The 112,021-nt window shown below is 58.5% G+C and carries 114 protein-coding genes, 3 tRNA genes and 2 pseudogenes (1 of these 119 cut by a window edge); 53 read left to right on the top strand and 66 right to left on the bottom strand.

Annotation, left to right across the window (positions count from 1 at the left end; all coding sequences use genetic code 11):
- Positions 1-1,261 carry the 5' portion of a dimethylsulfonioproprionate lyase DddP gene (dddP, locus tag Q1A89_RS20795; RefSeq protein WP_299733162.1) on the bottom strand. The gene continues 80 nt to the left of window position 1, outside the view, so only the first 1,261 of its 1,341 coding nucleotides appear in the window; it begins with the start codon at positions 1,259-1,261; its stop codon lies beyond the left edge, outside the window.
- Positions 1,262-1,394: 133 nt separating this feature from the next.
- On the opposite strand from dddP, the gene Q1A89_RS20790 reads away from it, so the two are divergent.
- Together Q1A89_RS20790 and Q1A89_RS20785 are read left to right on the top strand one after the other, a co-directional pair.
- Complete coding sequence (locus tag Q1A89_RS20790; RefSeq protein WP_299733159.1) at positions 1,395-2,510, top strand: S41 family peptidase; 1,116 nt, start codon at positions 1,395-1,397, stop codon at positions 2,508-2,510.
- A gap of 42 nt (positions 2,511-2,552) precedes the next feature.
- Positions 2,553-3,317, top strand: coding sequence for a DUF3445 domain-containing protein (locus Q1A89_RS20785; RefSeq protein ID WP_299733156.1), 765 nt, complete (start codon positions 2,553-2,555; stop codon positions 3,315-3,317).
- Positions 3,318-3,326: 9 nt separating this feature from the next.
- Here the strand turns inward: Q1A89_RS20785 and Q1A89_RS20780 are convergent, their stop codons facing one another.
- The 5 genes from Q1A89_RS20780 to Q1A89_RS20760 all read right to left on the bottom strand — a co-directional run bounded on the left by Q1A89_RS20780 (position 3,327) and on the right by Q1A89_RS20760 (position 6,837).
- Positions 3,327-4,124, bottom strand: coding sequence for a lytic transglycosylase domain-containing protein (locus tag Q1A89_RS20780; RefSeq protein WP_299733153.1), 798 nt, complete (start codon positions 4,122-4,124; stop codon positions 3,327-3,329).
- 105 nt (positions 4,125-4,229) lie between these two features.
- Positions 4,230-4,592 carry a hypothetical protein gene (locus tag Q1A89_RS20775; RefSeq protein ID WP_299733150.1) on the bottom strand — a complete coding sequence of 121 codons (363 nt, stop codon included), beginning with the start codon at positions 4,590-4,592 and terminating at the stop codon, positions 4,230-4,232.
- Between the two features lie 30 nt (positions 4,593-4,622).
- Complete coding sequence (locus Q1A89_RS20770; protein ID WP_299733147.1) at positions 4,623-4,916, bottom strand: hypothetical protein; 294 nt, start codon at positions 4,914-4,916, stop codon at positions 4,623-4,625.
- A gap of 142 nt (positions 4,917-5,058) precedes the next feature.
- The gene (gene glnA, locus Q1A89_RS20765; protein ID WP_299733144.1) at positions 5,059-6,462 is read right to left on the bottom strand and encodes a type I glutamate--ammonia ligase; all 1,404 of its coding nucleotides are present in this window, start codon (positions 6,460-6,462) and stop codon (positions 5,059-5,061) included.
- Between the two features lie 36 nt (positions 6,463-6,498).
- Positions 6,499-6,837 carry a P-II family nitrogen regulator gene (locus Q1A89_RS20760; protein WP_299733141.1) on the bottom strand — a complete coding sequence of 113 codons (339 nt, stop codon included), beginning with the start codon at positions 6,835-6,837 and terminating at the stop codon, positions 6,499-6,501.
- A gap of 175 nt (positions 6,838-7,012) precedes the next feature.
- On the opposite strand from Q1A89_RS20760, the gene Q1A89_RS20755 reads away from it, so the two are divergent.
- On the top strand, positions 7,013-8,653 hold the full coding sequence (locus tag Q1A89_RS20755; protein WP_299733138.1) for an NAD(P)H-hydrate dehydratase: 1,641 nt from the start codon (positions 7,013-7,015) through the stop codon (positions 8,651-8,653).
- Here Q1A89_RS20755 and Q1A89_RS20750 read toward each other — a convergent pair.
- Entirely contained in the window at positions 8,650-9,150 is a 501-nt protein-coding gene (locus Q1A89_RS20750; RefSeq protein WP_299733264.1) for a Hint domain-containing protein, read from the bottom strand. The two genes, Q1A89_RS20755 and Q1A89_RS20750, sit on opposite strands and share 4 nt — an antisense overlap.
- A gap of 149 nt (positions 9,151-9,299) precedes the next feature.
- Between Q1A89_RS20750 and Q1A89_RS20745 the strand changes: the two genes are divergently transcribed.
- Both Q1A89_RS20745 and Q1A89_RS23550 read left to right on the top strand, forming a co-directional pair.
- Positions 9,300-9,383 (top strand) — tRNA-Leu (locus tag Q1A89_RS20745).
- A 223-nt stretch (positions 9,384-9,606) separates the two neighbouring features.
- Positions 9,607-9,969, top strand: coding sequence for a hypothetical protein (locus tag Q1A89_RS23550; protein WP_366524518.1), 363 nt, complete (start codon positions 9,607-9,609; stop codon positions 9,967-9,969).
- On the opposite strand, the pseudogene Q1A89_RS23545 reads toward Q1A89_RS23550, so the two are convergent.
- Together Q1A89_RS23545 and Q1A89_RS20725 are read right to left on the bottom strand one after the other, a co-directional pair.
- A pseudogene (locus Q1A89_RS23545) lies at positions 9,937-10,905 on the bottom strand (recombinase family protein); the annotation flags it as partial. The gene Q1A89_RS23550 and the pseudogene Q1A89_RS23545 overlap by 33 nt on opposite strands.
- Positions 10,902-11,204, bottom strand: a complete 303-nt coding sequence (locus Q1A89_RS20725; RefSeq protein WP_299733133.1) for a hypothetical protein — start codon at positions 11,202-11,204, stop codon at positions 10,902-10,904. The gene Q1A89_RS20725 and the pseudogene Q1A89_RS23545, both read right to left, overlap by 4 nt.
- Before the next feature lie 255 nt (positions 11,205-11,459).
- On the opposite strand from Q1A89_RS20725, the gene Q1A89_RS20720 reads away from it, so the two are divergent.
- The 4 genes from Q1A89_RS20720 (at position 11,460) to Q1A89_RS20705 (ending at position 15,150) form a co-directional block, all read left to right on the top strand.
- Entirely contained in the window at positions 11,460-12,203 is a 744-nt protein-coding gene (locus tag Q1A89_RS20720; RefSeq protein WP_299733131.1) for a hypothetical protein, read from the top strand.
- Positions 12,204-12,271: 68 nt separating this feature from the next.
- A complete protein-coding gene (locus Q1A89_RS20715; protein WP_299733129.1) occupies positions 12,272-12,760 on the top strand; it encodes a hypothetical protein in 489 nt (162 codons plus the stop codon).
- A 203-nt stretch (positions 12,761-12,963) separates the two neighbouring features.
- On the top strand, positions 12,964-13,905 hold the full coding sequence (locus tag Q1A89_RS20710; protein ID WP_299733126.1) for a hypothetical protein: 942 nt from the start codon (positions 12,964-12,966) through the stop codon (positions 13,903-13,905).
- Positions 13,906-15,150: a DnaB-like helicase C-terminal domain-containing protein gene (locus Q1A89_RS20705; RefSeq protein WP_299733123.1), complete on the top strand. Its 1,245-nt coding sequence runs from the start codon at positions 13,906-13,908 to the stop codon at positions 15,148-15,150. It begins immediately after the preceding gene.
- Between the two features lie 84 nt (positions 15,151-15,234).
- On the opposite strand, the gene Q1A89_RS20700 is transcribed toward Q1A89_RS20705, so the two are convergent.
- From Q1A89_RS20700 to Q1A89_RS23540, 4 genes are all read right to left on the bottom strand, one after another.
- The gene (locus tag Q1A89_RS20700; RefSeq protein WP_299733120.1) at positions 15,235-16,218 is read right to left on the bottom strand and encodes a hypothetical protein; all 984 of its coding nucleotides are present in this window, start codon (positions 16,216-16,218) and stop codon (positions 15,235-15,237) included.
- A gap of 154 nt (positions 16,219-16,372) precedes the next feature.
- Positions 16,373-16,660, bottom strand: coding sequence for a hypothetical protein (locus tag Q1A89_RS20695; protein ID WP_299733117.1), 288 nt, complete (start codon positions 16,658-16,660; stop codon positions 16,373-16,375).
- Between the two features lie 113 nt (positions 16,661-16,773).
- Positions 16,774-17,577: a hypothetical protein gene (locus Q1A89_RS20690; RefSeq protein WP_299733114.1), complete on the bottom strand. Its 804-nt coding sequence runs from the start codon at positions 17,575-17,577 to the stop codon at positions 16,774-16,776.
- A 73-nt stretch (positions 17,578-17,650) separates the two neighbouring features.
- Entirely contained in the window at positions 17,651-18,214 is a 564-nt protein-coding gene (locus Q1A89_RS23540; protein WP_366524517.1) for an excalibur calcium-binding domain-containing protein, read from the bottom strand.
- Between the two features lie 635 nt (positions 18,215-18,849).
- Here Q1A89_RS23540 and Q1A89_RS20685 point away from each other — a divergent pair.
- Together Q1A89_RS20685 and Q1A89_RS20680 are read left to right on the top strand one after the other, a co-directional pair.
- The gene (locus Q1A89_RS20685) at positions 18,850-19,167 is read left to right on the top strand and encodes an H-NS histone family protein (protein ID WP_299733111.1); all 318 of its coding nucleotides are present in this window, start codon (positions 18,850-18,852) and stop codon (positions 19,165-19,167) included.
- A 253-nt stretch (positions 19,168-19,420) separates the two neighbouring features.
- On the top strand, positions 19,421-19,753 hold the full coding sequence (locus tag Q1A89_RS20680) for a hypothetical protein (protein WP_299733108.1): 333 nt from the start codon (positions 19,421-19,423) through the stop codon (positions 19,751-19,753).
- 72 nt (positions 19,754-19,825) lie between these two features.
- Here Q1A89_RS20680 and Q1A89_RS20675 read toward each other — a convergent pair whose 3' ends face one another.
- Together Q1A89_RS20675 and Q1A89_RS20670 are read right to left on the bottom strand one after the other, a co-directional pair.
- Complete coding sequence (locus Q1A89_RS20675; protein WP_299733106.1) at positions 19,826-20,020, bottom strand: hypothetical protein; 195 nt, start codon at positions 20,018-20,020, stop codon at positions 19,826-19,828.
- Between the two features lie 284 nt (positions 20,021-20,304).
- Positions 20,305-21,069 carry a hypothetical protein gene (locus Q1A89_RS20670; RefSeq protein ID WP_299733104.1) on the bottom strand — a complete coding sequence of 255 codons (765 nt, stop codon included), beginning with the start codon at positions 21,067-21,069 and terminating at the stop codon, positions 20,305-20,307.
- A 186-nt stretch (positions 21,070-21,255) separates the two neighbouring features.
- On the opposite strand from Q1A89_RS20670, the gene Q1A89_RS20665 reads away from it, so the two are divergent.
- Complete coding sequence (locus Q1A89_RS20665; RefSeq protein ID WP_299733101.1) at positions 21,256-21,942, top strand: recombinase family protein; 687 nt, start codon at positions 21,256-21,258, stop codon at positions 21,940-21,942.
- A gap of 83 nt (positions 21,943-22,025) precedes the next feature.
- Here Q1A89_RS20665 and Q1A89_RS20660 read toward each other — a convergent pair whose 3' ends face one another.
- The 6 genes from Q1A89_RS20660 to Q1A89_RS20635 form a co-directional block, all read right to left on the bottom strand.
- Positions 22,026-23,381: a hypothetical protein gene (locus Q1A89_RS20660; RefSeq protein WP_299733098.1), complete on the bottom strand. Its 1,356-nt coding sequence runs from the start codon at positions 23,379-23,381 to the stop codon at positions 22,026-22,028.
- Positions 23,382-23,618: 237 nt separating this feature from the next.
- A complete protein-coding gene (locus tag Q1A89_RS20655) occupies positions 23,619-23,969 on the bottom strand; it encodes a hypothetical protein (protein ID WP_299733096.1) in 351 nt (116 codons plus the stop codon).
- 746 nt (positions 23,970-24,715) lie between these two features.
- Positions 24,716-25,066, bottom strand: coding sequence for a hypothetical protein (locus Q1A89_RS20650; protein WP_299733093.1), 351 nt, complete (start codon positions 25,064-25,066; stop codon positions 24,716-24,718).
- Positions 25,067-25,127: 61 nt separating this feature from the next.
- Positions 25,128-25,715, bottom strand: a complete 588-nt coding sequence (locus Q1A89_RS20645; protein ID WP_299733090.1) for a hypothetical protein — start codon at positions 25,713-25,715, stop codon at positions 25,128-25,130.
- Between the two features lie 11 nt (positions 25,716-25,726).
- Positions 25,727-25,996 (bottom strand): hypothetical protein, encoded by a 270-nt coding sequence (locus Q1A89_RS20640; protein WP_299733087.1) that lies wholly within the window; start codon positions 25,994-25,996, stop codon positions 25,727-25,729.
- 84 nt (positions 25,997-26,080) lie between these two features.
- Positions 26,081-27,886 carry a type IV secretory system conjugative DNA transfer family protein gene (locus Q1A89_RS20635; RefSeq protein ID WP_299733084.1) on the bottom strand — a complete coding sequence of 602 codons (1,806 nt, stop codon included), beginning with the start codon at positions 27,884-27,886 and terminating at the stop codon, positions 26,081-26,083.
- A 236-nt stretch (positions 27,887-28,122) separates the two neighbouring features.
- Between Q1A89_RS20635 and Q1A89_RS20630 the strand changes: the two genes are divergently transcribed.
- Complete coding sequence (locus Q1A89_RS20630; RefSeq protein WP_299733081.1) at positions 28,123-28,578, top strand: hypothetical protein; 456 nt, start codon at positions 28,123-28,125, stop codon at positions 28,576-28,578.
- Positions 28,579-28,593: 15 nt separating this feature from the next.
- Positions 28,594-29,688, top strand: a complete 1,095-nt coding sequence (locus Q1A89_RS20625; protein WP_299733078.1) for a hypothetical protein — start codon at positions 28,594-28,596, stop codon at positions 29,686-29,688.
- Positions 29,689-29,720: 32 nt separating this feature from the next.
- Here Q1A89_RS20625 and Q1A89_RS20620 read toward each other — a convergent pair whose 3' ends face one another.
- The gene (locus tag Q1A89_RS20620) at positions 29,721-31,001 is read right to left on the bottom strand and encodes a relaxase/mobilization nuclease domain-containing protein (RefSeq protein ID WP_299733076.1); all 1,281 of its coding nucleotides are present in this window, start codon (positions 30,999-31,001) and stop codon (positions 29,721-29,723) included.
- Positions 30,998-31,393 (bottom strand): plasmid mobilization relaxosome protein MobC, encoded by a 396-nt coding sequence (gene mobC, locus Q1A89_RS20615; protein WP_299733074.1) that lies wholly within the window; start codon positions 31,391-31,393, stop codon positions 30,998-31,000. The genes Q1A89_RS20620 and mobC overlap by 4 nt, the downstream gene beginning before the upstream one ends.
- Before the next feature lie 700 nt (positions 31,394-32,093).
- On the opposite strand from mobC, the gene Q1A89_RS20610 reads away from it, so the two are divergent.
- From Q1A89_RS20610 to Q1A89_RS20595, 4 genes are all read left to right on the top strand, one after another.
- Positions 32,094-34,664 (top strand): methyl-accepting chemotaxis protein, encoded by a 2,571-nt coding sequence (locus tag Q1A89_RS20610; protein WP_299733072.1) that lies wholly within the window; start codon positions 32,094-32,096, stop codon positions 34,662-34,664.
- A 392-nt stretch (positions 34,665-35,056) separates the two neighbouring features.
- A complete protein-coding gene (locus tag Q1A89_RS20605; RefSeq protein WP_299733069.1) occupies positions 35,057-35,695 on the top strand; it encodes a TetR/AcrR family transcriptional regulator in 639 nt (212 codons plus the stop codon).
- Between the two features lie 341 nt (positions 35,696-36,036).
- Positions 36,037-38,550: a bifunctional diguanylate cyclase/phosphodiesterase gene (locus Q1A89_RS20600; RefSeq protein WP_299733066.1), complete on the top strand. Its 2,514-nt coding sequence runs from the start codon at positions 36,037-36,039 to the stop codon at positions 38,548-38,550.
- Positions 38,551-38,714: 164 nt separating this feature from the next.
- Positions 38,715-39,602, top strand: coding sequence for a YihY/virulence factor BrkB family protein (locus tag Q1A89_RS20595; protein WP_299733063.1), 888 nt, complete (start codon positions 38,715-38,717; stop codon positions 39,600-39,602).
- Here the strand turns inward: Q1A89_RS20595 and Q1A89_RS20590 are convergent.
- The 7 genes from Q1A89_RS20590 to Q1A89_RS20560 all read right to left on the bottom strand — a co-directional run bounded on the left by Q1A89_RS20590 (position 39,568) and on the right by Q1A89_RS20560 (position 46,141).
- On the bottom strand, positions 39,568-40,497 hold the full coding sequence (locus Q1A89_RS20590; protein WP_299733060.1) for an AEC family transporter: 930 nt from the start codon (positions 40,495-40,497) through the stop codon (positions 39,568-39,570). The two genes, Q1A89_RS20595 and Q1A89_RS20590, sit on opposite strands and share 35 nt — an antisense overlap.
- Before the next feature lie 72 nt (positions 40,498-40,569).
- Positions 40,570-41,373 carry an MBL fold metallo-hydrolase gene (locus Q1A89_RS20585; protein WP_299733056.1) on the bottom strand — a complete coding sequence of 268 codons (804 nt, stop codon included), beginning with the start codon at positions 41,371-41,373 and terminating at the stop codon, positions 40,570-40,572.
- Entirely contained in the window at positions 41,370-42,170 is an 801-nt protein-coding gene (locus tag Q1A89_RS20580; protein ID WP_299733054.1) for a TatD family hydrolase, read from the bottom strand. Before Q1A89_RS20580 ends, Q1A89_RS20585 begins: the two co-directional genes overlap by 4 nt.
- Positions 42,167-43,282 carry a DNA polymerase III subunit delta' gene (locus Q1A89_RS20575; RefSeq protein ID WP_299733051.1) on the bottom strand — a complete coding sequence of 372 codons (1,116 nt, stop codon included), beginning with the start codon at positions 43,280-43,282 and terminating at the stop codon, positions 42,167-42,169. The genes Q1A89_RS20580 and Q1A89_RS20575 overlap by 4 nt, the downstream gene beginning before the upstream one ends.
- 120 nt (positions 43,283-43,402) lie before the next feature.
- Positions 43,403-44,032 (bottom strand): dTMP kinase, encoded by a 630-nt coding sequence (gene tmk / locus Q1A89_RS20570; RefSeq protein ID WP_299733048.1) that lies wholly within the window; start codon positions 44,030-44,032, stop codon positions 43,403-43,405.
- Complete coding sequence (locus Q1A89_RS20565) at positions 44,029-45,195, bottom strand: D-alanyl-D-alanine carboxypeptidase family protein (RefSeq protein WP_299733045.1); 1,167 nt, start codon at positions 45,193-45,195, stop codon at positions 44,029-44,031. The genes tmk and Q1A89_RS20565 overlap by 4 nt, the downstream gene beginning before the upstream one ends.
- 22 nt (positions 45,196-45,217) lie before the next feature.
- On the bottom strand, positions 45,218-46,141 hold the full coding sequence (locus tag Q1A89_RS20560; RefSeq protein ID WP_299733042.1) for an SPOR domain-containing protein: 924 nt from the start codon (positions 46,139-46,141) through the stop codon (positions 45,218-45,220).
- Between the two features lie 210 nt (positions 46,142-46,351).
- Here Q1A89_RS20560 and Q1A89_RS20555 point away from each other — a divergent pair.
- Positions 46,352-46,441: transfer RNA gene (locus Q1A89_RS20555), tRNA-Ser, on the top strand.
- Positions 46,442-46,478: 37 nt separating this feature from the next.
- Here Q1A89_RS20555 and rpiB read toward each other — a convergent pair.
- Positions 46,479-46,922, bottom strand: a complete 444-nt coding sequence (rpiB, locus tag Q1A89_RS20550) for a ribose 5-phosphate isomerase B (RefSeq protein ID WP_299733039.1) — start codon at positions 46,920-46,922, stop codon at positions 46,479-46,481.
- A gap of 365 nt (positions 46,923-47,287) precedes the next feature.
- On the opposite strand from rpiB, the gene Q1A89_RS20545 reads away from it, so the two are divergent.
- The 5 genes from Q1A89_RS20545 (at position 47,288) to Q1A89_RS20525 (ending at position 51,859) form a co-directional block, all read left to right on the top strand.
- Positions 47,288-48,433, top strand: a complete 1,146-nt coding sequence (locus tag Q1A89_RS20545; RefSeq protein WP_299733036.1) for an ABC transporter substrate-binding protein — start codon at positions 47,288-47,290, stop codon at positions 48,431-48,433.
- 91 nt (positions 48,434-48,524) lie between these two features.
- On the top strand, positions 48,525-49,445 hold the full coding sequence (locus Q1A89_RS20540; RefSeq protein WP_299733033.1) for a branched-chain amino acid ABC transporter permease: 921 nt from the start codon (positions 48,525-48,527) through the stop codon (positions 49,443-49,445).
- Positions 49,442-50,425 carry a branched-chain amino acid ABC transporter permease gene (locus Q1A89_RS20535; RefSeq protein ID WP_299733031.1) on the top strand — a complete coding sequence of 328 codons (984 nt, stop codon included), beginning with the start codon at positions 49,442-49,444 and terminating at the stop codon, positions 50,423-50,425. The genes Q1A89_RS20540 and Q1A89_RS20535 overlap by 4 nt, the downstream gene beginning before the upstream one ends.
- Positions 50,418-51,173 (top strand): ABC transporter ATP-binding protein, encoded by a 756-nt coding sequence (locus Q1A89_RS20530; protein WP_299733028.1) that lies wholly within the window; start codon positions 50,418-50,420, stop codon positions 51,171-51,173. Before Q1A89_RS20535 ends, Q1A89_RS20530 begins: the two co-directional genes overlap by 8 nt.
- On the top strand, positions 51,170-51,859 hold the full coding sequence (locus Q1A89_RS20525) for an ABC transporter ATP-binding protein (RefSeq protein WP_299733025.1): 690 nt from the start codon (positions 51,170-51,172) through the stop codon (positions 51,857-51,859). The genes Q1A89_RS20530 and Q1A89_RS20525 overlap by 4 nt, the downstream gene beginning before the upstream one ends.
- Here the strand turns inward: Q1A89_RS20525 and Q1A89_RS20520 are convergent.
- The 3 genes from Q1A89_RS20520 to Q1A89_RS20510 are packed head-to-tail and all read right to left on the bottom strand — an operon-like array spanning position 51,856 to position 53,865.
- On the bottom strand, positions 51,856-52,644 hold the full coding sequence (locus Q1A89_RS20520; RefSeq protein ID WP_299733260.1) for an iron chelate uptake ABC transporter family permease subunit: 789 nt from the start codon (positions 52,642-52,644) through the stop codon (positions 51,856-51,858). The genes Q1A89_RS20525 and Q1A89_RS20520 overlap by 4 nt on opposite strands.
- A complete protein-coding gene (locus Q1A89_RS20515; protein WP_299733022.1) occupies positions 52,637-53,371 on the bottom strand; it encodes a metal ABC transporter ATP-binding protein in 735 nt (244 codons plus the stop codon). The genes Q1A89_RS20520 and Q1A89_RS20515 overlap by 8 nt, the downstream gene beginning before the upstream one ends.
- Positions 53,362-53,865, bottom strand: coding sequence for a transcriptional repressor (locus Q1A89_RS20510; RefSeq protein WP_299733257.1), 504 nt, complete (start codon positions 53,863-53,865; stop codon positions 53,362-53,364). The genes Q1A89_RS20515 and Q1A89_RS20510 overlap by 10 nt, the downstream gene beginning before the upstream one ends.
- Positions 53,866-53,961: 96 nt before the next feature.
- On the opposite strand from Q1A89_RS20510, the gene Q1A89_RS20505 reads away from it, so the two are divergent.
- Complete coding sequence (locus Q1A89_RS20505) at positions 53,962-55,050, top strand: zinc ABC transporter substrate-binding protein (protein WP_299733019.1); 1,089 nt, start codon at positions 53,962-53,964, stop codon at positions 55,048-55,050.
- Between the two features lie 4 nt (positions 55,051-55,054).
- On the opposite strand, the gene Q1A89_RS20500 is transcribed toward Q1A89_RS20505, so the two are convergent.
- Positions 55,055-56,284, bottom strand: coding sequence for an FAD-binding domain-containing protein (locus tag Q1A89_RS20500; RefSeq protein WP_299733016.1), 1,230 nt, complete (start codon positions 56,282-56,284; stop codon positions 55,055-55,057).
- Positions 56,285-56,415: 131 nt separating this feature from the next.
- Between Q1A89_RS20500 and Q1A89_RS20495 the strand changes: the two genes are divergently transcribed.
- The 8 genes from Q1A89_RS20495 (at position 56,416) to Q1A89_RS20460 (ending at position 61,142) form a co-directional block, all read left to right on the top strand.
- Entirely contained in the window at positions 56,416-57,054 is a 639-nt protein-coding gene (locus Q1A89_RS20495; RefSeq protein WP_299733013.1) for an ATP-dependent Clp protease proteolytic subunit, read from the top strand.
- A gap of 185 nt (positions 57,055-57,239) precedes the next feature.
- Positions 57,240-58,505, top strand: a complete 1,266-nt coding sequence (gene clpX / locus Q1A89_RS20490; protein WP_299733010.1) for an ATP-dependent Clp protease ATP-binding subunit ClpX — start codon at positions 57,240-57,242, stop codon at positions 58,503-58,505.
- A gap of 159 nt (positions 58,506-58,664) precedes the next feature.
- Entirely contained in the window at positions 58,665-58,976 is a 312-nt protein-coding gene (locus tag Q1A89_RS20485; RefSeq protein ID WP_299733007.1) for a metalloregulator ArsR/SmtB family transcription factor, read from the top strand.
- Positions 58,973-59,419, top strand: coding sequence for an SRPBCC domain-containing protein (locus Q1A89_RS20480; protein WP_299733004.1), 447 nt, complete (start codon positions 58,973-58,975; stop codon positions 59,417-59,419). The genes Q1A89_RS20485 and Q1A89_RS20480 overlap by 4 nt, the downstream gene beginning before the upstream one ends.
- A gap of 83 nt (positions 59,420-59,502) precedes the next feature.
- The gene (locus Q1A89_RS20475) at positions 59,503-59,865 is read left to right on the top strand and encodes a Rid family hydrolase (protein ID WP_299733001.1); all 363 of its coding nucleotides are present in this window, start codon (positions 59,503-59,505) and stop codon (positions 59,863-59,865) included.
- A gap of 68 nt (positions 59,866-59,933) precedes the next feature.
- Complete coding sequence (locus tag Q1A89_RS20470) at positions 59,934-60,317, top strand: NADH:ubiquinone oxidoreductase subunit NDUFA12 (RefSeq protein WP_299732998.1); 384 nt, start codon at positions 59,934-59,936, stop codon at positions 60,315-60,317.
- Positions 60,318-60,330: 13 nt separating this feature from the next.
- Positions 60,331-60,783: an outer membrane lipid asymmetry maintenance protein MlaD gene (gene mlaD / locus Q1A89_RS20465; protein WP_299732995.1), complete on the top strand. Its 453-nt coding sequence runs from the start codon at positions 60,331-60,333 to the stop codon at positions 60,781-60,783.
- Positions 60,780-61,142: a DUF2155 domain-containing protein gene (locus Q1A89_RS20460; protein WP_299732991.1), complete on the top strand. Its 363-nt coding sequence runs from the start codon at positions 60,780-60,782 to the stop codon at positions 61,140-61,142. The genes mlaD and Q1A89_RS20460 overlap by 4 nt, the downstream gene beginning before the upstream one ends.
- Here the strand turns inward: Q1A89_RS20460 and aat are convergent.
- From aat to Q1A89_RS20420, 8 genes are all read right to left on the bottom strand, one after another.
- Entirely contained in the window at positions 61,106-61,747 is a 642-nt protein-coding gene (aat, locus tag Q1A89_RS20455; RefSeq protein ID WP_299732988.1) for a leucyl/phenylalanyl-tRNA--protein transferase, read from the bottom strand. The genes Q1A89_RS20460 and aat overlap by 37 nt on opposite strands.
- Positions 61,748-61,828: 81 nt before the next feature.
- Positions 61,829-63,175, bottom strand: coding sequence for an acetyl-CoA carboxylase biotin carboxylase subunit (accC, locus tag Q1A89_RS20450; protein WP_299732985.1), 1,347 nt, complete (start codon positions 63,173-63,175; stop codon positions 61,829-61,831).
- A gap of 12 nt (positions 63,176-63,187) precedes the next feature.
- On the bottom strand, positions 63,188-63,682 hold the full coding sequence (accB, locus tag Q1A89_RS20445) for an acetyl-CoA carboxylase biotin carboxyl carrier protein (protein WP_299732982.1): 495 nt from the start codon (positions 63,680-63,682) through the stop codon (positions 63,188-63,190).
- 234 nt (positions 63,683-63,916) lie between these two features.
- Positions 63,917-64,672, bottom strand: a complete 756-nt coding sequence (locus tag Q1A89_RS20440) for an ABC transporter ATP-binding protein (RefSeq protein ID WP_299732979.1) — start codon at positions 64,670-64,672, stop codon at positions 63,917-63,919.
- Positions 64,673-64,757: 85 nt separating this feature from the next.
- On the bottom strand, positions 64,758-65,522 hold the full coding sequence (locus Q1A89_RS20435) for an ABC transporter ATP-binding protein (RefSeq protein WP_299732976.1): 765 nt from the start codon (positions 65,520-65,522) through the stop codon (positions 64,758-64,760).
- Between the two features lie 12 nt (positions 65,523-65,534).
- Positions 65,535-66,734 carry a branched-chain amino acid ABC transporter permease gene (locus tag Q1A89_RS20430; RefSeq protein WP_299732973.1) on the bottom strand — a complete coding sequence of 400 codons (1,200 nt, stop codon included), beginning with the start codon at positions 66,732-66,734 and terminating at the stop codon, positions 65,535-65,537.
- Between the two features lie 3 nt (positions 66,735-66,737).
- Positions 66,738-67,769 carry a branched-chain amino acid ABC transporter permease gene (locus Q1A89_RS20425; RefSeq protein WP_299732970.1) on the bottom strand — a complete coding sequence of 344 codons (1,032 nt, stop codon included), beginning with the start codon at positions 67,767-67,769 and terminating at the stop codon, positions 66,738-66,740.
- A 97-nt stretch (positions 67,770-67,866) separates the two neighbouring features.
- Positions 67,867-69,207, bottom strand: coding sequence for a substrate-binding protein (locus Q1A89_RS20420; protein WP_299732968.1), 1,341 nt, complete (start codon positions 69,205-69,207; stop codon positions 67,867-67,869).
- A 236-nt stretch (positions 69,208-69,443) separates the two neighbouring features.
- On the opposite strand from Q1A89_RS20420, the gene Q1A89_RS20415 reads away from it, so the two are divergent.
- From Q1A89_RS20415 to Q1A89_RS20395, 5 genes are all read left to right on the top strand, one after another.
- Positions 69,444-70,739 carry a helix-turn-helix domain-containing protein gene (locus Q1A89_RS20415; RefSeq protein WP_299732965.1) on the top strand — a complete coding sequence of 432 codons (1,296 nt, stop codon included), beginning with the start codon at positions 69,444-69,446 and terminating at the stop codon, positions 70,737-70,739.
- Positions 70,740-70,848: 109 nt separating this feature from the next.
- Positions 70,849-71,223 carry a response regulator gene (locus tag Q1A89_RS20410; RefSeq protein WP_299732962.1) on the top strand — a complete coding sequence of 125 codons (375 nt, stop codon included), beginning with the start codon at positions 70,849-70,851 and terminating at the stop codon, positions 71,221-71,223.
- Complete coding sequence (locus Q1A89_RS20405; RefSeq protein WP_299732960.1) at positions 71,220-71,513, top strand: hypothetical protein; 294 nt, start codon at positions 71,220-71,222, stop codon at positions 71,511-71,513. The genes Q1A89_RS20410 and Q1A89_RS20405 overlap by 4 nt, the downstream gene beginning before the upstream one ends.
- Entirely contained in the window at positions 71,513-74,194 is a 2,682-nt protein-coding gene (locus Q1A89_RS20400; RefSeq protein WP_299732957.1) for a sensor histidine kinase, read from the top strand. Before Q1A89_RS20405 ends, Q1A89_RS20400 begins: the two co-directional genes overlap by 1 nt.
- 55 nt (positions 74,195-74,249) lie before the next feature.
- Entirely contained in the window at positions 74,250-75,542 is a 1,293-nt protein-coding gene (locus tag Q1A89_RS20395; RefSeq protein WP_299732954.1) for a FliM/FliN family flagellar motor switch protein, read from the top strand.
- A gap of 16 nt (positions 75,543-75,558) precedes the next feature.
- On the opposite strand, the gene Q1A89_RS20390 is transcribed toward Q1A89_RS20395, so the two are convergent.
- The 4 genes from Q1A89_RS20390 to Q1A89_RS20375 are packed head-to-tail and all read right to left on the bottom strand — an operon-like array spanning position 75,559 to position 77,115.
- Positions 75,559-75,996: a TIGR01244 family sulfur transferase gene (locus Q1A89_RS20390; protein WP_299732951.1), complete on the bottom strand. Its 438-nt coding sequence runs from the start codon at positions 75,994-75,996 to the stop codon at positions 75,559-75,561.
- 10 nt (positions 75,997-76,006) lie between these two features.
- A complete protein-coding gene (locus Q1A89_RS20385; protein WP_299732948.1) occupies positions 76,007-76,438 on the bottom strand; it encodes a DUF6691 family protein in 432 nt (143 codons plus the stop codon).
- Positions 76,438-76,857, bottom strand: a complete 420-nt coding sequence (locus tag Q1A89_RS20380; protein ID WP_299732945.1) for a YeeE/YedE thiosulfate transporter family protein — start codon at positions 76,855-76,857, stop codon at positions 76,438-76,440. The genes Q1A89_RS20385 and Q1A89_RS20380 overlap by 1 nt, the downstream gene beginning before the upstream one ends.
- A 15-nt stretch (positions 76,858-76,872) precedes the next feature.
- A complete protein-coding gene (locus tag Q1A89_RS20375) occupies positions 76,873-77,115 on the bottom strand; it encodes a hypothetical protein (RefSeq protein ID WP_299732942.1) in 243 nt (80 codons plus the stop codon).
- A gap of 114 nt (positions 77,116-77,229) precedes the next feature.
- Here Q1A89_RS20375 and Q1A89_RS20370 point away from each other — a divergent pair, with 114 nt between their 5' ends.
- A complete protein-coding gene (locus Q1A89_RS20370; RefSeq protein WP_299376497.1) occupies positions 77,230-77,493 on the top strand; it encodes a DUF2312 domain-containing protein in 264 nt (87 codons plus the stop codon).
- Between the two features lie 16 nt (positions 77,494-77,509).
- On the opposite strand, the gene Q1A89_RS20365 is transcribed toward Q1A89_RS20370, so the two are convergent.
- Complete coding sequence (locus Q1A89_RS20365) at positions 77,510-78,385, bottom strand: hypothetical protein (protein ID WP_299732939.1); 876 nt, start codon at positions 78,383-78,385, stop codon at positions 77,510-77,512.
- 134 nt (positions 78,386-78,519) lie between these two features.
- On the opposite strand from Q1A89_RS20365, the gene Q1A89_RS20360 reads away from it, so the two are divergent.
- Positions 78,520-78,595, top strand: a tRNA-Thr gene (locus Q1A89_RS20360).
- A 436-nt stretch (positions 78,596-79,031) separates the two neighbouring features.
- Here the strand turns inward: Q1A89_RS20360 and Q1A89_RS20355 are convergent.
- The 3 genes from Q1A89_RS20355 to Q1A89_RS20345 all read right to left on the bottom strand — a co-directional run bounded on the left by Q1A89_RS20355 (position 79,032) and on the right by Q1A89_RS20345 (position 83,075).
- On the bottom strand, positions 79,032-81,020 hold the full coding sequence (locus Q1A89_RS20355; RefSeq protein ID WP_299732936.1) for an ABC transporter permease subunit: 1,989 nt from the start codon (positions 81,018-81,020) through the stop codon (positions 79,032-79,034).
- A complete protein-coding gene (locus Q1A89_RS20350; RefSeq protein WP_299732933.1) occupies positions 81,020-82,036 on the bottom strand; it encodes a glycine betaine/L-proline ABC transporter ATP-binding protein in 1,017 nt (338 codons plus the stop codon). The genes Q1A89_RS20355 and Q1A89_RS20350 overlap by 1 nt, the downstream gene beginning before the upstream one ends.
- 97 nt (positions 82,037-82,133) lie before the next feature.
- Entirely contained in the window at positions 82,134-83,075 is a 942-nt protein-coding gene (locus Q1A89_RS20345) for an ABC transporter substrate-binding protein (protein ID WP_299732930.1), read from the bottom strand.
- Positions 83,076-83,362: 287 nt separating this feature from the next.
- Here Q1A89_RS20345 and Q1A89_RS20340 point away from each other — a divergent pair, with 287 nt between their 5' ends.
- From Q1A89_RS20340 to Q1A89_RS20325, 4 genes are read left to right on the top strand one after another with little or no spacing between them, the layout of a single operon-like run.
- Complete coding sequence (locus Q1A89_RS20340; protein WP_299732927.1) at positions 83,363-84,613, top strand: sarcosine oxidase subunit beta family protein; 1,251 nt, start codon at positions 83,363-83,365, stop codon at positions 84,611-84,613.
- Between the two features lie 10 nt (positions 84,614-84,623).
- Positions 84,624-84,896, top strand: a complete 273-nt coding sequence (locus Q1A89_RS20335) for a sarcosine oxidase subunit delta (RefSeq protein ID WP_299732924.1) — start codon at positions 84,624-84,626, stop codon at positions 84,894-84,896.
- A complete protein-coding gene (locus Q1A89_RS20330; protein ID WP_299732921.1) occupies positions 84,893-87,838 on the top strand; it encodes a sarcosine oxidase subunit alpha family protein in 2,946 nt (981 codons plus the stop codon). The genes Q1A89_RS20335 and Q1A89_RS20330 overlap by 4 nt, the downstream gene beginning before the upstream one ends.
- Positions 87,831-88,397 carry a sarcosine oxidase subunit gamma gene (locus Q1A89_RS20325; RefSeq protein WP_299732918.1) on the top strand — a complete coding sequence of 189 codons (567 nt, stop codon included), beginning with the start codon at positions 87,831-87,833 and terminating at the stop codon, positions 88,395-88,397. The genes Q1A89_RS20330 and Q1A89_RS20325 overlap by 8 nt, the downstream gene beginning before the upstream one ends.
- On the opposite strand, the gene Q1A89_RS20320 is transcribed toward Q1A89_RS20325, so the two are convergent.
- A complete protein-coding gene (locus Q1A89_RS20320; protein ID WP_299732916.1) occupies positions 88,394-89,392 on the bottom strand; it encodes a helix-turn-helix domain-containing protein in 999 nt (332 codons plus the stop codon). The genes Q1A89_RS20325 and Q1A89_RS20320 overlap by 4 nt on opposite strands.
- Positions 89,393-89,490: 98 nt before the next feature.
- Between Q1A89_RS20320 and Q1A89_RS20315 the strand changes: the two genes are divergently transcribed.
- Complete coding sequence (locus Q1A89_RS20315; protein ID WP_299732913.1) at positions 89,491-90,147, top strand: XRE family transcriptional regulator; 657 nt, start codon at positions 89,491-89,493, stop codon at positions 90,145-90,147.
- Here Q1A89_RS20315 and Q1A89_RS20310 read toward each other — a convergent pair whose 3' ends face one another.
- The 6 genes from Q1A89_RS20310 to Q1A89_RS20285 form a co-directional block, all read right to left on the bottom strand.
- Complete coding sequence (locus Q1A89_RS20310) at positions 90,148-91,215, bottom strand: DUF3445 domain-containing protein (RefSeq protein ID WP_299732910.1); 1,068 nt, start codon at positions 91,213-91,215, stop codon at positions 90,148-90,150.
- Positions 91,212-92,195 (bottom strand): PDR/VanB family oxidoreductase, encoded by a 984-nt coding sequence (locus Q1A89_RS20305; protein WP_299732907.1) that lies wholly within the window; start codon positions 92,193-92,195, stop codon positions 91,212-91,214. Before Q1A89_RS20305 ends, Q1A89_RS20310 begins: the two co-directional genes overlap by 4 nt.
- Positions 92,192-92,788: a dimethylamine monooxygenase subunit DmmA family protein gene (locus Q1A89_RS20300; protein WP_299732904.1), complete on the bottom strand. Its 597-nt coding sequence runs from the start codon at positions 92,786-92,788 to the stop codon at positions 92,192-92,194. Before Q1A89_RS20300 ends, Q1A89_RS20305 begins: the two co-directional genes overlap by 4 nt.
- Positions 92,789-92,846: 58 nt before the next feature.
- A complete protein-coding gene (locus tag Q1A89_RS20295) occupies positions 92,847-93,998 on the bottom strand; it encodes an aminomethyltransferase family protein (protein ID WP_299732901.1) in 1,152 nt (383 codons plus the stop codon).
- A gap of 155 nt (positions 93,999-94,153) precedes the next feature.
- Positions 94,154-94,327: a hypothetical protein gene (locus Q1A89_RS20290; protein ID WP_299196343.1), complete on the bottom strand. Its 174-nt coding sequence runs from the start codon at positions 94,325-94,327 to the stop codon at positions 94,154-94,156.
- Between the two features lie 21 nt (positions 94,328-94,348).
- Positions 94,349-95,752 (bottom strand): ammonium transporter, encoded by a 1,404-nt coding sequence (locus Q1A89_RS20285; protein ID WP_299732898.1) that lies wholly within the window; start codon positions 95,750-95,752, stop codon positions 94,349-94,351.
- Positions 95,753-95,955: 203 nt separating this feature from the next.
- Between Q1A89_RS20285 and Q1A89_RS20280 the strand changes: the two genes are divergently transcribed.
- The 4 genes from Q1A89_RS20280 to glnT all read left to right on the top strand — a co-directional run bounded on the left by Q1A89_RS20280 (position 95,956) and on the right by glnT (position 100,321).
- The gene (locus tag Q1A89_RS20280; protein WP_299732895.1) at positions 95,956-96,885 is read left to right on the top strand and encodes a glutamine amidotransferase family protein; all 930 of its coding nucleotides are present in this window, start codon (positions 95,956-95,958) and stop codon (positions 96,883-96,885) included.
- Complete coding sequence (locus Q1A89_RS20275; RefSeq protein WP_299732892.1) at positions 96,886-97,563, top strand: GXGXG domain-containing protein; 678 nt, start codon at positions 96,886-96,888, stop codon at positions 97,561-97,563.
- Positions 97,564-97,572: 9 nt separating this feature from the next.
- The gene (locus tag Q1A89_RS20270; protein ID WP_299732889.1) at positions 97,573-98,916 is read left to right on the top strand and encodes an FMN-binding glutamate synthase family protein; all 1,344 of its coding nucleotides are present in this window, start codon (positions 97,573-97,575) and stop codon (positions 98,914-98,916) included.
- A gap of 70 nt (positions 98,917-98,986) precedes the next feature.
- Positions 98,987-100,321: a type III glutamate--ammonia ligase gene (glnT, locus tag Q1A89_RS20265; protein ID WP_299732887.1), complete on the top strand. Its 1,335-nt coding sequence runs from the start codon at positions 98,987-98,989 to the stop codon at positions 100,319-100,321.
- 38 nt (positions 100,322-100,359) lie between these two features.
- Here glnT and Q1A89_RS20260 read toward each other — a convergent pair whose 3' ends face one another.
- Positions 100,360-100,752 (bottom strand): hypothetical protein, encoded by a 393-nt coding sequence (locus Q1A89_RS20260; protein WP_299732885.1) that lies wholly within the window; start codon positions 100,750-100,752, stop codon positions 100,360-100,362.
- A 156-nt stretch (positions 100,753-100,908) separates the two neighbouring features.
- Here Q1A89_RS20260 and Q1A89_RS20255 point away from each other — a divergent pair, with 156 nt between their 5' ends.
- Positions 100,909-102,243: an NAD(P)/FAD-dependent oxidoreductase gene (locus Q1A89_RS20255; RefSeq protein WP_299732882.1), complete on the top strand. Its 1,335-nt coding sequence runs from the start codon at positions 100,909-100,911 to the stop codon at positions 102,241-102,243.
- Here the strand turns inward: Q1A89_RS20255 and Q1A89_RS20250 are convergent.
- From Q1A89_RS20250 to Q1A89_RS20240, 3 genes are read right to left on the bottom strand one after another with little or no spacing between them, the layout of a single operon-like run.
- On the bottom strand, positions 102,240-102,650 hold the full coding sequence (locus Q1A89_RS20250) for a hypothetical protein (RefSeq protein ID WP_299732879.1): 411 nt from the start codon (positions 102,648-102,650) through the stop codon (positions 102,240-102,242). The two genes, Q1A89_RS20255 and Q1A89_RS20250, sit on opposite strands and share 4 nt — an antisense overlap.
- Complete coding sequence (locus tag Q1A89_RS20245; protein WP_299732876.1) at positions 102,647-103,024, bottom strand: hypothetical protein; 378 nt, start codon at positions 103,022-103,024, stop codon at positions 102,647-102,649. The genes Q1A89_RS20250 and Q1A89_RS20245 overlap by 4 nt, the downstream gene beginning before the upstream one ends.
- Positions 103,021-105,390, bottom strand: a complete 2,370-nt coding sequence (locus Q1A89_RS20240) for an aminomethyltransferase family protein (RefSeq protein ID WP_299732873.1) — start codon at positions 105,388-105,390, stop codon at positions 103,021-103,023. The genes Q1A89_RS20245 and Q1A89_RS20240 overlap by 4 nt, the downstream gene beginning before the upstream one ends.
- A gap of 137 nt (positions 105,391-105,527) precedes the next feature.
- On the opposite strand from Q1A89_RS20240, the gene Q1A89_RS20235 reads away from it, so the two are divergent.
- On the top strand, positions 105,528-106,367 hold the full coding sequence (locus Q1A89_RS20235) for a DMT family transporter (protein ID WP_299732870.1): 840 nt from the start codon (positions 105,528-105,530) through the stop codon (positions 106,365-106,367).
- Here Q1A89_RS20235 and Q1A89_RS20230 read toward each other — a convergent pair.
- Positions 106,352-107,380: a helix-turn-helix domain-containing protein gene (locus tag Q1A89_RS20230; protein WP_299732867.1), complete on the bottom strand. Its 1,029-nt coding sequence runs from the start codon at positions 107,378-107,380 to the stop codon at positions 106,352-106,354. The genes Q1A89_RS20235 and Q1A89_RS20230 overlap by 16 nt on opposite strands.
- 1 nt (position 107,381) lies before the next feature.
- The gene (locus Q1A89_RS20225) at positions 107,382-108,266 is read right to left on the bottom strand and encodes a bifunctional 5,10-methylenetetrahydrofolate dehydrogenase/5,10-methenyltetrahydrofolate cyclohydrolase (RefSeq protein ID WP_299732864.1); all 885 of its coding nucleotides are present in this window, start codon (positions 108,264-108,266) and stop codon (positions 107,382-107,384) included.
- 364 nt (positions 108,267-108,630) lie between these two features.
- Between Q1A89_RS20225 and Q1A89_RS20220 the strand changes: the two are divergent.
- A pseudogene (locus tag Q1A89_RS20220) lies at positions 108,631-108,972 on the top strand (transposase); the annotation flags it as partial.
- 208 nt (positions 108,973-109,180) lie between these two features.
- Here the strand turns inward: Q1A89_RS20220 and Q1A89_RS20215 are convergent.
- Together Q1A89_RS20215 and Q1A89_RS20210 are read right to left on the bottom strand one after the other, a co-directional pair.
- Complete coding sequence (locus Q1A89_RS20215) at positions 109,181-109,858, bottom strand: SDR family oxidoreductase (protein WP_299732861.1); 678 nt, start codon at positions 109,856-109,858, stop codon at positions 109,181-109,183.
- Positions 109,859-109,875: 17 nt separating this feature from the next.
- Positions 109,876-110,952 (bottom strand): aldo/keto reductase, encoded by a 1,077-nt coding sequence (locus tag Q1A89_RS20210; protein ID WP_299732858.1) that lies wholly within the window; start codon positions 110,950-110,952, stop codon positions 109,876-109,878.
- 3 nt (positions 110,953-110,955) lie between these two features.
- On the opposite strand from Q1A89_RS20210, the gene Q1A89_RS20205 reads away from it, so the two are divergent.
- The gene (locus Q1A89_RS20205) at positions 110,956-111,783 is read left to right on the top strand and encodes a LysR family transcriptional regulator (protein WP_299732855.1); all 828 of its coding nucleotides are present in this window, start codon (positions 110,956-110,958) and stop codon (positions 111,781-111,783) included.
- Positions 111,784-112,021 lie beyond the last annotated feature (238 nt).

Raw genomic sequence — 112,021 nt, 5'->3', positions numbered from 1 at the left:
CGAGCTTGATCGAGAAATCTGCGCCCACTTCGCCAACCGAGGCCTCGACGCACAGCACCATGCCCGCCTCAAGTGGGTGGTCGAAGGCGCCGGGCACGGCCTTATCCGGGTAGGCGACAAGGGGCCATTCATCGCACAGGCCCACCCCGTGCATCAGGCAGCCGTATTTCTGTGCCTGAAACTTGTCGTCCAGCACATGGGTGTTGGCGGTCAGTTCGGGGATCATCACGCCGGGTTTGATCATCTGCATATTGGTCTGGATATGCTCGACCGCGTGCTGCATCGCATAGATCATGTCGGGGCGTGGTTTCTGATCCCCGATCCACCAGCTGCGCGAAATATCAATGCAGATCCCGTACGCGCCAATCAGGTCGGTATCAAACGAGATGATCTCGTTTTGCTGGCACACCCGCCCGCCACATTCCTGAAACCACGGATTGGTGCGCGGCCCTGAGGCCAGCAGGCGGGTTTCGATCCATTCGCCACCACGCTTGATGTTTTCGGCGTGCAGCACGGCCCAGACATCATCTTCGCAGGTTGTGCCGTCGCCCACATTGGCGCGGGCGAAATCCTCCATCGCGCGGACCGAGGTCTCACAGGCGTGATTGGCGCAGCGCATGGCCAGTACCTCGTCCGGGCCCTTGATCGAGCGGGCCTTTTCGGTGACCTCCTCGCCGTCCATGATCTCGAAACCTTGTGCCTCAAGGGCGCGGGCGCCGTGCAGCATGATCTTGTCCACCGCAAGGCGCGTGTTGCCACCGCCATGTTCGGCGATCAGATCGCGGATTTCAGCGGCCAGTGGGTCAGCCACGTCCATCGGCCTGTCCCCGGCGGAAAAGTAGAACATCGACGCGCCCGACCGCACCTCGCGCACCAGCGGGTTGAACGAGGACAGGAACGGTGCATTCTTGTAGTCCCAGATCACCATGTACCCGTCCGCACAGACCAGCACCGCCCGGAACGGGTTGTGGGTATTCCAAAGCTGCATGTTGGTGCTGTCGGTGGCATAGCGGATGTTGAGCGGGTCAAACATCAACAGCCCGCCATAGTCGCGGTCCACCACGTGTTGGGTCAGCCGTTTCCAGCGATATTCGCGCATACTCGCGAGGTTGGGCAGGGTCAGCCCCGCGGCCTCCCATTCGGCAAAGGCCAGTTGCGTTGGCCCGATCTCGATCCGGTCCGCATCATTGGGTGTGCCATCGCCAAGGGTGGGTCCGCGACTGGGGTCGATCTTGCGGATTTCGCGATAATGCCGGTTCATGGCGCCGCCTTTTCTTCTGTTTGGGCCAGATTGGGCGGGATTTTGCGCCTGTGTTTGCCGATTTGCGACGCGTCGGGGCGTCGTTTTTCTGAAACCGGTTGGACGGCGCGGGGGGATGTTGCACTGTGCGGAGATGGGATTTGCACAGGATATCGAGGTGATCGAGGCGGTTATGCGTGGCGGTGATCCGGCCTTCGTCCGGGTGCCGAATGACGTGTTGGACCACGCCCTTGAGGCCTTGCGCATGGCGGCATCAGGCGGCAGGGATCGGTTTCTTTTGGCCGCGATCGAGGCTGTTGCACTGGGGCGGAACGGGCACAGCCGGGTGATCCCGAATGCGGCCGTCTCGGTGATCCCCAAGCGCATCGTGATCCGCGATGGCCATCCGGTGCTGGTCGAGCAAGGGCGGGCCACCCGCATTCTAAGCGTCGATGGCATGCCTTGCGCGCGCATCATGGCGGACTGGGCGCCGATGTTGGCGGGTAATGCAGCGCGTCAGCGGGTGCTGTCGGGGCTGATGCTGGGATGGCCCGCGGCCTTGCGGCGGGCCGGTGTTGGGGGCGGGGATGACATCCGCTACCGCCTTGTCACCGGGGCCGAGCGTGTGTTTTCGCGCAGTGCCATTGTGCCCGCCTTGCCGCTTTATCCTACGGGTGAAAGCGGAATGCTGGTGCCGGGGCAGGATGATCACGGCTTGCCCAATGGGGCGCTGCTGGAGTTGCGTGAGGGTCTGTGGTGGTGGCGGATTGCCGATCTGATGACCCTTGATGCTTCGGAGGTTGTCAAAGGCGTTGCCGAGATGTCGGGATCAGAGTCAACCAATGTCGTCATTGATCTGCGCGGAAATCCGGGCGGTAGTTTTCTGAAAGCCTTGTCGCTGATTGACTGGTTGCGCCGTGAATGGGGCGGGACGCGCTGTGCGGTGCTGGTGGATGAATACACATTTTCGGCCGCCATCGTGACGGCAACCTTGCTGGCCCACCATCTGGGTGATCGCGCGCGGCTGTTTGGTGCGCCGATGGGCGATGATCTGGCCTTTTTCGCGGAGGGCGGCACAACTCCGCTGACCGACAGCGGCGCGCATCTGCGCCATTCCAGCGCGTGGCATAACTGGCAGACGGGCCGGGCGGATCACACCACCCCGCCAGAGATTGCGGCGCATTTGATCGGGGCGGGCGAGGTGCGCGTCACACCGGTCGTGCGGGCGGCACAGGTTGGCGCGGCACATGCCTTTGCGCGCGGCGATTGATCCGACTGGAACAGGCGCGCGCCGCGTGGCACAGATGCGGGCATGAGCGCCCCGATCCTGCACCGCAATCTGCCCGAAGATATGCATAGCGCACGCGCCTTGCCCGGTATTCAGCCCGAGCGGGGACCGTGGCTGCGCGTGGACGAGGCCTATCCCGGGCAAATGGCGCGGCGCGAGGAATTGCTAAAGACGCGTGCCGATGATGTGCTGTTCCTTGATCCGGAGGCCAAGGCGGCGGCGCAGGAACTGCTGGCGCTGGTGATGGCGTCTCTGCCGGACCTTGGATTTGATGTCGACGACCATCTGGTCACCTGCCCGGACCGGCGTAAGGTGGACGTGTCGTCCACCCCGCCGCTCGCAGTTCTTGGGCGGCTCGTGCAGAACGACTTTGTGCTGATGGAAAAGCGCGGGGACCAGCATGTGCTGACGGGGGCTGTGCTGTGTTTTCCCGCCTCGTGGCGGCTAAGCGAAAAGGCCGGGCGGCCGCTGACGGACATCCACATCCCCGTGCATGAATATACCGACGATCTGGCGCGGCGGGTGCAGCGGTTGTTTGATGGCATTCAAGTGGGGCGTCCGCTGTGGCGGTTCAACCAGCTTTGGTATCAGGACCCCGAACTGTTCCAGCCCCGCTCGGCGTCCGAGCCGCGCCGGGTGGGGGCGGGTCTGGCCACGGGGCCATATTATCGCTCGGAACGGCAGACATTGCTACGCTTGCCCGACAGTCAGGCGGTGGTTTTTGCCATTCACACCTATGTGCTGGCGCGGACAGATGTGCCGGGTGTGGAACCAGGCCAAGGCGAATAGAGGCGAGGCCTACCCGTCTATGCGCGCGCCCATAATGGCGATGGCCTGCTGGTAGACGGTGGCCGCATTCCACTGCTTGATCACCGCGAAATTGGGCTGGCCTTCCTGATAGCCCTTGCCCGGTTTCCAACCCTTCTGGCGCAGGAAATTGGCGGTCGAGGCCAGCGCATCGGTCTGGTTGTAGAAATCCACCCGCCCGTCGCCATTGGCATCAATCCCATAGGTCAGCGCATTGCCGGGCAGGAACTGGGTGTGGCCCAGCTCCCCGTGTTTGGCGCCTTTGGTGGCGCCCGTAATGGCACCCTGATCGACCAGTTTCAGCGCGCCGATGGCGTGGGGCGCAAAGAAATCGGAACGGCGGCAATCATAGGTCAGCGTGACGATGGCCGAGACAACCGAACTGTCGCCCATAAAGCCGCCAAAGGCCGTTTCCATGCCGTGAATGGCGATCAGCACGCCTGCGGGCACGCCGTATTGGCGCTCGAGCGCGGCGTAGAAATCGGGGCTGCGTGCCTTGCGCTTGCGCCCTTGGGCAACAATCGTATCAGCGCCGCGGATTTGCATGAACTTGGGCAGTGAATAGCGAAAGGATTTCTGGTTGCGATCAGCAGCGATGGTGCGCGTCGCATATGTCGCTTGGGCCAGTGCCTGAAGGCCTGCCGATTTGACGCCCGCGCGTTTGGCCTCTTTGGCGAATTCGGGTTTCCATGCCTCAAAGCCTGCGCTGGTGTTGCCGCAACTGGCCGCATGGGCGGCACCGGACAAGGCCAGACAGGCCGCAATTGCACTTATGGATTTGAACATCATACCCGCACTCCATCACCGTTTTGCACAGACTAGCGGATTTGGATGGGATTGGGAAAGTCCACGCGGGGCACGTGCGCGTGCTTGTGCCACTCGGCGCGGGTAGCTTCAGTGGCTGAGGATCATCTTTTGCATCTGCGTCATGCCCTCAAGGTCTGGATCGTTGTTCATCCGCCTGATCTCGTCCTCGCTCATCGTGTCGCGCAGCGCGGATTCCAGGTAAGAGACCTGGCGGCCGTCCTCGGATCTGGGGAACAGGATCGCGATGTCATCCCAGACATAGCCAATCAGCCCCGCCATCAGGGCCAGACCCAGCACAGACGACACCAGTTGCCAGCGCATCGGGGGCTTTGGCGCCGGGCGCAAGGTCGGCGTTTCCGACCTTTTCGGTGCTTCGGGGCGGGATGCTTGCGCGGGCTGGTTTGCCCGGATGCGTGCGAGGCGTTGTTCGAATTCGGTGTTTCCGGTCATGCTCAACCCTCGTGTTTGAATTGCTTTGCGTCAGTTTGTGATCGGATCGGAGGTGTTCGAGTCCAGAAGGCTGACCCGCTGCGCCTCGTCCGGTGCGGACATCAGACGCGCGATGTCGTCGCGCGCAACGGCGATCAGACCGGCAAGCAGGGCAACGCCCACAACTGTGGCGATGATGGGCATCGGCCAGCCGGGGCGGGGCGTCGGGATGGTGCGGCGGATATCGTCTTCGGACGGGACATAGACACGCTGCGCCCGCTTCCGCGTGCGGGACTGGATAAGCTTGAGCCTCCGTTCAAATTCACTGATCGATTCCATCTGCATGGGCCCGTTTCTGCGCGTGAGGCTTCGTGGTTAACGCAAGATGATGGCCGTATTTTGACCCTGCCAAGGCGGCGAAATGGGGCGAGCACAAAAAAAAGGGCACCCGTGAAGGTGCCCTTTCAAGTTTAGCTGCCAGGGAGGATCAGCAGCTGTAATACATGCCGAACTCAACCGGGTGAGGGGTGTGTTCGTAAGTGGTGATCTCTTCCATCTTCAGCTCGATATAGCCGTCGATCTGGTCCTTGGTGAACACGTCACCGGCCAGCAGGAAGTCCATGTCTTTTTCCAGCTCTTCCATCGCTTCGCGCAAGGAACCGCAGACCGTTGGGATGCCGGCCAGCTCTTCTGGTGGCAGATCGTAAAGGTCCTTGTCGGATGGTTCACCGGGATTGATCTTGTTCTTGATTCCGTCAAGGCCCGCCATCAGCAGAGCGGCAAAGCACAGGTAGGGGTTGGCAGACGGATCGGGGAAGCGTGCCTCAACCCGCTTGGCCTTGGGCGAGTCGGTCCATGGGATACGCACGCAGCCCGAGCGGTTGCGGGCCGAATAGGCGCGCAGCACAGGGGCCTCGAAGCCGGGGATCAGACGCTTGTAGCTGTTGGTCGAAGGGTTTGTGAAGGCGTTGAGCGCCTTGGCGTGTTTCAGGATGCCGCCGATGAACCACAGGGCCTCGTCCGACAGATCGGCGTATTTGTCGCCTGCAAACAGGGGCTTGCCGTCTTTCCAGATCGACATGTTCACGTGCATGCCAGTGCCGTTGTCGCCCGCGATGGGCTTGGGCATGAAGGTGGCCGACTTGCCGTAGGCGGCGGCCACGTTGTGGATCACGTATTTGTACTTCTGCAGCTCGTCACCCTGCTTGGTGACCGAGCCAAAGATCAGGCCCAATTCGTGCTGGCAGGACGCCACCTCGTGGTGGTGCTTGTCGACCTTCATGCCGAGGCGCTTCATGGTGCTCAGCATCTCGGAGCGCAGGTCTTGCGACTCGTCCGTTGGGTTCACGGGGAAATAGCCGCCCTTGACGCCGGGGCGGTGGCCCATGTTGCCCATCTCGTATTCTGTGTCGGTGTTCCAGGACGCATCCGTTGCATCAACTTCGTAGGATACCTTGTTGATACTGTTGGAATAACGTACATCGTCAAACAGAAAGAACTCGGCCTCGGGGCCCATATAGGCCACATCACCGATGCCGGTGGCTTTCAGATAGGCTTCAGCCTTCTCGGCTGTGCCGCGGGGGTCGCGGTCATAGGCCTCGCCGGTGTCGGGTTCCACAATCGAGCAGTGCACGCAGATCGTCTTTTCCGCATAGAACGGGTCGACATAGGCGCTGTCCTGATCGGGCATCAGCTTCATGTCCGAAGCTTCGATCGACTTCCAGCCCGCGATGGAGGAGCCGTCAAACATGAAGCCCTCTTCGAGGAAATCCTCGTCGACCTGATCGGCCATGACGGTCACGTGCTGCAGCTTGCCACGCGGGTCGGTGAAACGGATGTCGACGTATTCGGCATCTTCTGCCTTGATCATGTCGAGAACGGGGTTTGCCATGTGCGGAAAATCCTTCCTGTCTTTAGGTGTAGAGAATTAAAGCGCGTCCGAGCCGGTTTCGCCGGTGCGGATGCGGATGGTTTGTTCAACGGGGGTGACGAAGATCTTGCCGTCACCGATTTTCTCGGTTTTGGCCGCGTCCACGATGGCAGCGATGGCCGCATCGACCTGATCATCGTCCAGCACAACCTCGACTTTGACCTTTGGAAGAAAATCGACCACGTATTCCGCGCCGCGATAGAGTTCTGTGTGCCCCTTCTGGCGCCCGAACCCTTTGACTTCGATGACAGAGAGACCCTGAACGCCGACCTCTTGCAGAGCCTCTTTGACTTCATCAAGCTTGAAGGGCTTGATGATCGCTTCGATCTTTTTCACGGGGGTGGCCTCCCTTTGCCATATCATGTGGGTCGGGTGGACCATTTCCCGGTTTGGAAGGTCCATGGGATGGGGTACAGATTGTTCAGGATCGTGTGTGATTGTGTGGCGTGCGCCTGACGATTGGGCGATGCGCACAAAAAATAGGCAAGATGAAAACTTTGGTGATTTGCGCGTGACCGAACTGCTGACAGCGGCCCAGATGCGGGCCATCGAACAGGCCGCAATCGAGTCGGGGCAGGTGACGGGCCTTGAGTTGATGGAGCGCGCCGGGGCTGGTGTGGTCGAGGCGGTGCTGGAGGAATGGCCGGAGTTGGCCGAGGGCCCGCACCGCGCGGTGGTGCTGTGCGGGCCGGGCAACAACGGCGGTGACGGGTTCGTGGTGGCGCGTTTGCTGGCTGATGCGGGCTGGTCGGTTGAGGTGTTCTCATATGGTGACGCAAACAAGCTGCCGCCGGATGCACGCACGAATTACGAACGGTGGTGCGAGGTCGGAGAGGTCGCAACATTGACTCTTGAGGCCCTCATGGCGCGTGCCCGGCCCGATCTGCTGATCGACGCGGTGTTTGGCATCGGCCTCAATCGCCCGGTGCCTGATGATCTGGCAGCGTGTCTTGCCAAGGCGTGCCATGGCGGCTGGAAAAAGTCGTATGCCGTGCGCCGGGTCGCGATTGACTGCCCTTCGGGGCTGGATGCGGACACAGGCGTGTTTCATTCCGGCAAATACGTCTGGTCGTCCCATTTAACCGTGACATTCCACACGCCCAAGCTCGGGCATTATCTGGCCATGGGTCCGACCCTTTGCAAAAAACTGAACGTGGTCGATATCGGGTTGCGCGGTGACGCGATGGAGCGGGGAATTGTCGGTCTTCCGCCCGAGCCTGAGCGCGCGCGGTTGGTCGAAGGTCGGCACTTCGGGGCTGCGGGCCTCACTCCGTTAGAGGCCCGCTTCTGGCCCGTAGGTGCTATGGGCAAGCATCGCAAAGGTGTAGGTGCGCATAAATACGATTTCGGCCATGTCATTGTTTTTGCGGGCGGGGTTGGTCGCGGTGGTGCGGCGCGTATGGCGGCGCGCGCCGCGCTGCGTGTGGGAGCGGGGCTGGTGACGGTGGTGTGCCCGAAAGCGGCCGTTTTGGAAAACGCAATGCAACTGAATGCGATCATGTTGCGCGGTCTTGTCGACGGGGACGCGCTCGATACTGTCGCCGATGACCGGGTCGGTGCATTCTGCCTCGGCCCGGGCATGGGCGTCGGGGCCGCCGCGCGCGCGCGGGTCCTCGAGGTGCTGGCGCGGCGTAAAACCGAGCGCGACTGGCGCGACCCGGCGGTGGTGTTGGACGCGGATGCGCTCACCAGTTTCGAGGGTGACACCGAACCGCTGTTCGCCGCCCTGCATCCGCGCACCGTGCTGACCCCGCACGAGGGCGAATTCGCGCGGCTGTTCCCCGATCTCGCGATGTCCGAACGCGGGACCCTGTCAAAGGTGGAGGCTGTCCGCACTGCCGCCGCGCGGGCGGGGTGCATCGTTTTGCTCAAGGGTAGCGATACGGTGATCGCCGCACCGAACGGCGGTGCCTCCGTGCACAGCGCGGAGTACGACCGAGAGGTGCCGTGGCTGGCGACAGCCGGGGCAGGGGATGTGCTGGCCGGGCTGATCGCGGGCCTCGCGGCCCCCGACCTGTCATCCGACATTTTCAGCATGGTCGAAGTGGCCGCATGGCTCCACGTGGAATGCGCCCGCGCCTTTGGTCCCGGCCTGATCGCCGAGGACTTGCCGGAAATGTTGCCACAGGTCTTGCGGGAACTTGAGGCCTAGGCGTCGACCTCTGCCATGCTCATTGCAGGCACAGACATTTCCAGCCCATCAGCGTAAACCACGTAAGGCGCGTCAAAGCCCAGACGCACCAGCGTCATGTCGCGCACGCCAAGTGCCGTGATGAACTCATCATCGATCAGGCACCCTGCGGGCATCACCGCCTGCGCCGCACCGCGCAGCGCCTTGGCCCGCCAGTCGCGCACCAGAACCATCTGGGCGGCGGGGATCATCACGTGATGCGTGGGCTTGGTGTCGCCCAGCGAACCGGCGGCGATCTTCACTGCCTCTTCGCGGGCCCGCACCGTCTTGATCGCGGCAAGCGGGACCAGCCCCGCATTGCGCGTGATGATGCGATCCCCGGGCGAGAGATACTCGACCGGTATTTCGCCGTCAGCTGTCAAAAGGAGTGTGCCGGACACAAGCCCGACATGGCATATCTCTGTGCGCAAAGGGGGCATCCGCCCGCTCAATTCGCGCCCGACCGTATTCGGTTTCATGGCGTCTCTCTTGTTACAACCTGCCTCTAGGTTGAGCCAAAGATACCTCAAGATTTCTTTAATGTCGCGCGAGGTTATGCAATTTCTGCCATAGTGGTGCGCGAATACCTCTCGCGTCCTGATGCGGGCTTTGCTAAGCCCACGTGCATGCGGGTGTGGCGGAATTGGTAGACGCACCAGATTTAGGTTCTGGCGCCTTTGGCGTGGGGGTTCGAGTCCCTTCACCCGCACCATTTTGCATTTTCCCGAAATTTCCTCCAAAAACCTAAAGATTACAGAGGTTTGCGGCGTTCGAAATCCAATTCTTCGGTCGTAGGCCAAGGGTGCGCGAAACACTGTTTTCAGCACTGTTTTCTTCACTCTCAGATTGCCGTTTTGGTATATATTCCAGGGGTTTGCGAGGAACTCATTCAATAGTTCGAAAATCTCGCCCACGGTCACGCGCGGTTTGGTATTTTGTCCCATCTTTTCTGTGAGAATGAGCTTCTCATCTTCCAGCTTGGCGATCTTGGTTTCAAAGGCTGCGATGGCTTTTGGATTCGAGGTTTCGACCAAACGCTCGATGAGAGCCTCTTGTTGCTTGTCCAACTGGCCAATCTCGCGTTTGCAAGCCTGTTTGCTGCTGGACGCTTGATCCAGTCTTTGATCCCAGGCGGATTTGAGCATCGCCTTCACCACGGACAGCAGCCCCTTGGTGGGCGTCATGCCTTTGAGGATGTCTCCAAAGCCCGCATCGATCTTCTCTGCGCGGATGCTCTTGCGATACTCAGAACAATCGCGGGTCTGGCACCAGTAATAGGGATAGCGCTTGCCTGTTGAGCTCTTAGACCAGCAAGACGTCATAGGCTGATCACAGCAAGCACAGGTTACTGCACCACGAAGCGGGAAGTCATGGTTCAGGTCTTTGCGCATGGGAGCAACTGTCTTGGTCGCTTTACGATCTTGGATATTCAGGAACGTCTCTAGTGAGATGATGGGTTCATGATGACCTTTGCGGCGCGTAATGCCCCAAGGTTCATGCTCGATGTATCCAGCATAGATCACGCGGTTGAGCATATCGCTGACTTTTTGCTGGCGGATATGGCCACCGGGAAGGTCTTTTGGAAAGTCCGGCTGGCTTTCTAAGAAGCGCGTCACTTCCGCCTGTGTGCCAAAGCGTCCAGACGCATACCCTTCCATTGCTTCTTTAATGATGGAGGCGACAGGCTCATCACGCGTGAGCAATTTCCCATGCGCGCCGGTCTTTTTGTATGTGTAACCGATAGGCGCGGCAAAGACCGAATACCCATTCATCATCCGGCCCTTCATCCGGTTGGACGTTTGTTCTGCGTTCTTTTCGCGTTGATGCTGCGCCACAGAGGCCAGCATGTGCTCGACAAGCCGGGAGTCACTATCCTCACCAAACTCAATGGAAGGGCTTTCCAAAATTCCGCCCGCATCAGCCAGCGTCTCGCGCAGTTTGATATGGGCCTGCACATTGCGGGCAAAGCGGCTGATGTCATCGATGATGACGACGATATTGTTTTTCCTGTTCAAACGCAGGAAGGCCAGCATCCGATCCATGGCCGGGCGGCGTTCAAACTTGCCTGACATGTCATCGCTGAAGACTTCGACCACATCATAATCCTTGTAAGTGGCATATTCGCGACACCGGTTTTCTTGGGAGGCGAGGCCATCACCTTCGCGGACCTGCTTGGCCCCAGACACACGGGTGTATATCACCGCCTTGCTTGGTTTTGTTTGTATCTGGTTCATGCATCCTCCTCGTGTTGGTTTTGTTTGATCAGCTTTTGTCCCAACAATTGTACCAAATCCGGTGGGTCGTCGGACAATGCTTCTTCGTCTTCCCCACAGATTTGCGCAACAGGGTTCAAATCAAAGCCCAGATCAACAAACATCACCACAATCGACCAGAGCGTTTCGATCAGTTCCTTTTGTTGGTCGAGCGGCATATCGCTCTCTTCCAACATGGCAGCATAGACTTCCCAGTCGATGCTGAGAGTAGGGCGGGGATCAAAAGACTCGTCGTGGGACGGCAGGCGGGGCATGGCCATGGTTCCTTTCTTCAAATTGTTGGGTGATGGGCTCAATCGGCTATGGGTTGGTCCATAGGGCGTAGAGAGAACAAATATAGAACATTAAACCACATCACTTGCGTCCACGCAAGGAAAATTCTCCAATTATCCTATGCGCTTAGATGTGACCATACAGTGGCAAGCTAAGGGTGATCTCAGGTGAAGCGAGGGTGGAAACGGGTGGCAAAGCCGTTCTTGGTTGCTATGCCCACATACACTTGTACCGTGCATGCCATGGAAGACACTGAACTCGACTGGCTCGCTTTGTCGGCGCAGGAGCGCAGAGGGCCAACAAAGACGCTATATGAGCTATTGCGCGCGCTGCATCGATCACAGGGTGGGCGGTTTGATGATCTGTTTGAGCAAGCTCAAGGCGTGCCTCTCAGCCAGGGGATCGATCCATACTCGAACATAAAACGTGGTGTCTATGACCGCCACAAAATGCGATCCATCCACGAATGGCTAGCGACTCATCACTTTACGTTTGCGCAAAAAGAAGCACCAAAGCTGTTCCAATATCCGCGCCGTGATCCTTGGGATGTTTTTTTGGATACTTATGCAGTTGAAGGCGGTGTTCAGATCATACCAGCCGACCAATTCGGGATTGCCAGTCGAAAGCCTCCTCAAGATGGTATTCCCACCTTTCGCTTGGGTCAAAAGTATCTGTTTGAATTGACGGCATCAAAGCCAACTCATGTCATTGCCTTTGAAGAGTATGAGCAAAAATGGCATCCGCTCGCTTTGGGTGATGCCGACAAAGACTTGATCGTGCATGTTGGAACCGGCAAATCAAAGCTGCCTTCTACAAAAGACGGCAGACCCATTCCGCTCATGGAACATGATCAAACCGGGCAACATCGCTTCGCCTTCATCTTGTGTTTTGGAGGCAAGCCGCCAACAGGGCGTGACGCTTTGATTGGCTATGCTGCTGAGAATGAAGTCGCGGTGCAGTTAGCTTCTATGCGGATCAAGGCTTGAAGCTGCAACATAAGACACCCAAATGTGGTTGTACCAACTTGATAGGACCCAACATAGGGCGGTGGAACGTGTTTGATACAGTTTGGAGTTTTCTCGCAGGCAACAGCTTTGACGTTTACACAGCGATCATCGCGACCTTGGGAGTAGCGCTTTGGTCTATTGACCGAAGGTCAATGAAAGCGGCATTGGGTGCCGCTGAAAAGCATGAAGCAACAGTCTTGAGACTAAAGCGCCAGGAGCTTGAAGCAGGCGTTCAGCAGAGTTTTGCCCTGCTGCAAATGAAGTGCCAAACACATCGCGACGAAAACAAAAACTACATGATGATGCATGCGCCGAAACTAGGCTTTGGCAGTTTTTCGACGAAGGAGGACGCCGACATTAACTTCGCCATCGGATCTGCGAGATCGCTCATGAAGACGTTGAAAGACATAGCGCCACGCCAGGAATGTTCGGATATTCAAGAGCTTGAGACATATTTTGCCTCGGCGATCCAAACGTCTATCCAGATCGAGCGTTTGGGGTCTGACCTCAAACCGCAAAGAAGTGTTCGGCATTAACTTGGGGCCGCAAAACGCTGAATTGAACAGTGCTCTAGCTCTAGCTAACCGCAAGTATCTCGATGAAGTCTCAAATCATCGAAGACTAACTTGAAACCGGTGATCTCGTTGCGTCGCACATCGCCTTTCGATTGCGATATACTTAATAAAAAACGTCCCCAACACCTTTGGTTAGATTTTTTAGTGTTCTAGGGAACAAACACTTGGACAAGGATTCCTCACTTCGTTTGCTTGAGATCGCACGTCCGTGTTGCATCGATGTCGTACGTGACTATGCTGCCTCTATGGAAGACGCTCGCATAAATCGTATTGGCCCGACTAGCGCTGCTCGATACGCCGCCGATCTTGAAACGTTCTTACCGCGACAAGGTGAATCGATCTTTTCACGAGTGCCATTTGAGATTGAAGCTTCGTTTGGAGAACAGGAGTTCACTGACAATGATGGGTTTGGTTTCAAACTGAGTTTTCGTAGGGCATTTGTTGAGGTAATCCCAGAGAACTGTGAAATTTCGCGTGACGGTAGATACCAAAGATCGCTACCAAGGGATCAATTCCATCATCTTTTGAAGAGAGTAAGTGAGAGCTCTTCAAGCAAAAAAGGGATAGCTTCTGGTGGTGTTTCGCTTCAGTTTTCAAAAATTTTGTCGGCTCTCGGAATAGAAACTTCACTGCACGGCGAAATGCAAAAAAAGATTCAGACTGGAGATATGCAGTCGACTGAAAGTCAACTTGAGTTTAAAATAGTGAGATGGGTTGGAGCCAGTCGATGGCAAATAGGGCACGAAGTTATTGGAGATCCAAATGAACCTAGCGGCGAGTTGCGAGGTGGATACTTTTCTCAGCTAGGGGACGATGCTGAAGATGGTTCGTCAAACCCTTTGTGTTTCTTAATTCCTAAGAAAGGCTCAAAATTTTCTGCCAGCGTAGAACTTCGAGCCCGTAAACGTGATTGTGTTTACTCCCCACTTGGTGACGAACGAAACGAAGAAAGTTGGGCAAAAAAGAACAAAACACAAATCGAACGTCTCCTCACTCTAAGGATGTTAGAAGAGCAAAACCGCGCTGATGGCTTAAGTCCACCAGAAGGTGAAGTCGTATTAGCGCGCGGCCATATTGAGGTGAGCAAGTCACGAAAGAGTAAGTAATTGGGTGAAGATAAGAAAGTTAGAGAGTTTTCTCCTAATTTAGCGTTGTTGAAGGCAGTACGGCATTCAAAAACAGCTTCGCTTTCAGACCTATGCGCAATTGCAGGCCTTGATCCAAGTACTGACTTTCGCCAGCTGTCTATTTCGGATTTGGATTTTCGGGGCTCAGATATGGAGGCGTTTATTATCAGTTCTGATTTACCAGAACACGTGTCAGCTCTTCAAATGCAAGAGTTAGCTCAAAAACTGACGTCTCCATTGCCAGAAATATCAGATAACACAGGTTTCAAAACCTTTCTGCATTCCATATCGGGGGCAGTCAATGCGACAAACGCAGCTTTTCAAAGAGATGATCATATCTCTGGATTGCCTACAGGTTTTGTTGATTTAGACAGAAAAATAGGAGGATTAAGCCCAGCGAGTCTAGTTGTTTTGGCTGCAGCACCATCTATTGGGAAAACAGCGATCAGTACGCAAATCGCTTTCAACATAGCGAAAGCCAGTTTGGGCGATCATCCGCGTAAAACTGGAGGTAGCGTAGGGTACTTTTCTCTTCAACTAAAAGCGGAGCAGCTGGCTCAACGTATACTAGCCATTGAAAGCGGTGTACCTGTAGTGAACATCCAACGCGGTGATATAACCGAAAATGAATTCAGGAACTATGTCGAAGCAGCTAAAATGCTTGAAAATATTCCTTTGTTTATCAATGACTCATTGGCGGAGCTTGACGCATTGGCAATCAGAGCCCGACAACTAAAACGTGAGGCAGGGCTAGACTTGCTCGTGGTGGACATGATTGATGACTTTTCGGATGGTCGCGCTAGTAGCCAAAGACATGCATCTGAGATTGAGACAGTCTTAAGGGCGCTGAAACGTATAGCCATGGAACACGATCTTTGTATTTTCGCGACGGCTGATCTTGGAAGGGTTGTCGCGAAACGGAGTGACAAACGACCAAGGGTTTCTGATCTCGCCGAGATTGCAGTGATCAACCAGTTTGCTGATACGGTCTTATTCCTGCACCGCGAAGAATTTTATGTGGAACAGCAGCGCCCTGATGATTACGACTTGGAGGCTCTAGCCAATTGGCAGGAGCATATGGAGCGCGTTCACGGTTATGCTGAGATTTTGGTAGCAAAACAGCGCAATGGCCCGACCGGGCCGATCGATTTGTCTTTTGACGCGAGGCTAACTCAATTTGGTAACTTGATCAGACCACGTCATCATTCTAACCTAAGTTTCTAACTTAAAAACTATGGCCTTTTTCAAAATGAAAACGGGTTTTGCAGTATCATTTAGATATTCACTACCTCAGATTGCGGACCACATTTATAGGCGTCGGTTCAACAAAATCAACTCACCCCACTGAACAGCGCCTTCTGTCATCAGATGTTGGAACTGTTCGGGATCACCCAGTTTGGCGACGTGGACATCTTGGAAAAAATCCTGCGCTTCGCCGAGGTCCTCGCGGATTGTATCAGTATCTACAATCCTGGCGAGATTCACGGCATCGAAGAAGCTTGGGATTGTGACCTCACGATTGTAAGCCGACTGTTCTTCATCTGGAGGGATCGCAGAGTCTAGGTTCTGTTCTGGCCGGGCTTGAGCAAGCTTAGCTTGGATCAACGGCATTTCGATTACGTGACCTAAGAGTTGGAATATCCGTGTGGCTGCCTTTGGGTGTGAGGTGCCTGGCGAGTCCCGCTTAGTGTCTTCTCGCTCGATCAGCATCATCATGGCAGATATGGCCGCCGTGCGGGTTCGTATGATCTCCCAGCCATCCTTGGAATACGCATCGATCAGCATTTCCATCGCATCGTGGTCTGCCTGGAGCTCCAAGCAAGGTTCGACCTTCGGCCAATCCTCTTCGGGAATGTGGTCATAAGCCGAAACTTGTGTGCTAGCACGCTGCGCTACACCGTAGCGCTTTGGCGCATTGGCCTCTGTCAAGGAAAGCTTACCCGTAAATACAAAATGGCCCATCTGAAAGTGATGCAACTCATGGAGCATCAGCCACACAAGACCGAGGTGAACCATTTCATTATTATCGATTTGGAATGGGTTTCCGACACCGTTCAGCAAGTCAGTGTCGTCCGCCGCCTTGTCCCACAGGTCTGTGAGCGTTTGGACGATGCCAGTGCTGACAGAGATTGAAACGGTGTCGCCTTTTGCTTCGGCAACGCCCCAAAATTCATCGTCCTCGACGGGCAACAATTCCGGCACCACGGGAAACGCTTCACCCATCGTTTCCTCATAGTGGGCGAGGGCGGCAGATAGTGCATTTTCGATGGCGGGTATATGGTGTTTTGGCATGCCGAACATTTGGCATCAGTGACCAGAATTCGCCAGTCCGGGTAATATTAATTGGAACGTTTGTTTAGCTCCGCGCCAAGGGGCGCGTGTTTTTAAGCTAAAAAAGGCGCTCAAAAAGTTGAACGCCTTTCATGTCGTTTTGATTTGGCCAAGATCAGTTCTTGCGGTCGTATGCCTCCTGTAACGACAGATCAGTTTCGAGAATTTTGTTGGCAATTTGCCGGTTTCTAGAGCGCCGTTGCGAATTTTTTTTGTCATTTTCATCGATTTTTTGTTCTGCTCTTACGCGCCGTTGTTTGCTCTCCAGACCCTTTAGCGCCTCTCGAAGGTCTGCTGGTGACAGCTCAACAGGGTCGCGGACTGGGAACTCTCGCTCGTATTTTTTATCCTTTGCGAGATATACGCCAACTTGGAACAATGCTTGACCGTGGATTGTAGACATTACTTCTCTCCATGTAACACAGTAGCTCAGATGCTACATGAAAAGTAGTAACCGGTGAAGTCAAACGATACATGACGTTTTTGTAACTGTTTTATGACAGCCGTTTCTTGCTGTTAGCCTGGCACTTTGGTCTTCGGACTGTGTCTGTTTTGGGTAGTTTGGCGGTTGATAAGACTGCGCCCCAAAGCAGCGAGCTGTTTTCTTCCGCTGTCAGTCTCTTGTTCAATGCCGATGAGTTTGCTGAATGCATCTCGGCGAACATAGAGTAAGTCGTTGTAGGTCAAGCAAATGTCACCAAGGTCTTTAGAAAGCCCACTACGCGCCTTCTCTATGGAAATTCGTCTTCTGAGAGGCTCATCTTCAATTTCAGAGACCAACAGCAAGCCCGAATTTATGCTGCGGGCGTAATGCTCGTGCAGGTAGTCTTCAAGCGTCTGGCCCTCTGTTCTGTCTTGAAATTTCACAGATGGGCATTCGGTGCTCTGCCGGAAGTGTCGTTGGAGCTCAGTGATTTTTGAAATTTCTGGAAAGGACCGATTAAAGTGATCCGCCAAACCGCCTTTGCTTTTCTCGATATCGGCGTCGGAGACTATGCCCATGTCCTTGAGGTACCTGAGTGCTTCTTCAGCCAGACGGTCTTTGTTGAAATCTGAAATATTCTCCTCGTTTCCGTCGGCATCGAAGGACTTTGAGGACTTTGTCTGGACCGTCTCTTCTTCTGCTTGCCTACATTGCTGTCGTTCTGGTGTCTCTTCAACCGTACCAGATTCGTATCGAGCGCAAGCTGGCGATTTTGCCTTAGCCAAGAAACCGTCCTCCAATAAATCGATGCTGCTTTGTAGTAAGTGCGTGCATGTGTTCAAGTAGTTTTCATCAAAATCATAGGGCGGGCGAGAGATCGCCGCCCAGTGTTCCATATTTCCCATAGAAGTGTGTTCAATCCCTATTTTCTAAGTTATTTGACGCCAATGCGCGTCTACCGCCAACGGGTCAGCAACCCCCATAGTTCTTCCGTCCACTCGCCGAGATCGTATAGGTGCCACCGCGCGGACCAACGTAGCATCTAGAAGTGTAACGCGGACGTGTCCGAACAGGCGTTCTAACCGCCGTTGCTTTCCTGACGCTTGAACGAACAGTCGCACCCCATTCACAAGCTAGGCCATCGCCATCCCTGTCCAAGTTGTTGGGATCACTTACTGGTCCGCCATTGTCCAAAAAATATCGTTGCGCTTGCCAGCTTGAAGAAAAGTCCGAGCAATTCTTAAGATCACTAGATGAAGAAGCCGGCGCGACACGCGAATAAAGTGCCTTACCGTATGCACTCGCTGTTCGTTGACCAATGTATGACGAACCAAATCGCGTTTCACCACGGGAAGATAGTTCCGCCTCTACATAGGCTAATTGAAGTGCAGATAGGCTGAGATCACGGTGCGCCGTCCATAATTGCGACGTTGATGCATTATCTACGCGCGGCCCGATAGTCTCCGGCGTTGTCGCGGCACACCCCGTCAAAGTCAAAACGCCAAGAAGTGACAGAATGGAAAACCTAAGCATGTTCAAATACCAGCAAGACAATACATTTTCCCGATAAAATTGCAGGCTATTACAGTGACGTCAATGACTACAATTTGCCATTGTACAAAGAGGTCATTTCGCACAGATTTCCAAGCTGGCGTTCATCGCAAGATGTGTGTGGTAGTACCACACCTCTTGAGAAGGGGGACGCTTTCACACTGCGTGTGCGCTCCCCCGTTCTATCCCCCTCGCATATGGTCAGACAGCGGCTTTGAGCCTTGCCTGACCATGCAAACATATCGGTGTTTGATCCCTCGCCGGGGAGATGTCATCTCTTCCCAGCACCCCATAGATCAACCCTGCGCGGATTGAGTGCCGTCACCGTTATCGACGCTGAACCCGACCATTGGGGCTATCGCGCCCCTTTGGGAACCCACTCGCAAGGTTTTGGAGAACTGCCTCTCCACCTTGCGACCAAACCATGCACAATCGAGATGCGCGATTGATCCTGCGATCAGGGGAACAAGTCCTATTCCCCCAATACATACCGGGAGACCAATCTGATGGCGATTGGAGGCCATGCATTGCTGATGTTGACCCACCCATTTGCTCTGTCCGCCAAAAGCTTGTAGCGCTCTGTTTGGGACACTCACCAAAAAAAAGGCATTTTCAAAATGGCAAAAATCAACCTCGACAAGCTTTCCGTCAAAGAACTCCAACAACTCAGCAAAGACGTTGATGCCGCAATTGCCGCTGCACGCAAAGCCAATCGCAAAGCCGCCATTGATGCCGCAAATGCAGCAGCGGCCAAGCATGGCTTTACGTTGGATGAACTTTTTGGGAAGGGCAAGTCATCAGCCAAAACGCCTGCGCCTGCAAAATACGCGCATCCCGACAATCCTTCGGCCACTTGGTCTGGTCGTGGCCGTCAGCCCAAGTGGATCAAAGAGGCTTTGGCCGCAGGCAAGTCCTTGGATGACTTTCTAATCTAACCATATTTGGACGCTGTAGCGTCCTGACTTGGGGCGACTGCCCCAGGCGCGGATCAAAGGGTGGGTCCTCGCCATGCTCGCTTCACTGACGTTGCAGACTGCGCGTGGCTCTGGTCCCGTGTGGCGTTTCACTTCGGCTCTGCGCTTTCGCGCAACCGCCGACACACGCCTTTGATCCTTACACCCCCGTTCCTCGGCGGAGGCCAGACGGTTGCATGCGCAACACGTCAAACCAATGAAGAGGAACAGAAAGATGCAAAGCCCAAAAGAAACAGACTTAAGATCGCCAACCTACGAAAGCTATGTGTTCGACTGGAAAGAGACGAAGGTTGTCGTACGCTACTGCACGTCGTGGACAAAATCAGATGTAGATGGCTTTCACATCGCACATTTAGAAATCATTAGCCCAGATCGCTTGCCCTTACCAATGACTGAGACAGGCTATAAATCTCAGTTTCTTTGCCCCGAGCGTATCGAGGCACATGGCGGCGCTACTGAATACGTGCTGGCTTGGCTTGATGAAGCCGCCAACGATCCAAAGTGGAAGGCCGCGCTAGAGCAATCGCGTCAGGGTCAGTTGTTTTAGGTCACCGTGATCACGACACCAGCAATTGATCTACAGGCTGGCCTAAAGCCAGCCTGTCACGAGCAGCCATGGTCATGGTTGCAACGTTGGTTGTCTCCGTTGATCTGCACGGATGCGCACGATCATGTCCAGCGTGACGATAATGTGCTGGTAGTCACCGTCAGTGAGTTCAACCTGTGCCAATTGGTGGCGTAGTTCAGCTTCGAGCCGATGAAGATCAGTTGCGGCCAATGCCGCGAGCTCTTCTTTGGAATAATGTCTTATCATGGGATGGTCCTCTCTTGGTCTTACGACCCAGCCAATCCGGGTCTTTCGCAAAAGAAGGAATGGAGCGCACCAACACTGGATGGGGGCACCGCGCACGGTCGCAACGGCAGAGAAGAAGGGTTTACCCTTGTCCCCCTAAAGACAGGGCTTGGGGCAGACAGAACAGATGAAAGCCCCGGATTGGATCATGAGGCCGGATAGGCTGCCCGTGATGGCAATCCAAAAGAAAAGAGCGGCCTGTTGAACAGCTCTTAATTGAACCAGAGAGAGAAGACAAAAAACAGCTACGCTCGTAGCCAGCGTGATCCACGTAGCAAAAAGAATGCGATGACCAACCAGATCACAAAGGAAAACTTAAGGCTGTCCACGCTAATTTCAGGCAATGGCACAAGATCACCGTACATCAACTCGCGTCCGACCCAAGCGGTTGGCCAAGTGGCGACGGCGGCAATGATCACCATGTTTAAGACATCGCTTAACTTGGGCTTTGCTGCTTGTGCCTTTTCAGCTTTGCGGGCCTCCCATTTAGCCTGTTTGGCTGCATAGACCTTTCGATGTTCCAATTCTGCTGGGGTTGGACGACGATATTGCGTTGAGACATAGTTGCCCGAGATCCGATATGGGGTGCTTACGACGCCATCATTGAGCACTTGGCGAAGGGCTTCAAACAATCGCTCGCGTCGTGTTTGATCAAGGATGTTCAAAAACAATGTTGGCTCTTTGGTGGATCGCAAAGAGAGCTTGATACCTGTCTCAGCCGAGGCACGGGATTTTGCCCTAGAATTGCGAATGGCCAGACCGACACCTTCGCCAATCCCTCTAGCGCCGCCCGAGCCGCCAACCCGAAAAAACTCCTCAGCCTGACCAACGGATTCTTGAACCTGGTGGAGATAGGACAGTGCATGAATGGCGTGGCTCCATTCATCCTTATAGCGGAACAGGATCAGGCGATCTTTTGCTATGTTGATCGCCAAGCCAACATCCGATGTGAAGAACATCACATCGTCTTGGCTGAAGTCATCAAGGTACAACTCTTTGCTCGTATCCATTTGATGTGTCTCGCTTGATTTTTGAGCGGCACAGCAAAAGGGGTCCCTTTAGATAGTTCTACTGGCATTCGGCTTCCAAATCGTCAGAGACTTGTTTTCCACAGATTTTTTGGCAGGGGCTTGCCGATCAAATCATCAATGGACGCGGCGTTGCAAAGGGACCCCTTTAGACAAGGACTATTTGCAATGAAAACCGCTTGTTGGACGGATTCTGTATGTCAGAATGATGGAATGAAAAGCCCCAAATCGAAAAAGAATGAGTCCAAACAGAGAGATAGTCCTGACCCAGCAGGAGAGGCGCATACAGGACGAAAAATCGGTTACGTGCGTGTGTCGGATGCTGATCAGAGCGAGGCCCTGCAGGTTGATGCGTTGGAGGCAGCGGGCTGCGATGTCATCTACGGCGATCTTGGCATCTCAGGCGCGCGTATCAAGCGCCGCTCGTTGGATACTCTGCTGTATGACCTAGAACCCGGTGACGTGTTGGTGGTGTGGAAACTCGACAGGTTAGGCCGATCCATGCTGCATCTATTACAGTTGCTCGAAGACCTGCGGGAAAACGGTGTGGATTTCATTGCCCTCACACAAGGGATCGACACAACGACGGCCATCGGGCGGATGCTCTATGGGCATTTGGCAGTGTTTGCTGAGTTTGAGCGTGAACAAATACGGGAACGCACCAAGGCTGGTATGGAAGCGGCACGTGCACGAGGTGTTCACATTGGTCGCCCACGCGCCATTTCGCCGGATGTCGCTGTGATCTTGCGGGAGCGGTTGGATGCAGGAGCCGCTACTATAGAAATGCTGGCTGAAGAGCTTCAAATTTCTCCGCAGACAATTGTAAGGGCTGTTCGAGATGCTGTGAGGATGTGATTGACAGAAAGTCAAATTTAGCAGAATTTACTGACCGCATTGAACTTACATCACAAAAAGTCTTTGGGCTTTCCATGTCAGCGTTACAATAATTCTGTTTTGATTTTCGCAATCATATCCTTGTGTTCCGCATCTAGCTTGGCGAGGGTACTTTTACTTGGCTCAATCGAGAAATCCGAGTTAACCTTGAAGCCCACTATATCGTACCGTCCGGTTGTCTCTGGATCGATAAAAAACCCTGACACTATGTCCAGCTGGGCCATTTCAATGTGCTTGAAGTCGTACACAACGTAACCGTCATAAGCTGCGCCGCCAATTTTTTTGTGGAACTCAATGAATATTTTGTTAGATGCATTTTCAACTTTCTCTATTTTGCTGTGATCAATGGGTTCAAACTCCTTGTTTGCAAAGTCACATATGACACCGGTAATGAAGGGTTTCCCATTTTGGAATATTATTTTAAAAACGGCGCAGCTTCTCGCTTGAGGCGAGGATACTCCAAGGTTCTTCCTTCTATACGCTCTAGTGTACCAGATGCCTTCTTTATCGACTACTTCGCCCGTGTTTTTGCTTCTAAACTTCGCATCGCCAAGTTTGGAAAAATCCGTTTGTATGCTGACATCACATTTCTTTTGAACCATGTTGGAAAAAAGATCGCTGAACATCTTCACAATACTAGCATCATCAGATCGAAAGACTTCTGATGCGGACCCTTGACTGCCGCTCAAGGAATCAACCCAACCCCAGAAAACTTCAGATTTTGAGCCGTTTGAATACTCGAGGATGATAAAGTTTATCATCGGCATGCTATGCCTCAGAACAGATATTTCGTGTCTTCCAATTGAGAAGTCTGCGGGGGCTATTTGCTTATATCTTTCTGAGAACAACTCGGCTGGACTCATTACGTCGTGCCATTTGTTTCCTGGGATTGATAAAAAATGGTTGTAGGCATCAATTGCACGATCGGACGCGCCATCTGCGGAGTTTCCAACAAATGTATTTCTAATTTTGTTTGAGCTTTTGACGCGGGATATTATTATCTCATGCGCCTTTTCGAAGTTCTCCATTCTTTCAGCGTTGAAACTCTGTCCAATGGTATCTCGCAAGCTTTCAATCTTTCCAAAAACCATCTCGGACGAGATTTCATGTGATCGTAAGGCGGTTTCTATTGCAGTGCCTTCTTCTTGACTTTCGCTTAGTTTTCCAAAAATTTCGCCAATTTGAACAAAAATGAAGGAAACTAAAACCCCAAAAATTATGACAGCTGTTTTGGATTCATCTTCATCTGGGTTTATATCGACAATTTCAAATATAGCGTTGGCCGCAAGTGCTGCGCCAACAAGGGCTCCAAAAATTCTTGACAGATAAACTCCTAGAGTGTATCTTCTTTTATTTTTAACGAATACATCTTTATTAAAGGTTTTTGATATGTCCGACAAGTTTATTCATCCTATTAGTAGGTACTTTGTTTACAGTGCTGCGCTTCAATTTAGCTTAACCTCCGCGATTTTGGTCGCTACCTATGCTTACGCACTTAAGGACGACGAAGTAAACAGAGTAAACAATGAACCGTCTGTTGAATGCAGTTGTTCGAAGTCAAAATTTCAGACAATACCCAAACCATAAAGCTTCGCAAACAGCTTAGATTTTTTGGGCGACTTAGGTGTCACTCGTTTCTACCCGTCGTTCGCAGGCTCCCCAAACGCGTCATATCCCTCTGGCAGCACGTTTGAAAACGTCTCCAACCCATTGCGATGCCTGCGGCAGCTATCCAGCCAGAGCCAGTACATCAGCAGCTTTGAAATCGGCCAGTTATCGAACGGTGTTTGTTCGCAATGCTGGACCCAGGCGGTGAAGTCGATATCACCGCGTCCTTCGAGCCAATCAACATAGTCCCATGAGTTTTGCGGCAGATGGATCATCACGTCTGCACCGGCAGTGTTTTTGTGTGGCCGCATGACGGGTGCATAGTCAGGATGATCGTCTTTAACGGACTGGAGAAACTGCATAAATTCAACTTGAGACATGCAAACAGGATAGCACATATCTGCACTATCCTGCCTTAGGATAATAGTCTTATGCGCTGTTTTAGCGATCCATGCCGTGGTCTATGTCTCGGGTGTTGCTAAGTTTTCAAAACGTTCGATTGCGTTCTTGACAAGGAATGTTATCGAAGTAATCCGATACGGTAAAGTGTCGGGTTCGGAGAAGGCCAGCAGGCCTGGAGAAATTGCGTTAGAGCTGGGTGATATTCTTGTGGTTGTGACAGATGATCGAATGACTGTTGTATCGGTAAGTAAAAGATATTAATATGAAATATGAGTGTATATAAATTTGAGGTGTTGGAAGCGATTAAGAACTGCGAAGATTTTATTAATGAACGTACTAGATATAACAACGTCATCACGGTGAAGTTTTTGGCCAATTGCCTTCTTGAATTGCGGGATGTGCTTGACAAATCTATTGAGGAAAACGAATTTCGAAATTACATCCGCCGTGAAATTAGATTTCTTGTAAGGTGTGAGAATGATCGAGTAAGTGCAATTCCTATTGTAGAGCGGCTTTTGGAGCGGCTTAAATTAGAGAGCTAGATGTGCTTACGCCAGTATAAGTTGATGTATAATTTCATTCTAGCTGAAGTGAGCTACAGCTCTTTTAGACTACCAGCGTTCCAACTGCTGGCACGCTCATGACTTTAAAAAAAAATGGCAGCGTAATCATTTGGTATTCCAAAAAAGTTGTCTGACTTGGTCGATAACTTTTTTCCAATGAACTACTCATCATTCGCTGGTTCCCCAAACGCATCATATCCCTCTGGCAGCCTGTCTGAGAAGGTTTCCAACCCATTGCGATGCCTGCGACAGCTATCCAACCACAACCAGTACATCAGGAGCTTGGAGATCGGCCAGCCATCGAACGGCGTTTGTTCGCAATGCTGAACCCAGACTGTGAAGTCGATATCACCGCGTCCTTCGAGCCAATCAACATAGTCCCATGAGTTTTGCGGCAGATGGACCATCAGGTCTGCACCAGCAGAGTTGGGGTAGAGCCGCATGACGGGGACGTAACTCGGGTGGTCATGTTTAACGGATTGGAGAAACTGCATAAACTCAACTTGAGACATGCAAACAGGATAGCACATATCTGCGCCATCCTGTCTTAGGAAAATAGTCTTATCGTGAGCGTCAGCGGCTCATGCCGTGGTCCTTCTCAGGCTTTTGCTCAGGCGTTTTGATTTCATTTTCGCGTGTATCTCCCAGACCTTCACGGATACGTAACACGGCTTCTACGTGCTCGCCTGTTTTGGGTTCAACATCCCAACCACGATCATAATTCACGATGACCTCGCCATTCTTGCGCACTTCCAGCTTGGAGACTTGACCGCCTTCAAGGCCGTGTTCGGACGGCGCGTCATACATTTTCGCGGCAAAGCTATATCCGGGCATGGTGATCAGAGTGCCCTTGATCCAAAGATCAGGCTCTACTTTGCCACCATCGATAGACAGGCCAGCCTCTTGTTTGTTGGCTCGCGGCACCAGGGACGATGGGTCCTTACGGAAGATAATCTTCTCTTGGTGCGGCGACACTTGCCTCTGAGCTATTGGCTGTTTGATCCCGCTCATGCCGGGAGGCGCAAGATTGGGTGCAGGTCGTTGCGTTTGGGTTGGTTTCAGATCAGGGGCTGCATTGTCCTTATCGCGCACAGGCGTGCCGTCAGGATTGGTGATGCGGCCAAAGGCGTCTTTGGAGGTCGGTGTTTTGTCATCTGACATTGCAGGTCTCCTTAGTAGGCGTCGTCAGTGATGAAAGGGGAGGGGGTTGTGTAGAGCTGCTCGAAGGTCACGGCATCCAACAGAGCTTGCAGCCCATAGACAGCAGCATCATGCAGATAAGCCCTTAGAACAGGATTGCTGCGGCTGGAGCGCCAGATATCGATGAGCAGAGCTTCGTCGAAATACAGCTCACCCAGAGCAGCGGCTTTGAATGTGTCCGTTGGCGAGAGCACCAGTTGCGGCTCAGACCAATGCATCATCGGTGTGGTTTCTAAGACCATAAGGAAGCCTCATCGTGAGTTGATTGTGGATGTGGGGAGGAATGATCCCGGTGAGCATCGCCCACCGGAGCCAAAGGATCAGGGTCAGGCTGCGTCGTGCAGATTGACGCCTTTGTCTTTCAGATCAGGGTCTTCAAACCATCTGATCTTGCGCGCCATGATGGGATTGGCGTTTTCGATCAGGATCAACTGCAGATCATCATCCAAACGACGCAACTCGTCCGCAAAGATCAGCTTGCGCTGTGTCGCGGCCCGTGTGTCGGTGTTTGTGTTTGACGTGCTGCTGGAGCCGCCACCAGCCCCAGAGGATGAGCTGAACGCCGATGCCAAGGCTGAGGAGAAATTCCAAACAGTAGTCACACCACACAGCTTAGAAAAATACTCGGTAGAGCGTTCATCAGGCGAACCAAAATACGCAACAACCCCGCTATTGGCGATGAAGCTTTCATAATCCTCACCATAGACCCGACGCATCTGACAGAGGTCTTGGGCAATGCCCCAGATTTGCATGCCAAACCCTGCCATCAGCCCATAAGCTTGCTCGACAGATGCCAGACGCCCCAAAGAAGGCATTTCATCGAGGATGAACAGCACCGGTGTTTCTGGCTTCTCGCCGATATTGCGCGCATTGACGGTGATGGATTGTTGCACCATGGCGCGTAAGAGCCGTGAGAATGCCTCAACCCGATCTGCGGGTATGATCAGATAGACCGACATGGCTTTGGTCTTCAGGTCAGCAAAATCGAAGTCAGATGTGCTAATCGCATCCCGCACCCGCTCACTATCCAGAAAGTGCGTCTCAGCTTGCGCCGAGGCCATCACACTGGAGAGCAGCTTATCATCCTTTTGCAGGAACCGCGCCCCGGTCGAGGCAATCAGCGCATGCGGGCTGTTGGCCATATATTCAAACAAGGATGTTTGATCATCACCGGTGAGCAACAGCAGGTCACGCACAGTGCCCATATGGCGCTTGTCGTGATAGGTGATGTCAAAAGCCACCAGCAAGATCAGACCCCGAACGAGAGCCTTGGCCTCTTCCTGCCAGAACGGATCACCCTTGTCGTTTTTAACAACGAAGGATTCAGCGAGTACCATCGCATTCTCCGGCGCGTTGGGATCAGTGAGTTGAATCCAATCCAGAAAGTTGAACCGCGCAGGCGTGAACCCTGCCTCTTCGGCAGCGATGTTCCAGGGATCGAAGGCCAGAACCTCTTGGCCCATCTCTGCGCGCGCTTTGCCGGTGATCAGGAGGTTTTCGCCTTTGACGTCAATGACCAGCACCGAGCCGAGGTATTCCAGCAGGTTTGGAATGATGTGCGACACACCTTTGCCTGATCGTGTTGGGGCATAGGTAAAGGCGTGACGATCTCCCTTGTAGGAGATCTTTTGCCAATATTGCCCATCAAAATACGACCCGAGCAGAATGCCCGAGCTGCCAAAGATGTCCTTTTGCGCTAAATGCTGCGCATCTGCCCATTTGGCAGACCCGAACGTGGTTGGGGTTTCGCCCAAACGGCGCACGGCTTGATCAAACCAATAGCCTACGCCGTAACAAAAGCCGATCATGGCAATCAAAGTGGCGAGGCTCCAGCCCAGCGGGCCATGGTTCAAGACAGCAACAGCGCAAGCTACGACCGCCGCTCCAACGGCGATGGCCGCGCGCAGCTCACGCGCAGCAGGTGAAAAGAACCAGCCGATGGCAAAGCCCAGCCCGGTAGCCCCACCAATCATGACGACACGCAACATTGACATGCGCATCTGCCATTCTGATTGGGTGAGATAGTACCGTTGATCAGGGTCGAAAAAGCCCTGAGCAGCCGCATTGGTCGTGACCAGCCCGAGGGCAAGGCACAGACCAAACGTGGCCAAGTGGTTAAGTGGAAGTTTCACAGCACGTCTCCTTTCAAAGATTGAACGTGCCGCTCTCATGAAACATCAAACCCACACCCGTCTCAGGTGAAACACGGGTGATTGCGGGTGAAGGCTTCGAAGATTTGTTTGGGATAAAGTGATCTAGACGTTTGCAGTTGATACACTCGACAGGCACACTGTTTACGTACTGCATGGAGCAGGAGACAGGACTATCATGGCAAATACGTTACCACGGGAAAGGCGCTGTACTACTCATGGCCAGAACCGTTAGAAGTCTTAGTGGATATCATAACGCAAGAAAGCCACTGGCGCTTACTTTACGTTTAAGTTTCTGCGCCGTTTTTTCGCTCTTGATGTTTGGGTCTCTTCTTCCGGCTAGGGCCTTAGACGTCGCCAACTATCTGGAACTCACACTTCCTGAAGAACCGCCCAAGATCTCTGAGGGTGAGGTCGTTGGGGTGTACATCGACTGTATGTTGGCAGCAGGTGCTCTGAAAGCCACCGATGATTTTGAGGAAGGAAAGACAGAACTCAAAATTGACATGGAATACGCATTTCAGAACTGTCAACACATCGCCCAAACATTATACGTTGTAAAATACTATGAAATTCAGCGTCGAAACAAGGACGCATCGTTTGCTGCAATCGTCAATGGCGTGTTCGACTATTTCTGGTACGTCAATAGCCGAATAGAAGAAATAGTCCAATAGATATGAGTGGGAACAATGTTCACATATGTGTTTCGTCGGCAATCCTCATCTGTGCTTGGCATCTGTCTTTTGCTGACCGCTCCCGCAGAGACGTTTGGTCAAGAAAACCAAGAAATTGATCTTGTTGGGATTCAGGAAGCAGACCGTCAGTTAGAGATAGCAGAACAAATAAACCTCTGGGGTACTGTGCTTGAATTCTTTGGGCTCGCGACGACGCAGCGTAATGTACCCGTTGGACAAATCAATGAAGCGGTGCAGAAGCTAGGAGGTACAGACACTCCAGAAGGTGCGGAACGAGCACAAAGTATTTCTCGCGCTCGATCGGAGGTTAGACAAGCTCTTGAGGACGTCAACACGAGCTACAACCGGTTCTTATTGGGAAACTCGACTAGCACGTCAGTTCTTCGACGCGAAGCCCAATCAGCATCTGGCGTTCCAACGACTAGTGCACCGCCTCCTTACATAAGAATAATGCCTGACGGTTCTGTACGTGAGTACGAGCAAGTAGTGGTTATAGACTTTGAGGGTCGCGAACGAGTGATGATTACCGACCGGTATACGGTGGTGGATCAAGCAATTAGGACGGATACAACTATTAAAAATGGGGCAATCGTTGATACTCAAACATATCAATTGCGAAGCCCGCCTGCCATCAGCACCGAGGGTGCAGACTCTAGCAGAACGCTAGGCTCACGAGCACTTACGGACGAGGCTCAAGAAGCATTAGACAAGTATATCGGACGAGCTTGCGAGCATGCAGATAGGCGTGGTCAGGTTGCTTCTGACGGACTTCTTGTCCGTGATCTCAACGCTGATGGCATGGATGATCTTATTCTATACCATGACAAAATCACCTGCGACGGTCCCAACCCCAAAAGCAACAGATGTGTTAGAGATAACTTGTGTCCGGTTTTCATACTTTGGCCCGTAATCTCTTCTTACACCGGTGAACCTGTATTTACTGGTTGGAGGACGTACTTGGGCGGAGACATTGAAGTCGGGTCTGAAACTCCGCCAGTTCTGACATATCGCAGCGAAAATGGGTACTTCACGATACAGTGGAACGGCCAGCTGTTTAAAGAGTCTCAATGGCGGCGCCATGGAGACTAGGCTTACTATGGGTCTTTGTCGTGCCAATTATCTCACCGAGTGAACCCAAGGCTGCGGGATCGGCTGTGAACTCGCTGACTTGTTGCGCGATTTGTGTGAGCTTGCTGCCGTATTAGGTAGCTAGCGATGTTGCGCGCCAGTAGGCCTCGGTCTCTCCTCTGGCTGGATTTGAGCCGTTTGACCCGTTGCTGCAAGTCCTTGCGCTCGGCCATTTGTGTCAAGATCAATTGATCTCGCTGTTCTTGATCGCGGCGCGAGGATGATAATGCCTCAACTTCATTGCGTTTGATGATCCGGCGATGCGCGCCTGTGAGCCGATCAAACAATCCGCGCAGACCCCTGTTAAGGCGATCAGAGCGACTTTGGGTTTCTTCGGCCCATCGTTTGTCTTGTTTGAGCTTGAGATCAGCGCGTTCCTTGCGCTGTGCTTTTACTATCGCGGCGCGCTCCGCATAGAATGGCTGCATTTCACGACCATGCTTGTCTTTGATCTGCTGGATGTAGTCACGCACTTGATCGGTTTTGCGGGCACGCAGCCACTCTGTAACGTCGGCGGGGGATTTTGAATCACCTGCGTCCGTCAGTCGAGTTTTGATGTCTTTTGCTTTGACGCCCATCCATCTCGACAGTGAATAGATGTTGTCATGAATATCCAAGGCGACGAACGCACGGCGGTCTCCCGTGGCGAGATACAGACCTTTGTCAGTCAACGCCGCCTTCAGAGACTTCGCATCATCGGATTGTGCCCATGCCTCACGAAAAAGCTGCTTCATCTCTCTTGGATCAACACCAACGCGTTGCGCAATCTGCCATTCTTCCAGTGTGAAGTTCAGAGGGTCTTTGTCGCCGTAGGTTTTAAGACCCTTTGGGAGTTCCCAACCATGATCCAAGAACAGCTCTTTTGAAACATCGCGAAGTTTGACTTTGAAATGGGGGAGGTTGATGGCCTTCATGCTGTCAGCATCGATACGTGACCACACAACATGCGCATGACGCCGTCCTTGTTTTTCATGGATGATCATGGCTCGGGGTTGATCTTGAAGCCCGAGCTTGTCTGCGATGCGTTGCGCAGCCTGTTCAAACTCTTCCTCAGAAACGAAGGCATCTTCCGGCGGGTTTAAGCTGACTGAAAACATAAACTGTGTGCATTGGGTCGCCTTTGAAACCGCATAGGCTTCATCCAACGCACCGTGAAGATCATCGGCCATGAATCCATCAACCTTGGCCAGAGTGACGTGATCATTGTCGCGATGATTCATCAAATGATCTGCCAGCGCCCGCGCACCAGAGCGTTGAGAAGCGATGATGATCATGGCTTGATCCCGAGGGCTTTCATCAAGGTCGCACGCATCCACGCGACTTCGGCAATGGCTTGCTGCAAGTCGGCTTCTAATTCTTCATCTACAACCAACGTGCCTTGGTTCAGATGCTTGGCGATCTGATTGAGATTGTTGGCTGTGCGTGATTGCCCTAGACGCGCCAGCACTTCCGCCAAGAGCTGTTGTTCAGCAACAGGTGGTTTTTGTCGCTTGCGGTATGTGGGTGCCGCTTCGTCAAAAACCACTAGCTTGATGTAGGCACCAAGCGCCAAGTTCCCTGCCTGTTGCTCTAGAAGTGTACGTTCTTCGTCCGACAGTCGGAGAGACAACGGGGCGGGGCGTTTCTTGGGTGTTCTTTGTTGAGGCTTTGTTTGCTGTAAAGTCATGGACGCGGTCCTCGCAACTCGTCAGCAAGTGGCCTGATTATGTCGTGCCATCGTTCTAGCTCATCAAACACCTCATCAATGGAAGGCTGTGCGCGCCCACAAGAATTGTTAAACTGGCTAAGGACAGCGTTCGAATTTTCTCTGTCTGACCGCACCATGCTTCTCATTTGGCGGTTTTGTATCAGCATGTGAGCATGCGCTTGGCGCTCGGTTCTGATGCGCCCGGCTTCTTTGGAGTTTCAGGGAATCGGAGCTCTGCTCAGAATTCTGGGGCCGACTGGTGCATCGAAGGCTCCCGATTTGCGTCGACCTGCGAGTCGCATTTTTTGCATCTCCGACATCCACCTCGCATTTCTCCAACCGCTCCGCGTTAGGATAGTTGTCGCATTTCGCCGGGCTTCGAACAGCAAGGCTGGTCCAGCCCGGCATTTTGCATTCACCGCGGCGCCCGACCTGCACTTGGGTTCAGCAATCAGTAACATTTGCGGGGTATCGAATGGCCACCTGAGCGACTGAAGGATCAATGGGCCATGGCATTCACTGCCATCACTGGACAAAACAGGCGGCGGACTCACCGGCATCGACAAGTTGGTGCGCGCGGCGCGGCTAGGTGCGCAGTCTGGCATGCCTTGTTGTCGCCGATAGGTCCATTTGGTTCCCAAACGAACGCCTTTACAACGCAATTCCGGAGTGCGCAGCCATGACATCCGAAAACCCTGCTTCGCATCAAGGCCTGCGCGCGTCCATCAACCAGATCGGGATCAAGCTTCCCCTGCTGATAAGCGCCCTGGTTGCCACCACAATCCTCGTGTTGGTGTTTGCCAACTCTGCCCTGACCAAACGCATCATCACTGATGGCGCAAGCCAGCGGCTGGAAGGCGTTGGCATCCTCAAGGTCAAGGAAGTTGAGACCCTTTTGAACACCATCGACCGCGACCTGCGGCTGCGAGCGTCGGATCCGTCGGTCAGAACGGCGCTGATTGCGCTGGCGGATGGTTTTGCCTCGACCGAGAACGCGGCGGAGGTGCTGCAGCGGGCCTATATCACGGACAACCCGCATCCGCTGGGCGAAAAAGATCTGTTGGTGTCGACCGATACCGGATCAAGCTATGGTTTTATCCATGCGGTCTACCATCCGGCGCTGGATGCTTTGCAAAACGAGATGGAATATTACGATATCTTCCTGTTCGATCCCGAGGGCAATCTGGTCTACAGTGTGTTCAAGGAAAATGACTATGCCACCAACCTCCTGACCGGTCCGTGGAAGGATTCCGGCCTTGGCCAAGTGTTTCGCGGCGCGATGGAGTTGAATGCGAGCGATCCGGCTTTCTTCGTAGATTTCGCACCTTACGAGCCAAGCGCCTTTGCTCCGGCGGCCTTTATCTCGCGTCCGGTGTTCAACGAAAATGGCAAACGCATCGGCGTGCTGGCCTATCAGATGCCGATTGGGCAGCTGAACACAGCGGCAAGTGATCTCGAAGGGCTTGGTGAGACGGCGGACGGATTTCTGGTGGGTGCTGATTTTCTCATGCGCACAGATTCCATCATGTCCGAAGAGGACGATATCCTGAGCACCGAATACGATCTGGATGTTGTGCGCGCGGGCCTTGCGGGCCAATCGGGACTGTCCGCATACACCGAGCCGACGGGTCGTGACGTAAAGGCGTTTTATGCGCCAATCGAGTTTCTGGGCACAACTTGGGTCGCAATTGTTCAGCAGGACAGGGCGGAATTGTTCGCCGGACTGCCTTGGGCATTAAAATGGGCAGTTGGGATTGCCGTGGCGACCTTTATGGCGGTTCTGACGATTTCGGTCTTTTTCTCGCGGACGATTTCGCGACCGGTTCAGAAGCTGACCGTTGCAATTCGCCGTGTTGCGGGCGGGACCTATGAAACGGAGATTCCCGGTATTGAGCGCGCGGACGAAGTGGGTGAAATGGCCCGTGCAACCGAGGTGTTCAAGCAGAATGCCATAAAGGTCGAAGCCCTGAACGCCGAGCAGGAAGAAGCCAACCGCAAAATGGCCGAAATGGCCAAAGAGCGCGAGAAAGCCGCCCGGCGCGAGGTCGAATTGGCCAAGGAAAGAGAGCAGGCTGACGCACAGGTCGCGGCGGAACGTGAAGAGATGATGGGTCATCTGGGCAAGTCGTTTGGGCGTGTTGTCGAAGCGGCCATTGAGGGTGAGTTTTCCGAACGGGTTGAGGCGAATTTCTCGGATCGCGTTCTCAATGATCTTGCTGAAAACATTAATCAGCTGCTCAGTGTCGTCGATCAGGGCTTGTCCGACACCGGTCAGGTTCTGGAACGCATCGCGGACGGTGATCTTTCCAAACGAATGGAGGGTGATTTCCGCGGCGCATTTGGGAGCCTTCAGGGCAACGTCAACGACATGATGGAGTCGTTGAAGTCGCTGATTGGTGACATTTCCCGCAGTGGCACAACACTTGCGTCCTCGTCTGCGGAAATGCGCGACACGGCCGCCGATATGTCGCGACAGGCCGAACGCAATGCCGCCTCGCTTGAGGAAACCTCCGCCGCGCTGGAAGAGTTGACGGCGAGCATCAAGCAGGTGAGCGGGAATATTGACGATGCCAGCAAGAATGCGCGATCCGCACGCGACACGGCAGTGTCCAGTGAACAGGTGGCTGCAGATGCGGCCAGCTCGATGGAGCGTATTGCGGACGCCTCAAACGAGATTGCGCGCGTCGTCGGCGTCATCAACGATATTGCGTTCCAGATCAACCTGTTGGCCCTGAATGCCGGGGTCGAGGCGGCGCGGGCAGGGGATGCGGGGCGCGGGTTTTCCGTCGTCGCCTCCGAAGTGCGGCAACTGGCGCAGCGCGCGGGCGAGGCTGCCAAGGAGATTGATACCGTCATTACCAAGAGTGACGAGGCGGTGTCAGAGGGCGTGACAAAAGTCAGGAATGCGCGGTCTTCGCTTGAAACGATTGCCGAGAGTGTCATCCGGATCACGACCGGAGTTGAAGAAGTCTCCGCCGCAATTGCCGAACAGGCGAGCGGAATTGGCGAAATCGCCTCGGCCGTTGGCCTGATCGATCAAAACACGCAGGAGCAGGCCGCGTCCTTCGAGGAAGTCACCGCCGCCAGCACTGTGCTGGCCAGCGAGGCAGAAAGCCTGCAGCAGTCGACCGCGCGGTTCCGTACGGGCGAGTATGGACAGGTCGTCGCGATGAAGCAGACAGTTGCCAAACCCGCCGACGCACCCGCCCCGGCGAAGGTTGTTGGCGGTGGAGGATGGGAAGAGTTTTGACGCCGGAACATCTAGAGTTGTACCCATTTTCCACGTGACGTGTGCGGGATTGGACACTGTACATTGATTTATCGCCGCGCCTCGAACAAAGCCGGAGCGTTGGGAATTGCTGGATGCCTGTGCGAAGGCGTTGTCACATTCTTCGCAATTGGGAGACGGCTTTATGCACTGCGAGATAGAAACGGTATGAATGCTGTTCCTGACCATGCGTGGGTGCGTGCCTGATTTTGGTCAATGTGGAACCGCCTTTCTCTTCAACAGACGGCGGAGAATTGGCCCGCCTCGATACTCTTTTGCGTGACCTAACAAGCTGTATTCATTGACGGGGTCGCGTCCGACTTCGCATAAATGCTGCTTAGATTGATGTGAGAATTGATTTAGGGGGCAGGAGGATGACGCAGTCAGACGAGCCCAAGGACACGCGCGTTCGTATCATTGAAGGTGCGTTCAAGGCGTTGAACAAAGAAGGCTTGCCGCCCCTGTCCTATGACAGGATCGCGGCGGAGGCCGGGGTGTCGCGGCAGTTGGTCCGCTATCACTACGAAGACCCCGAGACACTTATGGTGGCGATTTGCGATTTCCTCGCCAACGCCTATCGCGAGGCCCTTTTACAGAATGCAGCGCAACTGGTGGGGTCGGCGCGTCTCGAGATGTTTCTGGATTTCTATTTTGATCTCATTGATGGGGTCGGAAAGCCCAGGGACGACGCAGTATACGACGCGATGATGAGCATCGCGGCCGGCTCATTGCGCGTGCGCGAAAACCTCAGGGGGCAATACGTCCTGTTGGGTCAGGTCCTGAGCCACGAGTTTCAACTGGCACATCCCGAATTGGGCAAACAGTCTTCGGAGGAGCTGTCCTATTTGTTCGTCGCGCTGATGTATGGGCATTGGAAAATGGTGGCGAGCCTTGGCGTGTCGAGCGGGCACAATCAGTTGACCCGAAACGCGATGGACCGACTGATCCAGTCTTATGTTGATGCGGGCACACCCGTCAGCGCCCTGGATCGGGTCTGGAGTGCTGAACCCTAGTATACCCGGTCGTTCATTCGACGAGGTGCGTCCAGGCCTTTTGTGCAAGGTGATGCTGTCTTTGTCTGCCGTCCAATTGGAATGAAAATGTGCTCATTTGGCGCCTCTGCATCGGGCCCGCATCGCCCGCAAAACACCGCTCCGACGAACGCATGCGCACTGTGTGCCAGAGCGTCGCAGGTGTTCCTTCGTCCCTTCACTACAATACATCTGACGCTGCCCTGACGATCTGTTCGAAATCCGACAAAGTTTCTTGACGCTGTGCTTGTCCGGGTCACACGCGTTCCAGTGCGGGACCAAGCCCACTTAGCGAAATTGTAACTCCGACAATTTAGGCAGAATTGAGCCCCTACGTTCCGACCAAGCACCAGGATGAACGCCTCTTGTCGACCAAGGACGCCCTTTGCGATGCAATCGATCTGGCCTCGCTCAGACTGATTGTGGACACCCTGCCGCATCCGGCGGCTGTCTTGCAGGGTGTGGGGCAGATCAGCCATGAAAACCGTGCCTTTCGGTCTTTGCGAGACCGGGCTTTTCCCGCGATTGCACCGGACGATTTCCTCGAGACCCTCAAGCCCTTTGATCGCGCAAAAGTCGAACAGATGGCGCGGGACGTGACAGGCCTGCGTCCCGGGCGGTACCAACTGGACTGGCAACTGCCCGGCGCGTTGGTCACAACCCATTCCGCGGACCTGACCCGTTTGACCTATGACGGCGCTTTTGCCGGGATCCTGTGCCAGATGACGCCGGATCAATGCGCTCAAAGTCCGACATTGCGCTACCTGATGGAAAACCTCGATCAGGGGGTTTGGGACTATAACCTGCAGACGGGCGCCTTTGTCGCCTCAAAGGCGTGGCGCAAATTGCGCGGCTGGTCCGAGGATCATGTGATCGACATGTCCAATGACAACTGGCTGGCACAGGTCCACCCCGAGGATCGCGCCCGCCTGCGGGAGGCCTTTGATGACCAGCGGGACGGCGGAGCCAAGAGTATCGTCATCCAGTACCGGCATCTGCACGACGAGGGGCATTGGGTCTGGATCCTGTGCCGTGCCAGCGTGGTCGAGACGGATTCGAGCGGCAGGCCTGTGCAGATTGTCGGCACCGACACCGACATTTCCGAGGCGATGCACAGTCAGGAGGCCATCAACCAGCTTGCAGGCAAGCTCAAGCTTGCGGTCGAGGCATCGGGCATGGGGATTTGGGAGTTCAATCCCGAGACCAGAAAGGTGCATTGGGATGACCGCATGCTGGAAATCTACGGGATCAGCGATGGGTCGAACGTCCGTTCTGACAACCTGTGGGAAACGCATCTGCACCCCGATGACTATGAAGCGACGGTGGCCTATGCGCGCGAGTGTCAGCGCCTGAACACGGACTTCAAACGTGATTACCGCATTGTCCGCCCTGGCGGAACGGTGCGCCATATCCGAAGTCTTGCGCGCACAGTGACCGCGCCAAACGGGCCGACCAAGCTGATCGGTGTGAATTTCGACGTCACCGAAGACTATCGTCGCGCCGAAGAGTTGGAGGTGGCGCGCGCCAAGCTGGAACATGACGCCCTGCACGACGAACTCACCGGTCTTGGGAATCGCCGTGGGCTCGATCAGGCGGCGGCAGAGTTGTTCAATCGCATCTCGGGCGACAGTTGCTATGCGGCAATGCATATCGACCTCGACCACTTCAAAAAGGTGAATGATACGCTAGGGCACCCGGCAGGTGATTTCGTGCTGTCGCAGGTGAGCGATATTCTGGTCGATACCATCGGGACCATGGGCCAGCCGTTTCGGGTCGGGGGCGATGAATTTGCGGTGCTTTTTGAAGATGCGCCGGACAAGGATGTGCTCAACGCGATGTGCGATCAGCTGATCGAGGCGATCAGCGCGCCGATGTCCTTTCAGGGTCAGCCCTGTTCGGTGGGCGCCAGCATTGGCTATGCGATTGGCCACGGCCAGCCGCGATCCCAATCGTCGATCTTTATCGAGGCCGATACGGCCCTTTATGCCGCCAAGCGGGCCGGGCGTTTTTGTTACCGCGCCTATAGCGAAGAGGTGGGGGCCGAGTTCCATCTGGTCTCAAACACCCGCCAAGACCTCAAGGCGGCGCTGAACGCGGATCAGATCGTGTGCTTTTTCCAGCCGCAATATGATGCGGAAACCCTTGAGATCGTCGGCGCAGAAGCGCTTGTGCGCTGGCAATGCCCCAAGCGCGGTTTGCTGGCCCCGGCGCAGTTTCTGCCCAACGCCATTGATGCGGGCCTGCTCGATGCAATTGATCGCTGCGTGTTTCAGCGCGTCGCCACCTTGCAGACCGAATGGACGGACCTGGGGCTCAGTTTTCCGCGCATTTCCGTCAACATCTCTCGGGCGCGCCTTGAGGATGAGGCCCTGCTGGAACAGACGAGGGCCGACCTGCGTGATCACCATGAGATTGCGTTTGAGTTGCTTGAAACCACATTTTACGACACCCCCAGCACGGCCTTGCTTTACAAGCTGGACGCGATCCGCGAGATGGGCATACGGATCGAAATGGACGACTTTGGCACTGGTCACGCGTCGGTCAAGGCGTTGCAGGCGCTGCAGCCCGACGCGGTCAAGATCGACCGCAGCCTGGTGACCTATCTGGGCACCCACGCCAAGCAGTTGGAGATACTGCAAAGCCTGTCGCGCATCGCCCGGCTGGAGGGTGCGGATGTCGTGGTCGAAGGGTTGGAGACCGGCACCCACATGGCCGCGATCCGCAAGCTCGATTGCGATGTCCTTCAGGGATACGTGCTGCAACGGCCCATGGCAGAACTGGAATTTGCCGCCCTATTGAAAGCCAACTGCAAGGCCGAGGTGCCCCGGACCGGGTAGTGCCCGCCTTGGTTCGACGCCTTGATCGGCCACGCCTGCCGACCGCCATGTCTCACCCCGCTCAAAGATCACCCGTAACCCAAGCATCGCGATTGCAGCGCTGGGCATCGGCCCTATGTTGTTACGGCATAGACAAAGAAGACTGCGCCGATATGAGCGAACCCGTGACGAGTGCCAGACCCCCGAAAGATGCCGCGCTGTGGTGGCGGGCGGGCACCCATGTGTTTCGACTGATGGATGAAAAAAACCTTGGGCTGATTGCAGCCGGTGTGGCGTTTTATGCCATCCTAGCGATCTTTCCCGGTCTCGCCGCGACCATTGCATTGTGGGGCATCGTCGGCGATCCGGGTCTTGCACTGGCGCAGTTGCAGGAGTTTCAGGCGGTCATGCCTGCGGATGTCTATCGCCTGTTGGATGCGCAGTTGACCAAGCTGGCGACCACGGACGGGCTGACACTCGGGTGGGCTTCGGTGATTTCCTTTGCTTTTGCGCTGTGGTCGTCGCGCGCCGGGGTGGCCGCGTTGATGCGCGGACTTAACGCGATTTACGACGCACCGAACCGCACGGGGCTGTCGCAATACATCCGCGCACTGATGCTGACGGCCAGCCTGATTGGCGTATTGCTGGTGGCGATGGCCTGCATCGTGATCCTGCCCGTGATCCTTGCCTTTTTCCCGCTTGGGCCGCTTGCAGGCTTTGGCGTTGAGGTGGTGCGCTGGGTTGTCGGGGTTGGCGTCTTGCTGATCGGATTTGCGTTGATTTACCGACTGGGCCCGAACCTGAGCGGGCGGCGGCCCAAGCTGGTCTCGCCGGGGGCCGTGTTTGCCACAGTGGGCTGGGTCGGCGCGTCGATCGGATTTTCGATCTATTTGCGCAATTTTGGCACCTATAACGAGGTCTATGGCTCGATCGGGGCAGTGATTGTCATGCTGATGTGGCTGTTCATCAGTGCTTATCTGGTCCTGCTTGGTGGCGCGCTCAACGCCGAGCTTGCGCGCGCGCGCCGGGCCAAACTGTCTATCCCAGAACCACCAGCCACATCCACGCCGTGATCAGCGACGCCGCCGTGGCGACCAGCACGGAGGAGGCCGCCACCCGTCGCGCCCGCCCGTACATATTTGCAAAGATATAGCCGTTGACCCCCGGCGCCATGGCCGCAGTCAGAACGCCGGTGTTGAAGATGCCGGCTGGTACTGCCAGCGCATTTCCCAAAGTCCAGGTGATCGCCGGATGGATCAGAAGTGACACCGCGCAGATCATCACGATCACCCGCGCATCGCCCTCGGGTTTGTACTGGATCAGCACGCCGCCAAGCGCGAACAGCGCGGTGGGCAGGGCCGCCCGGATCACCAGATCAAGCCCGTCGCGCAGCACTTCCGGCAGGGTGATCCCGGCAAGGTTGACGATGAACCCGGCTATGATCGCCAGCACCAGCACGTTGCGGAACATCGCCCGCGCCACGCCCCGCGCCATGACCAGCGGCGACTGACCGCGATTGCGCGCAATCTCCATCGCCGTGATCCCCAGCCCGTAGCAAAAGGGGGAATGGAAGGCGATGATCGAATAGGCCCCGGCCAACGCATCCGGTCCATAGGCCCGTTCGTTGATCGCCAGCCCCAGCAGGACCGAGTTGGAAAACAGGCAGCAAAAGCCGATGGCGACGCTGTCCTCCCAGTCGCGGTTGAACAGGAAACGCGCGCCAAAGAGGCCAAGGAAGAACCCGGCTGTCGCCCCGGTATAAAAGCTGAACAGAAGGAGCGGGTTCAGGCTGACCGTGAGGTCGAGATTGGCGATGGCCGAAAACAAGAGGCAGGGAATCGCGAAATGCTGCGAGAATTTCATCAGCGCATCGACCCCGGAGGCCGGGAAAAACCCGCGCCACACGGCAACATAGCCGAACCCGATCACCAGAAAGACGGGCAGGATGACGTCGAGGAGGGCTTGCATGTTTCAGGCCTTGGTGTGGGCCGAGAGTGCGGGAGCCTCCGGCGGGAGTTTTCTTTGCCAAGTGAAGGTGGATCAGGGCGCGGGCAGGGTGAGCCGCATGCCGTCATAGGCGGGTTCGATATGGTCAGGGGTTTCGTGCAGAACGGTGTCGTAGTCCAGATCGATATGCATGTTGGTCAACACTGCGCGTTTCGGTTTGATCTGCTCGATCCAGTTCAGCGTGTTGGACAGGTGGCTGTGCGTCGGGTGGGGGTCTCGCCGCAACGCGTCCACGATCCAGATGTCGAGGTTTTCCAGCGCGCTCCACGCCCCGTCGGGGATGTCGGCGACGTCCGGCAGATAGGCGAGGTTTGCGATACGGAACCCGAGCGCCTCCATGCTGCCATGGCCGACCTCGAACGGTTCAAAGGTGATTGGTCCGCCGGGGCCGTCGATCACCGTGGCCCCTTCAATCGTGTTGAGTTCGAGGATGGGCGGGTAGGGCGAGCCCTTGGGTTGCACAAAGACATAGCCAAAGCGGTTGAGCAGGGAGTCCTGCGTCGGGCTGTCCGCCCAGACCTGCAGGCGAGTGCGCATATTGAACACGATCATGCGCAGATCGTCGATGCCGTGCACATGATCGGCATGGGAATGGGTATAGATCACACCGTCCAACCGCCCGACGCCTGCGTTAAGCAACTGGTTGCGCAGGTCCGGCGAGGTGTCGATCAGCGCCGTTGTGGTGCCCGCCGCGCTGGTCCGTTCCACCAGCAGCGAGCAACGTTGCCGCCGGTTTTTCGGATTGTCCGGGTCACACGCCCCCCAATGCCCGCCAAGGCGCGGCACTCCGCCCGAAGAGCCGCAGCCCAGGATGGTGAAGGTCAGCGTATCCGTCATGGGGCAACTCTGTACGCAGCCGCCTTTGAGAACAAGCGGTCGAAGTTCTTTTGGGTTTGCGCGGCGAAATCGGCATAGTCCATGTCGAACACCTCTGCCCCTTTGCGCGCCGTGTGGGCGGTATAGGCGGGCTGGTTTCTTTTGCCCCGATGTGGGGGCGGGGCGAGGTAGGGGGCGTCGGTTTCGACAAGGATTCGGTCCACCGGGGCGGCGGCAAAGATGTCGCGCAACTCTTGTGACTTGGGGAAGGTCGCGATGCCGGACATCGACAGGTAAAACCCCAGATCAAGCGCGGCGCGTGCCAGTGCCGCGCCCGAGGAAAAGCAGTGCATGACGCAAGAATAGGCCCCTTGCGCGAATTCCTCGCTGAGGATTTCGGCCATGTCCTCGTCCGCGGCGCGCGCGTGGATGATCAGCGGCAGACCCGTTTGGCGCGCCGCATCGATGTGTATGCGCAGCGAGGCCTGTTGGATCGCAGCACTTTCCGAGGTGTAGTGATAGTCGAGCCCCGTTTCGCCGATGCCGACGAATTTGGGGTGTTTGGCCAGTGCGATCAACTCGTCCGTGCTGGCCAGTGGCTCGTCTGCGGCACTCATCGGGTGGGTGCCTGCGGCGTAGAATACGGGTGCGTGGGTTTCGGCAATCGCCCGCACCTGTGGCTCATGCCGCAAGCGCGTGCAGATCGTGACCATGCGCGTCACCCCGGCCTCGGCTGCATTTGCGATGATCTGTTCCAGCTGCCCTTCGAAATCTGGGAAATCGAGGTGGCAGTGACTGTCGGTAATGTGTGGGATCATCTTGGATTGGCCGTGGTTGAAAGTTTGAACAGGGTGTCGAGCACCAGCGCGCCGGGGTCAAGGTTGACCGCCCGCCCATGGCGCGCGCGCGCCAGCGCTGTTTGCGCGGTGTCGGCCCAGGCGCGCGCCTGCGCGGGGTGGGCGGCGAGGCGGGCGAAGGTGGCAGCCTCGTTCGGGGCCGCCTCGACGGCTGGTGGGTGACCGGCGCCGGTGCGGGCCAGACGCGACAGCGCGATGTCGATCAGCGTGTAGAGCAGATCAAGCCGCGCCTCGGCCCCGCGCGCGCCTGCGGCTTCGGCCATGGCCAGCGCGCGCCCGCGATCAAGATTGGGCATGGTTCCCATCAATCCAATGAAGTCGGAATAGAGTTTCAACCCGTCCAGAAGGGCAAGCCGCAGCGCGTCACCCACTGATCCTGCGCTCAGTTCGGCCAGCGCCGCCGCGCCGGGGCCGGGATCGACGCCTGCTTGCGCCATCGCCTCGGCCATCTGGTCCGCGTTGAGCGTGCCCAGTCGCAATGTCCGGCAGCGCGAGCGGATGGTGGGCAAAAGGCGGCTGGGCTGGTGGCAGATCAGAAGCAAGGTGGTGCGGGCGGGTGGCTCTTCGAGCATTTTCAGCAGCGCGTTGGCGGCGTTGACGTTCATGTCGTCCGCCGCGTCGATGATCACCACCCGCCGCCCGCCGTCCGTGGCCGAAAGCTGAAAGAAGGAGGCCATGTCCCGGATGTCATCGACCACGATCTGGTCACGCATGCGCTTGGTCTTCTCGTTCTCAGTTCGGTGCACGGATTTGAGGCCCGGTTCGGCGCCCGCCGCGATCCGGTGTGCAACCGGGTGGTCCGCAGGGATTTCGAGGCTGCGGGGCTCAGGCGTGCCGAACATGTCGTCGGGGTCGGGATCAGGTGTGGCGAGCAGAAAGCGCGCGATGCGCCAGGCCAGCGTCGCCTTGCCCACTCCGCGCGGGCCGGTGATCAGCCAGGCATGATGCAGACGCCCGGTGTTGAACGCATCGACAAAGGCCGATTGCGCCGCGTCCTGACCGATCAGGCGGGCCGTGTCGCGCGGATGCGGTGCGCCCTCGACGCGGGTGGGATCGGGTGTTTCGTCAGCCATGGGCCGGGATGTAGCACTGGCGCGGGGCAGGGGGAATGGGCTTGGGCCGGATTGAGGGGGCTCTGCCCCCGGCTTTCAGCCTCCCCCGGGATTTTTTTGAAACAGAGAAGGTGGGTCGGATCAGCTTGCGAGATAATCGGTGACGGTCGCGGTGACATCCGCTGCCACATCCTCGACCGCGCGCGCACCGTCGATCACATGAAAACGGCTCGCAAATTCCTTTGCCAGCGACAGGAAGCCTGTGCGCATGGCGGCTTGCAGATCGGTGCCGAAGTCCTCGAACCGTTCTTCGGCCCCTTGTCGCCCCTTGGCACGGGCAAGGCCTTGAGCGGGATCCATGTCGATCAGGATGGTCAGGTCCGGTTCGCGCCCGATCATCAGATCATGCAGCGCATCGACCGTGCCGCGCAGATCACCCCGGCTGAGGCCCTGATACATGCGCGTGCTGTCTGCAAAACGGTCACAGATCACGATTTTGCCCGCCGCCAATGACGGTGCGATGAGCCGTTCCATATGGTCACGCCGCGCGGCGGTGAAAAGCAGCAGCTCGGTCTCGGCAGACCAGCGATCGGGATCGCCTTGCAACACGAGGGCACGAATTTCCTCGGCCCCGGGGCTGCCGCCCGGTTCGCGGGTCAGGACCACATCGTGGCCAGTTGCGCGCAGATGGTCGGCCAGCAATCGGGCCTGCGTGGACTTGCCCGACCCGTCGATGCCTTCAAAGCTCAGAAAATGCCCTTGGGCTGTCACACGCCGTCTTCCGCCTCAGGGGTGTCGCGCACGGTCTTGATCAGCGACAGTGCGGCGGTCGAGACCTTGGCGAGAAAGCCGCCATGGGCCACGTCCGTTTCGGCCACGAGGGCAAAGCGTTGTTCGGGCAGGCCTTCGGGTTGCAGCACCAATTCAGCCAGCGGCGTGCCTGCGACAATCGGGGCCTGAATGGGGCCGGTATAGACGACTTCGGCGGCCACTTCCTTGCCCGCAAGGACCGGGATCAGCACGCTGATATCCTCGGCCGGGACCAACCCGACCTGCGGTTCGGCCCCTTCCCAAACCTCGGCCACGGCAAGACGCTGACCAGAGGTCGCAAGGGTGCGCTGCGCAAACTGGCGGAAGGCCCAGTTCACGATGGCCTCGGATTCCTGCGCGCGCGCATCGGCCGAGTCCATACCGGAGAGTACAAACACCACCCGGCGCTCGCCCTGCTTGGCCGAGCCGGTGAGACCGTATCCAGCTTCTTGCGTGTGTCCGGTCTTGAGGCCATCCGCACCAATGCCCAGTTTCAGCAGCGGGTTGCGGTTGAACCGGTTGGCGGATTCATTGGCGTCAAACAGGAACTCGGTTTCGGCAAACATCGGGTAATATTCGGGGTAGTCGGTCAGCAGCCGCTGCGCCAGCAACCCCAGATCGCGCATCGACATCAGATGCCCAGCCGCAGGCCAGCCGCTGGAATTGGCAAAGGTCGAATTGGTCATACCCATTTCCTGCGCCCGGCGGGTCATCAGGCGGGCAAAGCCGCCCTCGGTGCCGTCAGGGCTCAGCGCCTCGGCAATCACCACGCAGGCGTCGTTGCCAGAGAGCACGATGATGCCCCGGATCAGGTCCTCGACCGAGACCCGTTCGCCGGTTTTCAGAAACAGGGTGGAGCCGCCAAAGCTGTTGGCATGGGCGGACACGACCAGTTCGTCCGTCATCGACAACTGCCCGCGCTCGATCGCCTCGAACGCCATGTAAAGCGTCATCAGCTTGGACATCGAGGCCGGCGGCAGCGGTTCATCCGCGTTCTTGTTGAGCAGAACCGTGCCCGTGGTGTGGTCGATCACATATGCCGCCGCGGCCCGCGTATCAAAGGCGTCAACGGACATCGCCGTCAGCGGAATGGCCAGGGCGGCGGCAGCAAGAATGCGGATCACGGGCTTGGGTCTCCTTTTAAGATCAGTTGCTTACGGCATAGGCGTCCGTGAACCCTTCGGTCTTGATCTTGGCCAGCAACTGGCTGCGTTCGCCCGATGTGGTTGCCGGGCCGACCACCACGCGCCAGAACGGCTTGCCGTCCCGGTCAAAGGTTTTCACGGTCGGGATAATGCCCGCATTGCGCATCTGCGCGGCCGTCCGGTTGGCATTGGCCTCGACCGAGAAGATGCCGATCTGGATGAAGGGTTTGGACAGACCAGAGGCCGCTGTGCGCGCAGGGGCGGTGGCGGCTGCCGGTGTCGGTTTGGGGGTTGTTGCAGCGGGCGGCTGGATGCCGCTCGCAGCACTTGGGGCGTCGATCGCGGGGCTTGGCGCGTCAATGGCGGCGGCCGCGCTTTCGATTGGATCAAGCGGTGCGGTTGTCACCTCGGCGGGGGCAGCGACGGCCTCGGCCGCGATGTCCTCGATTTCGGGTTCGACGGCGACCTCTTCCTTGCGCAGGGCCGTGACGTTCAACTGCGCCGGTGCACCGGCCAGCATGCCAAGTGCCTCAGCCGCGTCCGAGCTGATCTGCAGGCGTGGCCCGGGAATGTCCCGCTCGCGCCGGAACAGGGCGCCGACGACAAACTTGTCATTGGTGGTGTTTCGAATGATCACCCGCTCGGGGTCAGTCACGTCCGGGTGTGCGACCCAGACACCGCCCAAAGAGGGGCGGCCATCCCAGAGGCCTGCCTCGTCGGCCGCGAACACGTCCGGGGCCTCGACATCCCGCTCGACCGTCTTGATCGGCGCGCCGGGTTCGGGCGTCCCTTCGGTCTGGGTGTTGGGTTTAAAGGCCTGCATGGCCACGAATTGTCCGCTTTCGTCGCATCCCGCCAAAAGGCCCAGGGCCATGGTCAGAAAAACACTATTGCGGAGAGTGGAACGGGTGATGGGTCTGCTCATGGACCATATCCTTGCCTGCTGTTGCCTCGTGCGACCATGTTGTGGCCAATGCCGTTTTCGACACCTGATTTTGCCCCGTCATGCGGAGTTCTGCGGTTACCATAGCGTTAATGGCTCGCTCTGAAAAGCGTGGGCAAGCAAAATCGGCATATTTCCCCGTGATGTGCGGCATTTGCCGAATCGCGCAAGCCTGCCTAAAGGAGTTTCACCGGAGGTTTGGCAGAGTGGTCGAATGCGGCGGTCTTGAAAACCGTTGGGCGTGAGAGCGTCCCCAGGGTTCGAATCCCTGAGCCTCCGCCACCCATTTTCAGTGAGATTACGCGCGACGGCGGGCGCCTCAGGTCGCCTCTATCATCTTCACCCGTGTTGCATGTCGACCACCTTCGAACTCCGCACCAAGGAAGGCATAAACGATGTCGATGGCCAGTGCGTCGCCGATCACCCGCGCCCCGAGCGCGAGCATGTTGGCGTTGTTGTGCTGGCGGATCATGCGGGCCGAGAACGTGTCCGAACAGACCCCGCAGCGGATGCCGGGAACCTTGTTGGCCGCCATCATGATGCCCTGGCCGGTGCCGCACAGGATGATCCCAAGCGCGCAGTCACCCGATGCCACACGCAAGGCCGCTGCGCGCCCGTGTTCGGGGTAGTGGGTGCTTTCCGCCGTTATCGGACCGATATCGATCGCCTCCCAGCCTTGCGTGGCGATGTGGGCGCCGATGGCCTGGCGCAGGGCGATTGCGGCATGGTCGCTGGACAGAACGATGCGGTTTTTGGCGGTCATGGCGGGATCCGATCCGGCTGGTTTTGTTGCAACGCGCCCTAGCAGGCTGCGCGGGCTGTGGCCAGATGTGGGTTGAGCGCCTTGTGATTTCACGCGCAAATCTGCGAAGGGACGCTTGCGTGTCGGTTTTGGAGAAAAGCCTTTCTGTGGATAACTTTAATGACTATATAAATCAGAGTGTTGTTGGTTATACGTGAAGTAATTCTTCAATATTCACCCACTACGCGTGTGCGCCCAGCTGCGGCAATCCAAGCAGAGAAATGGCACCACGTCTGCCCTATCGGCTTGACAGGACAGGACGGGATAAGTGCTTGATAGGGCCAGAAAACCGGGGCGTAGACCGGAATACAATAAGGGAGTGAATTATGCGCATCAGAAACATGATGGCACTGGCGGTCTGTATGGCCGCGGCAGCGACGGCAGGGTTGGCCGACGGACATGGCGGCAAGATCAAGGTCGGAATGATCACCACGCTTTCAGGCGGGGGCGCGGGCCTCGGCATCGACGTGCGCGACGGCTTTTTGCTGGCGACCAAGGGCAGCGACGTGATCGAGACGGTGATCGAGGATGATCAGCGCAAACCCGACATCGCGGTCGGTCTCGCAGACAAGCTGATCCAGTCCGAAAAGGTCGATGTGCTGACCGGCATCATCTGGTCCAACCTTGCAATGGCTGTGGTGCCCTCGGCCACCGCGCAGGGCAAATTCTATCTCAGCCCCAATGCAGGCCCCTCGGCACTGGCCGGGCGCGGCTGCAGCCCGAACTATTTCAATGTCAGCTGGCAGAATGACGCCTTTTCCGAAGCGGCAGGCGCCTACCTGAGCAATGAGGGCGTGGGTAAAGTGTTCCTCATGGCGCCCAACTATCCCGCTGGTCAGGACATGATGGCGGGCTTCAAACGCTTTTTCAAAGGTGAGGTGACGGACGAAGTCTATACCCAGCTTGGCCAGACCGATTATGCCGCCGAGATCGCGCAAATCCGCGCAAGTGATGCCGATCAGGTCTATTTCTTTCTGCCCGGCGGCATGGGGATTTCCTTTATGAAGCAATATGCTGGCTCGGGCGTTGACAAACCTGTCGCCGGCCCTGCCTTCAGCTTTGATCAGGGCATTCTCGGTGCCATTGGTGAGGCGGCACTGGGGGTTAAGAACACCGCCCATTGGTCCAAAGACCTCGATGTGCCGGGCAATGCCGATTTCGTTGCCGCGTTTCAGGCTGAATACGGGCGTCTGCCGTCGCTTTATGCGGCCCAAGGCTATGACACCGGATTGCTCCTGTTGTCTGCCGCTGCCAAGGCCGAAGTCTCGGATGCCGACGCCTTCCGCGCGGCCCTGAAAGAGGCCGAGTTCCAGTCGGTGCGCGGTGACTTTGCGTTCGCAGACAACCACCACCCGATCCAGACCATCTACATGCGTGAAGTGGTCAAGGAAGGCGATGTGGTCACCAACAAGATGATCGGCGTGGCCGCAACGGATCACACTGACGTCTACGGGGCTGACTGCAAGATGTAAGCCATGTGTCCCGGCCACCCGCGCCGGGACAGTTTCCTTTTATATTTCCAAGGGCTTGCCAGGTGAACGCCATCCGGCAGGGCAGGAGTAGATGACCACCCTTTTGCTGATCGAGCAGGTACTCAACGGGCTTCAGTCGGGCATCATGCTGTTCCTGATGGCGGCGGGCCTCACGTTGATTTTTGGGGTCATGGGCCTGATCAATCTGGCGCACGGCTCGCTTTACATGATCGGAGCCTTTGCCGCCGCCGCTGTGGCCGGGGCGACGGGATCGTTTGCGCTGGCCCTGATGGCGAGCCTTGCGGCGGCGGCGGCTGCGGGCGCCATTGTCGAGGTCACCGTGATCCGCCGCCTGTATGACCGCGACCACCTTGATCAGGTGCTGGCCACCTTTGCGCTGATCCTGATCTTTTCCGAAGGGACGCGCTGGCTGTTCGGCTCGTTCCCGCTGTATCTGGATGTGCCAGCCGCCTTTGCCGGGCCGGTCACTTTGCCCGGTGGCATCCAATACCCCGCTTATCGCTTGCTGATCATTGCCGTGGGTCTTGCGGTGGCGGTTGGTCTTTTCCTGCTGATCGCTCGGACGCGCATCGGCATCCAGATTCGCGCAGGCGAAAGCGATCGCGAGATGATCGGGGCCTTGGGCGTTGATATCTCGCGGCTTTATACCATCGTCTTTGCCCTTGGCGCCGCTCTCGCGGGACTGGCCGGGGCGCTGGTGGGGGCCATCCAATCCGTGCAGGTCGGCATGGGTGAGCCTGTGCTGATCCTTGCCTTTGTGGTGATCGTGATCGGCGGGATCGGGTCGATCAAGGGCGCGCTGATCGGGGCCTTGCTGGTGGGCCTCACGGACACGCTGGGCGGTGTGCTGTTGCCGCTTGCCTTCGGTCTGTTTCTTGACCCCGCCACCGCGACGTCCATCGGGTCATCACTCGCCTCGATGGCGATCTACATCCTCATGGCCGTGGTGCTGATCTATCGCCCCACGGGCCTCTATGGGGTCGCCACATGAACCGCGAGGGGCTGATCAACGCGAGCGTTTACCTCGCCCTGCCGGTGCTGGCGTTGGCGGCCCTCGCACTGGATGAGCCGTTCACGATCACCCTTGCCACCCGTGCGGCCATCCTTGCGCTGGCAGCCGTGGGTCTGAACCTGGCCCTCGGTCTGGGTGGTCTCGTCAGCCTCGGTCACGCGGTGTTCTTCGGGCTTGGCGGTTATGCGATGGGCATTCTCGCCAGCCACGCGCAGAGTTATGCGCCGCTCTACGATGGGTGGTTCGTGGTCGAGGGGACCAAGTCCATGCCCGTGATCTGGCTGGTCGCGGTCCTCAGCAGTGCGCTGGCGGCGCTGATTATCGGTCTGCTGTCCCTGCGCACCTCGGGCGTCTATTTCATCATGATCACGCTCGCCTTTGGGCAGATGTTTTACTATTTCTCAATCTCATGGCCCGCTTACGGGGGCGAGGACGGGCTCAGCATCTATGTGCGCAACAGCTTTCCCGGCCTCAACACCCTTGACCCCATTCAGTTTTTCGCCCTAGTCTTTGCGTTGCTCAGCCTTGTCTTGTGGGGCATGGGCCGTATCGCGCGCGCGCCGTTCGGTCTGGCCCTGAGTGCGGCACGCCAGAACGCAGCGCGGGTCGAAACAGTGGGGCTCGAGCCCTTCCGCCTGCGCCTTGTGGCCTTTGTCATTTCGGGCGCGGTCACGGGGCTGGCGGGCGCGCTTTTTGCCGATCTCAACCGTTTTGTTTCGCCCACCATGTTCAGTTGGCAGATGTCGGGCGAATTCATCGTCTTTGTCGTGCTTGGCGGCATCGGGCGGTTGTTTGGCCCGGTGGCCGGGGCCTGCCTGTTTGTGCTGCTCGAACATACGCTCAGCGGGGTCAGTGAATTCTGGCTGGTCTATGTGGGCGCGATCCTGCTTTTGGTTGTGCTTTTCGCGCGTGGCGGTTTGATCGGGTCGCTTGCGGGCCGCGAGGTCGCCGATGACTGAACCGTTGTTGCAGATCAAGGGGTTACACAAGAGCTTTGGCGCCTTGCGTGCAACAGATGACGTTAGCCTGACGCTGCTCCCGGGCGAAATTCACGCGCTGATCGGGCCGAACGGGGCGGGCAAATCGACGCTGATTGCTCAAGTTGCCGGAGGGCTTGCGCCGAATGCGGGGCAGATCGTCTTTGACGGCGTGGACGTCACTGCATTTGGCACCGCCGCGCGCGCCCGTGCCGGGTTGGGGCGGACCTTTCAGATCAGCGCGCTGGCGATGGAGTTCACTGTGCTGCAAAACGCGGTGCTGGGGGCGCTTGGGGCCAGCAGGTCGGTCTGGCGCTTCCTCAAACCGGTTATGCGCGATGCGGAAATGCGCGCGCAGGCCGAGGCGGCGCTGGACCGTGTCGGCCTCTCGGACGAGGCGCAAAAACGCACTGCCGATCTCAGCCACGGGCAGCGCCGCTTGCTTGAGGTTGCGGTGGCGCTGACCCTCGCGCCCAAGGCGTTCCTGATGGACGAACCTATGGCAGGCCTCGGGGCCGAAGGGTCAAAACGGATGACCACCTTTCTGGATAGCCTGCGCGCTGATGCGCCCATCCTTCTGGTCGAACATGACATGGACGCGGTCTTTGCGCTGGCCGACCGCATTTCGGTGCTGGTCTACGGGCAGATCATCGCCACTGGCACCGCGGACGAAATCCGTGCCAACCCGGAGGTGCGCAGCGCCTATCTGGGCGAAGAGGTCTCGCCATGAGCCTGCTTGAGATGCGCGGGATCGAAGCGTCTTATGGCCCAAGTCAGGCCCTGTTCGGGGTCGACCTGCAGGTGGGTGCGGGCGAGGTTGTCGCCTTGATGGGGCGCAACGGCATGGGCAAATCTACCACGATCAAGGTGCTGTGCCGTTTGCTGCGCAACTCGGGCGGCTCGGTCCAATTCGACGGGCAGGATCTGGCGCGCGTTCCGCCCCACAAGGCCGCGCGTGCCGGTCTGGGCCTCGTGCCCGAGGGGCGGCGCTGTTTTCCCAACCTTACGGTGCATGAAAACCTGATTGCTGCCGCGCGTCCCGGTCACTGGGATGTGGCCCGCGTCACCACCCTGTTTCCCCGTCTCGCCGAGCGGCGCGATCAGGGTGCGCGCAGCCTGTCGGGCGGTGAGCAGCAAATGCTGGCCATTGGTCGCGCCCTGATGACCAATCCACGCCTGTTGGTGCTGGACGAGGCGACAGAGGGGCTGGCCCCCGTGGTGCGCCAGGAAATCTGGGCCGCGCTCAGCCACCTCAAGGCCGAAACGGGCCTCGCACTGATCGTGGTCGACAAATCGTTGGCCGAGTTGCGCCGCATGGCAGACCGCGCTGTGATCATCGAGCGGGGGCGTTCGGTCTGGACCGGGGACATGGGCGCGCTCGATGCATCGGTGGCGGACAGCTATCTGGGCCTCTAGGCCCGCAAACGTCCCAGCACGCTTGTCGCACAGAACAGCGCGGCGGCCACACAGACGATTGTCGGACCGGTGGGTGTATCGAACTGGAACGACGCGCCAAGGCCCGCCACTGCAGAAGTTGCCCCGATGACGGCAGTGATCAGGGCCATCGCTTCGGGCGTGCGGGCCAGCGGCCGTGCGGCGGCGGGCGGAATGATCAGCAGCGCCCCGATCAGCAGCGCACCGACCGCCTTGATCGCCACAGCCACCGTCAGCGCCAGCGCCACGGTCAGAACCAGTTGTTCGGCGCGGGCGGAAATACCGCTCGATTGGGCAAGGTCGGGGTTCAGCGTGGCCGTGAGCAATCGCTGCCAGCGCCATGTCAGGAGGGCGATCACCGCCAGCGCCCCGGACCAGATCATCGCAAGGTCGTAAACGTTCACCGCCAGAATGTCGCCAAACAGGTACCCCATCAGGTCAACCCGCGCGCCGGAGATGAAGGACACCGCCACAAGACCGATGGCAAGGGCGGCATGGGCCAGCACGCCGAGCAGCGTGTCTTCGGCCAGCCCCCGCCCGGACAGCGCCTGCACGAGGATCGCCATGATCAGCGCAGTGGCCAGAACGCCCAGCATAGTCGGCCCCTGAAAGGCGAGTGACAGCGCGACACCCAGCAAAGCTGCATGGGCGGTCGCATCTCCGAAATAGGCCATGCGCCGCCAGACCACGAAGCAGCCCAGTGGCGCGGCGGCCAAGGCGGTGCCGATGCCTGCAAGGCCCGCGCGCACCAGAAAATCGTCAAGCATGGTCATGTTCGTGGTCGTGATGATGATCGTGGTCATGTTCGTGGCGATAGATGGCAAAGGCCCCCTTGGTGCCTGTGCCAAAAAGGGCGCGGTATTCGGGCGAATCCTGCACCACGTCGGGCGTCCCTTCGCAGCAGACATGGCCATTGAGGCACAGCACCCGGTCCGATGCGGCCATGACCACGTGCAGATCGTGACTGACCATCAACACGGCGCAATTCAGGTGACGGCGCACATGCTCGATCTTGCGGTAAAAATCCGCGGCCCCCGGCTGATCGAGCCCTTGTGTGGCCTCATCGAGGATCAGAAGGTCGGGCGACATCAAGAGCGCACGTGCCAGCATGACCCGCTGGAACTGTCCGCCGGACAGCGTGCGCATCTGCGCCTCGCCCAGATCAGGCACACCCGCCTCGGCCAGCGCGCGCGCCATCGCGTCACCGTCATGGCGGAAGGGCAGGCAGAGAAAACGGCGTACGGTCAGGGGCAGCAACCCGTCTATCGCAAGGCTTTGCGGGACATAGCCGATGCGCAGGCCGCGCATCGCATCGACCGTGCCGTGCAGGGGTTTAAGAGCGCCAATCAACCCTTTGACCAGGGTAGACTTTCCCGATCCGTTCGGGCCAACCAGAGTGACGATCTCACCGCGATCGATGTGCATATCAACATCGCGCAACACTGTCCTCCCGGCTTGTTGTAGCGTCAGCCCCGTAGTGGTGATCAGGCGCATGACGGGTCCGCCGCGTTGTTGTCGTCTGGCTGGCATTTCGGGCACAGGCCAAGGGCCTCGATCACCGTGTGGCTGATGGTGAACCCGGTGGCACGCGCGACATCGCCAAGGCGGCCTTGGGTGGCATCGGTTTCGGCTTCGGCCACGGATTTGCACGCGGTGCAGATCAGAAAGGCCGGGGCGTGATCGGCACCGAGATGGGCGCAGCCGATATAGGCGTTGAGCCCTTCGATCTTGTGCGCGAACCCGGCGGAAGTGAGGAAATCAAGCGCGCGATAGGCGACGGGTGGTGCGGTTCCAAGGCCTTCGCGCGCCAGCACGGCGAGCAGGTCATAGGCCCCGAGTGCGCGATGTTCCTCGAGCAGAATTTCCAGCGCGCGCCGACGTATCGGCGTGAATTTCAGTTTGTTTTCAACGCAATATCGTTCTGCCCGCGCCAAGGTACTGTTGACACAATGGGTGTGATCATGGGCGTGGAAGCCTAGGGTGGACATATCGCGGGCGGGGTTTTTGTCGGTCATATATCTGATTGATATGTTATAGCATAACATTTAGCAAGAGAGGGAATCAGCAATCCAAGGGGAACGGTCATGCGGTATCTGGCATTTGCAGTTGCAGTTGTGGGGGCGGGCGCGGCAGCGGACGTGCCGCGCGTTGCGGTCGACATCGCGCCGGTGCATTCGATTGTGGCCGCGGTCATGGGCGATCTGGGCAAGCCCGCACTGATCGTGCCGCCCGGTGCCTCGCCCCATGATCACGCCCTGCGCCCGTCCGAGGCGGCGGCCCTCGACAGCGCTGATCTGGTGGTCTGGATGGGACACGGTTTGGCGCCGTGGCTGGAAGGGCCGGTGGACGGCCTTGCAGGCGACGCGGTGGTGCTGGAACTGCTCGATCACCCGTCCACGCAATTGCTGGAGGTGCGCGAGGGTGCGACCTTTGCCCCGCATGACCATGATCACGGTGAGGCACATGACGATCATGCGGAAGGGCACGAGGACCCTGCGGATGACCACGATGATCATGGCCACGAGGATCACACGGAAAAACATGACGAACATGATCACGACGATCACGCAAAAGGGCATGATGATCACGGGCACGAGGAACATGCAGAAAAGCACGACGACCATGGCCATGATGATCATGCGGATGCCCATGACCATGGCGCGCATGAAGGGGGTGATCCGCATGCCTGGCTTGACCCCGAGAACGCTGTGGCCTGGGCCGCTTTAATCGCTGAACAACTGGGCGAGATGGACCCTGAAAATGCTGAAATCTATGTCGCCAATGCGGATACTTTCTCAAGTAATATCAATTCACTAAGCGCTGATATTGAAGCGATCCTTGCGCCCGTAAAAGGCCGCGCCTTTGTCGTCTTCCATGACGCCTATCACTATTTTGAGCACCGGTTTGATATCGAGGCTGCGGGCGCTGTGTCCTCCAACGATGCGGTCGCGCCCAGTGCCGCGCGCCTGTCGGAATTGCGGGCCGAGATTGCAGCGCTCGATGCGGTCTGCGCGCTGACCGAACCGCAGTTCAATCCGGCGATCCTTGACGCGCTTGGGGCCACGCAATTGGGCGAAGTTGATCCGCTTGGGGCGACCCTGACGCCGGGCCCGGACCTTTACGGGCTGTTGCTGACGAATATGGCAACATCGCTCGCCAACTGTCTGAAATAAAGCTCTATTTTGCCGCGTTCAGTCCGTGCATCTGACCCAACAGGCTCGGGATCTTGTCCTTGAACCGAAAGAAGCCGTGCGTCGCGTGAGGCCATGCCGCGCTGTCGTAGTCGCGCCGGATCTGACACAACGGTGGAACGCCTGCAGCACCTGCGACGGTGTCCAACAGGTCAGCCACCGGCCCGACGGGCGCGTAGGGCGTCACGATTTGCCCGAGACCGGCGTTTGCCGCCCATGCCATCACGTCCTGCGTGGTGCCCTCGACCTCCGTCACCTCACCCAACCGCGCCCCGAAGCGGGCCAAGGTGTCGGCGGCGGCCCCGGTGGCAAAGGCCGTCACATGTGGTGCCACGGCAAGGGGCGACAATTTTTCGCGTGTCGTGACAACGGCCGTCGCAACCGGCGCAAGCCCGGTATCCAGCAGGAAACCGGGGCTCAGATCGTCCTCGTGCAGGATCAGACCGGTGCGCAGCGAGGCGTCGGGGGCTGCCAGATCAGGCAGGGGCTGACGCTCGGGCACGGGCGGGCCGGGGACAGCAATCGCTTCGCCCGCCAGTTGCCACTTTGGCGCAAACCGCCCTTCGGTGTATTTCGAGATGTTGGAGGTGCGCGCCAGATAGGTCTTGCCTGGCGTTTGTATCCCGGCAACCCAGCGCCAGCCAAGGGTGTTCGAGGCCGGATCGCCGTCCAGCAGATGCCGCAGAAAGAAATCCGCGCCCAACTCCCATGGCAAGCGCAGTGTGAATATCCAGATCGAGGCAAACCACATCCGCGCGTGGTTGTGCATGTATCCCGTTTCGACCAGCTCACGCGCCCATGCGTTGAAACAGTCAATCTCGGTTTCGCCCTTGCAGGCGGCCTCCCACCGCGCGCGCAGGCCGGATTGGGTTTGGACGTCATCAAGACAACGGTTCAAGGCCGTCTGGTATTGACGCCAGACAGCGGGCCGCATTTCCAGCCAGCCCTTCCAATAGGTGCGCCAGAACACCTCCTGAATGAATTTCTCGGCCGCTGCGGCGCTGTGCCGGTTCAGGACGGTCTCGAGCACTTCGGCCTCTGTGATCAGACGGGCGCGCAGGTAGGGCGACAGGGTCGACACGCCGCTATGGGCGTCGCGGCCCAGATCATAGTTGCGCCGCGCTGCATAATCGCGCCCGGCATGGGGGACAAAGCGCTGCAACCGCTCAAGGGCGGCGGTCCGGGTGGCAGGGAAGCGGGACAGGGCATCTTGCATGGATCAGCAGCTAGAGGGCGCGAAAGCCACTTCAAGGCACGTGGTGCCCTTGCAGCCCCCCGACGCCGATACTAAGACTCAGGTAAGATGTTTGCGGGTATGGTCTCGCGACAAATGACGAGGCAGACACCATGCGCGATCCCATCGAACACTACGCCCATATTTCCAACAACCTTGTGCCAATGGTCGTTGAACAGACCAGCCGGGGCGAACGGGCCTATGATATCTTCTCCCGCCTGCTGAAAGAGCGGATCATTTTCATCAATGGTCCGATCCACTCGGGGATGAGCCACCTTGTCGTGGCGCAGCTGTTGCACCTCGAGGCGGAAAACCCGTCCAAGGAAATCAGCATGTATGTAAATTCGCCCGGTGGCGAGGTCACGGCCGGTTTGGCGATCTATGACACGATGCAATACATCAAACCCAAGGTCTCTACGCTGATTTGCGGCATGGCGGCGTCCATGGGATCGGTGATTTCCATCGGGGGCGAGCCGGGCATGCGCTTTGCCCTGCCCAATGCCGAAGTGATGGTGCACCAGCCCTCGGGTGGCTCGCAAGGCATGGCCGCGGACATCCTGATCTCGGCCCGTCACATCGAGCGGACCCGCGAGCGGATGTACCAGCTTTATGTCAAACACTCCGGCCAGGATTATGAAGCGGTGCAAAAGGCGCTTGATCGCGACACCTGGATGACCCCGGACGAGGCCAAGGATTGGGGTCATATCGACGAGATTGTCGCCAACCGCACCAAGGATGAAGAAGACAGTTAACGGCTGTGGTGCCGGGCGATCAGGTCTTGGGCACGCGCGGAAAATTGATGCGCGTGCAGGCCTGCATCAGGGAAAAAGACGATTGTGGACCCCGCAGGGCTGGCTTAAGCTAGCCACAGCGGGGGCGCTTTCCGGGGTTCGGCCCGGTTTCTAACGATTGCGGCATCTGCCGGGAAGGACGCAACATGGCCACGAATTCGGGCGGCGACAGCAAAAACACCCTATATTGTAGCTTTTGCGGCAAGAGCCAGCATGAGGTGCGCAAGCTGATTGCAGGTCCCACGGTGTTCATCTGTGACGAATGCGTCGAGCTGTGCATGGACATCATCCGTGAGGAAACCAAGGCGTCCGGCCTCAAGTCCACCGACGGTGTGCCAACCCCGCGCGACATTTGCGGTGTGCTGGATGACTACGTGATCGGGCAGGCGACCGCCAAACGCGTGTTGTCCGTTGCCGTGCACAACCATTACAAACGCCTCAACCACGCCCAGAAGGGCGGTGACATCGAACTGGCGAAATCCAACATCCTGCTGATCGGCCCGACGGGGTGCGGCAAGACGCTGCTGGCCCAAACGCTGGCGCGCATTCTGGATGTGCCCTTCACCATGGCCGATGCGACCACGCTGACCGAAGCGGGCTATGTCGGGGAAGATGTCGAGAACATCATTCTCAAACTGCTGCAATCGTCCGAGTATAACGTCGAGCGCGCCCAACGCGGCATCGTCTACATCGACGAGGTCGACAAGATCACCCGCAAGTCCGAAAACCCGTCCATCACCCGCGACGTCTCGGGCGAGGGCGTGCAGCAAGCCTTGCTGAAACTGATGGAAGGCACGGTGGCTTCCGTTCCCCCACAAGGCGGGCGCAAGCATCCGCAGCAGGAATTCCTGCAAGTGGATACGACGAATATTCTGTTCATCTGCGGCGGTGCTTTTGCGGGTCTCGACAAGATCATCGCGCAGCGCGGCAAGGGCTCGGCCATGGGCTTTGGCGCGGACGTGCGCGACAACGATGCACGCGGCGTGGGTGAGATTTTCACCGAGCTTGAGCCAGAGGACCTGCTGAAATTCGGCCTGATCCCTGAATTCGTGGGCCGTTTGCCCGTTCTGGCCACCCTTGAGGATCTGGACGAGGACGCTTTGGTCACAATCCTGACCCAGCCCAAGAATGCACTGGTCAAACAATACCAGCGCCTGTTCGAGCTTGAGGACACGCAACTGACCTTCACAGAGGATGCTCTGACGGCGATCGCCAAACGCGCGATCGAGCGCAAGACTGGCGCGCGTGGCCTGCGCTCAATCCTCGAAGATATCCTGCTGGATACGATGTTCGATCTGCCGGGCATGGATTCGGTGTCCGAAGTGGTGGTGAATGAAGAGGCGGTGACCTCGGACGCGGCGCCGCTGATGATCCACGGCGACGCAGAGAAAGAGCCGGCAACGGCGGGCTGAACCTAGCCCATTGAATTTATGAGGAAACGCAGGCTTCGGCCTGCTTTTCTTTTGCCAAATGAAAAAACTTAGCCACTTGGGTTAGTTTTTAATTGCCTGAGCAGTCTTCCTGTAATAGTTAGCCATATGGCTAATCAAATTCACGATGACTTATCCCCCTTGTTTGCAGCTCTTGCCGACCCAACGCGGCGCGCGGTGATCACAGCGCTCAGCGCCGGGCCGCGCGCCGTGTCGCACTTGGCCGAAACCCATGACATGGCCCTGCCCAGTTTTCTCAAGCACATCGACAAGCTGGAACGGGCAGGGGTTATCGCGACGCACAAATCAGGCCGGGTCCGGACCTGCCATTTGCACGCCAATGCCCTCGCACCTGCACAAGACTGGCTTGCCCAGGAGGCGAAACGGTGGGGCGGGGCACTGGATCGGCTTTCGGCGCATTTGGACGCCGTGGAACAGGAGAAAAAGATATGACAACCCAGCTTGGCACCCTCGAATTCACCCGCACACTCGGCGCTGATCCAGCGCGTGTGTTTGCGGCCCTGACCAGCCCGGCGGACCGCATGGCGTGGGGATCGCCGGATGTCGATACCGTCGTGATCATCGCGGATCAGCCCGAGGCCGCACCGGGCGTGCGCGAAACGTCACGTTGTGGCCCACGCGACAACCCTTATGTAGACGTCACCACCGACTGGATCGTCATGGAAGCGCCTGCGCGCCTGATCTATGCCGAAACCCTGTCTGCCGAGGGCGAAACGCTGGGCTGCAGCCTTGCCACCTTCGAGTTGTCGCCCGATGGCGCTGGGACGGCGATGAAAGCACACATTCAGATCGTCAACTTTGCCGGTGCCGAGATGATGGGCGAATTCGAAGGCGGCTGGACCCATGCGCTGGACAACCTGTCAAAGCACGTGTGACCGTCCCTGCCTTGGGTGATTGACCTTTGCCATGCACCTGTGCCCGATACGCGCAGGACATTGCAAACCAAGGAGCCGCGCCCATGGCCATCACACGCATCCACTCCGGCGGAGAATTCGAACCCCAGATCGGCTATTGCCGTGCTGTTGTCGCAAATGGCTGGGTCCATGTGGCGGGCACCGTCGGGCATGGCACGACGGCCCTGGAACAGTGCGCGTCTGCTCTGGACATCATCGGCAAGGCGCTGACCGAGGCGGGCACGGACTTTGCCCATGTGGTGCGCGTCACCTACATGCTGCCGGATCGCCGTGAATTTCCGCCCTGCTGGCCGATGCTGCGCGCGGCCTTTGGCGACAACCCGCCTGCGGCGACGATGATAGAATGCGGGCTGATCACGCCCGAAGACCGTATCGAGATCGAAGTGACGGCGGTTCTGCCCACCTGAGGTGCTGTGTCCTCTGGACGCCAGCGCGGCAATGCGGCATAGACGAGTGCAACCATCGGAGGCAGACAATGGGCATTCTGAACACATTATTCCGGGCTGTGACTTGGTGGGACGGCCAGACGCTGAACACGCAATTGTTCACGTGGCGCAAAGGCATCAAGGTTGGTGACGACGCGCAGGGCAACGTGTTCTACAAGAACGCCGATGACAGCAAACGCTGGGTCATCTTCAACGGTGAGGCCGAGGCAAGCCGCGTTGATCCCGAATGGCATGGCTGGCTGCACCGGACATGGGACGAACCGCCCACCGACAAGCCGCTCAAGCGCAAGGACTGGGAAAAACCGCATCAGCCCAACTTGACCGGGACGGCGATGGCCTATGCGCCTGCGGGCTCGATCCGGCGTGCACAACCTGCGGACCGGGCCGATTACGAAGCCTGGACGCCCGAGTAAGTCAGGCCAACCCATGGCAGAAAACACCACCGAAGTCCTTGTTGGCGGCGTCGTTCTCGCGGCGGCCATCGGGTTTGCCGTCTACGGCGCGCAAGTGGCCGGTCTTGGCAGCACGGGCAGCGACACATACCCCCTTGCCGCCAGCTTTCGCAGTCTTGAGGGCGTGAATGTCGGCACCGATGTGCGCCTTGCCGGGGTCAAGATCGGCACCGTCACAGATGTCGACCTGAACCCCGACACCTACCGCGCCGACACCATCGTGACGTTGCGCAGTGCGACCCAAGTGCCCGACGACAGCGCCATCATCATCAGTTCCGAAGGCCTGCTGGGCGGCAATTTCGTTGAAATCGTGCCCGGTGGCTCGCCGTTCTACTTCGCGCCCGGGGACGAGATCACCGACACCCAAGGGGCGGTCAGTCTGATTTCGCTGTTGCTCAAGTTCGTGTCGGGCGGAGAGGGGCAATGATCGCGCGTTTTGCAGCCGTCATCGCGCTGCTGCTGGCAGGCGGTGTCGCGGCCCAGCAGGAAACCGAAACCGCCACGGGCGCCGTGCTGCGCGGGCTCGACAAGATCAGTGGCAACGTGGTCGACATCGAACTGCCTGCAGGGCGCACCGTGCAGTTTGACCGCCTCAGTATCACCCTGACCGAATGCCGCTATCCGGCGGGCAACCCGTCAGGCAATGCCTATGCCGGGTTGCAGATCACCGAAACGGGCCGCGAAGGTGTGGTGTTTTCCGGCTGGATGATCGCCTCGGCCCCGGCGCTGAGTGCGATGGAACATGCGCGCTATGACGTCTGGGTCATGCGCTGCACCACGTCCTGAAGGCTGCCCGGCGCGACGCTGCCAAAGCGTCCTTCGCCGTCCAGCGCTTCGGCCAGATGGCGGCGATAGGCGGCGCGGGTGATCTCAATCGCGCCAAGGCTTGCCAGATGTGGCGTGATGAACTGCGTATCAAACAGCACGAATCCGGTCTGGCGCAGATGATCCACGGCCGCCGCCAACGCCATTTTCGAGGCATTGGTAGCACGCGAAAACATGCTTTCCCCAAAGAACGCAGCCCCCAGTGTGACACCATAAACACCGCCAACCAGTTGGTTTTCATCCCATATTTCTACGGAATGGGCATGACCGCTGCGATGCAGGTCGCCGTAAAGCATATAGATTTCCGCATTGATCCAGGTGTCGGACCGGTCGGCACAGCCATCGACCACCCCGGCAAAATCGCTGTCCAGCCGCACCGTCCAGCTGCTGCGGCGCATCGCCCGCGCAAGCGAGCGCGAGATGTGCAGCCCGTCCAGCGGCAACACGCCGCGCAGGCGCGGGTCGACCCAGAAAATATCCGGATCATCGCGCGACTCGGCCATCGGAAAAATGCCGGAGGCATATCCGTGCAACAACAGGTCAGGCGTTAACGCGCTGTCCGTCATGGCCCCTCGTGATTGCTAATTCGCTGCCAATGGGCGCGATGATAGGGGGCGTGGGCGAGGGAACCAACCCCCGCGCACCGCCTAGCCCATATGGGTTTCCAGCCAGTGTTCCAGCCAGTGGATGTTGTAATCACCGCTGTGAATGTCGCCTTCAGCCAGCAATTCGTGAAACAGCGGAATGGTTGTATCCACGCCGTCGATGATCAATTCGCCAAGCGCGCGGTTGAGCCGGGCCAGCGCCTCGGGTCGGTCGCGCCCATGCACGATCAGCTTGCCGATCAGGCTGTCATAATAGGGCGGGATCGCATAGCCGTCATACAATGCGGAATCCATCCGCACGCCAAGGCCGCCGGGGGCGTGGTATTGCGTGATCCGACCGGGCGAGGGCGAGAAATTGGGCAGCTTTTCCGCGTTCAACCGCACCTCGATCGAGTGGCCGTTGATCTGCAGGTCTTCCTGCTGGAAGGTCATGTCCATCCCGGAGGCGACCCGGATCTGCTCGCGCACCAGATCGACGCCAAAGATGGCCTCGGTCACCGGATGTTCGACCTGCAGGCGCGTGTTCATCTCGATGAAGAAAAACTCGCCCTTTTCATAGAGGAACTCGATGGTGCCCGCGCCGATATAGTTGATCTTGGCGACGGCATCGGCACAGACCTTGCCGATGGCGGCCCGCTCTTCGGCGCTGATCGCGGGGCCGGGGGCTTCTTCGAACACCTTCTGGTGACGCCGTTGCAGCGAACAGTCGCGTTCACCCAGATGCACGGCGCGGCCCTTGCCATCGCCAAACACCTGCACCTCGATATGGCGTGGGGTGGTCAGGTATTTCTCGATATAGACTTCGTCATTGCCGAATGCGGCCTTGGATTCCGAGCGCGCGGTCATGAAGGCACGTTCCATCTCGCCGGCATTCTGCGCGACTTTCATACCGCGCCCACCGCCGCCTGCCGTGGCCTTGATGATGACGGGATAGCCCATTTCCTCGCCGAGCTTTTTGGCCTCGTCCAGTGTGGCCACACCGCCATCCGAGCCGGGCACGCAGGGCACGCCAAGCGCCTTCATCGTGTCCTTGGCAGTGATCTTGTCACCCATAACGCGGATATGTTCGGCGGTCGGGCCGATAAATGTCAGCCCGTGATCCTCGACGATCTGCACAAATTGGGCGTTTTCGGACAGGAACCCGTAGCCGGGGTGGATCGCCTCGGCCCCGGTGATTTCGCAGGCCGAGATGATGGCCGGGAATGACAGGTAGGATTGTGCTGAGGAGGGCGGACCAATGCAGACAGATTCGTCGGCCATACGCACATGCATGGCATCCGCATCCGCGGTGGAATGCACCGCAACCGATGCGATGCCCATTTCGCGGGCCGCGCGCACGACGCGCAACGCGATCTCGCCGCGGTTGGCAATCAGGATTTTGTTGAACATGAAAGGTCCTCCTTATTCGAGGATGACCAGAGGCGCGCCAAATTCGACCGCAGCCCCATCGTCAACAAGGATGCGTTTGACGGTGCCGGAGCGCGGGGCAGGGATGTGGTTCATGGTCTTCATCGCCTCGACGATCAGCAATGTGTCACCTTCAGAGACCTCTTGCCCGACCTTGATGAAGGCGGGCGCGCCCGGTTCGGCCTGCATGTAGACGGTGCCAACCATGGGTGAGGGCACAGCGCCCGGATCGTCTGCCGGATCAGCGGCGGCTGGTGGGGCAGCAGGGGCTGCAGGCGCTTGCGCCGGGGCGTTTGCGGGGGCGGCCACGGGCGCAGGGGCAGCCTGCACGGCCACTGCCTGGCCAATATGGCGCGAGACACGCACGTTCAGGCTGTCATCTGCCCCATAGTCCCGTTTGACCTGAAGTTCGGTCAGATCGTTTTCGCGCAGCAGTTCTGCCAACGCCTGGATGAATGCGACGTCCGCGTCCTGGTTCTTGTTGCTCATTCTTGTCCTCAACCCTTTGACATCGGCGACGATGTACCCCGACGCCACTGCATCGCACCGCTTATAACGGGCCAAGAGGGCGGTGGAAAGCGCCCTTGGTGACGTGAGGGCATCCCGTGCGCGGGATGACGCAGCGGTTGGGTTGGAATTGGCAGCCGCGGGCGATGAATGAAAAGGGCGGAACCGGTGGCTCCGCCCTGTGATTTGGGATGCGTGCGGTGTTTCGGGGAGGCCTCAGATGGCGAGGTATTCGGCCCGCAATTCCTCGTTTTCCAGCACTTCCGAGGCGGTGCCATCAAAGACGATGCCGCCAGTGTCGAGAATCACCGCCCGATCCGCAAGTTGCAGCGCGCGCACGGCGTTTTGTTCGACGAGGATGGTCGTGATCCCCTGTTCCTTGATGATCGAGAGCGTCTTTTCGATCTCGTCCACGATCACCGGCGCGAGGCCCTCATAGGGTTCATCCAGCAACAGCACCTTGATGTCGCGTGCCAATGCGCGGGCGATGGCCAGCATTTGTTGCTCGCCACCCGACAGCGTCGTGCCTTCCTGCGCGCGCCGCTCGCCCAGACGCGGGAACAGGTCATAAAGCCGCTCGATCGACCAGCCGATGGGCGGGGCGATCTGGGCCAGTTTCAGGTTCTCTTCGACCGTGAGGCCGGGGATGATACGCCGGTCCTCGGGCACAAGGCCAAGGCCAGCCTGGCTGGCCTCATGGCTGCTCATCTTGTGCAGGGGCTGGTGATCCAGCCAGATCTCGCCGTGCGTGACCTCCGGATCACCGATACGTGCGATGGATCGCAGGGTCGACGTCTTGCCCGCGCCGTTGCGTCCCAGAAGGGCGAGGATTTCGCCCTCGTGCACGTTAAAGGAGATGCCCTGCACAATATAGCTTTCGCCGTAATAGGCGTGCATGTCCCAGACGCTGAGAAAGGCGGGGGCGGTCTGGGCGTGGCTGACGCCTTTGGAAAAGTCGGGTTTGACGTTCATCTGTCAGTCCTCATTTTTGTCCCGGATGATGGGCAGATTGCCCATCCTACGTCGGGATGTTGAGTAGGGGGGCATTGGCCCCGCCTCATGCTGCGTCCTGTGACTCACCCAGATAGGCTTCGCGCACCTTGGGGTGGCCCTTGATCTTGTCCGGCGTGTCTTCGACCAGCGGCGTGCCTTGCGCCAGCACCGTGATCCGTTCAGCCAGCGAGAACACCACATGCATGTCATGTTCGATGATGGCGATGGTGATGTCGCGTTCGTCCTTGATCTGTTTAAGCAGGTCGATCGTGTTGTTGGTGTCCGCGCGCGCCATCCCGGCCGTGGGTTCATCCAGCAACAACAGGCGTGGTTCCTGCGCCAGACACATCCCGATCTCGAGCCGGCGCTTGTTGCCGCGCGACATCGTGGCGGCGTTGTCGTTGCGCGCATCGGCCATGTTCATCTCTTCCAGCATCTGCTCGGCCCGTTCAACGATCTCGCGATCCCTGAACATGTCGATGAAGGCGTTGGGGGTGAAGGCTCCGTCGCGCTTGGCAAAGCAGGGGATCAGCATGTTTTCCAGCACGCTCAGATCACCGAAGATTTCGGGCGTCTGGAACACGCGGCTGATGCCCATCTGGTTGATCTCGTAAGGTTTGCGCCCCAGCACCGATTTGCCGTCGAACATGACCGACCCGGTATCGGGGATCAGCTTGCCCACCAGCACGTTCAGCAGCGTCGATTTGCCCGCCCCGTTGGGACCGATGATCGCGTGGACGGTGTTTTCAGCCACGCTCAGGTTCACGTCACCCAGTGCCTGAAGACCGCCGAACCGCTTGCCTACGTTTTTGACTTCGAGAATTCCCATCGTCACTCTCCCTTATTCCGCAGGTGTGGTTTTGCCGTCCGGCGTGTCCGAACTGGGTTTCTTGCGCTTGAACAGGCGCGCAATGCGCTGTCCGCCCTCGACCAGCCCGCCGGGCAGGAAAATCACGACCAGCATGAAGATCAGCCCCAGCGTCAGGTGCCAGCCCTTGCCGATGAACGGATAGACCATCGCGACCAGCAGGTTCTCGATTCCATCAGGCAGGAAAGCGAACCACTGGTGCAGGATGGTTTCGTTGATCTTGGACATGATGTTTTCCATGTACTTGATCATGCCCGCGCCCAGCACTGGCCCGATCAGGGTGCCTGCACCGCCAAGGATGGTCATCAGGACGACCTCGCCCGATGCGGTCCAGAACATCCGCTCGGCCCCGACCTGGGTGTCCATCGCAACCATCAGACCACCGGCCAGACCCGCATACATGCCCGACACCACAAAGGCGGCCAGCGTGTAGGGTTTGGAATTGAGGCCGGTGTAGTTCATCCGCTGCTGGTTGGACTTGATCGCCCGCAGCATCATCCCGAAGGGGGAATTAAAGATGCGGATCGCCATGTAAAAGCTGAGCAGCATTGCAACGGCCGCCACGTAGTAGCCGACGTTGAACGTGAACAGCCATGACCCGACCGACCACTCAAAGCTCGACGTCATTTCCAGCCCGAAGAGGTTGGCGCGGGGCGAGGCACCCGCCTCGAGCGCGCCGTCCAGAATGCGCGGGTCCTGCAATTTGGGCTGCAGGCCCGTCTCGCCGCCCGTGATCGGAGTCAGCACCGAATAGGCCAGCGCATAGGACATCTGGGCAAAGGCCAGCGTCAGGATCGAGAAGTAGATGCCCGAGCGCCGCAGCGAAATCCAACCCACCAGCAGCGAGAACAGGCCTGCCACCACGATGGACACGGCAATTGCGGGAATGACGTTCATGGTCAGCAGCTTCATCATCCACATCGCCGCATAGGACCCGACCCCGAGGAAGGCCGCGTGCCCGAAGGAGAGGTAGCCCGTCAGACCGAACAGGATGTTGAATCCGATGGCAAAGATGCCAAAGATCACGAACCGCTGCATCAGGTCAGGGTAGCCCGCATTGAACTGTGCCATGCCGGACCCTTCGGGGAAGGGGTTGAGGATGAAGGGGGCCAGCATCGTCAGCGCGGCAACCAGCAACAGAAGATTGGTGTGTTTTTTGTCGAGACCGAACATGGCTTATTCCTCCATCACGCCCTTGCGACCCATGAGGCCACGGGGACGGGTGAGTAGAATGATGATTGCGACCAGATAGATGATGATCTGGTTGAGGCCGGGCAGGAATTCGAGCACTTCGCGCATCGAGGCAAAGCTTTCGAGGATGCCCAGCAGAAAGCCTGCGAGCACCGCGCCGGGCAGGCTGCCCATGCCGCCCACAACCACAACCACAAAGCTGAGCACGAGGAAGTCCATGCCCATATGGTAGTTGGGCGAGTTGATCGGCGTGTACATCACACCCGCCAGCCCTGCGACCGCTGCCGCCAGTCCGAACATCAGCGTAAAGCGCTTGTCGATGTTGATGCCCAGCAGTTGCACCGTTTCGCGATCCGCCATGCCAGCGCGCACCACCATCCCGAAGGTGGTGAATTGCAGAAAGGCAAACACACCGCCGATGATCAGGGCCGCAAAGGCGAAATAGACCAGCCGCCAATAGGGATAGATGATCACATTGGGATCAAATCCGAGCGCCGCACCAAAGTCGAACGAGCCGCGGAAGGCGTCGGGTGCGGGTGTCGGGATCGGGTTGGCGCCGTAGTAATACTTGATGATCTCCTGCAAAACGATCGCAAGGCCGAAGGTCACGAGGATCTGGTCGGCATGGGGGCGCTTGTAGAAATGCTTGATCAGCCCGCGCTCCATCGCGACGCCGATGGCGATCATCACCGGAATTGCAAACAGGATCGAGATCGGGACCGCCCAGTCGATGATCGCATCGCCCGTGGACTGTCCGAAAATGTCATAAAGGTAGGGCACCTCGACCTTCAGCGGGTTGCCAAGGAAGTCAGTCTGAGAGTCATCAATGACCGTATGGCTCAGTTGCAGCAGACGGCTGAGAGTGACGGCGCAGAAGGCCCCGATCATGAACAGCGCCCCGTGGGCAAAGTTCACGACACCGAGCGTGCCGAAAATCAGCGTCAGACCCAGCGCAATCAGCGCATAGGCAGAGCCTTTGTCGAGTCCATTGAGAATTTGCAGGATGATCGCTTCCATCGGCCTAACCTTTGGTTGGAACGTTTGATGCCACGCGGGGCATGGAACCCCGGGCAGGGTAGGGTGGGCAATTTGCCCACCCTCGTTTTACTGCAGCTTATGCGCCTGGGTTGCAGGCACCCAGCTCGCCGCCAAAGATGGACGCATCATACGTCACCTGGCTGACAGGCGTGATCTCGACGATTTCGAGAAGGTCGAACTCGGATGTCGGGTTCTCTTTCCCTTTCACGACCAGCACGTCCTTGAAGCACTGGTGGTCTTCGCCGCGATAGAGCGTTGGCCCGTTGCCCATGCCGTCGAACTGGAAGTCGCTGAGCGCTTCGCCAACCGCACATGGGTTGAACGACCCGGCCCGCTCCACGGCATCTGCATAGAGCAGGGCCTGAACGTAGCAGGTGTGCGCCGCCTGGCTGGGCGGGAAGCCGTATTTGGTGCCGAAGGACTGCACGAAGGCTTTGGAGCCTTCGTCCTGCAGCGACCAGTGCCAGTTGGTGGAGCCGAAGATGCCTTTGACGTTTGCGCCGGCACCTTTCGCCATCAGGCGCGAGTAGAGCGGAACAACGATTTCGAAGTTCTTGCCGTTCACCTGCTTTTCACGCAGGCCGAACTGAACCGCGTTGGTCAGCGAGTTCACCATGTTCCCGCCGTAGTGGTTCAGAACCAGAACGTCGGCGCCGGACTGCAGAACAGGCGCGATGTAGGACGAGAAGTCGGTCTGTGTCAGCGGCGTCTTGACGGCTGCGACCGTTTCCCAACCCATGGCTTCGGTGGAGTTCCGCACGGCTTCTTCTGTGGTGTAACCCCAGTTGTAGTCGGCGGTCAGGTGATAGGCCTTGCGCTCTGTGCCGTAGTTGTTGGCCAGGATCGGCGCCAGTGCCGCACCGGACATGTAGGAGTTGAAGAAGTGGCGGAAGCCATTGGCCTTCTTGTCCTTGCCGGTGGTGTCGTTGGAGTGGGTCAGGCCCGCCATGAAGATGACGCCAGCCTCTTGGCACAGCGCCTGCACGGCCACGGCTACACCCGAGGATGAGCCACCCGTGATCATCACGGCGCCGTCTTTTTCGATCATCGAGCGGGCGGATGCGCGCGCGGCGTCGGATTTTGTCTGCGTGTCACCTGTGACGTATTCGACTTTCTTGCCCAGAATACCGTTGCCTTGCAGGGCCTTGGACGAGAACGTGTTCATCAGGCCGCCGTCGCCACCACCATTCAGGTGCTCGACCGCGAGCTCGTAGGCGCGCAGTTCGTCCGCACCCTCATCCGCGTAGGGGCCGGATTGCGGCACGTTGAAGCCCAGCGTGACGGTGCTGCCGGTGGGCGCGTTGGTAAAGCCCGAATGGCCATCCGCACGCAGATATGTCGGCAGCGTCAGGCCCGCTGCGCCAGCGACTGCGCCTGTCTTGATCAGACCGCGGCGTGTCAGGTTCGTTTTGGACATGAAAATCCTCCCAGTTGTTTTAAACGCTCCGCCCCACATCTCGTGTCGGGCGCGCGGCACGTAATCGTGCAAATTCTTTATGACGTGAATTATGAAAACTGCGCAATAAACCCTTTGTTTTTCTCGACTATTTTGTAAACATATACACAAGAGTACGGCGGTTTTTGTAAAATCTCTTATGTTGCAGCGCAGAAACGCGTTGAAATAGAACATGAATACCCAGCAACGGAGGCCCCATGCGCGAGGCACTGACAGGCACACGGATACGCGACCGCCGGGTCATGGCGGGCACCAAACAATCGGCCCTGGCCCGCGAAATCGGCATCTCAGCCTCATACCTCAATCTCATCGAACACAACCGCCGCAGAATCGGGGGCAAGCTGCTCTTGGATATCGCCAGCGCGTTGGGGGTCGAGGTGTCGGCCCTCACCACGGGTGCCGAGGCCGCCCTTGTCGCCACCTTGCGCGAGGCGGGCAGCGACACGCCGATTGCCGCAGCCGAACTCGACCGGGCCGAGGATTTTGCGGGCCGTTTTCCGGGCTGGGCGGACGCCCTAGCGCAATCCCATCGCAAGCTGGCGGCCCTTGAACACACGGTCGAAGTGCTGAGCGACCGCCTCACCCATGACCCCGAGGTCGCCGCCTCGGTACACGAGGTGCTGTCCACAGCCGCCTCCATCCGCTCGACTGCCTCGATCCTTGCCGAGGACAAGACCCTGTCGGCCGAATGGCGTGACCGTTTCCACGCCAATATCGACGCCGACAGCCGCCGCCTTGCCGAAAGCTCAAAGACGCTTGTGGGCTTTCTGGATGCCGAAACCGGCGAGGCGGCAACCGCAGGTACGCCACAGGAAGATGTCGAGGCGTTTCTGGAGACCCATGACTACGGTTTTGCCGCGCTCGAGGCGGGCGACGCGGATATCGAAGAGATGATCGCGGAGGCACCTGAACTGACCTCGGTCGCTGCCCGCCACATTGCCCAAGGGGTGCTGGAACGGATGCGGTCGGATGCGGGCCGTATCGCCTTACCGGACCTGCGCACGGCGATTGAGGGTGTGGGCCTGAACCCGCCCGCGCTGGCCGCGCATTTTGGCGCCAGCGTGCCCTGCACCTTGCGCCGCCTTGCGTCCCTGCCGGATCTCGGCTTTGGCCTCGTGGTCGCGGATCGCGCAGGAAGTCTGTTGTTTCGCAAGGGGATAGAGGGGTTCACCATCCCGCGCTATGGCTCGGCCTGTCCGTTGTGGCCACTGTTTCAGGCGCTTGGGCTGCCGGGGCAGGTGCTTTACCAGCGGGTGGCGATGCCAGGGCGCGCAGATGCCGTGTTTGACTGTTTTGCCGCCGCTGAAACCACCGGTTATGCCGCGCTGAACGCACCACCGCTGGTGCAGTCGACAATGCTGATCGTGCCCGTTCCCGAGGCGGAGCGTGAGGCCGGCCCAAAGCCGTTCAGCGTCGGCCCCGCCTGCCGCATCTGCCCGGTGACGGGGTGCGAGGGGCGGCGCGAGCCCTCAATCCTCAGCGACGGGTTCTGAGGCGTTTTGACAGGCCCGCCAAAACGGCACATAGTCATCATGCATCGTTGATTGGCCCCTTTTAAGTCACAGGGCCTGCGGCGACGGTGCGTAGGGGAGGAGCCGCATTTTGGGCAAGCATGTTCTGCTCGTCGAGGACGAGGTCAATATCATTGAAGCGATCCGCTTTCTGCTCAGCCGCGAGGGCTGGCAGGTCGATACCCATTCGGATGGGGCCACGGCGGTGGATACCATTCGCGCAGCGCGCCCGGACCTTGTGGTGCTGGATCACATGCTGCCGGGCAAAAGCGGTCTTGATATCCTGACCGAATTGCGCGCCGATCCGGACTTTCAGACCCTGCCAGTGCTGATGCTGACCGCGCGCGGGCAGGCCCGCGACCGCGAGCAGGCGGAAAAGGCAGGGGTGAGCCGTTTCATGACCAAACCGTTCTCCAATCTCGAAGTGGTCACGGCGGTGCGCGATCTGGTGCAATTGGCCCAATGAGCGAGCACGGTCTGCCTCCGGTCTTTCTGGAGCGGCGCAGTTACCGCCGCCGCAGGATGATGGATGCGCTGCGCCTGTTGCCGATCCTGGGGCTGTTTTTGTGGATGTTGCCGCTGTTCTGGCCGACGGCGGCGGACGGGCCCGGCGCCCCTGACAAGATGGCCATGTCCACCGCTGTCACCTATGTCTTTGCGGTCTGGCTGACTCTGATCGGATCGGCACTGGCGCTGTGGTCCTTTCTGCGCTCCAGCCCCGAGATGGGCGAGGACGCAAACGCCGAGCCGCGCTGATGGCTTCGGTCAACCTGCTGGTCGGCGTCAGCCTGATCTACGTCACCTTTCTGTTTGCCATCGCCTTTTTCGCCGAACGTGCGGCCGCCAAGGGGCGCGGGGCGTGGCTGCGCTCTCCCTTGGTCTACACGCTGTCGCTGTCGATCTATTGCACGGCCTGGACGTTTTACGGGGCGGTGGGTTATGCGGCCCGTTCGGGGATGGAGTTTGTCACCATCTACCTCGGCCCCAGCCTTGTCATGATCGGCTGGTGGTGGGCTCTGCGCAAGCTGGTGCGCGTGGGCCGGGTGCAGCGCGCCACCTCGGTGGCTGACCTCATCTCCTCGCGTTATGGCAAGTCCAACCTGCTGGCCATCGTGGTCACCGTGATGGCCGTCATCGGCGTCACCCCCTACATCGCCTTGCAACTGCAATCAGTGACCCTGTCCTTGTCGATCTTTTCGGCGCCGGACGCGGGCGGTGAGGTCGATCAGGCCATCGCCGCATTCTGGGTCGCCTTTGGTCTGGCCATCTTCACCGTCCTCTTCGGCACCCGGAACCTGAACGCCAACGAACGCCATGACGGGGTGGTCATCGCCATCGCAGTCGAGGCGGTGGTCAAGCTGATCGCCCTTCTGGCCGTTGGCATCTTTGTGGTCTGGGGCATCGCCGGGGGCATCGCGCCGATGATGGAGCGTATCGATGCCTCGCCCATCGGTGAGTGGGACATGGACCGCAGCCGCTGGGTTGCCCTCACCGCCCTGTCAGCGGCGGCCTTTCTGGCCCTGCCGCGCATGTTTCAGGTCATGGTGGTTGAGAACGAAGACGAGCGCCATCTGCAAATCGCCAGCTGGGCCTTCCCTTTGTACCTGATGCTGATGAGCCTTTTCGTGGTGCCCATCGCTGTCATCGGCCTTGATCTGATGCCAGCGGGGTCCAACCCGGATCTGTTTGTCCTCACCGTGCCGCTGGCCGAAGGGCAGGTGGGGCTGGCGACCCTCAGTTTTTTGGGTGGATTCTCCTCGGCGACATCGATGGTGATTGTGGCCACGCTGGCCCTGTCCACAATGGTGTCGAACCACGTGGTCATGCCTGTCTGGCTGAGCGCACGGGCCGAGGGGGCACAGGTGTCGGGGGATGTGCGCAACGTGGTGATCATGGCGCGGCGCGCCTCGATCCTGATGATCATTGGTCTTGGATACTTCTACTACCGCTTTTCCGGAGGCGGGGCGGCGCTGGCGGCGATCGGGCTGATCTCTTTCGTTGGTGTGGCGCAGTTTTTGCCCGCCATGTTCGGCGGCATCTTTTGGCGCGGGGCGACGCGGTGGGGGGCGCTGGCCGGGCTGGTTGTCGGCTTTGCGATCTGGGTGTTCTGCTCGCTCCTGCCCAGCTTTGGGCCCGGTGTGGTGCTGTCGGTGGGCATATTTGAAAACGGTCTTTTGGGCATCGGTTGGCTGCGCCCGCAGGCGCTGTTCGGGATCGAGGGGATCGACCCGACCGTGCATGCGGTGGCGTGGTCGCTGGTGCTGAACACGACCGCTTTCATCGCTGTCTCACTTGTCACCTTTCCCGGCCCACTTGAGCGGTTGCAGGGCGCGCAATTTGTCAACGTCTTTGACCACTCCACGCAGGCCCGCGGCTGGGAGGCTGCGCGCGCCACATCCGAGGACCTGATGGTGATGACCCAGCGCATCCTTGGTGCGGATGAGGCCCAGACCCTGTTCCGGGCTGAAGCGAAACGGCAGGGCCTTGATGGCTCGCTGCCCGAACCAACCCAGGGATTTTTGCAAAACCTAGAACGCGAACTGGCCGCCTCGGTCGGTGCGGCGACGGCCCATGCGATGATCAGCCAGCTTGTGGGCGGGGCATCGGTGTCCGTGCAGGACCTGATGGCGGTCGCCGACGAATCCGCGCAGATCCTTGAATATTCCAACCAGCTCGAGGCCAAATCCCACGAACTGACCCGTACAGCCGGCAAATTACGGGAGGCCAACCAGAAGCTGACCGCGCTCTCGGTCCAAAAAGACGCCTTTCTGAGCCAGATCAGCCATGAGTTGCGCACGCCGATGACCTCGATCCGTTCGTTTTCCGAAATCCTGCGCGACACCGAAGGGATGGGGCAGGTGGAAAAGACGCGATATGCCTCGATCATCCACGGCGAGGCGATCCGCCTGACGCGACTTCTGGACGATCTGCTGGACCTCAGTGTGCTGGAAAACGGTCAGGTGTCGCTGCGCTACGAGGCCGGACGGCTGAGCGATCTGTTGGAACAGTCCATCGTGACCGCGCAGGCCGCCAGCACCCGCAGCATGGACATCCGCCGCCGTCACGTGAACGAGGCGCTGGTGCTGACCACGGACCTTGACCGGCTTGGGCAGGTGTTCATCAACCTGATCACCAATGCCCAGAAATACTGCGACGCCGATGATCCTGAACTGGTGATTTCGGTGCAGCAGGACGGTGATGAGCTGTCCGTGGCCTTTCGCGACAACGGCACGCCGATTCCGGATGCGGCGCGCAGCGTGATCTTTGAGAAATTTGCGCGGATCGGCGATCAGGACGGCTCGGGCGCAGGCCTGGGACTTGCGATCTGCCGTGAGATTATGGCCCGCCTTGGCGGGGACATCACCCATGTGCCCGCCGCGCAAGGCAACACCTTTGTGGTGCATCTGCCCCGCCGCGCGGCCCTCGCTGCACAGTAAGTCCCCCAGTTTTCTGCGGTGATTTAAAGCGGTTGGTAACCAATCCTGCGTAGAGGTGTCCCGGTATAGCCAGTCCAAACCCGGGTCGGAGGATATGGGCGAAACCGAAAATCAGACTGTTCTGGGGCGTATCGCCGCCAAGGCGCGTGCGCAACGCAAGGCCCGGGCCATGACGCTGCAAAAGGCGTTGCGGGTGATGATGGCCAAAGTGGCGGATTCGCTGATGGGTATGCCCATGGCCGTGCTCAATTCATCCTTTCAGGACGTTGCCGGGGACGAGATCGAGGGCAGTCTGGACGACAGCGCCTTGCTGTTGCTGATGGATGGCCCCGGTGGATGTGCGGGTGCCATCAAGATCGAGCCGATTGTCGTCGGGGCACTGATCCAGCAGCAGACCATTGGCAGCGTCAATGGCTCATCCGATTCTGAACGGCCGATGACACGCACCGATGCGGCGATTTGCGCGCCGCTGATCGACACACTGTTTGCGCGCGTGGCCCCCATTCTGGACGATCCGGACGAACGCGCCCTGATGGAGGGGTTCACCTTCGGCGCCAAGGCGCAGGATGCGCGCACCTTGGCCATGGCATTGGATGCCAGCGATTACACAACGATCAAGCTGACACTCGATATCGCGCGCGGCGCGCGTCAGGGCGAAATGACCCTGATCCTGCCCACGCTCGAGGCGCGCGCCGACCGCCATGATCTGCCCGACGGTGAAGAGGCAGGAGAGCGCGCGACGGACAAACCTGATCTGGCGAAACTGGTGATGGGGCTCAATGCCGACCTGCGGATGGTACTGTGCCAGTTGAACATGCCGCTCAAGAAACTCAACGGGTTGAAAGTGGGCCAGACGCTGGAATTGACTCCCGGGGCCTTCCCGAATGTGCAGATCACCACCAGCACAGGCCGAGTGCTAGGACGCGGCGTGGTGGGGCATGTCGATGGGGTGCGCGCGGTCAAACCGCTACGTCCCCCCAGCCATGCATCACAACCCTTGCGCCGGGCCAGCGACCAGCCTTTGGTCGATATGCCCGAGGTCGAGGTGCTGACCGCGACAGGCCGCCGCTCGACCCTGCCGCGCGAAGTGGATGTGAGCGATGCAGAGGTCGAAGATGCTATGCAGGCCCTGCCACCACTGCCAGAGCGGCGCGGCGCATCGGCTGAGCAGGATATGGACGACAACGACGATGACCTCGACATCCCATTCCCGGTCGTCAACGATGCGCCCGATCTGGACGATTTGCCGGATCTGGACGATTTGCCGGACCTCGATGATCTGCCCGATCTGGATGACTTGCCCGACCTTGCCGACCTGCCAGACCTCGAGATGAAAGCGGCAGGCTAAGCGTCGCGCGCCTGCCTCAGCCTTGACTTTTGGTGCGCGCGATCGCCTCAAGAGTCGGACGCAGGTTGGCCAGATCGTAACCTCCGGCCCGCGCGGTGTTGAGAATATCATCAATGGGCATCTCACCCGCCTGACCCAGACACCACACCACCGTACACCGCGTGCCGGATGCGCAATAGGCCAGCACGGGCCCGTCGCAGGCGGCCAGATGTTCCATCTGTTCGGCCACAATGGGCGGTGTCATGCTTTGATGGGTCAGCGGCAGGCGGACAAAGTTGAGGCCCGCTGCCCTGGCCGCCGCCTCAAGCGCGTCGGCCTGAAAGGCGGGTGGCACCTCTTCGTCGGGGCGGTTGCAGATGATGGTGGTGATGCCAGCGGCCTTGATGTCGGGCATATCGGCCGGATCAAGTTGCGGGGCCACGAAATAGGTCGGTGTGATTTGACGAATATCCATGACGACAGGATTAGGCGCGCGCGCCGCGCCTGTCCAGCGCCCGGCGCAGCGGTGGCATCGCCCACATGCCCGCCAGCATCGCCACGAGGAACACACCGCCTTGCCAGCCGCCATAGCTGAGCGAGGCAATCGCAGGGCCAGGGCACAGGCCGACAAGACCCCAGCCGACCCCGAACAGGATTGACCCGATGACGAGCGGGCGCGTGATGTCTTGGTCGGGCCGTGCGGGAAAGACGCCACCGATCAACGGCGCGCGCCCCGGCGTCAGGCGCCAGGCGATGAACATCGGCACAATTGCGCCCCCCATCACAAAGGCCAGCGTCGGGTCCCAAGTCCCGGCAATGTCGAGAAATCCGCGCACGCGGGTGGTGTCGGTCATGCCCGAGATATGCAGGCCCGCACCAAACAGCGCGCCACTGAGAAGAAAGACGAGGCCCCGCATCACAATCCCAACCCGATCCGCAGGACCGTAACCGTGATCACCCCGGCGCCAATGTAAAACAGCGTCGCCACCAGCCCGCGAAGGGACAATCGTGACAGTCCACACACGCCATGCCCCGAGGTACACCCATTGGCAAAGCGCGTGCCGACGCCCACAGCCAGACCGGCAAGGATCAGCAACCAGATTTGCGACGTTGCGCCTGTGGTGGCGGACCAGCCTGCAAGGCTGAGCAGGGCGGGGGCTCCGATCAGACCGGCCAGAAAGGCGAGCGTCGCGCCGCGGTGCGTGCCGCTGCCATCGACGAGGCCGCCGACGATACCGCTGGCGCCCATGATTCGGCCCGCGCCCAGCAGCAGCACAGCACCGCCGGTGCCGATCAATAGCCCGCCCAGCAAACCCCAAAGCCACGCAATTTCCATCGCCTTGCCCCTTTGCTATTGCAGAAAAATTCCGACAATCACCAGCATCAGCCCGATGACAGAGACAAAGAGCGCCCCAAGGTTGAGTGGCAACACCCGCGCCATCACATCGCGCATTTGCGCGTCATCGAGTGCGGCACGGCGCGCACGCCAGACTTTTACGATGCACCACACAAGCCCCGCAAGGCCGAGCAGCGACAGCGCTGCACCGCCCCAGATCAGAGCGTCGAAAATGGTGGTGCCGGAGGTGGTTTCCATGACATGCGGGCTATCCCAGCCCGCACGCCTTGGCAAGCCGGGTTGCCCCTTGCAGCCCGCATCCCGCCCCGCTATCGAGACGCACAAACCACACCCGAGCCTCAGGAGCCGCGCATGTCCGACACTGCCACAAATGCCGAAAGTTACCGCGTTACAGCCGACGAACTGCGTCAGTTCATCGAGCGGATCGAACGGCTGGACATGGAGAAAAAGGACCTAGCTGACCAGCAAAAAGAGGTCATGGCCGAAGCCAAGGCGCGTGGCTATGACACCAAGGTGATGCGCAAGGTCATCGCGCTGCGCAAGCGTGACAAGGACGACATTGCCGAAGAAGAAGCGGTGCTGGAAATGTACAAAGAAGCGCTCGGCATGGGCTGAGGCGCCATTTTGCGGCTTATGGCGCGATGAAAGTGACGCCCGGAATGCGCGCGACCGCGAACATGTCTTCTTCGTAGATGTCGGTCATCGTGTCGATGTCCCCAGCACTCCAGCCGGGCGCGTTCACCTCTTCTTCGATGGCGTCCTCGATGGCGAATTTGTCCAAAAAGGCTGAAATTACCCGGCGTTTCTGCATCTCGGTCATGTTGGGATGGGCGGTGAGGTAGTCTTCGAACCGCTGCATGCCGGTTTTGGACATGATGTCGTTGAGCAGATCGAACTCGCCCACGATCTCTTCTCCATGTTCCAGCCCGGCCATTTCGCGAATGACCTCGGACCAGATCATCGGCATATCCTCGAAACACCATGCAGTGATCTTGACGGACGGGGCCGCGGTGCGAATGGCGCTGAGGGTGTCGGACCACTTGATCCCAAACGGGCTGACCCCACGCAGGAAGCTGTCCATGTCCTCTTGCGGGGCGCGCGAAAACAGCGCGGGCAACAGGGTGGCGGGATTGCGCAGGGCGAGAAAGAGTTCAAATTCATCATGTTCGAACAGCGCGGCCAGTTGCGCGACCCGTTCGGGACCGGATTCATAGATCATGCCGTTGCGTACGCAGGCGCGGGGCGCTCCGAACAGGAACATGTGGCTGAGAATGACGCGATCGGCGTTCTCTTCTTCGAGGATCAGATCAAACAGTACATCGCGTGCGTCGGGCGCGGGTGGGGCGTCCTGCAGGGCAGCCACGGTTTCCTTGAGCAAGGTACGATATTTGCCCGGGCCCGGCACCGTCACACCGCGCGCGGAAAACGCCTCGGTGTTGCGCAATAGACAGCGCAACAGCCGGTCTTCTTCGGTGAAATGTGCGCCTGCGTGCAGGACCAGTTGCATCGTGCGTCGCCTCGATCTTCGGTAACTTGCTTGGAGTTTAGCTATACTTGAATTGTTAGGGGATAAAACCTCTGCCTGACATGCATATTTGATCTTGCCACCTTGATCGCTTGCGATTAGACCCACGCCGCAATGCCCCTATAGCTCAGCTGGTAGAGCAACTGATTTGTAATCAGTAGGTCCGCGGTTCGAGTCCGTGTGGGGGCACCATTTTTTTATTAGAAATACCTATATTACAGTAACTTGCGTGTAGTTCCTGAAGGCGTATCCCCCAATGCATCCCCCAGCAGAAGCCTGTTTTACGTTCTTCGACAGGTCGGTTGAGCCATAAGTGCTTTGGTCCGCACTTACGATAGTGATCGGTTAATGGTCTCGATGATAGGCGCTCAGGGCGGGAAGCCGACTTTCGCTGCGGGTGCCTAGCAGAGACGTCGAACAGAGAAACCGGACATTGCGCTCTGACGCGGGATGAAGCTTTCTTTGCGCCGAACGAACAATCGACTTGGTCGATATCTGACAATTAGGTTTCTTGATACTTGAGATACCGAAAGAGCATAGCTCCCAGCCGAGGAGGTAATGGCGGACACGGACATCACATCTCTTGAGCGGCCTCCCCATTGCCTCCCAGTCAAGCCCGTCTTCTGCCTCAGTCCGGCAAACCCAATGCTTTCTTGCGATCTGTCGCCCATTTCATAATTGTCAGATCGAAGGTGAGCGCCATCAGTGACACGCAGATGCCCAACACGAAATTCTTGCCCAGATCGGTGCCCGCCAATGTGCGCTGCAGTTCCTGACCCAGATCCTGGGTGCCGATGAAGGCCGCGATGATGACCATGAAGAATGCGAACATGATCGCCTGATTGAAGCCGACCGCCATGGTCGGCAGCGCGAGAGGAAACTGCACTTTTACCAGCTTCTGCATCCGGGTCGCCCCCGCCATGTCTGCGGCCTCGGTCATTTCGGGTGGCACCGTGCGCAGCCCCTCGATCGTGTAGCGGGTTAGGGGCACCATGGCGAAAATCAGGATCGACATGACCACGGATGTCGCGGTGATACCGAACAGCATGATGGCCGGGATGAGGTAGATGAAGCTGGGAAATGTCTGCGCCGTGTCGCAGGCGAGCAATACCCTTTGCGACCACTTTTCGGAACGGGCGGCGGTGATGCCCAAAGGCACGCCGATCAGCAAGGCCAGCGTAACGGCGGAAATCACCGAATAGAGAGTGATCACCGACCGGTCCCACCAGCCTGACAGGGCCACGAGGCCGAAAAAGATTGCGGCATAGATCGCAGGACGCCTGCCGCCAAGTGACAGCGCAAAGGCCACGACAAGCAGGATAAAGGCCGGCGTCGGGATCGACAGCAGGAAGTCGCGGAAGGGGTTCAGAATCCAGACATTCAGCACGTAGCGGATCGCTTGCGTGGTGTTTTGCACCGGATCGAGGGCCAGAAAGCCCTTGATCAGCGTGTCGATTTCCTTGCCCTGGCTGAAATTCTGCTTGCGCCCGATTTCGGCAAAGACGTCGATGAATTGCGCGGCGATGCAGAAGAACACGAACACACCGAGCCCGCTAAGCAGCACGATGTGTTTGCGCCACCACGGGGTGTCACGCTCGAAGTGGACCGGTTGCTTGACCACCCACGCTTTCGACATCCGGTCCAGCGTCACAGCGAGCAACACGATTGTAACCCCGATCTCAAATGAACGGCCCAGTTTGAAACTGCCCATCATCGCCAGCAGTTTTGCCCCAAGGCCGGGCATGCCGATAAAGGCGGTCAGAACCACCATCGCCAGACACAGCATGATGACCTGGTTCACACCCACGAGGATTTCGGTTCGCGCTGACGGCAGATAGACATGGCGCAAGAGCTGCCACTTGGTGCAGCCGCTCATATTGCCCGCTTCGACCACCTCGATAGGCACCTTTTGCAGCCCCAGGGTGGTCATCAGGATCATGGGTGGGATGGCATAGATCGTAGTCGCCACCGCCCCGGCTGTCGGCCCCACCTTGAAGAAGATGACGGCGGGCAGCAGGTAGGTGAAGAAGGGCAGCGTTTGCAGCACCGACAGGATCGGCTTGATGACCCGGTTCACGGCCACGTATTTCCAGGCAAGAATGCCCAGCCCCAGACCGATGAAGAACGCCAGCGGTGCTGCAACCATCAGCACCGACATGGTTTCCATCGCGATTTTCCACTGACCGATCAGCGCGGTCCAGATGAACGTGCCCGCCCCCAGCAGGGCCATGCGCCAACCTCCAAGGTAGTAGCCGATCACCGCCGCAACTCCGGCGATGGCGGTCCACGGTATTGGTCCGATGTTGGGCCAGCGCCGCTTGCCGAACATCAGGTTCGCGGTCACGTCCAGCAGCCATTCCAGCCCTTCTGTCAACGTCCGTGTCAGCGTCAGCAGCCCCAGATCGTCCTTCACGAAGTTGAAGAACGCATCGAGCCATGCGGCAAAAGGCGGGATCAATTCCTCTGGTATCCGGTGCAATGCGTCGGGCAACAGCCCACCATAGCGCAGTGCCGTCAGCGCCACGGCGACGATCAGCAGCGCGGACGCCCATGTGCCCCGCGACCACTGCGCGGGGCCGGATGTGCCGGCTTTCAGATCGCTGGTCACATCGGCCATCAGCTGGCCTCCAACAGGATTTCCAGTGCGGCGGCCCGGTCCATGCCGCCGATCACCTTGCCGCCCTTGGCAACGGGAATGATCTCACGGGTGTCCTGCACCAGTAGGCGGGCGAGGTCCTGAACGGACGCGGTGGCCTCGACCGGGTCACCTTCGCCACTGGTGCCTTCACGGGCAAGGACTCCGGCGTGGACAACCCGTGCCTTGTCGATCTCTTCGGTGAACTTGCGCACGTATTCAGTGGCAGGGTTCAACACGATCTGATCGGGCGTGTCACATTGTTCGACCGCGCCGTCCTTCATAATGGCGATCCGGTCTGCGAGGCGCAGCGCCTCGTCGAAATCGTGGGTGATGAAAACGATGGTTTTGCCGAGCAGGCCCTGAAGGCGCAGAAATTCGTCCTGCATCTCGCGCCGGATCAGCGGGTCGAGGGCCGAAAACGGTTCGTCCAGAAACCAGATGTCGGGTTCGATGGCGAGGCTTCGGGCAATCCCGACACGCTGTTGCTGTCCGCCGGACAATTCGCGCGGGAAATACTCCTCGCGCCCCTCAAGGCCGACCAACTTGACCACTTCCAGCGCGCGTTCACGCCGCGTGTGCTTGTCCTGTCCGCGCATCTCAAGGGGAAAGGCCACATTTTCCAGCACCGTGCGGTGTGGCAACAGGCCAAAGGACTGGAACACCATGCCCATCTTGCTGCGGCGCAGCTCGATCAACTCTTTTTCAGAGAGGGACATCAGGTCCTGACCTTCGACAGTGATCGTGCCGCCGGTAATATCGTGCAGGCGAGAAAAGCAGCGCACCAGCGTCGACTTACCAGACCCCGACAACCCCATGATCACCAGCATCTCACCACGGGTGACGTCGATCGACACGTCCTTGACGCCCGCGATATAACCGTCCGCCCGAATATCATCAAAGCTGTGCCCGGCAGGCATCGACTTGAGGTATTTTTCGGGATCAGCGCCAAAGATCTTCCACGCATTCTTGCAGGAAATCACGGTATCGGCTGTCATGCTATGCTCTCTCCTCACCGAAAGGGCCCGGTGTTTAAAACGCCCGCCCGGAGTGTAACCCCGGACGGGCGAAAGTCTTTAACAGTTTTGAAGCGTCTTAGGACGTCCAGCCCTGCCAAACGTCTGGATTTGCTTCGAGCCATTCGGCGGCTGCCTCTTCGGGCTCCATTTCTTCAACATCGACCAGACGCGCCATTTCGGCGATCTGAGGGTTGGTGAAGGAGATCTTGGTCAGCACATCATAGGCCGCTGGCCACTTGTCCTTCATGCCATCCCAGGCGGCCTTCTTGAGGTAGCCGTCAGCAGGATTGCCGCAGTCATAGAGCGCGTCCTTGTTGGGACCAACGGCAGGGTCCTTGTCACAGCCATCGACCCATTCGGGGAACTCGACGAACTCTCCCGGCCAGACGGCTTCGGCAAAGTTGGGCGTCCAGTTGAACACCACGACCGGGCGCTTGTCGGCCTCTGCGGCACCGATTTCAGCCCACAGGGCTGCGGCGGAGCCCGCGTTTACAACGACAAAGTCCATACCCAATGCTTCAACCCGTTCCTGACCGTGCTTGAGCCAGTCCACCGGACCATCAAGATAGCGGCCCTTGTCACCGGTTTCGGCTGTCGCGAACACGGCTGCACACTCGTTCAGGGCTTCCCAGCTTGGCAGGCCGGGGCAGGCATCCTTGGTCCACATCGGGTACCACCAATCTTCGCGTGTGACCGCATCATGGTCGCCCGCATCATGCAAACCGCCCTTTTCCAAAGCTGCGCGGAAAGATGCGCCAAACGCGCCTTCCCACACTTCCAGTTCCAGCGTCACGTCACCCAAGCGGACGGATTCATAGACCGCCTGACTGTCGGTAGTCACGAACTCGACGTTGTTGCCCATCGATTCAAAGATCTGACCGACCACGTGGCTCATCACGATTTGCGACGACCAGTTGTGGATCGGAATCACGATTGGATCGCTGCTGTCTTCGGCCAGAAGCGCCATCGGCGCGAACGCCAGAACGCCCGCAGTCAGCGCTGTTGTAAACTTATTCATTCATAGTCTCCCTAGTGGCTCGCGACTGTGTCGTCGCTTTTTCGGATTACTTACGGCCCCTGATTTTTCGCTAGATTACGAATCCCGGTCGGGCGCTTGATTTTGGTACCCCTCACTGTTGCATTATTTTCCTATCAAGCAAGTTTTTTTCTTGCTGAGACGTGTTTGTGATCGGCAGAATGACAAAAATTTCGTGCGTCATGTCCGATTTCAAAGCCTTGATGTCGGAAACCAGGCGGATTTTTCCTTTGAAACAGGCCTACACTTAGCTTTGGAGGTCCGATTTGATGCAATATTCTGGGTTTAAAGTCATAAAAGAGGCATTGACCGGCCACAAAGGCTGGAAACCGGCATGGCGTGATCCGGACCCGAAGCCACATTATGACATCGTAATCATCGGCGGTGGCGGGCATGGGCTGGCTACGGCCCACTATCTTGCTTCCGTCTTTGACCGGCACAAGGTCGCTGTCATCGAAAAGGGCTGGATCGGCGGTGGCAATGTGGGGCGCAACACCACGATCATCCGCAGCAACTATCTGCTGGACGGCAACGAACCCTTCTATGAATTCTCGCTCAAGCTGTGGGAAGGTTTGGAGCAGGACCTGAATTACAACGCCATGGTTTCCCAGCGCGGGATCATGAACCTGATCCATTCGGATGCGCAGCGCGATGCCTTCATCCGGCGTGGCAATGCGATGATCCTGAACGGGGCGGATGCCGAATATCTGGATCTTGCGCAGATCAAAAAGGAATACCCGTTTCTCAACTTCGACGACGCGCGGTTTCCCATCAAGGGAGGGCTGGCCCAACGGCGCGGCGGCACTGTGCGCCACGATGCGGTGGCGTGGGGCTATGCCCGGGCCGCCGACAGACGGGGCGTGGACATCATCCAGAACTGCGAGGTCACAGGATTCCGCATTGAAAACGGCAACTGCCTTGGGGTCGAAACCTCAAGGGGGTTTATCGGTGCGGGTCGCGTGGGCTGTGCGGTGGCAGGCAATTCCAGCCGGTTGATGGCCAAGGCCGGGATGCGCCTGCCGATCGAATCCCATGTGCTTCAGGCTTTTGTGTCCGAAGGGCTGAAACCCGTCCTGCCCGGCGTCATTACCTTTGGCGCGGGACACTTTTATGTCTCGCAATCGGACAAGGGCGGGTTGGTCTTTGGCGGCGATATCGACGGCTATAACTCTTATGCCCAACGCGGCAACCTGCCGGTGGTCGAGGATGTGTGCGAGGGCGGTATGGCCATCATGCCAATGATCGGACGCGCACGGTTGTTGCGGATGTGGGGCGGGATCATGGACATGAGCATGGACGGCTCGCCCATCATCGACCGCACCCATGTCGACGGGCTCTATTTCAACGGGGGCTGGTGTTATGGCGGGTTCAAGGCGACGCCCGCTTCGGGCTATGCCTTTGCCCATCTATTGGCCCGGGACGAACCCCATGCCACCGCCACCGCCTATCGCTTTGACCGGTTCCGCACCGGTCACATGATCGACGAAAAAGGGATGGGCAATCAGCCCAACCTGCATTGAGGGACCGCACATGATCATCCATCACCCGCTGCTTGGCCCGCGTGACAGTGCCGAATTCGTCTACCTTGGGGCAGCGGCCCTGATGGACCGGCCCGACCCCGAAACCGCAAGCGCGGATGATTGGCACGACTATGCCTACCTGCGCGACAACCCGGCAGGTCCACATCGCGAGTTGTGGTTTCACGAGGGTGGCGACCGGTCGATCCTGATCGTCACGCGCGACACCACCACGCATGAGATCACGGATGTCGCATTGGCCCGCCCGGCAGGGGCGCAGATATGACCCAGACAAACCGGCTCGACGGCGGGCAGATTGACCGCGACGCCACCCTCAGCTTCACCTTTGACGGCAAGACGTATGCAGGCCACCCCGGCGACACGCTCGCCTCGGCGCTACTAGCCAACAACGTCCGCCTGATGGGCCGGTCGTTCAAATATCATCGCCCGCGTGGACCCCTGACAGCAGGGTCCGAAGAACCCAACGCGCTTGTCGAACTGCGCAGCGGCGCGCGGCAGGAACCCAACACGCGCGCCACGACTGCGGAACTGTTCGACGGCCTTTCCGCCAAGTCGCAAAACCGCTGGCCCAGCCTTGCCTTTGACGCCATGGCGATCAACGACAGGCTTTCGAATTTTCTGACCGCAGGCTTCTACTACAAGACCTTCATGTGGCCCGCCGCATTCTGGGAAAAGTTGTATGAGCCGATCATACGCAAGGCCGCCGGTCTTGGATCGCTGTCGATGCAGGCCGACCCGGACGCTTATGACAAGGGGTTCCGCCATTGCGATCTGCTGATCATCGGTGCGGGGCCCGCGGGCTTGAGCGCTGCCCTGACCGCCGCTCGTGCGGGCAAGCATGTGATCCTCGCGGACGAGGATTTCCGCATGGGCGGGCGGCTGAATGCGGAAACCTTTGCCATTGCCGACATGGCCGCGGCCGATTGGGCGGCGCAGATCATCGCAGAACTCTGTACAATGCCCAACGTTCGCCTGATGCCACGTACGACTGTGATCGGCGCCTTTGACCATGGGATTTATGGTGCGGTCGAGCGGATAAGCGATCACCTCGCGATACCACCCGCAGGCAAACCGCGCCAGATTCTGTGGCGGGTTAATGCCCAGCAATGCCTGCTGTGTGCCGGGGCGACCGAGCGTCCCATCGCCTTTGAAAACAATGACCGGCCGGGAATCATGCTTGCCGCATCGATGCGTGCCTATGCCAACCGCTGGGCCACAACGCCTGCGCGCCGTGTCGCGATCTTTACCAACAACGATGACGGCCACCGCACCGCGCAGGATCTGCACGCCAAGGGGGTCAAGATCGCCGCCGTGATCGACACCCGCCCAGACGCGCAGCGCAGCCACGACTACGAAGTGTTGCAGGGCGCGCAGGTCAAAGATACCAAGGGCCGTCTTGGCCTGACCTTTGTTGAAGTTGCGCAGGCGGATGGCAGCAGCCGCACGGTCGAATGCGGCGCGCTTGGCGTGTCGGGCGGTTGGAACCCGAACGTCCACCTGACCTGCCACCAGCGGGGCCGCCCCACTTGGGATGACGGCCTTGCCGCGTTTGTTCCCGGTGGAACTCTGCCCCCCGGCATGACTGTGGCAGGGGCGGCGAATGGCGCGCTTTCAACCCACGGCGCTTTGCAATCGGGCCGGGATGCCGCCCGCAAGGCCCTTGGCCTCAAAGGGCGCGCGCCCGCCGTGCCAAAGGCCGAAGACGCCCCGGTCAACCAGAGCCCGTTCTGGTATGTGCAGGGTTGTTCGCGCGCCTGGCTTGACCAGCAGAATGACGTGACGGTCAAGGACGTGAAGCTGAGCCATCAGGAAGGGTTCCGTTCGGTCGAGCACCTGAAACGCTATACCACGTTGGGCATGGCCACAGATCAGGGCAAGACGTCGAATATGGGCGGGCTTGCCATCATGGCCGAACTGGCGGGCAAGTCGATCCACGAGGTCGGCACGACTATCTTTCGCCCGCCCTACACCCCCATGGCCATCGGCGCGCTGGCAGGACGGATGCGGGGAAAGGAATTCCATCCGACGCGGCTCACCCCGTCGCACTTCTGGGCCAAGGAACGCGGTGCGGTGTTTGTCGAGGTCGGCAACTGGCTGCGTGCGCAATGGTTCCCGTTGCCGGGCGAAACCCATTGGCGGCAATCCGTGGACCGCGAGGTGACGGCCACCCGCGCCTCGGTCGGGGTGTGCGACTGCACCACGCTGGGCAAGATCGACGTGCAGGGCAGTGATGCGGCGACTTTCCTGAACAAGATCTACTGCAACGGTTTCGCCAAGCTCGCTGTGGGCAAGACCCGCTATGGCCTGATGCTGCGCGAAGACGGGATCGCCATGGACGACGGCACCGCCGGGCGTCTGGCCGAAGACCAATTTGTCGTGACCACCACCACGGCTAATGCCGCCAAAGTGTACCAGCACATGGAATTCGTACGCCAATGCCTGATGCCGGACGCGGACGTGCAATTGATCTCGACCACCGAGGCGTGGGCGCAATACGCGGTTGCAGGCCCCAATTCCCGCCGCCTTTTGCAAAAGATCGTGGATGCCGATCACGACATTTCGAACGAAGGCTTCCCCTTCATGGGCTGCGCCAACATCACGGTCTGTGGCGGTCTGCGCGCGCGTCTGTTCCGCATCTCGTTCTCGGGCGAACTGGCGTTCGAGATCGCGGTGCCGTCCCGCTATGGCGACGCGCTGATGCGCAGGCTGATGGTGGAGGGCGAGGAATTCGATGTGACCCCGTACGGGACCGAGGCCCTCGGCGTCATGCGTATCGAGAAAGGGCATGCGGCGGGCAACGAGCTAAATGGGACAACCACCGCGCTGAACCTCGGCATGGGGCGCATGGTGTCCAAGGCCAAGGACAGCATCGGTTCCAAATTGTCCGAACGTCCAGGGCTCAACCAAGCGGACGCTCTGATGCAGGTCGGTCTGCGCCCAATCAATGCCGACCACAAGGTGACGGCGGGCGGGCACTTGATGAATGCAACGGGTCCCGTCGATGCCGCCCATGATCAGGGCTATGTCACCTCAGCCGCCTATTCCCCGGCGCTGGGCTGCATGATCGGGCTAGGGTTCCTCAAGGACGGTGGCAACCGTTTGCGCGAACGCCTGCGGCTCGTGTCGCCCGTCACCGACTTGACGGTGGAGGTCGTTGTCGTGTCGGCGCACTTTATCGACCCCGAAGGAGAGCGTGTACGTGCATGACCTGACCCCCATCACCGCCCTTGGCGGCACCAGCCAGCGCATCGACACGGTCGGAGACGTCTGTCTGACCGAAATGCCGGATGTCGCGCTCGCGTCTGTCGCGGCGCGCCGGGGGAAAGAGGCCCGGTGCAGGGCTGCGCTGAAACCGCTTTTGAACGCGGATGCGCCCCCGCCGGGCCGGACCACGGCCAACGCACCATTCGAATCCATCTGGACCGGGCCGGATCAGTGGATGCTGCTTGCCGATTTCACCACACACGAGGATATCGCCGCACACTTGAAATCGCACCTCGCCGACACGGCTTCGGTCACCGAACAGACGGACGCATGGGTGTGTTTCGACCTGACCGGGCCGCGCATCACGGCCGTGCTGGAACTGCTTTGCACTATCGACCTGACGTGGTTCGAGACAGGCGACGCGATCCGGACATCGATCCACCATCTGGGCTGTTTCGTGATCTGCACCGAAACCGGGCAATCCGTGCGCATCCTTGGGCCGCGGGCCTCGGCGGGATCGCTGCACCATGCCATCACCACGGCCATGGCGTCCGCGCTCTAGGCTGGCGGCAAGGGCACATTGCCCGCGACCCGGAAGGAATTGATCTGCTTGCGGTCTTCTTGAGGGCTGACGCCGAAGGCGGCGCTGTAATGGGCCAGCAACGGGGTGGCCGATGCATAGCCGACAGCCTGCGCGATGCTGGACATGCTGTGCTTGGAATAGAGCACCAACTGGCGCGCTGCCTTCATTCGCATGGCTCGATAGTAATGCGTCGGGCTCTGGCCCGTCGCCTTCTTGAACGCCCTTTCGATCTGGCGCGGGGTCACCTTCATGGCGCGCGCCACCTCGGCCACTGAAATCGGATGTTCGATATGGTCGGCAAACAGCGCCACTGCCCGCGCGACAAGCCTGGGCAGATCAGGGGCCGCGCTGGGGTGCATCGGGATGCGCTGTTGCACGCCTTCGCCGCGCATGGTCGGATGTTGAAACCAGCAGGCGACCTCGTGGGCGATGTCCGGGCCAAGCCGATCCTCGATCATCCGCAGGGCCAGATCAAAGGCCGACGCCGCGCCCGACACGGTATAGCGGCGCCGGTCCATGGTGATCACATCATCGGTCATTTCGATGTCGGGAAAGGCACTGCGAAACGCAGCCTCGTAGCACCAGTGCACCGAACAACTGTGCCCGCGCATCACGCCGGAGCGGACCAGGGGGAACACGCCTCCGCTGATGCCTCCAAGGATGGAGCCGTGCCGGTCGAGGCGTCGCAACAGGCCTTCGCCGCGCCTCGGGTCTTCGAACGTGCTGGCTGGCGCACCAAGCAGGAACAGCATGTCAAACTCAGGGATGTCGGCCAGCGCCATATCCGGCTCGAACCACACGTGCGCGCTGGAAACCGTGCGCGCGCCGGACTCCGCGACAAGGTGCCAGACAAAAACCTCGGTCCCGGCAATCTCGTTTGCCGCCCGCAAGGGTTCGATCACGGATGTCAGACAGGCCATCGGAAAACCGGGAAAGATCAGAAACCCGATCTCTGATTTTTCACTGTCATTCAACTTTTATGTTCTCACGGGAAAATTTCACATTATGTTGGGTTGTATACACCAAGAACCAATTTGTTTCCCGGCAATTGGCTGCATAGAAAGCGGAAAGTGTGAACATCGAAAAAATAGATGCCGACGTGGCCAGCAAACTGACACAGGATCCGCACCGCACGCGGGATGGAGAACGCGAAAAGGTTCTCGAAGTGGCCATCGGCCGCGAAGTGCGCGCCTTTCGCCGCCAGCAGGAAATTACCGTGGCAGAGTTGGCCCAGATCACAGGGCTGTCCATCGGCATGCTGTCCAAGATCGAAAACGGCAATACGTCCCCGTCGCTGAACACGCTGCAATTGCTCGCCAATGCGCTGTCTGTTCCGCTGACAAGCTTTTTCCGCCGGTTCGAGGAAAGCCGTCAGGCCGTGCACACCAAGTCCGGCGAAGGGGTGTCCATAGATCGCGAAGGCACGCGCGCCCATCATCAGTACAATCTTTTGGGCCATATCGGATCGAACGCCTCGGGGGTGATCGTTGAGCCGTACCTGATCACCCTCACGGCAGAGTCTGACGTGTTTCCGACTTTTCAGCATGGCGGGATCGAGACGATCTATATGCTTGAGGGCGAGGTCGATTACCGTCACGGCGACGATGTTTATGCGCTGAAATCGGGCGATACGCTGTTCTTTGACGCGGATGCGCCGCACGGGCCCGAAAAACTGGTGTCGCTGCCGGCGCGCTACTTGTCCGTGATCAGCTATCCGCAGAACACCTGACTATTTGGCCAGCGGCGGCTCGGTTTCGAAATCCGGCCAGACGCCGGGTGACGTGGGCAGGCCATCGTCGAATTGCGACAGGTAGTCGAGCATCATCGGTCTGTTGTCGATGAACCCCTTGTAGGTGGCCAACTCAACCGGCAGGTCGCGCACCACGCGGTGCAGGCGACGTCCCCATTTGGGCATCGTCATCAGGTCCTGAAAGCTGCACAGGTAACACCGGATCGGAAACACCAGTCCGTTTGAGCGGGGCAGGCGGAAAAAGGTCTGCAACTCGACACGCAGATGCTGTTTGGCACCGATGTTTTCGGGCGTCAGCGTCGTCTTCTGGATGCCCCATTTGTGGTAGTTTTCCGGGCTGGTATCGAGCAGCGGATTGACCGTCATGGTCCAGTTCAACCGGCGTGCAGGGGCCCCTTGCTGGATGTTGAGCAGGAATTTCAGGGCGCGGACAAAGATGCCCTTTTCATGGGCCAGTGGCACCGGCGCGTGCCATTCAAAGAAGTTCATGCCGATGTCGAAATCAAGGCTCCAGTCGGCTTGCGTCGTCACCATACCTGCGTCCATCCACAGGTTGTTATCCCGTTGATCAAGAACACAGAAATCGCCTTGGGTCTGGCGTGTGATGTATTCCATCGGTCCATAGGGCAGGGTGGTGTCGTCCAGAAAGGTGAACGTGTCGTCGATGCCCAGCGGTTTGTTGATCCATCGCCACGTGTTGCCATCGCGGTGCAGTTCGAACAGGTCGGGGTAGTCCTCGGATTTGGAGACCATGATCAGTTCCAGCAGGTCCCAGCCTGCCAGTGTCATATGCGGCAAGGACTGGCAGCGCAGCGGATCGTCCGCAAGCACCATCGCCCGGTCGCGCATCTCGGACACGTAGTGTTCGTCCACATCGAACCGCTTTTCATAAACCGATCCCTCGGGCCCACCCCGATGCTGTTCCATGTTGACTGCATACATGTAGCTGTCTTCGTGGAAGGGGAACGGGAAGCGTTTGATCGCCCAATCGGAGTTGTGGAACGAATAGTCGTCGCGAAAGGTCTCGTCGTTGAATTGAATGGTCATCGTTCAAGCTCCAATGTCCCGATAAAGCGGCTGACGCAGGGCATGATTTTCTTGCCCGAGGCATGGTCTTCGTCTTCCAGCCAGTGATCGCGGTGGATGAATTCGCCCTCAGCACGGGCCACGTCCGTTTCGCATTGTCCGCAGGACCCACCACGGCACAGGAACGGGGCCTCTACACCGGCGCGCTCAATCGCTTCCAGCAAGCTTTCGTGTTCGCCCACGGTGATCGTCTTGTCGGACTGGCACAGGCGCACCTCGAAGGGCACGCCGGGCTCGGGGGCCAGAAACTCTTCGGAATGCACGTTGGCATCCGGCCAACCGGCGGCTGACGCCGTGGCATGCACCCAGTTGATCATCCCTTTGGGTCCGCAGACATAGGCATGGGTGCCAAGCGGTTGCCCGTCCAGCAGATGTTCCAGATCAATCGCTTGGTTCTGATCGTCATAATACACATGCACCTTGTTGGGATGCTTGTAGGTCAGCTGATCCACATAGGTCCCAAGCGCCTCGGTGCGGCAGGCATAGTGCAGCTCCCACGCGCCACCCATCCGTTCAAGCTGGGCAATCATCGACATGAACGGGGTGATCCCGATACCGCCTGCAAAGAACAAATGTTTGCGCGCGCGCAGGTCAAGCGAGAACAGGTTCACCGGATATGTGATCGTCATCTCGTCGCCCACCGTCACATTGCGGTGCATGAACAGCGATCCGCCACGCCCCTCGTCATCGCGGCGCACGGAAATGGCATAGGTGCTCAGGTCCGCCGGGTCGGACATCAGCGAATAGGGGTTGAGCCGGGCCCGGTCCCCGTCCTGCATAGTCACGACCGTATGCGCGCCGCCGGAAAAGGGCGGGAACAGTGCGCCGTCGCGGCGCTTGAATTCGAACCGGGTGACAAGGTCGTTCAAGGGCTCGACCGCCGCCACGACCACGTCGATCTTTTCGGCACCGGGTTTGGCTTTTTGGGGGGCTGCGCTCATTCGTAAATCCCCTTGGGTGCGGGCACATTGCCCGGATCCTCTGCGTCGATGCACACGCCTTGATAGGCGGCCAGACGGCGCGAATAGTGATCGCGCACAAACAGATTCAGCCCGCAATGGCTGCATTGAAACGGGTCGGTTTCCACATCATCGGTGATGCCTTTGCAATGCACGCATTGCATGCGGCGGGCCACCGATCCGCGATGTTCGGTCTGAATTGCCGTGTGGGGGATGCCCGCCATCATCGCCTCGTTCTGGGCCTGGCCCATCAAACCTTCGGTGCCGGTCAGGTACACCTGCAACCCCATGTGGGCGTCCTGCAGCACGCGGCGGATGCGCGACACGGACGCGGCATAGGTCGGCCCCTCGTAAAACTGCGCCGGGCCCAGGGCGCGCAACTGGTCCGCAAACGCAGCGCCGCGCGGGATATAGATGATGTGGGTTTTCGCCATCAGGTCAGGCGTTGCGATGCCAAGGATCGCCTCGGCCCCCTCGCCATCGGCGATCATCAGGTGCCCTTTTCCGGGCCGCGCCTCAAGCGTGCCATAGACCGGGCGGCTTTTGATCGACGGGGGGAATTCAAACTTCGACATAGCTGTCCTCGTCACGTGAAAAGGGCGCGTGGATCGGTCCCCGCGCCCTTGGAAGATATCAGCCCTTGGCAGTGCGCACGGACTTGTCCTTGTCGTAGAATGGCATTTCCTCGGCCGTTGCAGCAAGTTCGGTGCCATCGGGCTGCACAACGGTCAGCTTGGTGCCGGGCGACGCGACCGACGGGTCAAGCCGCGAAATGGCGACAGAATAGCCGTTCAGGTCCGACGACAGGCCATAGGTGATGACGCCGACGTCTTTGCCTTCGTGATGCACGCGGGCAAACATCTCCATCCGGTCCATGGCGTCGCCTGACAGTTTCACACCGTAGATCTTGAACCGCTCCTTGCCTTCCATGGCATAGTGGTTTTCGGATCCGATAAAGCCGGTCTTGCCGGGCGATACGGTGAAATCGAGGCCCAGTTCCCAAAGGCTGTCGCCTGCGGGCGAGCCGTCTTCGAATGGGAAAGTCTCGGAATTGTCGCCGGGATAGAACAGCAGATAGGATTCAATCCGCAGCATATCGAGGGTGCTGAACTGGGTCGGGCGCACATCGTCGCCGCCTGCCTTGAGCACGTTGTCCCAGATGTGCACTGCATCCTTGGCGCGGCAGAAAATCTCGTAACCCCGCTCGCCTGTGTAGCCCGTGCGCGAGATCATGACGTCGCGGCCATAGAGGCGGGTCTGTATGATCCCGAAATAGGCCAGATCACGGATACCTGGGATGTCTTTCGCCAAAATGTCCACTGCCTTCGGCCCCTGCAGCGACATGTCGTGCAGATCGTCATCCATGATCACGGAACAATTCTTGGCGGCGGCCACGGTTGTCAGCTGCTCCATCCCGATGCCGGTGCCATGCACGACCAGCCACGAGTTGACCGCGATGTGGTAGATCACGCAGTCATCCACGAACAGGCCACGATCATCGAGCATGCAGGCATAGACGGCTCGACCCGGCGCGATCTTTTCGACATTGCGGGTGGTCACCCGGTCGATCACATAGGCGGCGTCCTCGCCAACAACGTGCACTTTCTTGAGGCCCGATACATCCATGAGGCCCGCCTTGGTGCGGATCGCCTCGTAATCGGCCTTGGCGCGTTCGGGTGTGTCGTCATAGAACCACGCCGTCCCCATGCCATTCCAGTCTTCAAGCTCTCCACCGATTTCGGCGTGACGCCCCGCAAGGGCGGAGTTTCTCCATAGAATGGCCATGGTGTTTTTCCCTGTTCGTTATGAGTCTTGTTGTTTTACATTGAGCCTCAGCGCATATCGAAAATCAAGAATGCTATGCAACTTTTTTTCCTGCTGGGCAAAATTGAATAGATAAGAGGCGACCGGTGGCCGCCCCTCGCGCACGTCTGGCGCGCTTACTTCTCGAATTGCTTGGTCTTGGCGCTTTCGGTCTTTTGACCAAACAGCAGCACAGCCACGCAGATCACCATCGCTATCAAGGTATAAAGGCCCGGCATTGCGCCGCCCCATCCCATGAACATCGCCCCGTCGACAACCGACCAGCTTGCTTCGTCATATGGAAAACCCATGATTTCGTCCTTTCTGTTCAGTTACTCGCCGGGCGCCAGATTGACGCCGGGTGCGGGGATTCCTTCGGGGTAGCCAGCGGCCGGTACCTTGACCATGTCCATGCCAGCCAGTTCCGCGCCCTCGGGAATGCGCAACATGCCCATCATCTTGAGGACAAGAGACACCGCGTATCCTGGGACAAAGCCGAGCAGGAAGAACACGACAGCCCCCACGATTTGACCGATCAAACTGATCGTCGGCACTTCGCCTGCCTCACCCTGAAGCGCGGGATATCCAGAGGCGAACACACCCAGCAGAACCACACCATAGAGGCCGATCGTGCCGTGCACCGTCACCGCGCCCACCGCATCGTCGATGCCGCGATTTTCCAGCCATGTTGCACAGGGCTTGAGGATCAAACCCGCGGAGAAGGCGACAATGAAGGCCAGCGCCGGGAAGTAGATATCGAGGCCCGACGCGGTCGAGATGATCCCCGCAAGCGCACCTGACATCATCCAGAACGGATCACGGGTCAGCACCCACGCCCCGATGATACCGCCCGCAATCGCCATCAGGATGTTGAAGGCCAGAGCCGACAACGTGATGGGCGTGCCGTAGATGGTGGACGGTTTGTCCGCAAACCAGCTCCACGCCTCGCCGGGGACAATCACGCAGGCCATCAGGAATCCCCAGAAGCCCACGATGATCAGCATCAGGCCCGTCACCGTCAGCGGCATATTATGCCCCGCGATGTGATTGGCTGTGCCATCCGCGTTGAACTTGCCGATGCGCGGCCCAAGGTTGATCAGAACGCCAAGGGCAAAGAACCCGGCAACCGCGTGCACAAGGCCCGCCGCACCAAAGTCATGCACGCCCCATTGCGTGACCATCCAGCCATCTGCATGCCAGCCCCAAGCGGCGGCAACGACCCATGCAAAGGATCCAAGGACAACGGCAAGAATCACGAAGCCGACCGTCTGAATGCGCTCGATGACTGCGCCAGACATGATGGATGCGGTTGTTGCCGCAAATAGCGCAAAGGCACCAAAGAACACACCGGATGCCTGATCCGCAATATTCGGACCCATGTACTGGGCGCTTTCACCCCAGCCCCACGCGATGGCATTGGCGTATTCCACACCCGATATGCCCGCAGGCCCCGGTGCGCCCGGTAAACCCGTGGGGAACCCCCAATAGACCCACCAGCCAAAGAAATAAAAGGTCGGGATCATGAAGGCGAAGGCCAGGATATTCTTGACCCCCGAACTCAACACGTTCTTGAGGCGCGAGGCACCCATCTCGTAGGCTAGGAATCCCGCATGGATGATGATCATCAGCGGGATGGTTAGATAATAGAATGTTTCGGCAAACATGGTGTTTGTCACACCACTCTTACCCTGCAGCGCGGCAATCTGGGCCGTCAGCTCTGCGATTTGCTCTTCCACGGTGAACCCCCGTATTGGACTGTTGGCATTGTGCGCCGTCGTATGCATTGCGCGACGCTGGCCAAATTGAACCACGACAGGTTTCTTCTGGCGACTCTTTTTTTAACTGAAGTGAAAATTAGTTTCCCAACGGTTGAGCATGTGATGTAACGATGTTAGCGTTCGAGTCGAACGACAGATCACTTTTTGGGAGGGCCTTCGCCATGTGCGGGATCGTCGGACTTTTTCTAAAAGACACCTCGCTGGAGCCACAGCTTGGCGACATGTTGACGGACATGCTGATTACCATGACGGATCGCGGCCCTGACAGTGCGGGCATCGCAATTTATGGTTCTGAAACAAATGGTAACGCCAAACTGACCGTGCAATCGGGCGCGCCGGAAAGAGATTTTGACAAGCTGGATGATGACCTGCGCAAGCGCATCAAGGGCAAGGTGTTGATGGGGGTTAAGGACACCCACGCGGTGCTGTCGATTAAGGCCGATCAGGTCGCCGCGGCACGCGAAATCCTGACCGAAATCCGCCCCGATGTGCGGGTGATGAGCCACGGGTCCACCCTCGAAATCTACAAGGAAGTCGGTTTGCCCAAAGAAGTGGCAGAACGCTTCGACATCCGGCACATGTCCGGGACCCACGGCATCGGGCACACCCGCATGGCGACCGAATCTGCTGTCACAACCATGGGAGCGCACCCGTTCAACACCGGCGTCGACCAGTGCCTTGTCCACAATGGATCGCTGTCCAACCACAATTCGCTGCGCCGCAAGCTGCGTCGTCTTGGCGTTCATATCGAGACGGAAAACGACACCGAAGTGGGGGCGGCCTACCTCACGTGGAAAATGCAAAAAGGTTCGACTCTGGGCGAGGCGCTGACCTCCAGTCTTGATGACCTCGACGGGTTCTTCACCTTTGTAGTGGGCACGAAGGACGGGTTTGGCGTCGTGCGTGATCCGATTGCGTGCAAACCTGCTGTGATGGCTGAAACCGATCAATATGTGGCTTTCGGGTCTGAATACCGCGCGCTGGTGAACCTGCCGGGGATCGATCAGGCCCGCGTCTGGGAACCCGAGCCTGCCACCGTTTATTTTTGGTCGCACAACGCGGCCCCCACCGCGCAAGAGAAAGCGGCTTAAATGCAGACATTTGACTTAGAGGCGGAGGGCCTGCGAGCGCTAAACTCCACGCTTCATGCACAGGCAGCAAATACAAATCAGACCCATTGGGAAATCGTGAACCCGAAAGGCAGCCACGCCATCGCGGTGGGTCTGGATGCACCGATCGAGGTGGATATCAAAGGGTCCACCGGCTATTATTGCGCCGGCATGAACAAGCAGGCCAAGGTGCATGTGCATGGCTCCGTCGGGCCGGGCACGGCGGAAAACATGATGTCCGGCATGGTTATCGTTGAAGGGGACGCTTCGCAATATGCCGGTGCCACCGGCCATGGCGGCACGTTAGTGATTAAGGGCAACGCGTCCTCTCGCTGCGGGATTTCGATGAAGGGGATCGACATCATCGTGCACGGCAATATCGGGCACATGTCGGCCTTCATGGCGCAGTCTGGCAATCTTGTCGTTTGCGGCGATGCCGGCGAAGCGTTGGGCGATTCACTATACGAGGCACGCCTGTTCGTGCGTGGGTCGGTCAAATCCCTTGGAGCGGATTGCATCGAAAAGGAGATGCGGCCTGAGCATATTGCCATCCTTGAGGAATTGCTGAAGCGTGGTGAATGCGATGCCAAGGCGTCCGAATTCAAACGCTATGGATCAGCGCGCGAGCTTTATACCTTCAAAATCGATAACGCGTATTAAGGGTAGACCATGAAAGACGACCAAAACGGCGCCCCGCGCACGATGCCGATCCAGTCGGCCACTTTTTCAAACTCCGTGAATGCTGAAATCCGGCGCGCGGCGGCGACCGGCATCTATGACATTCGCGGCGGCGGGGCAAAACGCAAACTGCCCCATTTCGATGATCTACTGTTTTTGGGCGCATCCATATCGCGCTATCCGCTCGAAGGATATCGCGAGAAATGCGAAACCTCGGTCACGTTGGGCACTCGGTTTGCCAAGAACCCGATCCAACTGGACATCCCGGTCACGATTGCAGGCATGTCCTTTGGTGCGCTTTCGGGCGCTGCCAAGGAGGCATTGGGCCGTGGCGCGACCATGGCGGGCACGTCGACCACGACGGGCGACGGCGGCATGACCGAGGAAGAGCGAGGCCATTCCAACAAGCTGGTCTATCAGTATTTGCCTTCGCGTTACGGGATGAACCCGGACGATCTGCGCCGCGCTGACGCCATTGAGATCGTGGTGGGGCAGGGGGCCAAGCCCGGCGGTGGCGGAATGCTTCTGGGCCAAAAGATCAGCGACCGCGTGGCCGAAATGCGCAATCTGCCCAAGGGGATCGATCAGCGTTCTGCCTGCCGTCACCCCGACTGGACCGGGCCGGATGATCTGGAAATCAAAATCCTCGAGCTGCGCGAGATCACCAATTGGGAAAAGCCGATCTATATCAAAGTCGGTGGCGCGCGTCCCTACTTTGACACGACACTTGCTTTAAAGGCGGGCGCGGATGTCGTGGTGCTTGACGGGATGCAAGGCGGCACGGCGGCCACGCAGGATGTGTTCATCGAACACGTCGGCCAACCGATCTTGGCCTGTATCCGCGAGGCTGTGCGTGCGCTGCAAGACCTCGACATGCATCGCGAGGTGCAGCTGATCGTTTCAGGTGGGATACGGACGGGCGCGGATGTGGCCAAGGCTATGGCGCTGGGGGCTGATGCTGTCGCCATCGGTACCGCCGCGCTTATTGCGCTGGGCGACAACGACCCCAAATGGGAGGCCGAATACAACGCTCTCGGGACGACCGCCGGTGCCTATGATGACTGGCACGAAGGGCAGGACCCCGCCGGGATCACGACGCAAGATCCCGAATTGATGAAGCGTTTTGACCCTATCGAAGGGGGGCGCCGGCTCAACAACTATCTCAAGGTGATGACGCTTGAGGCGCAAACCATCGCGCGGGCCTGCGGCAAGAACCACCTTCACAATCTTGAGCCTGAGGACCTTTGCGCGCTGACGATGGAGGCCGCGGCGATGGCCAAAATCCCGCTGGCGGGCACCGACTGGTATCCCGGCAAACCGGGCACCTCTTACTGATCACCACAACGAAGGGCGCGGCCATCACGGCACGCGCCCTCACCACATAAAGACCGACAGGGACAGATAGATGACCACTGATCTTGCACAGTTCGCCGCCGACAATGGCGTAAAATATTTCATGATTTCCTTCACCGACCTTTTTGGCGGCCAACGGGCCAAACTGGTGCCCGCACAGGCCATCGCCGATATGCAGGAAGATGGCGCGGGTTTTGCCGGTTTTGCGACTTGGCTCGATATGACACCTGCCCACCCGGACATGTTGGCAGTGCCCGACCCGTCCTCGGTGATCCAGCTGCCTTGGAAACCCGAAGTGGCGTGGGTTGCGGGCAACTGCGTCATGGAAGGCGAGGACGTCGCCCAGGCCCCCCGCAACGTGCTGCGCCGCCTGATTAATGAGGCCGCCGCCGAAGGGCTGCACGTCAAGACCGGGATCGAGGCGGAGTATTTCCTGATGACCCCGGACGGCAACCAGATCAGTGACGAATACGACACCGCCGCCAAGCCCTGCTATGACCAGCAGGCGGTGATGCGCCGCTATGACGTGGTGCGCGAGATCTGCGACTACATGCTTGATCTGGGCTGGGGACCTTACCAGAACGACCATGAGGACGCGAACGGCCAGTTCGAGATGAACTGGGAGTTTGATGATGCGCTGCGCACCGCCGACAAGCATTCCTTCTTCAAGTTCATGACCAAAAGTGTGGCCGAAAAGCACGGGTTCCGCGCAACCTTCATGCCCAAACCGGTCGAAGGGCTGACGGGCAACGGATGCCACGCCCACATCTCGGTCTGGGACGCACCGGGTGCAGACGCCAAGACCAACGTCTTCGCGATGGAACCGAATGACAGCTCGCAAACGGCTGAACTCGGGTTGTCCGAAAAAGGTCGCCATTTCCTTGGCGGGATCATGAAGCACGCGAGCGCGCTGGCTGCGATCACCAACCCGACGGTGAACAGCTACAAACGCATCAACGCACCACGCACGATGTCAGGGGCCACATGGGCGCCTAACACGGTGACGTGGACGGGCAACAACCGCACCCATATGGTGCGCGTCCCTGGCCCAGGTCGCTTTGAGTTGCGCCTGCCGGATGGGGCGACGAACCCCTATCTGCTGCAAGCTGTCATCATTGCGGCCGGCCTTGACGGTATCCGCACTGAGGCCGATCCCGGCAAGCGCCACGACATTGATATGTATGCCGAAGGCCACAAGGTGCGTGGCGCACCCAAGCTGCCGCTGAATATGCTGGATGCCTTGCGCGAATACGACAAGGACAAGGGCCTAAAAGCCGCTATGGGCGAAGAGTTCTCGGCCTCTTACGTCAAGATGAAGACGCAGGAGTGGAACGATTTCACGGCGCATTTCTCGCAGTGGGAAAAGGACAATACCCTCGATATCTGATCCGATACTGCGAAAGGGTGAAGTTGGTTGCGAGGTGCCTAGCGCAACCAGCCCGCGCGTGCAGCGATGGTCGCGTACCAGAAAAGTGCTACGCCAACCAAGACGGACAGGATGGTGCTGGGGGCCATCCCGACCACCAAGACTGTCTGAATGACGGTCACCACAATAGCTAGCAGTGACACCAGAAAGCCCACCGAGGCCATGCGGCGGCGCAAAAGCAGCAGGATGCAGCCAAGCGCCCCGCCAAACACGGCAAAGCCGAAGGCGAGCGTTGCCCAGAGCGGGCGCGCGGTGATGATCAATTGATAAATCTCGGGCATCTGCGCGACGGCGTCCGCATTCATCTGCGTGATGAAATTGAGACATCCCATCAGGTTCCAAACGAGGCCCAGCACCGCAATGATCCAAAAACTGAAATGTGGTTTGACCATGGTGCGCCCATTTTTGCCGTGATGAAGTGCCCGACATCAACACCATGGCACAAGGAAAGTCACGTCTGCATTTTCACTCTTGTGCAAATTAGTTGACTTGCAGGGATGATGGCGGTCGAATTGGTACAAACTGAATATTGCCAGGAGAGTCGCACAATGCCCAAACGTATCGCCATCATCGGGGCCGGACCGTCGGGGCTGGCGCAGCTGCGCGCGTTTCAGTCCGCCAAGCAAAACGGGGAAGATATCCCCGAGGTCGTCTGCTTTGAAAAACAGGCCAATTGGGGTGGTCTATGGAACTATACCTGGCGCACTGGTGTGGATCAGTATGGCGAACCGGTGCACGGGTCGATGTACCGCTATCTTTGGTCGAACGGCCCCAAAGAGGGGTTGGAATTCGCGGACTATTCCTTTGAGGAGCATTTCGGCAAGCAGATCGCATCATATCCGCCTCGCGCGGTGCTGTTCGACTATATCCAGGGTCGGGTTGAAAAGGCAGGCGTGCGGGACTGGATCCGGTTCGAGACGGCGGTGCGACGCGTCGAGTTTGAAAACGGCACCTTCAGCGTCACGGTCAAGGACCTGCCGAATGACCGCGAATACACCGAAAAATTTGATCATGTCGTTTGCGCTTCGGGGCATTTTTCAACGCCGAACGTGCCGGAGTTTCCGGGTTTTGAAACCTTCAAGGGCCGTGTGCTACACGCCCATGATTTCCGCGATGCGCTTGAATTCAAGGATCAGGATATCCTGATCGTCGGCACCAGCTATTCCGCCGAGGATATCGGCTCGCAATGCTGGAAATATGGGGCGAAATCTATCACCGTTTCTCACCGCACGGCGGCCATGGGATATGACTGGCCCGACAATTGGGCTGAAGTGCCGTTGCTTACCCACGTGGACGGCAAGATTGCGCATTTCAAGGATGGCACCAGCCGCGATGTGGATGCTGTCATTCTGTGTACCGGGTACCAGCATCACTTCCCCTTCATGGCCGACGATCTGCGCCTGAAAACGGCCAACCGGTTGGCGACGGCGGACCTGTATAAAGGCGTCGCTTGGGTCGAAAACCCCGCGCTTTTCTATCTTGGAATGCAGGACCAGTGGTTCACCTTCAACATGTTTGACGCCCAAGCCTGGTGGGTGCGGGACGCCATCATGGGCAAGATCGACACGCCGTCGAAGGCCGAGATGGAGGCCGATGTGGTTGACCGTGTGGCGCGCGAGGATGCTGGGGCTGATGACTACGATGCGATCTGGTACCAGGGGGATTACATCAAGGAATTGATCGCCGAAACTGATTACCCCTCATTCGATGTTGAAGGGGCCTGCAAGGCGTTCAAAGAGTGGAAGGGCCACAAGAAGCAGGGGATCATGACCTTCCGCGACAATGGGTACAAATCGGTGATGACTGGGACAATGGCGCCCAAGCATCATACACCTTGGGTCGACGCGCTGGATGACAGTATTGACGTGTACTTGCAGAATTAGGCGGGCGGGGCGACGCGCAGAAAGATGAAAGTCTGCTGCAGCGCGCCCTTGTCCTTGATCGACACGCTAACCTGCCCCGTGTCCGTGTCGAATGTTCGCAAATCATAGCTGTCGGGGTGGTTCACCCCCTGATCACTGACGCCCTCGGTGTTCAGGCACTGAGCCGTGGCGTCGAGCAACCGGGTGAACGCATCGGTCGCGGCCTGCACGCGGTAGTCAAAAGGCCAACGACAATTGACTGCGCGCGCGCCTGACAGGTCCTGCGATATAGCGCAGATACCAGCCTTGCCCGAAGGCAAAGCGATTTCGGTGATAGTGCCGTTGGAAAGTGCCGTCAGATCGGCGCAATACGTATCCGCATGGGCCGCGACAGCGCTGAGCGCCACGGCTGCTGCAAAGCGGATCATGGCGTCACCAACTGTTCGCCTTCGACCAGTTCGAACGGCGTGGGCGGTGTCTTTTTGCTGACCCAATAGAACGTGCCGGCCCATTCCATCACGAACCATCCTTCCCAATCGGCGTCCCGAGGCCAGATGCTTTGGTATTCGTCCTTTTCTGCGTCTATGCGCCATTCCCCACGGGCCGAGCGCGCGCCCTCTTGCGCGTAGATCGTGGTGCCATCCGCGTCGAAATATTGGCGGTAAGGCGTGCCGTCCCATTTGCCTATGGCGGTGTTGCCGGACAACAGCGCGTCGATCTCGTGGGCACGCAGCTTGACCGATTGGGCGTGTGCGGGCAGAGCGAGGGCGATTAGCCCAACAAGAATAGCGCGGCGTATCAAGAGCGGGGACGTTCCTTTTTCGGATCGTAATGGGCAAAGGGGACGATTTCAGCCGGGAGCCGCTTTTGGTGGCCATCGAGTTTTCCGACCTCAACCGGAGTGCCGATGTCGGCATGGGCCACGTCGATCCGGGCCAGGGCGATGTTCTTGTCCAAGAGCGGTGAGCGCATCGACGACGTGATTTCGCCAATCTGTGCGCGCCCGATATGGATGCAGTCGCCGTGATCGACCTGCACATTGCTGTCGATGTCGAGGCCGACGAGTTTACGGCTGGGATGCTCCTTGCGCCGGATCAAGGCGTCGCGTCCGATGAAGTCGTCGGGTTTGGATTTGAGCGGTACGGTAAAGCCGATGCCTGCCTCGAAGGGGTCGGTCTGGTCGGAGAAATCGTAGCCGGCAAAGATCAGCCCCGCTTCGATCCGTACCATGTCAAGCGCTTCGAGTCCCATGGGGCGCAGGCCGTGGTCCTGCCCTGCACCCCAGATCGCGCCAAAAATCTCGGACGCATCCTTAGGGTGGCACATCACCTCGTAGCCCAGCTCGCCCGTGTAACCCGTGCGGGAGATTACGAAAGGGGTGCCGGATTCATTGTTTAGCCGTGCGGGGGTGAAACGGAACCAGCCAAGCTGGTCGAACTCGGGATTGTGCGGCGCGGTCCAGACGATCTTACGCAGCAGGTCGCGGCTTTCGGGGCCTTGGACAGCGACATTGTGAAGTTGGTCCGTGGAGGAGCGAACAAGCACTTTCAGCCCGAGTTTTTCGGCCTGTTCACGCAGCCAGTCGCCGCCATAATCATTGCCGCCGATCCAGCGGAAGTTGTCCTTGCCCAGCCGGAAGACGGTGCCGTCGTCGATCATGCCGCCGTGCTCATAACACATCGCGGTGTAGACAACGCCGCCCACGGCCAATGTTTTCATGTTGCGGGTGAAGACGTATTGGCACAGCGCCTCGGCATCGGGCCCAGTGATCTCGAACTTGCGCAGGGGCGACAGGTCCATGATCACCGCCTTTTGGCGGCAAGCCCAGTATTCCTCGATCGGGCCAGCCTCGGCAAAGCAGTTGGCCAGCCAGTAGCCATTGTATTCGACAAAGTTGCGGGTGTGCTTGGCGAATTGATCGTGAAAGGCGGTTTGTTTGGTCATTTTGGGGTCCGCATCAGGGGTGGGCCGGTAGGCGACACTGCGTTGAAAGGTCTCGCGCCCACTATAGGTGCGCACGTGGATGTCGGTGGGGTTCCAGCCGTTTGCTGCTGTTGTGTCGTCAGGGCACGCGGAGGAGACGCAGACGATGTCCGTCAGCGCGCGCAACAGCACGTAGTCGCCGGGGCGCGACCATGGTTCGTCCGAATACATCACCCCATGTTCGTCGAGATAGGTGTTGAAGAAGAAGTTGATCGCCATCCAGCCGGGGCGGCCCGTGACGTTGAACTTGGACAGGGCCGCGTTGAAATTTTCGGAACAATTGACGTGACCGGGATAGCCGATGTCGTCGTAGTACTTGGCCGAGCAGGCCAGCGCGAAGGCGTCATGGCGACCGCAGGTATCCTGCACCACCTCGACCAATGGCAGCATTTCCTGATCGTAGTATTTCGCGTGCAAACCCGGCATGGGATAGGCGTGGCCCATCAGCGTGCGGGTGGTTGTCACGTCAAGCGCATGCTCGATCCCCTTATCGAGTTTGCGCGCCGAAAAGCATTCGAAATCCGTGCACTGGCGGCCATCGACGTCGATAATCTGGATGTAGTCACCCGCTTTAACAAAGAACGCTTCGGCGGTCTGCGTGTGCACGCGGATGTCGGAAACCGGGTCGGCCAGCGGGCAAGGCAATTCGAATTTGACGTGGCTTTTGATCGTGACACGCTTGATCATAACGGTAAACGGCGTGAGGGTATCCTGTACTTCGAAATCCATGGCCCCGCCGGGGGCCGCGATGATCAGTGTGCCGTCGCGCATGACACGCATTGTCTGTTCGGTGCCAGCGCGGGTTGTGGCATCGAACAGGCGCACCGCGCGTGCGGCAGCAAGATCGATCTTGCGTGCATTAAGGCCCATACGCAGCCCGCGCAGCGAATGGTTGTCGCCAGCAAGCAAGGCGCGCAACCCGTCCGCAGGGGCATCGGCGACCTGATCGAACAGGCTTTGCTCCGCGCGCCCCCGCGCGTCGCTGCCGACGACTTCGCAGACCTGCCCGCCCTCATCATTAATGATCGTCACCAGATCACCCGTTTCGACCGGAATGAGCACCGCGCCGCCCCCTTGAACGACATAGCGTTCGGTGCCCGGCGGCATCGAAAACTGTGCAGGCTCCACGATCCGGCTTGGGCGTGGCGGGCCGGGCCTGACATTTGGATAGGGGGTGTCGAGCATCTGGGCCTCCCAAGCGGCGCAAATTTGCACTAGCGGAATAAATATTTAACTGAGAGAATACTCTGGACGCATACCCGCTGCAAACAAAAGGGGCACCACCGCGTGAGAAAATCAATCCTTTCTGCGGTGCGGAGCCCATGGGTGCACTGACTCTCGGACTGATCGCCGCCGTTTGCTGGGGCGTGCATGACACGCTGGTGCGTTACATTTCGCAGCGGGTGGGCGTGTTTCAATCTCTTTTCCCCGTCCTCGTGAGCGGTTGCATCGCGACAGGTGGCCTTGCGCTGGTCCTTGGTGCGGGCGCGCTTGAGGGGGACGCAAAACTTTATGCCGCTGCGTCGGGCGTCGTTTTTGGTCTGACCGGGCTCGCGTTTTACAGGGCCTTGGCCATCGGACCGGTTCGGGTCGTTGCGCCGGTTGTCGCGGCCTTTCCGATCTTGTCGGTCGGTTGGGCGGTGGTGAATGGGCAAGTTGTTTCGTCTTTGCAGTGGATTGCGGTGCTGATTGTCGTGGGCGGATGCGGTTTCGTTGCAGCGACCTCCAAGGACGATGATGGCGTGGGTGCGCAACCTGCCGCCATTCTGTGGTCAGTTTTGGCGGCCATCGGGTTTGCGGTGTCATTTGCCTTGGGGCAGCTTTCGGTCGAAGGCGGTGTCGAGATGACGGCCATTGCCTTGGCGCGGGTGGGGGCCGTAATCATCGTTGGGGGGCTGGCATTGGGGTTACGTCAGCCCGTGATGCCACCTGTCTCGGCGCTGCCGGTGCTGATGGTGATGGGCGCGCTGGATGCAATCGCCATCGGGGCAGTCATGCTTGCCGGGTCATACGCATATCCCTCCTTTGCCTCGGTCGCCGCATCGACGTTCGGGGTTCTGACGATTGCCCTTGCGGCGGTGTTCCTGCGCGAAGCGGTTGCACGCACCCAGTGGGTCGGGATCGCAATCGTGTTTGGGGCCATCGGCTATCTGGCGGTCTGACGGCCCGCATAGGTCAGAACCTGGATACTCTTGCGCGACCGCATCTGTGACGGTGTCACGCCGAATTCCGCCTTTACCGCCTTGGCCATGGTCGTGCACGATCCAAAACCGCAGGCGATTGCAACATCGATCATCGGAAGCAGGGATTCCTCGATCATCGTGCGCGCCCGTTTGACCCGAATTCGTTTGTAGAACCGGGCGGGTGTGTCATTGAAGGTCGTACGAAATACACGCTCCATATGCCGAGTCGAATAGCCGACACGCGCGGTAATCTCGTTCATCGACATCGGCTCGTTCACGGTGTCTTCCATCAGGCGGATCACTTCTGTCAGGCGGGCGTCAAACAACCCTTCATTGTCGGCCATGCATTTGGGTTGTTCGGCATCACTTTTGCGGATGGTCTGCAACAGCAGATGATTGCCCAGCTCCGCTACCTGCACACTGGTGAGATAAGGCGCGACAAGCCCCACCATCAACTCCAGGGTCGCTCCCGCGCCCGCCGCCGTGATGATCCCGTCCGAGTTTTCGCTGAGATGAGAGGTGAGCTTCGGGTAATAGCCGGTCTCGACCAGGTTCGTGATGTCGCGCCAATGTGTGGTCACGCGTCCGCTCGGTGCCTTTGTCGCCGTGATATAGGCTGTCGCGGAATCCGACAGCAGCACCACGGTGCGCGCCTTGCGTTGCATCGCGCGGACTCGCGGCAGCCACGTGCCCGTTGCGGCACCTTGCCCGCCCACCACGACCATCATGTCGGCAAGTCGATGGTCGGAAATGGCAGGCTCTGCCCGCACGAGTGTGCCCTGATCGCTGGCGACGATCCCCGGCATGTTCGTACTGAAGCGCCAGGAAAACAGGTCGCGCTGCAGCAGTCTGTTCGCGGTGGCCAGCACATGGGTGATGGAGGTCAGTTCGAGCCCGCTGAACCCCTTGGTCACATGGATTTCGATCACGCGGGACTGCACGTTGTTGTCTATCTGTGCTGCGACCTCAAAGCGGGTGTCCGGCTTGCCCATGTCAGTCCATCCATCCTGCGGCAACCTGGCGCTGGTAGGCCACGACTGCGTTGCGCATCAGGATCGCGACGGTGACCGGGCCAACGCCACCCGGGACGGGCGTGATCCAGCCTGCGAAATCGCCGACCGCGTCAGTGTCCACGTCGCCCACGATCTTTGCGGTGCCATCCGCTCCGATGATCTGGTTGATGCCGATGTCGATGACCGCAGCCCCCGGTTTGATCATGTCCGGCCCAAGGAAATGCGGATTACCAACCGCTACCACGACCACGTCGGCCCGGCGTGAATGCATCGCGACCGACCGCGTCAGGTGGTGGCACACGGTCACGGTCGCTCCTTTCGCCATCAGCATCATCGCTGCCGGTTTGCCCACGATCTCTGAATGCCCGATCATGACCACCTCGAGACCTTCAAGATTGAGCCCTGTCGCCTTGATCAATTCGACGCTGGCCGCGGCCGTGCAAGGAGCAAGCGCGACATCCGAATAGACAATATTGCCGATAGAGGCTGGGTTCATGCCTTCAACATCCTTGAGCGGATGAATGGCAGATTGGAGCGATCGAAGGTTGATGTGATCGGGCACAGGTCGTTGCAAGATAATTCCCAGCACCTGTGTGTCATCGTTCATGGCCTGAATGCGGGCCTTGGCCTCGTCCTGGGTGATGTCGCAGGGCCAGAATTGCGTCTCAAAGGGCAGGTCGGCCCGTGCCGCGCCACGTTCTTGATTGCGTACATAGACTGCTATTTCTGGTACATCACCGACAGACACAGAAACAAGGCGACCTACGGGGCCGTTTCGTTCGATAAAAGAACGACAGTCTTCAAGGATCCGCGCGGCAACGAGGCGACCGTCGATGCGGTTGTGGTTTTGAGTGTTGTCTTTCACGGGCTATACAGTTTTTTGCGACGGTGTTTTCTGCAAGACCGTGGCAATTATTTTCTTGAAGTGCAACTTTTTTTCCTGTGGGTACGCAATTTTTTCGAGGTGTGACGGGCTGCGGGTCGCGTTCCTTCAGGCTTGAAAATACCAGCATGAAGCGGCCAAACCTGCTTCAGAACAGACTCTCCCGCTCGCAGACTTGCTCTCTACTCGTCATGTTCTTGAGCCTGAGACCGGCGCTGTGGACCGATTCGACATCCATTGATGCTTTCAAGACGGACGGATACCGTTGAAAAACTTTTGCATAGTTGAGACGTAAGCGGTTGATTCAAGTCTCCCAACAGTCGGAAGGTTTGGCCATGACGGGGCCGTGGCAAGGGCGCAAGCGGCACTGCTTTATGAATTTTCGCTTGAGGAACGTTTCCCACAAGATCATTTGGTAAAGTAGATTGGTCAGTTCGTTGAACTCAGTACTCTGCGCGCACATCTAGCGGTTTTCTACAGCCACACTGGCCGCCTCTCGGTCGGTTCTGAACTTCTGATCAGGATCCTGTTGATCGGGTATTGCTTTCGCATCCGCTCCGAGCAGCGGCTTTGTTAGGAGGTGCATCTGTACCTCGCCTATCGCCAGTTTTGCCGCCTCGATTTCGAGGTTCGGATTCCGGATCACTTAACCTTCCCCAAGATCCGCCATGGGCATTTCTGTGAGAGTGATGAATGTCTGCAGTGGGGATGCTGCTGCGCGGAGACTATTTAGACAAGGTATGTCTCCTATGGGCCGGCCTTGCATAGCGAAGCATCACAGATCATGACTATGCCGCGCTGCCTCCGAGATCCGTAACGAGCCCAAAATCACGGATGCTGCAACGAGTACCAATGTCAGCGTTCTCTGACTTCGCGTGATAGACGAACTCGAACGATCATGCTGGGACGGAGACCTGTAGCCCGTTGTGTTTGCCTCCCAACGAAAGGAAAAATGGGGCGGCTTTCTCAGCCCATTCATGCGGTGACTGAGCATTCCGCGCCGCATCGCCAAGGGCAGATTGCGACATTTCAGTTTCGATTGAGCCTGGATCGACGGACAGCGCCGCTAGTCCTTCCGGTAGATCCTCAGCCAGCGCAAGTGTCATCCCTTCGATTGCCCATTTGCTGGTGCAGTAAGCCCCGACATTGGGCGACACCGACCGGCCCCAACCACTGCTGATGTTTGCAACGACGCCAGTCCGGCGATCAATCATCGCCGGTACGAAATGTTGAATGGTTGAAAAGACGGCTGTCACATTTGTTGACATCAGCACTTCGAAATCGGTTCGGGAAACTTGCCACAAGGGTGCGTTCCCATTGATCATAGAGGCATTGTTAATCAGCAAGTTCGGAACACCCCAATTGGACGTAAGATGTTTTGCCCATTGTTCAATTTCATCGGCAGATTGCAGATCAACCGAGGTGAACGAGTGTTGTGGACCTAACGCGGTCTTCAGATCTTCGATAGCACTCTCGTTTCGTGCGCAACCGGCCACTTCATGACCCAGATTGGCAAACTCCGCGCTCAATGCGCGACCCAACCCTTTGCTGACACCTGTGATGACTATTTTCATGGTTACAGCCTCCGGGCTTAGCGTGGACGTTCTTCAGCGTCGGGATCACGCGGAACCAAAGTTTCGATTTCAGTCATGGCGGATTGGGGCAGTGGCCCAAAAGCCAATGTACCTGCAATCCCTTGTATTTGCTCCACAGTGCGCGCGCCGGGGATCGGAATGTTGGCGCCTCCTTTTGCCCAAATCCACGACAAAGCGCCTTGTACGATGCTCCGGCCGTCCGACATCAGAAGCTCTCGGATGGCGTCTAGCGATGTGAGGTAGTCCGGATTTGCTTTTCCGTCCGTGTAGTACTCCATCCAAGGTGCGCCGGATGCTCGGATATCCTGTTTGGGCAGGACGTCGTTGGCCCCATACTTTCCCGACAGCAAACCCATAGCCAGTGGCGAGCGGATGAGTGCAGTGAGTTGATTGTCCGAAACGGTGGATTGGATTTTTGGCGCATCGAAAAACACATTCATTGCATGTTCGACTGCAACAAAAGATGTCCGGTCAGACAGCGCCCTGGTCCGATCAGAATAGTCCGTACTCCATCCGTACGCTCCGATTTTTCCGGATTGAACGGCTGTCTCCAGTTCGTCGAAAACAGGAACAGCCTGATCGATGGGCATCTCATTCTGGTGCAGCAGGATCAGGTCGATGCGCTCACGATCAAGCCGCCTGAGGCTTGCGTCGATGGCAGGCAGCGCATCCTTTGCTACCGGCAATTCGAAACTCAATTGTCGTGTTTTTTCATCTATGCCAATGCCAATCTTCGTGATGACAACGGCCTCAGAATTTCCGGCGAGAGCTTTCCCAAGCAACCGTTCCGAATGACCCGCGCCATAGGCTGCTGCCGTGTCGAATACGGTGATGCCACCATCTAACGCCGCATGAATTGTGCGAATTGATTCATTGTCGTCGGCGTTTGCGTACCCAAGGGATTGATCACCAGAATACATTGCGCCACCCATGGGCCAGCATCCCATGCCCAACGGATTTATCGTGTGATCCAGAAAGTTGATCATATCGATGACGTGCCTCTTTTTGCTTTCATCGAACTCAGGTAACTGGCAATGCCTATTCAAATCCATGAAATAAAATGTAATGATCATTTCATGGATGAAACTCAATTCGACTGGGACAATTTGCGATTGTTTCTCGCGGTTGCGCGTGGAGGCGGGCTTGCCGGTGCAGTTGCAACAACGGGGAAGAGCGCTCCAACATTAGGGCGCAGAATGCTGCAACTGGAACGCCGGCTGGGCCAGGAGCTCTTTTACAGAAACGCCCGTGGATACGACCTGACCGAACACGGTAAGACGTTCCTTGACAAGGTCGTTGCGGTCGAGAACGGGCTTCTTCCTGCCATAAAAACCGACGGGGCGACGAAACTTCCTTTGATAAAGGTGTCCGCAGGCACATGGGTTACAAAGGTTCTGTGTGAAAACTTGTCTAGCATCATTCAGAATGATGCTCTGCGTCTGCGCTTTATTGCGGCCGAAGAAATTCTCGACATTGGCAGGCGCGAAGCCGTTGTCGGCATTCGCAACCATCGGCCGGGAGATCCTTGGCTTGCAGGACGCAAAATAGGGACAGTGAAATTCGCCAGTTACGCGCAGAACCGCACATGTAGACCGTGGATACATGTTCTGGGATCGACGCCATCCGCAAGATGGGTCGAGCGCAACTCTGGAGCTGACAGAACCATCGAAGTGACAAGCCCACGAAATGCCATCGATCTTGCCTTAACCGGCGCAGGCCGGATCGTTCTTCCAACCTTTGTTGGGGACACAACAGCCGGGCTTTGTCGACTTGCAGACCCGATTGAAGAGCTTGAGCATGAGCAATGGCAAGTCATGCATCACGAAGACAGATATTTGCCGGAGGTGAGAAACGTCATCGACCGCATTTTCGAGGTGCTTGTTTCTGTCTCCTCGAAAGAGTGAAACTGATTTTCACAGCGGAACATAACCGGACTTTTGTTTGGTTACGTGGAAGGACCGCTCCGTCCGCAGTGCAGTCATCCACCTTTCTGAAATGCCGCGCGACAGTGCCAACGTCCGCTATCCGGGCTGCACTAGCAGCATCTTCAGCGGTATTTGAACGTCATCTGTGGGTGGCTCCTGCATTGCAAGAGTTTTTTAGCGATTTTCGCGGTCGTTTCGTCAGTACTGTCGTCTGTCC

Source organism: uncultured Tateyamaria sp. (genome assembly GCF_947503045.1).
GTDB lineage: Bacteria > Pseudomonadota > Alphaproteobacteria > Rhodobacterales > Rhodobacteraceae > Tateyamaria.
The sequence above is the reverse complement of the archived record's forward strand: the minus strand, read 5'-3'. Positions and strand labels throughout refer to the sequence as shown.

What these genes read in the sequence shown, in the direction of transcription:
- Q1A89_RS20630 (WP_299733081.1), top strand. Translation starts at nt 28,123, where the DNA reads ATGGCCAGAACCGTTAGAAGTCTTAGTGGATATCATAACGCAAGAAAG.
- Q1A89_RS20655 (WP_299733096.1), bottom strand. Translation starts at nt 23,969, where the DNA reads ATGTCTCAAGTTGAATTTATGCAGTTTCTCCAGTCCGTTAAAGACGAT.
- Q1A89_RS20275 (WP_299732892.1), top strand. Translation starts at nt 96,886, where the DNA reads ATGCAGACATTTGACTTAGAGGCGGAGGGCCTGCGAGCGCTAAACTCC.
- Q1A89_RS20240 (WP_299732873.1), bottom strand. Translation starts at nt 105,390, where the DNA reads ATGCTCGACACCCCCTATCCAAATGTCAGGCCCGGCCCGCCACGCCCA.
- Q1A89_RS20535 (WP_299733031.1), top strand. Translation starts at nt 49,442, where the DNA reads ATGAACCGCGAGGGGCTGATCAACGCGAGCGTTTACCTCGCCCTGCCG.
- Q1A89_RS20545 (WP_299733036.1), top strand. Translation starts at nt 47,288, where the DNA reads ATGCGCATCAGAAACATGATGGCACTGGCGGTCTGTATGGCCGCGGCA.
- Q1A89_RS20585 (WP_299733056.1), bottom strand. Translation starts at nt 41,373, where the DNA reads ATGACGGATACGCTGACCTTCACCATCCTGGGCTGCGGCTCTTCGGGC.
- mobC (WP_299733074.1), bottom strand. Translation starts at nt 31,393, where the DNA reads ATGACTTTACAGCAAACAAAGCCTCAACAAAGAACACCCAAGAAACGC.
- Q1A89_RS20335 (WP_299732924.1), top strand. Translation starts at nt 84,624, where the DNA reads ATGATCATCCATCACCCGCTGCTTGGCCCGCGTGACAGTGCCGAATTC.
- Q1A89_RS20430 (WP_299732973.1), bottom strand. Translation starts at nt 66,734, where the DNA reads ATGTTCGGTCTCGACAAAAAACACACCAATCTTCTGTTGCTGGTTGCC.
- Q1A89_RS20305 (WP_299732907.1), bottom strand. Translation starts at nt 92,195, where the DNA reads ATGAGCGCAGCCCCCCAAAAAGCCAAACCCGGTGCCGAAAAGATCGAC.
- Q1A89_RS20620 (WP_299733076.1), bottom strand. Translation starts at nt 31,001, where the DNA reads ATGATCATCATCGCTTCTCAACGCTCTGGTGCGCGGGCGCTGGCAGAT.
- Q1A89_RS20670 (WP_299733104.1), bottom strand. Translation starts at nt 21,069, where the DNA reads ATGGATACGAGCAAAGAGTTGTACCTTGATGACTTCAGCCAAGACGAT.
- Q1A89_RS20425 (WP_299732970.1), bottom strand. Translation starts at nt 67,769, where the DNA reads ATGGAAGCGATCATCCTGCAAATTCTCAATGGACTCGACAAAGGCTCT.
- Q1A89_RS20495 (WP_299733013.1), top strand. Translation starts at nt 56,416, where the DNA reads ATGCGCGATCCCATCGAACACTACGCCCATATTTCCAACAACCTTGTG.
- Q1A89_RS20475 (WP_299733001.1), top strand. Translation starts at nt 59,503, where the DNA reads ATGGCCATCACACGCATCCACTCCGGCGGAGAATTCGAACCCCAGATC.
- Q1A89_RS20685 (WP_299733111.1), top strand. Translation starts at nt 18,850, where the DNA reads ATGGCAAAAATCAACCTCGACAAGCTTTCCGTCAAAGAACTCCAACAA.
- Q1A89_RS23540 (WP_366524517.1), bottom strand. Translation starts at nt 18,214, where the DNA reads ATGCTTAGGTTTTCCATTCTGTCACTTCTTGGCGTTTTGACTTTGACG.
- Q1A89_RS20575 (WP_299733051.1), bottom strand. Translation starts at nt 43,282, where the DNA reads ATGGCTGACGAAACACCCGATCCCACCCGCGTCGAGGGCGCACCGCAT.
- Q1A89_RS20580 (WP_299733054.1), bottom strand. Translation starts at nt 42,170, where the DNA reads ATGATCCCACACATTACCGACAGTCACTGCCACCTCGATTTCCCAGAT.
- Q1A89_RS20420 (WP_299732968.1), bottom strand. Translation starts at nt 69,207, where the DNA reads ATGTCCAAAACGAACCTGACACGCCGCGGTCTGATCAAGACAGGCGCA.
- Q1A89_RS20370 (WP_299376497.1), top strand. Translation starts at nt 77,230, where the DNA reads ATGTCCGACACTGCCACAAATGCCGAAAGTTACCGCGTTACAGCCGAC.
- Q1A89_RS20400 (WP_299732957.1), top strand. Translation starts at nt 71,513, where the DNA reads ATGGCTTCGGTCAACCTGCTGGTCGGCGTCAGCCTGATCTACGTCACC.
- Q1A89_RS20640 (WP_299733087.1), bottom strand. Translation starts at nt 25,996, where the DNA reads ATGGTCTTAGAAACCACACCGATGATGCATTGGTCTGAGCCGCAACTG.
- Q1A89_RS20415 (WP_299732965.1), top strand. Translation starts at nt 69,444, where the DNA reads ATGCGCGAGGCACTGACAGGCACACGGATACGCGACCGCCGGGTCATG.
- glnT (WP_299732887.1), top strand. Translation starts at nt 98,987, where the DNA reads ATGACCACTGATCTTGCACAGTTCGCCGCCGACAATGGCGTAAAATAT.
- Q1A89_RS20295 (WP_299732901.1), bottom strand. Translation starts at nt 93,998, where the DNA reads ATGGCCATTCTATGGAGAAACTCCGCCCTTGCGGGGCGTCACGCCGAA.
- accC (WP_299732985.1), bottom strand. Translation starts at nt 63,175, where the DNA reads ATGTTCAACAAAATCCTGATTGCCAACCGCGGCGAGATCGCGTTGCGC.
- Q1A89_RS20790 (WP_299733159.1), top strand. Translation starts at nt 1,395, where the DNA reads ATGGGATTTGCACAGGATATCGAGGTGATCGAGGCGGTTATGCGTGGC.
- accB (WP_299732982.1), bottom strand. Translation starts at nt 63,682, where the DNA reads ATGAGCAACAAGAACCAGGACGCGGACGTCGCATTCATCCAGGCGTTG.
- Q1A89_RS20480 (WP_299733004.1), top strand. Translation starts at nt 58,973, where the DNA reads ATGACAACCCAGCTTGGCACCCTCGAATTCACCCGCACACTCGGCGCT.
- Q1A89_RS20725 (WP_299733133.1), bottom strand. Translation starts at nt 11,204, where the DNA reads ATGGCCATGCCCCGCCTGCCGTCCCACGACGAGTCTTTTGATCCCCGC.
- Q1A89_RS20365 (WP_299732939.1), bottom strand. Translation starts at nt 78,385, where the DNA reads ATGCAACTGGTCCTGCACGCAGGCGCACATTTCACCGAAGAAGACCGG.
- Q1A89_RS20375 (WP_299732942.1), bottom strand. Translation starts at nt 77,115, where the DNA reads ATGGAAACCACCTCCGGCACCACCATTTTCGACGCTCTGATCTGGGGC.
- Q1A89_RS20605 (WP_299733069.1), top strand. Translation starts at nt 35,057, where the DNA reads ATGACGCAGTCAGACGAGCCCAAGGACACGCGCGTTCGTATCATTGAA.
- Q1A89_RS20270 (WP_299732889.1), top strand. Translation starts at nt 97,573, where the DNA reads ATGAAAGACGACCAAAACGGCGCCCCGCGCACGATGCCGATCCAGTCG.
- Q1A89_RS20345 (WP_299732930.1), bottom strand. Translation starts at nt 83,075, where the DNA reads ATGAATAAGTTTACAACAGCGCTGACTGCGGGCGTTCTGGCGTTCGCG.
- Q1A89_RS20280 (WP_299732895.1), top strand. Translation starts at nt 95,956, where the DNA reads ATGTGCGGGATCGTCGGACTTTTTCTAAAAGACACCTCGCTGGAGCCA.
- Q1A89_RS20700 (WP_299733120.1), bottom strand. Translation starts at nt 16,218, where the DNA reads ATGCCAAAACACCATATACCCGCCATCGAAAATGCACTATCTGCCGCC.
- Q1A89_RS20540 (WP_299733033.1), top strand. Translation starts at nt 48,525, where the DNA reads ATGACCACCCTTTTGCTGATCGAGCAGGTACTCAACGGGCTTCAGTCG.
- Q1A89_RS20780 (WP_299733153.1), bottom strand. Translation starts at nt 4,124, where the DNA reads ATGATGTTCAAATCCATAAGTGCAATTGCGGCCTGTCTGGCCTTGTCC.
- Q1A89_RS20255 (WP_299732882.1), top strand. Translation starts at nt 100,909, where the DNA reads ATGCCCAAACGTATCGCCATCATCGGGGCCGGACCGTCGGGGCTGGCG.
- Q1A89_RS20460 (WP_299732991.1), top strand. Translation starts at nt 60,780, where the DNA reads ATGATCGCGCGTTTTGCAGCCGTCATCGCGCTGCTGCTGGCAGGCGGT.
- Q1A89_RS20330 (WP_299732921.1), top strand. Translation starts at nt 84,893, where the DNA reads ATGACCCAGACAAACCGGCTCGACGGCGGGCAGATTGACCGCGACGCC.
- Q1A89_RS20350 (WP_299732933.1), bottom strand. Translation starts at nt 82,036, where the DNA reads ATGACAGCCGATACCGTGATTTCCTGCAAGAATGCGTGGAAGATCTTT.
- Q1A89_RS20300 (WP_299732904.1), bottom strand. Translation starts at nt 92,788, where the DNA reads ATGTCGAAGTTTGAATTCCCCCCGTCGATCAAAAGCCGCCCGGTCTAT.
- Q1A89_RS20785 (WP_299733156.1), top strand. Translation starts at nt 2,553, where the DNA reads ATGAGCGCCCCGATCCTGCACCGCAATCTGCCCGAAGATATGCATAGC.
- Q1A89_RS20690 (WP_299733114.1), bottom strand. Translation starts at nt 17,577, where the DNA reads ATGGAACACTGGGCGGCGATCTCTCGCCCGCCCTATGATTTTGATGAA.
- Q1A89_RS20235 (WP_299732870.1), top strand. Translation starts at nt 105,528, where the DNA reads ATGGGTGCACTGACTCTCGGACTGATCGCCGCCGTTTGCTGGGGCGTG.
- Q1A89_RS20515 (WP_299733022.1), bottom strand. Translation starts at nt 53,371, where the DNA reads ATGCGCCTGATCACCACTACGGGGCTGACGCTACAACAAGCCGGGAGG.
- Q1A89_RS20625 (WP_299733078.1), top strand. Translation starts at nt 28,594, where the DNA reads ATGTTCACATATGTGTTTCGTCGGCAATCCTCATCTGTGCTTGGCATC.
- aat (WP_299732988.1), bottom strand. Translation starts at nt 61,747, where the DNA reads ATGACGGACAGCGCGTTAACGCCTGACCTGTTGTTGCACGGATATGCC.
- Q1A89_RS20250 (WP_299732879.1), bottom strand. Translation starts at nt 102,650, where the DNA reads ATGATCCGCTTTGCAGCAGCCGTGGCGCTCAGCGCTGTCGCGGCCCAT.
- Q1A89_RS20380 (WP_299732945.1), bottom strand. Translation starts at nt 76,857, where the DNA reads ATGGAAATTGCGTGGCTTTGGGGTTTGCTGGGCGGGCTATTGATCGGC.
- Q1A89_RS20750 (WP_299733264.1), bottom strand. Translation starts at nt 9,150, where the DNA reads ATGAAACCGAATACGGTCGGGCGCGAATTGAGCGGGCGGATGCCCCCT.
- Q1A89_RS20390 (WP_299732951.1), bottom strand. Translation starts at nt 75,996, where the DNA reads ATGGATATTCGTCAAATCACACCGACCTATTTCGTGGCCCCGCAACTT.
- Q1A89_RS20405 (WP_299732960.1), top strand. Translation starts at nt 71,220, where the DNA reads ATGAGCGAGCACGGTCTGCCTCCGGTCTTTCTGGAGCGGCGCAGTTAC.
- Q1A89_RS20510 (WP_299733257.1), bottom strand. Translation starts at nt 53,865, where the DNA reads ATGTCCACCCTAGGCTTCCACGCCCATGATCACACCCATTGTGTCAAC.
- rpiB (WP_299733039.1), bottom strand. Translation starts at nt 46,922, where the DNA reads ATGACCGCCAAAAACCGCATCGTTCTGTCCAGCGACCATGCCGCAATC.
- Q1A89_RS20210 (WP_299732858.1), bottom strand. Translation starts at nt 110,952, where the DNA reads ATGATCATTACATTTTATTTCATGGATTTGAATAGGCATTGCCAGTTA.
- Q1A89_RS20355 (WP_299732936.1), bottom strand. Translation starts at nt 81,020, where the DNA reads ATGGCCGATGTGACCAGCGATCTGAAAGCCGGCACATCCGGCCCCGCG.
- Q1A89_RS20770 (WP_299733147.1), bottom strand. Translation starts at nt 4,916, where the DNA reads ATGCAGATGGAATCGATCAGTGAATTTGAACGGAGGCTCAAGCTTATC.
- Q1A89_RS20260 (WP_299732885.1), bottom strand. Translation starts at nt 100,752, where the DNA reads ATGGTCAAACCACATTTCAGTTTTTGGATCATTGCGGTGCTGGGCCTC.
- Q1A89_RS20205 (WP_299732855.1), top strand. Translation starts at nt 110,956, where the DNA reads ATGGATGAAACTCAATTCGACTGGGACAATTTGCGATTGTTTCTCGCG.
- Q1A89_RS20340 (WP_299732927.1), top strand. Translation starts at nt 83,363, where the DNA reads ATGCAATATTCTGGGTTTAAAGTCATAAAAGAGGCATTGACCGGCCAC.
- Q1A89_RS20230 (WP_299732867.1), bottom strand. Translation starts at nt 107,380, where the DNA reads ATGGGCAAGCCGGACACCCGCTTTGAGGTCGCAGCACAGATAGACAAC.
- Q1A89_RS20720 (WP_299733131.1), top strand. Translation starts at nt 11,460, where the DNA reads ATGGAAGACACTGAACTCGACTGGCTCGCTTTGTCGGCGCAGGAGCGC.
- Q1A89_RS20290 (WP_299196343.1), bottom strand. Translation starts at nt 94,327, where the DNA reads ATGGGTTTTCCATATGACGAAGCAAGCTGGTCGGTTGTCGACGGGGCG.
- Q1A89_RS20500 (WP_299733016.1), bottom strand. Translation starts at nt 56,284, where the DNA reads ATGCAAGATGCCCTGTCCCGCTTCCCTGCCACCCGGACCGCCGCCCTT.
- Q1A89_RS20645 (WP_299733090.1), bottom strand. Translation starts at nt 25,715, where the DNA reads ATGTCAGATGACAAAACACCGACCTCCAAAGACGCCTTTGGCCGCATC.
- Q1A89_RS20695 (WP_299733117.1), bottom strand. Translation starts at nt 16,660, where the DNA reads ATGTCTACAATCCACGGTCAAGCATTGTTCCAAGTTGGCGTATATCTC.
- Q1A89_RS20530 (WP_299733028.1), top strand. Translation starts at nt 50,418, where the DNA reads ATGACTGAACCGTTGTTGCAGATCAAGGGGTTACACAAGAGCTTTGGC.
- mlaD (WP_299732995.1), top strand. Translation starts at nt 60,331, where the DNA reads ATGGCAGAAAACACCACCGAAGTCCTTGTTGGCGGCGTCGTTCTCGCG.
- Q1A89_RS20650 (WP_299733093.1), bottom strand. Translation starts at nt 25,066, where the DNA reads ATGTCTCAAGTTGAGTTTATGCAGTTTCTCCAATCCGTTAAACATGAC.
- Q1A89_RS20385 (WP_299732948.1), bottom strand. Translation starts at nt 76,438, where the DNA reads ATGCGGGGCCTCGTCTTTCTTCTCAGTGGCGCGCTGTTTGGTGCGGGC.
- Q1A89_RS20440 (WP_299732979.1), bottom strand. Translation starts at nt 64,672, where the DNA reads ATGAACGTCAAACCCGACTTTTCCAAAGGCGTCAGCCACGCCCAGACC.
- Q1A89_RS20775 (WP_299733150.1), bottom strand. Translation starts at nt 4,592, where the DNA reads ATGACCGGAAACACCGAATTCGAACAACGCCTCGCACGCATCCGGGCA.
- Q1A89_RS20505 (WP_299733019.1), top strand. Translation starts at nt 53,962, where the DNA reads ATGCGGTATCTGGCATTTGCAGTTGCAGTTGTGGGGGCGGGCGCGGCA.
- clpX (WP_299733010.1), top strand. Translation starts at nt 57,240, where the DNA reads ATGGCCACGAATTCGGGCGGCGACAGCAAAAACACCCTATATTGTAGC.
- Q1A89_RS20470 (WP_299732998.1), top strand. Translation starts at nt 59,934, where the DNA reads ATGGGCATTCTGAACACATTATTCCGGGCTGTGACTTGGTGGGACGGC.
- Q1A89_RS20680 (WP_299733108.1), top strand. Translation starts at nt 19,421, where the DNA reads ATGCAAAGCCCAAAAGAAACAGACTTAAGATCGCCAACCTACGAAAGC.
- Q1A89_RS20520 (WP_299733260.1), bottom strand. Translation starts at nt 52,644, where the DNA reads ATGCTTGACGATTTTCTGGTGCGCGCGGGCCTTGCAGGCATCGGCACC.
- glnA (WP_299733144.1), bottom strand. Translation starts at nt 6,462, where the DNA reads ATGGCAAACCCCGTTCTCGACATGATCAAGGCAGAAGATGCCGAATAC.
- Q1A89_RS20310 (WP_299732910.1), bottom strand. Translation starts at nt 91,215, where the DNA reads ATGACCATTCAATTCAACGACGAGACCTTTCGCGACGACTATTCGTTC.
- Q1A89_RS20560 (WP_299733042.1), bottom strand. Translation starts at nt 46,141, where the DNA reads ATGAGCAGACCCATCACCCGTTCCACTCTCCGCAATAGTGTTTTTCTG.
- Q1A89_RS20525 (WP_299733025.1), top strand. Translation starts at nt 51,170, where the DNA reads ATGAGCCTGCTTGAGATGCGCGGGATCGAAGCGTCTTATGGCCCAAGT.
- Q1A89_RS20675 (WP_299733106.1), bottom strand. Translation starts at nt 20,020, where the DNA reads ATGATAAGACATTATTCCAAAGAAGAGCTCGCGGCATTGGCCGCAACT.
- Q1A89_RS20665 (WP_299733101.1), top strand. Translation starts at nt 21,256, where the DNA reads ATGAAAACCGCTTGTTGGACGGATTCTGTATGTCAGAATGATGGAATG.
- Q1A89_RS20215 (WP_299732861.1), bottom strand. Translation starts at nt 109,858, where the DNA reads ATGAAAATAGTCATCACAGGTGTCAGCAAAGGGTTGGGTCGCGCATTG.
- Q1A89_RS20610 (WP_299733072.1), top strand. Translation starts at nt 32,094, where the DNA reads ATGACATCCGAAAACCCTGCTTCGCATCAAGGCCTGCGCGCGTCCATC.
- Q1A89_RS20590 (WP_299733060.1), bottom strand. Translation starts at nt 40,497, where the DNA reads ATGCAAGCCCTCCTCGACGTCATCCTGCCCGTCTTTCTGGTGATCGGG.
- Q1A89_RS20435 (WP_299732976.1), bottom strand. Translation starts at nt 65,522, where the DNA reads ATGGGAATTCTCGAAGTCAAAAACGTAGGCAAGCGGTTCGGCGGTCTT.